The organism is Agathobacter rectalis ATCC 33656, assembly GCF_000020605.1.
Lineage (GTDB): Bacteria > Bacillota > Clostridia > Lachnospirales > Lachnospiraceae > Roseburia > Roseburia rectalis.
The window spans coordinates 1715858-1831200 of record NC_012781.1 but is presented as its reverse complement, the minus strand read 5'-3'; the positions used below and the strand labels follow the sequence as shown (position 1 = coordinate 1831200).

Genomic DNA, 115343 nt, shown 5'->3' with positions numbered 1-115343 from the left:
GCAGGCACTTTTGAATGCTGCTTTGTATCTGAATGGTGATGTTATATTGTCTGCAGTATCGCGCGCTGAGATGGAGAAGTACGATGTGCTTCCAAAGCATCTCGACGGTATTGTAAATCAGCTGCGCGTGACAAAGGATATAAAGGTTGCTGTATTTCTCTACGAAAATGAGGATGGTACCTACAAGGGCAGCCTGCGCGTAAACGGTGATTACGATGTGGCAAAGGTTGCGTCGGTATTTGGCGGCGGTGGACATGTAAAGGCTGCCGGATTTACGATTGAAGGACCGCTTGAGGTGGCAACAGACCGCATCCTTACGGCAATTAAGGATAATATTTAGGGAGAGATTCTTGGGCAGATGGTTAATGGAATAATCAATGTATACAAGGAAAAGGGCTATACAAGCTTTGACGTTGTGGCAAAGCTTCGAGGCATATTCCACCAGAAGAAGATTGGTCATACGGGTACACTTGATCCTGATGCACAGGGCGTCCTTCCTGTCTGCCTTGGAAAGGCAACCAGAGTGTGTGACCTTTTGACAGATAAGGACAAGGTCTATAAAGCTGTGCTGCTTTTAGGACAGGAGACAGATACACAGGATATTTCAGGGCAGGTCTTAAATCAGGCTAAGGTCAATGTGACTGAGCAGGCGGTGTATGATGCAATATCACAGTTTATTGGCAGACAAAAGCAGGTGCCGCCAATGTATTCGGCTCTAAAGGTCAATGGGAAAAAGCTCTATGAGCTTGCCAGGGAGGGCAAGGTTATAGAGAGAAAAGCCCGGGATATCGAGGTGTTTGATATCAAGGTTGAAAGCATTGATTTACCGGAGGTTACGATGACGGTGCACTGTTCAAAGGGCACATATATCAGGACGCTGTGCAATGACATCGGAGAGAGGCTGGGCTGCCATGGCTGCATGAAGTCACTGCTTAGAGTAAGGGTAGCAGGCTTTGACTTAGAGCATGCACTTACACTTTCGCAGATTCAGTCAAAGGTGGATGAAGGCTGCTTTGATATGGTGATGCCTGTTGACGGAGTATTCGAAAATCTGCCGGCAGTGCATACTGCTTCAGATGCTGATAAGCTTGTCAGAAATGGAAATAAAATTCCGGCAGTGCTTACGGATTATTTAAAACACAGTGCTGACTCTGATATAAGATACAGAGTATACAATCATGAGGGCATATTTGTCGGTGTGTATTCGTATCTTGATGAGACCGGTGAGTTTAAGCCGGTTAAGATTTTTATGGAATAGAATAGTATACAGATATTATGGAATATATAAGCAAAACTCTGGATTTTCATGTCAAGGAGCCGTCCGTCATCTCGTTTGGAAAGTTTGACGGGCTTCACCGAGGACATGAATTTCTGATGGAAAAGCAAATTGAACAGAGCAATCTGCATGGCTACAAGCGCATCATATTTACATTTGACATTCCTCCCAAATCGGAGGTACTTGGCGTTGAGTCAAAGGTTATAATCACAAACGATGAAAAAGAGTATGTGTTTGAAAAATCAGGTATTGACTATCTGATAGAGTGTCCGTTTGTGCCACAGGTGATGACGATGGAGGCGGATGCGTTTGTCAGATGGATAGTTAAAAGTCTTAATGTCAAGTGTATCATTGTCGGAGATGATTTCCGTTTCGGGCACAACAGGGCAGGAGACCATCGGCTGCTTTCTGCGATGGCAGGAGAGCTTGGATACGAGCTTATTGTGGTGGACAAGATAAAGGATGGAGACAGGGATATAAGCAGTACCTATATCCGCGAGGAGATTGCGGCAGGACATATTAAAAAGGCGAATGAACTGCTGGGATATCCCTTTTTCATAAAAGGAAGAGTAGTGCATGGCAGAGCACTGGGCAGGACTATTGGCATTCCGACAGTCAACCTTTCAGTGCCGCACGATAAGCTGCTTCCACCAAAGGGAGTGTATATGTCAAGAGTTCTTGTCAGGGACAACTGGTACCTTGGTGTAACCAATATAGGATGCAAGCCTACTATAGAGGGCAAAAATCCAATCGGTGCAGAGACATATATCATAGATTTTGGGCAGGATGTTTACGGACAGGATATCATGGTAGAGCTTCATAAGTTCGTAAGACCTGAGATGAAGTTTGATTCAATAGAAGCGTTAAAGAGCCAGATGAGTGCAGATATCAATTATACAATCAATTATGCAGGCAGTCACACATTCTAGTGTGGCTGTTTTTTTGCGAAATTACCCAAAATAACGAAAAAATGACAAATATTACGGAAATATTACGGAGAAATATTGACATTTTAACAATTTGTGATATACTCGTAAACATGGGATTATGGATAGCATGAACTGGAGGCTATATGAAAAATAAATTAAAATTAGGACAGGCAGCAGGCGTTGTAGCGTTTGCTATTATTATAGGTGCTGTATCTATGAGTTCAAGCAGCACAGTAGATGCCAGAACATCATTAAAGGAAAACAGAACAGTCAATGCGGGGGTTGCCCTTGGTCTGACAGAGGCGGCAGATGCTACGGAGCTTCTTACAGCAGGCGCGACATCTGCTCTCACATACTACGGAGCTGAGCTTACTGTTGCGCAAAATGACAGCAATGTTGTAACAGCATCTGCACAGGGCGCACCGCAGACAGACGATGCTTCACAGGAGTCTGAGCAGGCAAAAGAGGAAGCACAGGTAAATGAAGCAGCTCAGACACCGACTGCCGCACAGACCTGTGGTTATACAAATCTTGGTATGTCGGTTATAAGCAGTGGAAACTTAAATATCAGACAGGAAGCTTCGACAGACAGCGAGGTAATAGGAATACTTACCAATCACAATGCCTGTGAGCTTCTTGAGGATGCCGGAGAATGGTACAAGGTCACATCAGGCAAGGTGACAGGATATGTAAACAAGCAGTATCTTGTGACAGGAGATGAGGCAGAGGCTATTGCAGAACAGGAGATTAAGACGGTTGCCACAGTAAATACGGAAACACTGAATGTGCGTGCAGAGAAGTCAACAGATGCTGCGGTGCTTTCGCAGGTTGGAAATTCAGAGGCATTCACGGTTAATTCTGTCGCTGACGGCTGGGTTGAGATAAGTGTGGATGATTCGGTAGGATATATATCACAGGATTATGTGACACTGGCACAGGCACTTCCTACAGCAAAGACAATAGAGCAGGTGAAGTATGGTGACGGCGTATCAGATGTAAGGGCATCTGTTGTATCGTATGCGTTACAGTTTGTCGGAAACAGATATGTGTGGGGTGGTACAAGCCTTGAGAAGGGAGTTGACTGCTCAGGCTTCACAATGAGAATTCTTGGAAAGTATGGAATCTCATTACCGCATTCATCAAGAGCACAGCCTTCATACGGCACAAAAATCAGTGCATCTGAAGCAAAGCCGGGAGATTTATTCTTCTACGGAAGTGGAAGGAGTATCTCACATGTTGCAATTTATATCGGAAACGGACAGATTGTACATGCCAGCAACAAGCGTGATGGAATCAAGGTTTCAAATGCATATTACAGAAATCCGATTTGTGTCGCAAGATATTTGCCGGATTAATAAAAAAACAGTTTACAACAAATGCTTACTATGCTATACTGCATAAGTGTGGTTTTGCCCATGTTCGGTAGTTGGACACTCCGACCTATTGCTGAGCATCATACAGTTATCAGGGCGCATTATAATATAAGGAGGATCAACAATGATCGCAAAGGAAAAGAAACAGGCTATTATCGCAGAGTACGGTAGAACACCAAATGACACAGGTTCACCAGAGGTTCAGATTGCAATTCTTTCAGCAAGAATCGCAGAGTTAACTGAGCATTTCAAACAGAACCCAAAGGATCATCACTCAAGAAGAGGAATGTTAAAGATGATCGGTCAGAGACGTGGATTACTTGCATACCTTAAGGAGATTGATATCGAGAGATATCGTTCACTTATCGAGCGTTTAGGACTCAGAAAATAGTATTTTCTTTAGAGCGGAGTAATTATTATTCCGCTCTATTATTGTTTTTATTATTGTTTTTTGAAAAGCAGAAGTAAGCCGAGACCACTAAAGAGTGCATGAGCGTACATGTATTGTTTAGTAGTTTCGGAAGAGGAATACACTTCTGCAAAAGAATTTTTAAGGAGAATTAATATGTACAAAAGTTATTCAATGGAACTTGCCGGCAGGACTCTTACTGTAGATATCGGAAGAGTAGCAGCTCAGGCAAACGGAGCTGTTTTTATCAAGTATGGTGATACAACAGTCCTTTCAACAGCTACAGCATCTGACAAGCCACGTGACGGTGTGGATTTCTTCCCACTCAGCGTTGAGTTCGAGGAGAAGATGTACTCTGTAGGAAAAATTCCGGGTGGTTTTAACAAGCGTGAGGGAAAGGCATCTGAGAACGCCATCCTTACAGATCGTGTAATTGACCGTCCTATGAGACCTCTTTTCCCAAAGGATTACAGAAATGATGTTACATTAAACAACCTTGTCATGTCAGTGGATCCTGAGTGCCGTCCTGAGATAGTTGCAATGATCGGTACAGCTCTTGCTGTTCATATATCAGATATTCCGTTTGACGGACCATGTGCCATGACACAGATGGGACTTGTTGATGGAGAGTTTATCGTAAACCCTTCACAGAAGCAGTGGGATGAGGGCGATTTACAGCTCACAGTTGCTTCTACAAAGGAAAAGGTCATCATGATTGAGGCAGGCGCCAATGAGATTCCTGAGGATCAGATGATTGAGGCAATCTACAAGTGTCATGATATTAACCAGACAGTTATCGCATTCATGGATCAGATCCGTGATGAGATTGGCAAGCCAAAGCATGAGTATGAGAGCTGTGCTATTCCGGAGCAGATGTTTGAGGATATCAAGAAAATTGTTACTCCAGAGCAGATGGAGGAGGCAGTATTCACAGATGAGAAGCAGAAGCGTGAGGAAAATATAAGAGCTATCACAGAGCAGTTAGAGGAAGCTTTCGCTGACAATGAGGAGTACCTTGCAGTACTTGGTGAGGCTATTTACCAGTATCAGAAGAAGACAGTCAGAAAGATGATTTTAAAGGATCATAAGCGTCCGGACGGCCGTGCAATCAACCAGATCAGACCACTCGCAGCAGAGGTTGATTTGATTCCTAGAGTTCACGGCTCTGCAATGTTTACCCGTGGACAGACACAGATTTGTGATGTTGTAACACTTGCTCCTTTATCAGAGATTCAGAAAATCGACGGACTTGATGCAAATATCACAACAAAGAGATATATGCATCACTATAACTTCCCTGCATACTCTGTAGGAGAGACAAAGGTATCACGTGGACCGGGACGTCGTGAGATTGGACACGGAGCACTTGCTGAGAAGGCACTTGTTCCTGTACTTCCAAGCATTGAGGAGTTCCCATATACTATCCGTGCCGTATCTGAGACATTTGAGTCAAACGGCTCTACATCAATGGCTTCAACATGTGCATCATGTATGTCACTTATGGCTGCAGGTGTTCCGATTAAGGCTATGGTTGCCGGAATCTCATGCGGACTTGTAACAGGCGATACAGATGATGATTTCCTTGTACTTACAGATATCCAGGGTCTTGAGGATTTCTTCGGAGATATGGATTTCAAGGTAACAGGTACACATAAGGGTATTACAGCTATCCAGATGGATATCAAGATTCACGGACTTACAAGACCTATCGTTGAGGAGGCAATCGCGAGAACACGTGAGGCACGTCTCTACATCATGGATGAGGTCATGAGCAAGGCAATCGCTGAGCCTAGAAAAGAAGTAAATGAGTGGGCTCCAAAGATCGAGCAGATTACAATCGATCCATCAAAGATTGGTGATGTTGTCGGACAGAAGGGTAAGACAATCAACGAGATTATCGACAGAACCGGTGTCAAGATCGATATCACAGATGATGGCGCTGTTTCAGTTTGCGGAACAGATAAAGAGATGATTGCAAAGGCAATCGACATGATTAAGATTATCACAACTGATTTTGAGCAGGGACAGATCCTTGAGGGAACAGTTGTAAGCATCAAGGAGTTCGGTGCTTTCATCGAATTTGCTCCTGGCAAAGAGGGAATGGTTCACATTTCTAAGATTGCAAAAGAGAGAATCAACAGAGTAGAGGATGTACTCACACTTGGAGACAAGGTAAAGGTTGTTTGCCTTGGCAAGGACAAGATGGGAAGAATCAGCTTCTCTATGAAGGATGTAAAAGAGGATTAATTAATATACGTTAAAGTATAACAATAATATCCAGGTAAAGGGCTGCACGCAGGTGCAGTCCTTTTAATATATGAAATTATAGTAAGGTGATATGATGTAAGGCAAAACAGGTGCGTCTGTGTCATATTGTGAAAACGAATCATATACTAAATTAAAAAATAAAATAATAATGAAAAATGCGAAATATAGTATAAATGCAAATCTGGTATATAAAAATGGATATAGTGGTAAAAATGTCAATATAGCAGTGCTTGATACGGGTGTGTTTAAACACAAACAGCTTGATGGGTGCATAAAGCACTTTATGGATTTTGTGGGTGGAAAGGAGACATGTTATGACGATAACGGGCATGGTACACATGTGTGCGGTATATTATCGGCTGCAGATATAGGCATGGCTCCAGGGGCAGGACTATATGTGTTTAAGGTGCTTGATTATCTTGGCATGGGGCAGACGTCGGATTCAATTCGTGCACTTAAGTATATAAAAGAAAACTGTGTCAGACTTAATATAAAAATACTCAACTTCTCTGTAGGATATCTGCCATGTTCTGATACAGCAGAGCGTATTAAGATATTGAAGCTGATAGATGAATTGTGGGATATGGGAGTAGTAGTTGTTGCAGCAGCGGGCAACTATGGCCCGGCACCGTTTTCTGTAACTGTGCCGGGAATTTCAAGAAAAATAATAACAGTCGGAAGCTTTGATGATATAAGAAGTGGCAAAGGTCCTACCGACTGTTGTATTGTAAAGCCTGAGATTCTGGCTCCCGGGCATGATATCATAAGCCTTGGAACGAGAGATGGCACATATGTAAGGAAAACAGGTACTTCAATGGCTACACCGATTGTGTCAGGTGCCATAGCACTTCTATTGGAAAAAAATCCAAATATGAGACCGGAGGCGGTTAAGCTAGCACTGTATAATACATGTGACAGGGCAGGGGATAGTCACAAAGGCTCGTGGGGGATTATAAATGTTGATAAATTGGTGGGAATATTATAATATGTATTAGAGATTTATTATAGATAATATAGGAAATATTAGGTTGTATAATTGTAATTTCATGGTAGGGCTTATATGAGAAAAATATTACAAAGACTGCTTTCAAAGCTTTTTATAGTTTCGACAATAATAATCATACAGATGATATGGTGGTTCTTTTTGTTTTATACGGCCTCTGTTGCCAGCAGGGTGTTTCAGGATCTGATGTATGTGGCAGCTATATTGCTTTCGCTTTATATTGTCAACAGGCGGATGAAAATGTATATAAAAATGTCATGGATATTTTTGATACTGAGTGTTCCAATCGTTGGTATTCCGTGCTATTTCTTTTTCGGAAGACCGGAGCTTACGTCGAAGACACAGAAAAGAATGGCGAGAATTGTGGAAGCATATGCGCCGCTTCGGCCTGAAAACGAGCTGCTAAATGAGACACTCAGACAGACAGATATGGATGCATACAGACAAAGCAGGCTTATCACTCAAAATCAGAAATATCCACTGTATGCTGAGGACTGCACAGAGTACTTTAAATCAGGTGAGGAGGCTTTTGAGAGCATTTTAAAAGATTTAAGGTCAGCTGAAAAGTTTATCTTTATGGAGTATTTCATAATCGGCAGTGGCGTTATGCTTGATCAGATACTTGATATACTCAAAGAAAAGGTAAAGCATGGAGTTGTGGTGAGAATCATATATGATGATTTTGGCAGCATAAATGCCATTCCGCCACATTTTATAAAGGCGATGGAGAGCATCGGAATACAGACCAGACGCTTCAATCCATATAAGCCCATGCTTTCAGTAATTATGAATGACAGGGATCATAGGAAGATACTGGTGATAGACGGACGTGTGGCGCATACCGGTGGTTACAATATAGCAGATGAGTATATCAACAAAAAAATCAGGTTTGGTTACTGGAAGGATGCCGGTATCCGTGTGGAGGGAGAGTGTGTAAACAGTTTCACGACGATGTTCCTTGAGATGTGGAATTATATCAATAAGGACAATGCTGTGCATGATGAATATCTGAATCCACACAATACTTTCAGCCAGTCAGAGGAAAGCGGTTTTGTCCAGCCGTTTTGCGATTCACCGCTTGAGCATGATGATGTAGGAGAGAATCTTTATGTGAGTATCATCTCAAGAGCTAAAAAATATGTTTATATTTTTACACCATATCTGATACTTGGAACAGAGCTGTCACATGCTATGATATCGGCAGTCAGGTCAGGTGTTGATGTGCGTATTGTTGTACCTAAGATTCCCGATAAAAAGCTCATTTATCTGCAGACAAAAGCCAATTTCAGACCTCTTATCGAGGCGGGGGTAAGGATATATCTATACACACCCGGCTTTATACATTCAAAGTGTATAGTGGCAGATGATGATACTGCGATAGTTGGCACATGCAATCTGGATTTCAGGAGCATGTACTGGAATTTTGAGGATTTTGTATACATGTACAGGACTCAGTGCATCGGAAAAATAAAAGAGGATGCGATAGAGACGTTTGCGGTTTCAGAGGAGGTGTATGAGGAAAGCACAAATGATATCTCATTTGCAGGCAGGCTGCTGCAGAGTATTTTGCAGCTTTTTGCGCCGCTTTTGTAAATGTGTCTGTAAAGCGTCTGATAAAAATCTGTTGAATAATGTTACAAGTTGTAATATAATAATCCAAGCGATTGCATAAGCAACGCACGAAGAAACTGAATATGTAGCATAAAGGTGTCGGAGCAGACAAGCATTTGAATCTGATTTATGACAGGCGATGTGAAGCTGGCTCCGGTGAAAAGGGAAACAGGTGCAAATCCTGTACGAACTCGTCACCGTAATTAGGGAGTGACGGCCGATAGGTCACTGGGCAACCGGGAAGACGGCCGAAGCAATGATATATAAGCCGGGAGACCTGCCTTTGTGTTGTACGGAAACAATAGTGTTTCAAGCCACGAGTAACTGGCTGTACGTGATGAAATAATTATAATTACAGACAAGGTTATGATAGCCGTATAGTCTGGGTTAGAAGGATTTTGACATGTATAGCTCTTTGACATAATAGTACAAAGAGCTTTTATTTTTGACGCTTTAAATGTTTTCGTCTTACATATTTAAAACATGTGCAGCTTAATAGCTGCAAGGAGAATGAAAAGGAGAAAACATGAAAAAGAAATTAGTAGTAGTACTGATGGCAGCAGTTATGGCTATGACAGCAGTGACCGGCTGTGGCAGCAAGGCAGATGATGCAAAGAATGATACACAGGCATCTAAGACTTCGGAGAGTGAGACAAGCGCAAACGCTGATCAGGAGGCAGCAATGCATGTGGCAGATTTAATCGATGCAATCTACGTGCAGGAGAGAACAGATGATACAGATAAGCAGTGCAAGGAGGCTAAGGAGGCCTGGGACAAGCTCACAGACGCACAGAAGGAGCTTGTAGAGGGAGAAAATGCTGATCCTGACTATTTCGGCAGAGATACAGGCGATGCTTCGAAGGATGATCCGAGAAACCAGGATGATATCGGCGAGAACGAGATTCTTGTAGTAAGCTTTGGTACATCCTTCAACGACAGCCGTGTGGCTGATATCAAGGGTGTGGAGGATGCAATAGCAGCTGCAAATCCTGACTGGTCAGTCAGAAGAGCCTTCACAGCACAGATTATCATCAATCATGTACAGGCAAGAGATGACGAGAAGATTGACAATATGGATCAGGCACTTGAGCGTGCAGTCAAAAATGGTGTAAAGAATCTTGTGGTACAGCCTACACACCTGATGCATGGAGCAGAGTATGATGAGCTTTCAGAGGCTGTAGAGAAGTATAAGGATAAATTTGAGTCTGTAAAGATTGCAGAGCCACTCCTCGGTGAGGTTGGAAGTGATGCAACAGTTGTAAATGAGGATAAAAAGGCCGTTGCAGAAATTCTTACAGAGGAAGCAGTAGAAAAGGCAGGCTATGACAGCCTTGATGCTGCAAAGGAAGAGGGCACAGCATTTGTATTTATGGGACATGGAACAAGCCATACAGCAAAGATTTCATACAGCCAGATGCAGAGCCAGATGACAGCTTTGGGTTATGAGAACGTATTTATCGGAACTGTAGAGGGTGAGCCGGAGGATACATCATGTGAGTCTGTCATTGAGAAGGTGTCAGCCGCTGGCTACAAGAACGTCATTCTTCGTCCGCTTATGGTTGTTGCAGGAGACCATGCCAACAATGATATGGCGGGAAGTGATGATGATTCATGGCTTTCACAGTTTAAGGCATCAGGAAAGTTCGATAAAATCGATACACAGATTAACGGACTTGGTGAGATTGAGGGTATCCAGAAGCTTTATGTTGAGCATACAGCGGCTGCTATGAGCAAGTAGCAGTTACTTAAATGTATAGTGGGGAAGCTATAAAATAACAGGAGCAGTATATCAGACATGAGAAAATTATTCAGAAACAAGTTTACTTATATCGTTGCAATGACACTGGTTTGTGCCATGAGCCTGGCAGCCTGCGGTAATAAGAATGCAAAAGCTGAAACAGAAAGCAAAAAAGCAGTGCAGGATGCGACAGAGAGCACAAAAAAGGCTGAAAAAACAGAAAAGATAGCACTTTCAGATGGTACATATACAGCAGAGTTTACTACAGACAGCTCAATGTTTCATGTGAATGATGCATATGACAACAAAGGTACACTCACCGTGAAGGATGGCAAGGCAACAATACATGTTGCTCTTACATCCACACACATTGTAAATCTCTTTTTGGGAACAGCAAAGGATGCCTCAAAGGACAAGGCTGAGCTTTTGGAGCCAACTGTTGAGACTGTCGATTATGGCGATGGCACAACTGAGGAGGTCAATGCGTTTGATATACCGGTTCCTGTTTTGGATGAGGAATTTGACCTTGCACTTATCGGTACAAAGGGCAAATGGTATGACCACAAGGTAAAGGTCTCAAATGCCACACCTGCGGACGCAGATGCAAGCGTATCTGAGAGTGCAGGAAAAGAGCTTCCTGACGGAACATACAATATCAATCTCGATTTCGAGGGCGGAAGCGGTAAGGCGAGCATTGCATCACCGGCTGAGGTGACTATAAGCGGTGGAGCCGCTACTGCAACAGTGCAGTGGAGCAGTCCAAACTATGACTATATGATAGTTGATGGACAGAAATACATGCCTGTAAATACAGACGGCAATTCTGTATTTGAAATTCCGGTTAAGCTTGATACACCTATGCAGGTTATCGGAGATACAGTTGCTATGAGCAAGCCGCACGAGGTTGAGTACACACTCACCTTCCATTCAGATTCTGCTACAGAGGTGCTTGGTGAGGATGGAGAATAATTAAGCTATGCATGGAAGAAAAAAGATAATTATATATATATTGATATCAATTATAGGACTGTTCTGGCTGTCAGGCTGTGACAGTCCTTCTTCCGATTCAGGGAATACCGAATCGAAGGCTGAGGCAGAGGCACAAAACGGTCTTATATATAAGAGCAGTATGAAGCTTTTATATGCAAAGAATTTTTCTGTTGACTATTATGAGGGTGGATACAAGATACTTACTACAAAGGACGGTACCCAAATACTTACCGTGCCAAAAGGCAGAAAGACTCCAAAGGATATTGACAAGGATATCATTGTATTGAAGGAGCCTGTAAGTGATTTGTATCTGGTCGCATCAGGGGTGATGGATATGTTTGACAAGCTTGATGCAGTGGACACTATTAAATTTTCGGGGCTTGACAGTGATGGCTGGTACATTGACAGTGCAAGAAAGGCTCTTGAAAGTGGCAGAATGCTATATGCCGGCAAATACTCAAAACCCGATTATGAGCTTTTGGTGTCAGAAAACTGTTCTCTTGCCATAGAAAATACTATGATTACCCATTCGCCACAGGTAACGGAAAAGCTTAAAAGCTTTGATATCCCTTCAATAATCGAGTACTCAAGCTATGAGGAGGAGCCGCTCGGCAGAGTGGAGTGGGTGAAGTTTTTCGGAGCACTCACAGACAGGGATGAAAAGGCCGATGAGCTCTTTAATGAGCAGGTGGATATTGTAAATCGCATCGCAAAGACAGATACTGCTGCAAATGATGATAGCAGACCGACAGTTGCATTTTTCTATATCACGTCCAATGGACAGGTTCAGGTGCGCAAAAGTACAGATTATGTGCCAAAGATGATTTCGCTTGCCGGCGGAAAATATATTTTTGATGCGTCAAATGACGACGATACAGGCAGGTCGACCATGAATATGCAGCTAGAGGATTTCTACAATGGAGCAATAGATGCTGACTATCTGATATATAACAGTGCGATAGACGGCGGTGTGAAGAATCTGAATGAGCTTTTGGACAAGTGCCCGGTGCTTGCTGATTTTAGGGCAGTCAAAGACGGCAATGTATTTTGCACCACGAACGATATGTATCAGCAGTCTATGTCCATAGGATATATGATTGATGATATGCATTCGATGATTACAGGTGCACCCGACAGCGGCATGAAATATCTGTTTAAGCTCAACAGGAAAATCAATAGCACAAAAAGATAAAAAGCGGAGCTACAACATGGAAAAAACCAGAAAAATAAGGTGTTTTACAACATTTATTATTCTTATAATCTTAATTATTATATTGCTTATCATGAATGTGTGCATAGGAACTGTACACATATCATTTAAGGCTGCATTTGCGACACTTTATGACCACTCAGACAGGGTAGGACGTATTGTGTGGGATATCCGCATGCCAAGAGCTATCGCAGCGATGATACTGGGCGGGGCATTAGCGCTTGCAGGATATCTTTTGCAGACTTTTTTTCATAATCCAATCGCGGGACCTTTTGTGCTTGGTATATCATCGGGAGCTAAGATGATTGTGGCACTTGTTATGGTATTTTTACTTGGAAATGCCATACGTGTGAGCTCACTGGCCATGATTGCAGCAGCGTTTTTGGGAGCAATGCTTTCAATGGGCTTTGTGCTTATCATTTCAAGAAAGGTAAGCAGCATGTCAATGCTTGTGGTGAGCGGTGTCATGATTGGCTACATATGCTCTGCGGTGACTGAGTTTGTGGTGACATTTGCAGATGATTCCGATATAGTAAACCTGCATAACTGGTCAAGGGGAAGCTTTTCGGGCATGACCTGGGACAGCGTTGGGGTGATGAGCATTGTGGTGGGAATCACATTTATCTTTGTTTTTCTTATGTCAAAGCCCCTTATGGCATATCAGCTCGGAGAGTCATATGCCGTAAATCTGGGCGTAAACATAAAGCGTATCCGGGTGCTTCTGGTTCTGCTTTCAAGCCTGCTTTCCGCATGTATAGTGGCGTTTGCGGGACCGATATCGTTTGTCGGAATAGCCGTGCCACACATAGTAAAAAGCATGCTAAAGAGCACAAAGCCCATATATATGATACCGGCCTGCTTCCTTGGTGGAGCGGTGTTCTGCCTGTTTTGTGATTTGCTTGCGAGGATGATGTTTGCGCCTACGGAGCTTAGTATCAGCACGGTTACGGCAGTATTTGGTGCACCTGTAGTGCTGTTTATCATGATAAGACGCAGCAAGGAGAAAAATGTCTGATGGAATATTATTTTACTGCACAAAAGCTGGCCGTTGGATATGATAACAGGCCGCTTATTGAAAATATTGATTTTTCCCTGAAAAGGGGAGAGATTCTCACATTAATCGGGCCAAACGGTGCCGGTAAATCGACTATTTTAAAAAGTATTGCAAGACAGCTTTCGCTTGTGAGCGGTACGATATATCTTGATAAAAGTGATGTAGTGACGATGAATGGCAATGAATTTGCAAAGAAAATGGCTGTTGTGCTCACCGATAAGCTAAAGACGGAGCTTATGACCTGCTATGATGTGGTTGCGACCGGCAGATATCCATACACAGGCCGGTTCGGAGTACTTTCGGATGAGGACAAAAAGGCTGTGGATGAGGCGATGGAGCTGGTCAATGTATCACAGATAAAAGATAAGGATTTTACAAAGATAAGCGATGGACAAAGACAGCGGGTTATGCTGTCACGGGCTATATGCCAGCAGCCGGAGATTATAGTGTTAGACGAGCCTACCTCGTATCTTGATATAAAGTACAAGCTTGAGTTTTTATCAATACTCCAAAGGCTTAAAAGACAGAAGAATCTTACGGTTATCATGTCGCTCCATGAGCTTGATATGGCAAAGCGTGTGTCAGACCATATTTTGTGTATAGATGGCAGATATGTGGACAGATATGGCACTCCTGAGGAGGTATTTACTGACCAATATGTTTCAGGTCTTTTTGGAATTACGGCAGGAAGCTTTGACGAAACAGGAGAGGATTTAGAGCTGGAAAAACCGGATGGAAGTGCGAGGATATTTGTCATAGCAGGAGGGGGCCTGGGCAGAAAAAGCTTTAGGAGCTTACAGCGAAAGGGTATCCCGTTTGCGACAGGAATCATCTATGAAAATGATCTGGATTATCCTGCGGCAAAGGCGCTTTCTGCTGAGATTGTCAGCGCAAGAAGCTTTGAGCCTGTAGACGATGCCCTTATTGAAAAGGCAAAGGAGCTTATTGACGCATGCGAGGGCGTTATATGTGACAGAACAGAGTTTGGCACGTATGAGCAGTTTAACAGCAGGCTTTATGAGTATGCAGTCTCTACAGGAAAAATTATAAAAATTCCTTTTCTTGAGGAACAATTGGCACAGCTTTAAGGAAGTTACTGTTCACACTACAGTTTAATATTCAATGATTAAGCAACAGACTACCACATAAATTCAGACAGCAGGTATAGATATGGCAAAGGTAATTATGGTACAGGGTACAATGTCCAATTCAGGCAAGAGCTTTCTTGTCGCGGGCTTGTGCCGCATTTTCAGACAGGACGGATACAGAGTGGCACCGTTTAAATCACAGAACATGGCGCTCAACTCTTATATAACAGACGAAGGACTTGAGATGGGACGGGCACAGGTGATGCAGGCTGAGGCAGCAGGCATTAAGCCTATGGTGTGCATGAATCCTATTCTTTTAAAGCCTACAAATAATACAGGCTCACAGGTGATTGTAAACGGAAGGGTGCTTAAGAACATGCCGGCGAGAGAGTATTTTGCATACAAGAAAACTCTGATACCGGATATAAAAAAGGCATTTAAAAAGCTTGAGGAGTATGCTGATATCATAGTGATTGAGGGCGCAGGAAGCCCGGCGGAGATAAATCTGAAGGAAAATGATATTGTAAACATGGGGCTTGCGCATATGGTGGATGCACCGGTGCTGCTCGTGGGTGATATCGACAGAGGTGGCGTTTTTGCGCAGCTGCTTGGCACACTTATGCTTTTAACCGATGAGGAAAAGAATCGTGTCTGCGGGCTTATTATCAATAAATTCCGTGGAGACAAGACGATCCTTGACCCGGGGATACAGATGCTTGAGGAGAGAGGTAGGGTGCCTGTTACCGGAGTGGTGCCATATATGGATGTACAGCTTGAGGATGAGGACAGCCTGACAGAGCGCTTTGACAAAAAGACAGATGGGCTTATTGATATAGCGGTCATCAGATATCCGAGAATATCAAATTTCACGGATTTCAATGTCTTTGAGCAGATGTCCGAGGTAACAGTACGGTATGTGTCAACAGTAAATGAGCTGCGTCATCCGGATATAGTATTTCTGCCGGGAAGCAAGAATACGATGGGGGATCTTTTGTGGATGAGACAAAACGGACTTGAGGCCGCTGTCAAAAAGCTTTCCTGTGAGATTCCGGTTTTTGGAATATGCGGAGGCTATCAGATGCTTGGGGCTTCAATAGCCGACCCCGACGGTGTTGAGGAGGGAGGATATATGCGTGGCATGGAGCTTCTTCCTATAGATACCGTTCTAAAAGACAGCAAGACACGGCTTCAGACAAGCGGTGAAATAGCACATGTAGATGGGGTATTGAGCAGGCTTTCAGGCTGTCACTTTCTGGGCTATGAGATACATATGGGTAAGAGCGCATATAGCACAGCTTCAGATGAGCAGGGGGCTTGTGCTGACAGGAAAAATGAGTTAAATAATGTCATATCTGATGGCAGAAATGTGTACGGCTCGTACATCCACGGCATTTTTGATACTGCAGAGGCCGCCAGGGTGATAGTGGATTATATTGCCGATAAAAAGGGCATTGATGTGAATGACAGCGCTATTGTAAGCTATAAGAGCTTCAAAGAAAAACAGTATGACAGGCTTGCGGACACACTGAGGGAGTATCTGGATATGGATGCAGTGTACGGCATGCTTCGTGAGGCAAAATATGATTGAAAATAGTATTATTTCTGACCATTTTACAGTTGAAGAATTGAAAAAATTAAAAATAACGCCACCTGATGCAAAAATGTACAAAAAAATCCGTTCAAACTGGGATTCGGTGGCAAAGCCGCTCGACGGCATGGGGGATTTTGAGCTATTAACGGCTAAAATCGGTGCTGTTTTGGGAGATGAAAATATAGATATTTCAAAAAAGGCGGTCATAATGATGTGTGCGGATAATGGTGTGGTTGCTGAGGGCATCAGCCAGTCCGGACAGGAGGTGACACTTGCAGTTGCAAAATCCATGGCAAGGAAGGCTTCATCTGTCGGACGCATGGCAATGACTGCAGGGGCTGATACAATTCCTGTGGATATAGGAATAAACAGTGACGAGAGTGTTAAAGGGCTGCTTCAAAGAAAGGTGCGCAGGGGCACGAGAAACTTTGCAAAAGAGCCTGCCATGACAAGGGCTGAGACACTTGAAGCGATTGCAGCAGGTATAGAAATAGTGCGTGGATGTAAGGCGAACGGCTGCAGAATTATTGCAACCGGTGAGATGGGTATAGGAAACACCACCACAAGTGCGGCAATGGCAGCCGCCATGCTAAGGTGCAATGTGGCCACAGTGACAGGAAGAGGAGCAGGCATAAACGACAGTGGGCTTGAGAGAAAAATCCGTGTAATTGAGAGCGCAATAGAAAAGTATGATTTATATAATAAGGACACCTTTGAGATACTTATGACAGTCGGAGGACTTGATATTGCAGGACTTGTCGGAGTGTGTATAGGCGGTGCATTATACCATATTCCTGTTGTGCTCGACGGAGTGATAAGCATGGTTTCTGCGTTGGCAGCAGGAAGGCTTCTTTCCGGAGTTACTGATTTTATCATTCCATCCCATGAGGGCAGGGAGCCTGCCGTGGCGCTTTTGTGTGAGGCACTTTCCGTAAGGCCAGTCATAAGAGCATCTCTTGCGCTTGGAGAGGGAACAGGTGCCGTGATGATGTTTGCGCTTTTGGATATGGCACTTAGCGTATACAAAGGACGGACAACCTTCGACGATATCTCGGTATCACAGTATGAGAGGTACGTATAGATGATTACACTTATAACAGGCGGCAGCGGCAGCGGCAAATCAGCATATGCAGAAAAGTATATTTGTCGCGTGTCAAATGAAAATGGATACAAAGAAAAATATTACATTGCCACCATGCAGGTATTTGATGATGAGGGGCAGCGGAAGATAGACAGGCACAGAAGACTTCGTGCCGGAAAAGGCTTTATTACCATCGAGCAGCCTCGTGATATCCAAAATGCGGTTTCTAAGCTGCAATCAGAAAGCAGTTTAAAAACCGGGCGGTCAGCACTGCTTGAGTGTATGTCAAACCTTGTGGCAAATGAGATGTTTCCACCTGTAGATGCTTCCGGTATGCAGGCTGCCGAAGCTGAAAAAAAGGCTTTGGATGGCCCTGAAAATATGAAGGATTATGAGACTGCTCAAATCAGCCATGTGAGTAAAAAGGTGTTAAAAGAGGTAAGTATCTTAAGTGAAAATGTTGCTGAGCTTGTAATTGTGACAAACAATGTATTTGAAGACGGAGTCTGCTATGATGAATCAACGATGAATTACATAAAGGCAATGGGAATTGTAAACAGAGGGCTTGCCGCTATGGCAGAGCGTGTCGTTGAGGTGGTTGCAGGCATTCCGGTGACGGTTAAGTGAAGCAGTGTGGAGGTTAAGTGTATTATGAAGTTAATAAGGTCGTGCATAGTATCTTTTTCCATGTATTCAAAGATACCTATGCCACAATTTAAATGGAATGATGATGACATGAAGTACATGCTGGTATTCTTTCCGTGGATAGGAGCTGTGATTGGACTGCTTCTTATGCTTTGGAGATATATATACTCTCATTTTGGAGTGGCGGATATCTGCTATGTATGCATAGGCGCACTCATTCCGATAGCGGTTACGGGAGGCTTTCACATAGATGGTTTTATGGATACAATGGATGCGTTTCATTCATACAAGCCGCGGGAGGAAAAGCTTGCAATACTTAAGGATTCACATATAGGAGCATTTGCCGTTATAATGCTTGCAGCCTACGGATTATTATTCATGGGAGCTTTTTCTCAGATAATGAATGATAAAGCATTTATTGTTTTTTGTGCAGGTTTTTTCATCGCAAGATGCTTAAGCGGAATAGCTGTTGTGTCATTTAAATCGGCAAAAAGCGATGGGCTGTTATTTATGTTTGCAGACACTGCACACAGAACGATCGTCAGGGCAGCACTATACATCCAGCTTGCACTGTGTATGACTGTTTTATTTATTGTGTCACTGCCTTATGCGGTGGCTATGATCATTGCGGCAGCACTTAGCTTTTGGTATTATTATGTGAAAACAAAAAAGGAGCTTGGCGGCATCACAGGCGATACGGCAGGGTATTTTGTGTGTATATGTGAGTGCGCCATGGCAGTGGCACTGGGTGGTGTCTCTTTTATTATTTAGTATATTTGTTTTGAATATAGGAATGGTACGGATAAGTATTTTGATAAAAGTTGTACTATGAATTTTAAACTTTGGAATTGGAGAAAATATGAAGCTTGTGATAGGCGGAGTGGCACAGGGAAAGCTTGATTATGTGCTCGAAAATATGATAGAAAAAACAGAAAAATATGATGTGTACGACTGCTTTTTTCTAAAAGATAATGCCTGCAATGATAAGGCATCAAACATGGAATGGCCATGGGATTTTGCCGTCGATGATGAGAGTATACTCATAATAGATAAATTCCATTATTTTATCAGGGCTGTGCTTGAGAAAAATCTTCCGCTGCAGGAATATATTTTGAAATTTATGCAATTTGCAGAGGAAAATAAGGATACAATAGTCATTGCTGATGAGATTGGAAACGGCATAGTGCCTCTTGATGCGTTTGAGAGAGCGTACAGGGAGCAGACAGGCAGAGCAGAGATACTGCTTGCAAAAAAAGCAGACGAGGTAGTTCGCGTAATATGTGGAATCGGTCAGAAAATAAAATAAACTGTATTTTTATAAGACACGGCTGCACTGTCTCAAACAGAGAGCACAGATATCTGGGCAGGACAGATGAGCCACTCGATGAAGCCGGAGTTTTTGAACTAGAAAATGCGCTAAATAATGGTGTATACAAGGCTTTGGAGAAAAATAGCTTAAAGGAGCAGATAATTATTACCAGCCCAATGAGGCGCTGTAAACAGACGGCAGAGATTATTTTGCCGGTCGCACAGCACCATAAAATTCATACCGTTAAAGAGTTTGCAGAGATGGATTTCGGTGAATGGGAGCTAAAAAGCTATAAGGAACTTAGCACAGATATCCGTTTCAGGGACTCATATCAGGCGTGGATTGACAGTGGTGGAACACTTGCCTTTCCAAACGGAGAGAGCAGAAACGAGTTTTGCAAAAGAAGTATATGTGGCTTTGAGAGGGCACTCACACAGGCATTAGAGCTTAAGAGGGCTATGCCTGATAAAGAGATACAAATGGTATTTTTTGTGCATGGAGGGACTATCATGGCGATAATGAGCCATTACTGTGATATGGATTACTATGATTACCAGGTGAAAAACGGCTGTGGCTACTCGTGTGAGGTGGCGGTTGAGGGCGCTGAGATTGTGTTTAATGAAATAGTGCCCATATAGCTATGATTTATTTAAGAAGGACTAACATATGTGTTATCATATTTTTGCATTTATAGCAGGCTTTGTGCTTGATTTATTAATAGGAGATCCGCATTTTATACCGCATCCGGTCAGGCTTATAGGCTCACTCATTTCTTTTCTCGATAAGAGGCTTAATTGTGATGCCGGATATAATATCTCTGAAAAAAAATTAAATCTAATAAAATATAAAAGAGGTATGCTTCTTGCTTTTACTGTAATTTTTGCAACTTTTGCAATGTCGGTAATTATTATTGTGGCAGCATACAGTATAAATTTATATGCCGGGGTAATAGCAGAGGCTGTCATGACGTGGCAGATTCTTGCCACAAAGTGTCTTCGTGTGGAGAGCATGAGGGTGTACGATGCGCTAAGGACAGATGGAGTTGATGCTGGAAGAAGGGCTGTTTCCATGATTGTTGGCAGAGATACATCTGTGCTTGATGCAGCAGGTGTCACAAGGGCGGCAGTTGAGACGATAGCTGAAAATACATCTGACGGAGTGATTGCACCTATGCTTTACACTGCAATCGGAGGGCCGGTGCTTGGCTTTGTATACAAGGCTGTGAATACGATGGATTCGATGCTTGGCTACAAAAATGATAAATATATGTATTTTGGCAGATTTGCGGCAAGGCTTGATGATGTGGTCAATTTCATACCGGCAAGAATCAGTGCATATCTGATGATTGCTGCGGCATTTATCGGTGGCAGGCAGTTTGATGGCAAAAATGCATACCGCATCTTTAAAAGAGATCGTTTCAATCACGCAAGCCCCAACTCAGCCCAGACAGAGTCCGTATGTGCGGGAGCTTTAAGGGTGCATCTTGCGGGTGATGCAGTGTATTTTGGGAAGCTTGTGAAGAAAAAATACATAGGAGACGGTCTGCGTGAGATAGAGTACGAGGATATAAAGCGTGCAAACAGGCTGATGTATATTACTGCGTTTTTGTGTGAGCTTTTATCTGTGGCGGTTATGAGTCTTGTTTTAATATTGCTTTGAATATGGAAGAATTGATGTAAGAATTGATGGAGGAATTGAATGAAAAGCATCCATGGCGGTGACATATACAACAATAAAGTAAATATGGATTTTTCGGTAAATATCAATCCTCTTGGCATACCACATTCTGTTAAAGATGCTATGAGTGATGCACTTTCGTATGCAGACAGATATCCCGACATGGCATGCAGTGGCCTTAAAAAAGCGATATCAGAGTATTTCACACAGCAAGGCTGCAGCATACAAAGCGAGGATGTAATTCCAGGAAACGGAGCCTCAGAGCTTTTTATGGCGATAGCTCATGCCATAAAGCCCAAAAAAGCAGTGCTTCCGGCCCCGGGCTTTTTCGGTTATGAGCATGTGCTTCGTGCAGTCGGCTGTGATATCGGATATTTCCTGCTGGATGAGCAGAGTGATTTTTCTCCTGCTGCACGGCTGGATGCTTTAATGGATATGCTTACAGATGATACAGATATATTTTTTATCGCAAATCCAAACAATCCGACAGGGTATCTTGCAGACAGCACTTTCATGAAGCAAATAATAGGACATTGCAAAGAAAAGCATATTTATGTGGTGGCAGATGAATGCTTCATAGGCTTTTGTGAAAAAAATTATTCTGTTTTGTCACTTTTATGTGACTATGACAATCTGATTGTTGTAAGAGCATTTACCAAGCTTTTTGCTATTCCGGGAGTAAGGCTTGGATATATGCTCAGTAAAAATGATACAATAAGACAAAAGGTTCAAAGGAATCTGCCGGAGTGGAACGTGTCTGTCCTGGCACAGATGGCAGGAGAGGCATGCATTAGGGAATCAGAGTATATTAAAGAAACGGCATCGTATGTGAGCAGACAAAGAAGGCTGCTGTCAGATGGACTAAAAAAGCTTGGGTTTAAGGTATATAAAAGTGATGCTGATTTCATACTGTTTTACAGCAAGCTTCCATTATATGATATACTGCTTAATAAGGGAATACTGATACGGGACTGCTCCAACTATGTGGGGCTTTCGGAAGGGTATTTTCGTGTGGCAGTAAAGACATTTGATGAAAATGTAAGATTATTGAAAGTGATAGGTGAGTGTATTGAAAAAAATTAAACAGTTAGAGCCGATGGAGATTGAAAAGAGGAGCTTTGAGATAATTTCACATGAGCTGTCTGAAATGCAGATTACGCTGCCTGCTGATCAGGAGATGATAACAAAAAGAGTCATACACACGAGTGCAGATTTTGATTATATACAGACGCTTAAATACTCTAAGGACGCCGTTGCTATTGCAAAAAGGCTGATATCAGAGGGCGCTGATATAGTGACCGATACCAACATGGCTCTTTCAGGCATAAATAAAAAATATCTGGCAAAATTCGGCGGACAGGCGCACTGCTTTATGGCTGATGATGAGGTTGCTCTTATTGCAAAGGAGAAAAAGACAACGCGCGCGGCAGTAAGCATGGAGTTTGCATCAAGGATAGATAAGCCTGTGATTTTTGCGATAGGAAATGCACCGACAGCGCTTATAGAGCTGTACGATATGATAGAAAAAGGAATATATAAGCCTGCATTTGTAATCGGTGTGCCGGTGGGCTTTGTCAATGTGGAGGCAGCTAAGGAGCTTATTATGGAGACCGGAGTGCCATACATAGTAAATGTCGGACGAAAGGGCGGCAGCAATATTGCGGCTGCCATATGCAATGCGCTGATTTACAGTCTGGTTGATAGGGGCTGATGCATGAGGAAATTTAGTGATTATGAGATACGGATTTACCACAGGAAGCTGTGCTGCGGCAGCCTCAAAGGCGGCGGCATATATGCTTTTAACCGGAAAGGCTAAAAACAAAATAACGATTCAGACACCTAAGGGAATAGCTTACACGGCTGATATCACCGACATAAAAAGAAGTGAAAATGAGGTAAGCTGCGCCGTGATAAAAGACGGAGGGGATGACCCGGATGTGACCACCGGAGCTTATATATATGCTTCTGTACGGATTTTGCATTCCGATACCTGTGCGTTATGCAAAAAAAAGCAGGATTTGGTTATCATAAATATAGACGGTGGTGACGGAGTGGGAAGAGTCACCAAACCCGGATTAGACCAGCCTGTCGGAAACGCGGCTATCAATCATGTGCCGCGTGAGATGATAGAAAAAGAGGTAAGGGAGGTCTGTGAGCTTTTGGATTTTAAGGGGACACTTGACATCACAATCTCGGTTCCAAAGGGAAAGGAGCTTGCAGAAAGGACCTTTAATCCTAGGCTTGGGATAGTTGGCGGTATATCAATTCTCGGCACGAGCGGTATTGTTGAGCCCATGAGTTCACAGGCTCTTATTGATACGATAAGGGTGGAGCTTAGGCAGAGATATTCGTTTGGATATGATTATGTGGCGGTTGCGCCGGGAAATTACGGTCTTGACTTTATGAAGGAAAGCTATGGCTATGATCTGGACAGGAGTGTCAAATGCTCCAACTTTATCGGTGAAACAATTGATATGGCAGCAGATATGGGCTTTAAGAGGATGCTTTTGACAGGACATATAGGAAAGCTCATAAAGGTAGCAGGAGGCATCATGAACACTCATTCGAGGGAGGCAGACTGCAGGATAGAGCTTTTGACGGCATTTGCGTTTAAGTGCGGTGTAGCGCCCGAATACATAAAGCGCATTATGGACAGCCTTACGACAGAGGAGGCCCTGGCGGCACTTAAGGAAAGCGGCAGGCTGTATGAGGTAATGGATTATGCGATGGAGCGCATATGCTTTTATCTGGAAAAGAGGGCAAAGGGCAGACTTGAGATAGACTGTATCATGTATTCAAACGAATTTGGTGAGCTTGCAAAAAGCAGAAAGGCAGAAAAATGGTTTACTTTGTTGGCGCAGGAACAGGCGCAGCAGATTTAATAACAGTACGCGGAATGCGTCTTTTACAAAAAGCAGATGTGATAATTTATGCAGGCTCGCTTGTTAATCCAGAGCTTTTGGACTATGCAAGGGAGAGCTGTGAAATATATAACAGTGCAAAAATGACACTGGATGAGGTCATCGCAGTCATGAAAACTGCTGAGGCAGACGGAAAAATTACTGTGCGCCTGCACACGGGAGAGCCAAGCATATACGGCGCAGTGCGCGAGCAGATGGATGAGCTTGATACCCTTTTAATACCATATGAGAGCTGTCCGGGCGTGAGCGCGTGCTTTGGCGCTGCTGCATCGCTCAACATTGAGTACACGCTCCCAGGTATTTCCCAGTCGCTCATCATCACACGCATGGAGGGGCGCACGAAGGTGCCGCCTAAGGAGAGCATAGCAAGCTTTGCCTCACACCATGCTTCCATGGCGATTTACTTAAGCACCGGGCTTTTAGAGAAGCTTACGGAAAGCCTTATTGAGGGAGGATACGCGGCAGATACACCTGCTGCAATTGTATACAAGGCAACCTGGCCACAGGAGGAGGCATACGTGTGCACTGTCGCTACACTTAAGCAGACTGCGAGAGAGCACAATATCACAAAGACAGCGATAGTGCTTGTGGGGGATGTAATAGCTCACAGTCATTACGAGAAATCAAGACTTTACGCACCGGATTTTTCGACAGAGTATCGCAAGGCTTCTGTAGAGTCAAAGGATAACGATTGAAAAAAGGCGTGAATATATAAATATGGGAAATATATGGGAATTGAAAATATGAAAATTTGCATTGTAAGCTTCACAAAAAAGGGCTATGAGCTGTCATGTGACATAGCTTATAAGCTTGAAAAAAGTGCATATGAGGTGGAGGTTTTTACCAAGTGCTCGAGATTATCGGATGAGAATATTAAAAATTCCACTGATGAAAATTATAGAAATACCGGCTACATATCACAAAATATATCAGACTGGACAGCTGCACAGATGAGTGAAAAAAAGGCTCTGATTTTTATCGGGGCATGCGGTATTGCAGTGAGAGCTATAGCTTCTTCTGTTAATAACAAGCTTAAAGACAGTCCTGTTATTGTGATAGATGAGCTGGGGAAGTTTGTTATTCCGATTCTTTCAGGGCATGTTGGAGGTGCCAATGAGTTTGCTGTATTATTAGCAGCGCTGATGAATGCCACACCTGTTATAACAACCGCTACTGATATCAATAATAAATTTGCAGTTGATGTTTTTGCAAAGAAATGCAGGCTTGCAATAGTCAATAAAGATGGCATTGCCAGAGTATCATCAAAGGTATTGGCGGGTGAAGTGGTTACGATGTCGGTCGACTGGGAGCACATCCCGGCTAAGCACAGAAGCCTTATAAAGGCATTTTTAGATAAAGCTGATATGAGTGCTGATGCAATAAAAACAGTGGATTTCCCACCTGCTTACGGAGCTGATATTGTAGTATCATGCGAAAAAGAAAAGGACACTAAAAATGGCAGTATTTACTTAAAACCCACACAATTTGTACTTGGTATTGGGTGCAGAAGGGATACAGCGTTTGAAAATATTGACAGGGCAATCAGACAAAGTCTTTTAAAGCTGCAAATAGATATTTCGGATATAGACATGATTGCATCAATAGATGTGAAAAAAGATGAACCGGGAATAAAAGAATTTTGCGAAAGAAACAGGATAGAATTTGTCACTTATACCGCGGATGAGCTCATGGCGGTGCAGGGAGAATTCAGTGCCTCGCAGTTTGTCAGGGAGCATGTTGGAGTGGACAACGTGTGCGAGCGTGCAGCAGTGCTTGCATGCAGCAGGGAATGCGATAAAGCAGGAGAACTTATTTATAAAAAACATAAATATGACAGGGTAACGGTTGCGGCAGCAAGGTATCCTGATTAATCATAAATGAGGGGCAAAATACCTTTTGACCTTCATATCATTAAAAAATTGCAAATAGCTGCATGGTTATATAAAATTAGTAGAGATGGAGATTAACATGAATAAAATTTACATAGTAGGTATGGGGCCGGGCTTTGAAAGCATGATGACAAAGCAGGCGATTGACGCCCTGGAAGCGAGTGATGTCATAGTGGGATACACCGTATATATAAAGCTGCTTGGAGAAAAATTCCAGACAAAAGAGCTTTTGACCACTCCGATGCGTCAGGAAAAAGAAAGATGTCATCTGTGCTTTAAAAAGGCACTTGAGGGCAAAACAGTCTCCCTTGTATGTAGTGGCGATGCCGGAATATACGGACTGGCCTCTCTTATGTATGAGATTGGGCAGGAATACGATAACGTAGAGCTTTCGGTAATACCCGGCATTACAGCGGCAAACAGTGGTGCGGCAGTGCTTGGAGCACCATTAAACCATGATTTTTGTACAATCAGCTTAAGTGACCTGCTCACGCCGTGGGATAAGATTGAAAAGCGTCTTGTGGCTGCTGCAGAGGGTGATTTTGTCATAGCACTGTACAATCCGTCAAGTCACAAGAGAAAGGACTATCTGATGAGAGCCTGTGATATTCTGCTTCGTGCGATAGAGCCGGATAGAGCCTGCGGCTATGTCGAAAATATCGGACGTGAGGGAACAAGCTATACGGTCTGTACCCTCGGTGAGCTCCGCAGTGCACAGGTCAACATGTTTACGACGGTATTTATCGGCAATGAGGGTACACAAATAATTGACGGAATGCTTGTCACAAGGAGAGGATATCAGATTGAGTAAAATACTGATTTTTGCAGGAACAACAGAGGGACGTAAGCTATCAGAGCATCTGTGTAAAAGAGGCATAGAGCATACAGTTTGCGTGGCAACAGAATACGGTGAAATCGTGCTGCATGAAAATCCGTTCGCGCATGTTCATATGGGGCGTATGGACAGCGAGGGCATGAGAAGCTTTTTTGCGGAACAAAAATGTAAGCTCATAGTGGATGCCACCCATCCATATGCAGCCATTGTTACCGAAAATATAAAGCAGGCAGTTTATGCGTTTAACGAGGCACATGCTGTTACAGACAATCAGGCGGATAGCAGCATATCAGAAAATATCGAATATGTGCGTCTTAAAAGAGATACGGATATATCAGCAGATTATGATAATATCCGCTATTTTGAGGACAATGAAGCATGTGCAAAGGCACTTAACAATACAGACGGAAATATACTGCTCACAACAGGAAGCAAGGAGCTGTCGGTGTATTGTAAAACCTCAGACGTCAGGGAAAGATTGTATGTGCGCGTGCTTCCGGGGCTTGAGAGCATAAGCTTGTGCATGCACAATGATATTACAGGAAAGCACATTCTGGCATTGCAGGGACCGTTTAGCACACAGCTTAATGAGGCACTTATTGATCAGTATGATATCAGATGTCTGGTCACCAAAAAAAGCGGTGCGGCCGGGGGCTTTATTGAGAAAATAGCTGCCGCAAAAAATAAAAATATTCCGGTCTATATTGTGGGGCAAAGCGTGCAGGATGATGGAATGTCATTTGAAGCTGTTTGTGAATATATTGACAGTAAATATAACAAGCTTCATATCATGCTTGCCGGCATTGGAATGGGAAATGATGCTTGCATGACAAAAGCTGTTTCAGATGCAATAGAAAGCGCTGATATTATACTTGGTGCAAGTCGCATGATAGAAAAATACAGTGCGAAGATAGACAAAAAGCCGTATTATCTTGCAGAACAGATTATTCCTTATCTATACGAAATTTGTGCAGATACTGCAAAAATCAGTAATGTTCTTATATTATTCTCGGGAGATACAGGCTTTTACAGTGGAAGCAGAAAGCTGTATCTGGCGATAAAAAATGAAATATCTGAAGGAAAATTAAATGCGGATGTGTCAATCCTTCCTGGAATTTCATCGGTGTCATATATGGCGGCAGCAGTCGGTGAAACCTACAACGATGCATATATTTGCAGCATCCACGGAGTAAAGCTTTCTAATATCACATCACGGATTAGCCATCATGCAAAAACGTTTATGCTGATGTCCGGAGTCAGGGACGTAAATATGCTTGGACACCTATTAAGCAGTGACGAAAGGTATGGTTTACAAAAATGCTCGGTAACTGTGGGATACCAGCTATCATATCCGGATGAAAATATATCGCAGCTTTCACCACAGGAGTGCACAAAGCTTAAAAGGGAGGGACTGTATATCTGTATGATAAAAAATCCCAATCCGGTTGCAAAAAATGTCACACCGCAGCTAAGTGATGCAGCATTTATCCGTGAAAAGGTTCCGATGACCAAAGAGGAAATAAGGCATGTAAGCATCTGCAAGCTTCATTTGAAATCGGATTCAGTGCTTTATGATGTGGGAAGCGGAACCGGCTCCATAGCGGTAGAGGCAGCATCACTTTCCGATGATATGGAGGTCTATGCCATCGAGCAGAAGGAAAATGCCGTGCAGCTTATCACAAAAAATAAAGAAAAGCATGGACTTGAAAATATCCATGTTATAAATGCAAAGGCTCCTGACGGAATGGAAAATCTTCCGGTGCCGACACACGCATTTATCGGAGGCAGCAGTGGCAATCTAAAGGAAATAATAGAGGCTCTTAAAGCAAAAAATCCACATATACGTATAGTGATAAATGCAATTTCTATGGAAACAATTTGTGAGATAAAGGAAATAATGTCGGCATATAATGTGAAAAATGAGGATATCGTGCAGCTGCAGGTCAGCCGCTCAAAGCAGATAGGACATTACCATCTGATGCAGGCGGAAAATCCGGTGTGGATATGTTCATTTGAATTTTAACCTGGGCTTTTATGCTACAACCCGTAATAAATCATCGAAGGCTGATATTCTTAAGGTATATGATGAAATAAAGGATGAATACATGAAAATAAATCGTTTTATGATAGCCGCGCCAAAAAGCGGCAGTGGAAAAACAATGATAACCTGCGCTTTACTGCAGCTATTAAAGGATAGCGGAAAAAACGTATTGTCATATAAGTGCGGACCTGATTATATTGACCCGATGTTTCACAAAAAGGTGCTTGGCGTACCATCCAAAAACCTCGATACGTTTTTTACGGACGAAAAGACAACAGTGCAGCTTTTCTTAGATGAAAGAGCCGATGGTGATTTTGCGGTGCTTGAGGGCGTGATGGGATTATATGATGGACTTGGCGGAATATATGAGCAGGGTTCGTCATACCATCTGGCAAAGGTGACGCAGACTCCGATAATACTCGTGGTGGACGCAAAGGGCATGGGAAAGTCAGTGCTTGCTCTTATAGCCGGTTTTTTGCAGTATGACACTCAGCACTTGATTAAGGGGGTTCTGCTCAATCGGATGTCGAAGGGCTATTATGATATCATAAAGCCTCTGATAGAGAAGGAGCTTTCCGTAAAAGTAGTCGGATATTTCCCGGAACAGAAGGATATCGGGCTTTCAAGCAGACATCTGGGGCTTGTCATGCCGGATGAGCTTTCAGATATAAAAAAACAGCTCAATGAAACTGCCGACAGACTAAAAAAGACAATAGATATGGCTTTGTTTATGGACATTGCAGAAGCGGCAAATGAAATCGGTGACAGTGAAAATGCAGATGTATATAATGAAAAAAATTATAATGAAAAAAATATAGGTAATTGTGATCAAAATGAATTTTTGCAAAATAAAGCAATAAATACCGTAAACATAGCTGTTGCCATGGACGAAGCCTTTTGTTTTTACTATGAAGATAACCTAAGAATGCTCGAAAAATGCGGTGCAAAATTACAGTATTTTTCACCGCTTCACGATACCAGGCTTCCAAAGGATTGTGATGCAATGCTGCTTGGAGGCGGTTATCCGGAGCTGTATGCAAAGGAATTGAGTAAAAACGTATCTATGCTGAATGCCATAAAAAAAGCTTTTAGAGCTGGAATGCCGACGGTTGCAGAGTGTGGAGGGTTTATGTATCTACACACATATATCCGTAACATCTGTGATGATACAGATGAGCAAAACAAGGCTGATGTACAAAATAAAGCAGATATACAAAATGATATGAATAAGTCTAAGCTTGTGGGGGCATTAGATGGTGGGTGTCATTTTAAGGGAAAGCTGGTCAGGTTCGGATATATTGAGCTTGCGGAAAAGCATAGCAATTTTCTACCGCAAAATGAAAAAATAAAGGCGCATGAATTTCATTATTACGACAGCACCGATAATGGAGCCGATTGTATTGCGACCAAGCCGGCCACAGGCAGAAGCTACGACTGCGTGATAAGCCATGATAATTACTGGCTTGGATTTCCGCACCTGTATTATCCGTCAAATCCGCATTTTGCAGAGAGCTTTGTGAGAAAAGCATATGAATATAGAAGGAATAAAAATGGAAAACTCTTATAAATACTTTAAAAACACAGATTGCAAATATTTTCCGTGTCACAAGGGACTTTCGGATGACTTTAATTGTCTGTTTTGTTATTGTCCTATGTATAGTATGCCAAACTGTCCCGGAAGTAAGACCTACATAGAGAAGAATGGCAAAAAAATCAAGGTATGTACAGACTGTACGTTTCCACACAGACCGGAAAATTATGATAAAATCATACAGATTTTGATTAGGAATAATAATAACTGATTTATGGCCTAAAGCCGTTCGGAGGTTTTGCATAACATAAAAATATGGCAGGAAGGAGATGTTTTATATGCAGATTATCTTACAGAGAGGTCTTCCGTTTGAAGTAAAAATACCATCTGCCAGACCTGTTGATATCAGCGCATTATCAGAGATAGAGTTTAATGAAAAATTAGAGAAGGGATATGCGGATATGCAGGCTGGACGGACAAAAAATGCTAAGAAAGCCTTTTCTGATATTCGCAAAGATTATGGCTTATGATATATGAGATAGAAGTATCAGAACAGGCTGACAGTGATTTGAGAGGAATTTTTGAATGGTTGTAACAATACTTAGAGTAATGTATGCAGGAAGGGATATAGACAATCAGCTAAATATACACACAAAGCAATAAGAAATATGATATAAAGCAGTCTTTCACATTTAGGATCGACTGCTTTTTTGTATCATTTGATGCTAAGCATGAAATGAAAAATTGAAAAATGGTGTAAAAGTGGTGTAAATACCGCCAAAATCAATTTAATAGAAAATTAATAAAGCCTGAAACCCCAGTAAAATCAAGGGTTTCAAAAATTTTATTAAAAAAATTAGCACTCGAGGGTTGACATTGCTAATAGGTGGTGGTATGTTATGTACAGATAAAAAATTAGCACTCCAAAATACAGAGTGCTAACAAATTAAAAGCATACTTCAGATGGAGCGTGTGACCAATGGAAAATGAAAACAAAGAACTAGAGTTGAGCGAGAGACAGCTTACCATACTGGATGCAATCATCCGCAATTATCTCGCCACAGGAGAGCCGGTTGGCTCACGTACAATTTCAAAATATACAGATCTTAATCTGAGCTCGGCAACAATCAGAAATGAGATGAGCGACTTAGAGGAGATGGGCTATATAGTACAGCCACATACCTCAGCAGGAAGAATTCCTTCGGATAAGGGCTACAGATTATATGTAGACCATCTTATAGAGACCAATGATAAGAAGGAAAAAGAACTTTCTGATATGAAGGAGCTGGTCATTGAAAATACCGAGAAGATGGAGCAGGTGTTAAAGCAGGCGGCAAAGGTACTTGCAAACAATACTAATTATGCCACACTTGTTTCTGCACCGGATGTCAATCACAACAAGGTGAAATTCATCCAGCTTTCACAGGTTGACGACCAGCACCTGCTTGCAGTAATTGTTATGAACAATAATATGGTCAGAAACAAGATGCTTGATTTATATGAGCCGCTTGACAATGAGACGATACTTAAGCTCAACATTCTGCTTAACACCTCATTAAACGGACTCGCAATGAACGAGATTAATCTTGGAAACATTGCAAGCATAAAGGAGAGAGCCGGTATTCATTCAGGAATTGTCTCTGATGTGATTGATGCATTGGCACAGACCTTTGCTGAGAGTGAGGATCTTAAGATTTACACCAGCGGAGCGACAAATATTCTGAAGTATCCTGAGCTTTCGGATTCCAATAATGCAGCGACACTTTTGTCAGCATTTGAGGAAAAGGAAGAGCTAGCAAGCCTTGTTACTGAATCCCTATCCGATTCCGAGAAGAAGGACAATGGAACAGGCATTCAGGTTTATATAGGAAATGAATCTCCAATCCAGACCATGAAGGACTGCAGTGTTGTCACTGCGACATATGATCTGGGTGAGGGCGTAAAGGGCACGATAGGAATTGTCGGACCAAAGCGTATGGATTATGAAAAAGTAATGGATAATCTAAAGACTCTTAAATCCCAGTTAGATGGAATTTATAAGAAGTCTGAGGATGAAACATAGGAAGGTGGTCAAAAATGCCAGAGGATATTAAAAAAGAAGCAATCGACAATGAGACTGCAGAAAGCAAAGCAGAAGAGATAGAGATTGAAGGAGCTGATGAGGAAAGCACTCAGGCAGCCGAAGAAGCAAAAGATACAGATATTAATGAAACTGAATCAGATGATGATGCTTTAGCTGATGCAGATGCAAAAGCAGATGATAAGTCAGATGAAAAGAAAGGTCTCTTCAAGAAAAAGAAAAAAGACAAGAAGGATGAGCAGATAGAAGAGCTTAACGACCGTCTGAAAAGACAGATGGCAGAGTTCGAGAACTTCCGCAAGAGAAGTGAGAAGGAAAAATCCCAGATGTTTGACATGGGAGCAAAGACAATAGTTGAGAAAATCCTTCCTGTAATCGACAATTTCGAGAGAGGTCTTGCAGCAGTACCGGATGATAAGAAGGATGATCCTTTTATCACAGGTATGGATAAGGTCTACAAGCAGATGCTCACAGAGCTTGATGCTGCAGGTGTAAAGCCAATAGAGTGCGTAGGACAGGAGTTTGATCCTGATTTCCACAATGCAGTGATGCAGGTTGAAAATGATGAGCTTGAGTCAGGCACCGTAGCACAGGAGCTTCAGAAGGGCTATATGTACAAGGATTCAGTGGTACGCCACAGCATGGTATCGGTAGTACAGTAATGATGTGTACATCTATCCGGCATGGCAGTGAATCAGATTTATATGAATGCAGACAGCATTTAAGGGATTCATGTGAGACAACGGATGGTTACAAATATATTAAACATGTAAAAACACTATATTTAATAGGAGGAAAATAAAATGGGCAAAATCATTGGTATTGATTTAGGAACAACAAACAGCTGCGTAGCAGTTATGGAAGGTGGAAAACCTACAGTTATAGCAAACCAGGAGGGTGCAAGAACCACACCTTCAGTAGTTGCTTTCACAAAGACAGGAGAGAGACTTATCGGTGAGCCTGCAAAGCGTCAGGCAGTTACAAATGCTGAGAAGACAATTTCTTCTATCAAGAGACATATGGGTACAGATTACAAGGTGCAGATTGATGACAAGAGCTACAGCCCACAGCAGATTTCAGCTATGGTACTTCAGAAGTTAAAGGCTGATGCAGAGGGATACCTTGGTGAGAAGGTTACAGAGGCAGTTATCACAGTACCTGCTTACTTCAACGATGCTCAGCGTCAGGCTACAAAGGATGCCGGCAAGATTGCAGGTCTTGATGTAAAGCGTATAATCAACGAGCCTACAGCAGCAGCACTTGCTTATGGTCTTGACAATGAGAAAGAGCAGAAGATTATGGTTTATGACCTTGGTGGTGGTACATTTGATGTATCTATCATCGAGATTGGTGACGGAGTAATCGAAGTATTATCTACAAACGGTGATACACACCTTGGTGGTGATGATTTCGATAACAAGGTAACACAGTGGATGATTGACGAGTTCAAGAAGGCAGAGGGTGTTGATCTTTCTACAGACAAGATGGCACTCCAGAGATTAAAGGAAGCTGCTGAGAAGGCAAAGAAGGAGCTGTCTTCAGCTACTACTACAAACATCAACCTTCCATTCATCACAGCTACAGCAGAGGGACCAAAGCATTTCGATATGACTCTTACAAGAGCAAAATTCGATGAGCTGACACATGACCTCGTAGAGAGAACAGCAATCCCTGTACAGAACGCTATGAAGGATGCAGGCGTTACAAATGCAGACCTTGGACAGGTATTACTTGTAGGTGGTTCTACACGTATTCCGGCCGTACAGGACAAGGTAAAGCAGATGACAGGAAAAGAGCCAAGCAAGTCTCTTAACCCTGATGAGTGCGTAGCAATCGGTGCTTCTATCCAGGGTGGTAAGCTTGCAGGAGATGCCGGTGCAGGCGAAGTACTTCTCCTTGATGTTACTCCACTTTCTCTTTCAATCGAGACAATGGGTGGTGTTGCTACAAGACTTATCGAGAGAAATACAACTATTCCTACAAGAAAGAGCCAGATATTCTCTACAGCCGCTGATAACCAGACAGCCGTTGATATCAACGTAGTACAGGGTGAGAGACAGTTCGCCCGCGATAATAAATCACTCGGACAGTTCAGACTTGATGGTATCCCACCAGCACGTCGTGGAGTTCCACAGATTGAGGTTACATTCGATATTGATGCAAATGGTATCGTAAATGTGTCTGCAAAGGATCTTGGAACAGGAAAAGAGCAGCACATCACAATCACAGCAGGATCTAATATGTCTGATGATGAGATTGATAAGGCTGTTAAAGAGGCTGCTGAGTTTGAGGCACAGGATAAGAAGAGAAAAGAAGCAATCGATGCAAGAAATGATGCTGAGAGCTTTGTATTCCAGACAGAGGATGCATTAAAGCAGGTTGGAGATTCTGTTGATGCCGCTGATAAGTCAGCAGTTGAGGCTGATATCGCAGCAGTTAAGTCATTCCTTGATGCACATAAAGAGGCTGAGGCTATGACAGAGGCTGATGTTGCAGAGCTTAAGGCCGCACAGGAGAAGCTCACACAGAGTGCTCAGAAGGTATTTGCAAAGATGTATGAGCAGGCTCAGGCAGCGCAGGGAGCAGCAGGAGCAGGACCTGACATGAATGCAGGAGCAGCAGGAGCAGCAGGACCTGATATGAATGCAGGCGCTTCAAACGGTGCAGATGATGATGTCATCGACGCAGATTTCAAGGAAGTATAATTAAACAGATGCTGCCATAATGATATGAGAATTAATGACCTGTAATTTGGGTTATCAATCAAAGCATCATAATGGCTGCGTAAGTAAAATTACTCGCAAGGTTGGCCGCTTGGCCGGCCTTGCGAATTAGTTGTATAATAAAAGGAATTTTCAATTATGGCAGAAAAAAGAGATTATTATGAGGTATTAGGAGTATCTAAGACCGCTACAGATGCAGAGATTAAAAAAGCCTTCAGACAGCAGGCAAAGAAATATCATCCTGACATTCATCCGGGTGATAAAGAGTGTGAGGAGAAGTTTAAGGAGGCTCAGGAGGCCTATGCCGTATTGTCTGATCCGGATAAGAGACGCCAGTATGATCAGTTCGGTCATGCAGCATTTGATGGCACAGGCGGCGGAGCCGGTGGCTTTGATTTCTCAGGCATGGATATGGGGATATTTTTGGTGACATTTTCGGAGATTTCTTCGGAGGTGGAAGAAGCAGTGGCAGAAGAAATGGTCCTGCACAGGGTGCAAATGTCCGTCTCAGTGTAAGAATTTCTTTTGAGGAAGCTATATTTGGCTGCACAAAGGAGCTTGAATTCAACTATAAGGAGACATGCTCTACCTGTGGCGGCAACGGAGCTAAGCCGGGCACATCTCCTGAGACATGTACCCAGTGTAATGGTACAGGTAAGGTTGTCAGACAGAGTCAGTCTCTGTTTGGTGTAGTGCAGAATGTCACAACATGTCCATCCTGCGGTGGTTCGGGCAAGGTAGTAAAGGATAAGTGTCCTACATGTCACGGTACAGGCTACAATACCAAGAAGGTCAGAAAGACTGTTGAGATTCCAGCCGGTATAGATAATGGACAGTGTGTCAGAATACGTGAATACGGCGAGCCGGGCATAAATGGCGGACCGCGTGGAGATCTTCTTGTTGAAGTTATTGTTTCAGGCAGCAGGGATTTTGAGCGTCAGGATGTTAATATCTTTTCAAAGGCATCCATCTCGTATGCTATTGCAGCCTTAGGTGGAGATATAAGAATCAAGACTGTTGATGGAGATATTATATACACAGTTGCACCGGGTACACAGACAGGTACACGTATCCGCTTAAAGGGCAAGGGTGTTCCTTCAACAAGAAATAAAGCAATAAGAGGTGACCATTATGTCACACTTGTTGTCAATACGCCTACAGGTCTGTCTAAGGATGCTAAGGAGGCTCTTAAGAAGTTTGATGAGCTTTCAGGCGGTTCTCTGACCAAGGAGGGCGGAGCTTCTACTGATTCTAAAAAGAAAAAAGGATTTATGGATAAGCTCAAGGAGTCTTTGGACGATCTGTAAATAGATGATCTGTAATAGATGTCCTATAATATATGTCCCGCCATGTGTGGCGGGGCATTTTTTAGGCTATTTTTACGTATAAAAAAATGGGGCTTTTATACAGCACATTTTTATGGTATTATATGAGATAAGTTGTGGAGGCAGTCGTATGACTGCCTTGTAAAATGTACGGAAATGTTTTGAAATAAAACTGTATTTATACTATATATCTATTTTATTAAGAGAGGATTTTTATATGAAGTGGAAGAAATACACGATTGAGACAACAACCGCGGCTGAGGATTTCATGAGCAGCATGCTTATGGAGCTTGGTATCGAGGGAATCGAGATTGAGGACAATATTCCCCTGACCAAAGAGGACCAGGCGGATATGTTTATTGATTTTCTGCCGGAGCTGCCTCCGGATGAGGGCATAAGCCATGTCAGCTTTTATATTGAGGATGATGGCAGTGATCAGTCAGATATGCTTAGAAAGGTAAAGCTTGGACTTGAGGATTTAAGAGATACTGTTGATGTGGGAAGCGGTGTAATTTCGTCATCTGAGACAGAGGATCTCGACTGGATTAATAACTGGAAGAAGTATTTTTCATCATTTACAATCGGTGATATATTGATTAAGCCTACATGGGAAGAGGTAAAGCCTGAGGATGCGGATAAATTTATGATAGAAATTGATCCGGGAATCTCCTTTGGTACAGGAAAGCACGAGACAACACAGCTTTGTATCAAGCAGCTTATCAAGTATATTGAGGGCGCAAAGGAAGCACCTACAGTGCTTGATGTGGGCTGTGGAAGCGGAATCCTTTCAATTGTAGCTTTAAAGCTTGGTGCAAAGGAGGTTGTAGGTACTGACCTTGATGCTGACTGCATGATTTCTACGCGTGACAATATGCAGGTCAATCATCTGGATGAGAAGCTTGGCACGTTTTATGTCGGCAATCTCATAGATGATACAGAGCTTCAAAAGAAGGTCGGTACAGAAAAATATGATATCGTTGTTGCAAATATCCTTGCTGATGTCATCATTCCTATGGCACCTGTTATTCCTGACAGGTTAAAGGAAGGCGGATATTTCATCACATCGGGTATCATAGATTTCAAGGAAAATGAAGTTAAAGAGGCTATCGAAGCAGCGGGGCTTAAGGTGATAGAAATCAATCATCAGGGTGAATGGGTCAATATCACTGCGCAGAAGCTGACTAAATAGTTTGGTGGATTATGTATCAGTTTTTTGTAGAGGAAGAGCAGGTTCATTCTGACAGCATCTCAATCACCGGAGGTGACGTAAATCACATAAAGAATGTACTGCGCATGAAAAACGGGGAAAAAATAAGAGTAAGCTCAAAATCCGGACAGGCATATTTCTGTCACATATCATCGGTTCTGGATGATGAGGTCATCGCAGCTATTGACAGTGCAGATGAGACAGGCACAGAGCTTGACAATCACATCGTGCTGTATCAGGGGCTGCCAAAGGGCGATAAGATGGAGCTTATTATTCAAAAGGCTGTGGAGCTTGGTGTATCTGAGATAGTACCGGTTGCCATGAAAAACTGTGTGGTAAAGCTGGATGAAAAAAAGGCAGCAAAAAAGCTGCAGAGATGGCAGGCTATTGCTGAGAGCGCAGCAAAGCAGTCAAAGCGCACTGTGATTCCCACTGTGAAGCAGCCGGTTACATACAAGGAAGCTTTGAAAATCGCTTCAGAGCTTGACAGCACGCTGGTGCCATATGAGAATGAGCGTGGCATGGATGCGACAAGAGAGATAATGGGGCAGCTTAAGGCTGGTCAGACTATCGGTGTTGTCGTGGGTCCTGAGGGCGGCTTTGCACCGGAGGAGATAGCACTTGTGGATGAGCATGCTACAATGCACAGAATAAGCTTGGGACGCAGGATTTTACGCACGGAGACAGCAGGACTTGCTGCACTTGCCATGCTTGTATACAATTTGGATGTATAGACAATAGAGATACTTAACAGTTAAGAAGTAGAAGTTAGGAGCAAAAATGGAAGCATATTTGGATAATTCTGCCACAACCAGATGTTCAAAAGCAGCGGCAGATATAGTTTATAAGCTGCTTACAGAGGATTACGGTAATCCTTCATCACTTCATATGAAGGGCGTTGAGGCAGAAAATTATATTAATGATGCTAAGAAAAAGATTGCAAAGACACTCAGGGTGCAGGACAAGGAGATACTATTTACATCCGGCGGCACAGAGTCGAATAATACTGCAATAATAGGTGCTGCAATGGCCAATAAGCGTGCAGGAAGGCATATCATCACATCTTCTGTAGAGCACGCATCGGTTTTGTCTGTGATGCAGTTTCTGGAGGAGCAGGGCTTTGAAATCACATATCTGCCTGTAAACCATGACGGCGTGATAAGTGTTGAAGAGCTGAAAAATGCTGTAAGGGAGGATACAATTCTTGTATCGCTTATGCATGTAAACAATGAGATTGGCGCAGTCATGCCGATTGAGGAGGCGGGAGCAGCTATAAAAGAGAAAAATCCTGCCGCACTTTTTCATGTGGATGCCATACAGTCCTACGGCAAGCTTGAAATCAGACCAAAGCGCATGAATATAGACATGCTTTCAGTCAGTGGACACAAGATTCACGGACCAAAGGGCAGCGGATTTTTATATATAAAGGACAAGACTAAAATCAAGCCGATTATATACGGAGGCGGCCAACAGAAGGGCATGCGCTCAGGTACGGAAAATGTTCCTGCATATGCAGGTCTTGGAGTGGCAGCAGAGGAAATTTACACGGATTTTGATAAAAAAATAGCACATATGTATGAGCTTAGGGATCATTTTATAGAGTCAGTGCAGCGTATTGACGGAGTATCGGTAAACGGACGCATAGACCATACAAATGCACCTCATGTGGTAAGCGTGAGCGTAGATGGTGTGAGAGCGGAGGTTATGCTTCATACTCTTGAGGACAGGCAGATATATGTGTCTGCAGGAAGTGCATGTTCATCAAACAAACCGGCAATCAGTTCAACACTAAAGAGCATAGGGCTTAAGCCGTCACTTTTGGATTCCACGATCAGATTCAGCTTTTGCGTGAATACCACACAGGAGGAAATTGATTACGCTGTATCAGTTATGGCAGAGGTGATACCAATGCTGCGAAGATATACAAGGCGCTAATGAGCTGCAAAGAGATCGCAGGTATTAGCATAGCCGGTAACCATGAAGGGCTAAAAAAGTTACGCATACAATGAAATATTAAGTAATTAAAAATAATAAATAAAACCAATAAATAAAACCAGAACAGGAGAGTTACATGTACAAGACATTTTTGATCAAGTATGCTGAGATTGCGATAAAGGGCAAAAACAGATACATTTTTGAAGACGCGCTCGTTAAGAATATCAAATATCAGCTTCGCAATGTGGATGGAAGCTTCGAGGTAAGAAAGGAAAGCGGACGTGTGTACGTTGAGACAGACGGAGACTATGATTATGACGAGACAGTTGCCACATTGTCAAGAATTTTTGGTATCGTGGGTATCTGTCCGGTTGAGCTGCATGAGGATGAGGGCTTTGACAAGCTCTGTGAAGCAGTTATCGAGCATATCAACCATGTATACAAGGATAAGAGCTTTACCTTCAAGGTAAATGCGAGACGTGCCAGAAAGAACTATCCGATGACCTCCATGGAGATAAATGCTGCAGTCGGTGAAAAGGTGCTAGAGGCATTTCCTGAGACAAGGGTAGATGTTCATAATCCACAGGTTATGATCAATATCGAGATCAGACCTATGATAAATATTTATTCAGAGGAGATTCCCGGACCGGGCGGTATGCCGCTTGGCACAGCAGGAAAGGCAATGCTTCTTCTCTCAGGTGGAATCGACAGCCCGGTTGCAGGATACATGATTGCAAAGCGAGGCGTGGTAATCAATGCCACATATTTCCATGCACCGCCATATACGAGTGAGAGAGCAAAGCAGAAGGTTGTAGACCTTGCAAAGAAGGTTGCCAGATATTCGGGCAGGATAAAGCTGCATGTTGTCAATTTTACCGATATACAGCTTGCCATATATGAGAAATGTCCTCATGATGAGCTGACCATCATCATGCGCAGATACATGATGAAGATAGCAGAGCACTTTGCCGATGAGGATAAATGCTTAGGCCTTATCACAGGTGAGAGCATCGGACAGGTTGCAAGCCAGACAATGCAGTCACTTGCTGCAACAAACGAGGTGTGCCATATGCCTGTATACAGACCTCTCATTGCCATGGACAAGAATGATATCATTGATATATCAAACAAAATTGATACCTATGAGACATCGATTCTTCCGTATGAGGACTGTTGTACTATTTTCGTAGCAAAGCATCCTGTTACAAAGCCGAATATAAACAGGATTAAGAAGTCTGAGGAAAGACTTAACGATGTGATAGATGAGCTTATGAAGACAGCTATAGATACTACAGAAGTGATTATGGTGGATGCTGAGTAATCAGTGCCACCTTAGAGCAAAATAAAAAGGACCTGAGCTTCAGGTCCTAATTAATCAAATCATTGTGTCTGTATTACTTGGCTTCGTCGATGATATATGGCTTTAATACTTCCATAATCTCGTCAAGTCCGGTTTCTGTATGTATAGCGAGCTCTATTGGCTTAGAGAGGTCTAGGCTGAAGATACCCATAATTGATTTAGCATCAATGACATATCTGCCCGATATTAAATCAAAATCGAAATCAAACTGAGTAATAGCGTTAACGAATGATTTTACTTTCCCAATGGAATTTAATGAAATCTGTACTGTTTTCATATTGAAAACCTCCTTAAATAACTACTGTCATATAGATAGTAATAGTTTTTTAAGGAAAAGTCAATTAAATAGGAGTAAAAAAATAAAATGAAAAAAGCAGCCTTACATAATTTAGGATGTAAAGTAAATGCATATGAGACAGAGGCCATGCAGCATCTGCTTGAGGAGGCGGGCTATGAGATAGTTCCATTCACACAAAAAGCTGATGTGTATGTCATAAATACATGCTCAGTCACCAACATGGCTGACAGAAAATCCAGACAGATGCTTCACAAGGCAAAGAAAAATAATCCGGACTCAATAGTTGTGGCAGCCGGCTGCTATGTGCAGACAAGTGAAAAAGAGGTATTAAACGACTTATCGGTGGACATAGTCATCGGAAATGACAGAAAGCATGACCTTGTAAGGCTGCTTGAGGAATACTCTTTGGACAGTGTAAACGATACCGTGGACGATATAAATGACGGAAAGCATGATTTTGAGGAGCTCTTTATAGACCAGACAAAGGAGCACACGAGAGCCTTCATCAAGGTGCAGGACGGCTGTAATCAGTTTTGCAGCTATTGTATCATTCCGTATGCCAGAGGACGTGTCAGAAGCCGTAGGTTTGAAAATGTAATAGCAGAGGTTGAAAGGCTCGCGGCAAACGGCTTCAAGGAGGTTGTGCTGACAGGTATCCATCTAAGCTCATACGGTGTGGATTTTGAGGAAGCTGTAGGCCTTCTTGAGCTGATACAGGCAGTGAACGCAGTAAAGGGCATAGAGCGCATCAGGCTTGGGTCACTTGAGCCTAAGATTGTGACAGAGCACTTTGCGAGCGAGCTTTCAAAGCTTGATAAAATATGTCCTCATTTCCATCTGTCGCTTCAGAGCGGCTGCGATGCAACACTTAAGAGGATGAACAGAAAATATACCACTAAAGAGTACGAGAGAGGCTGTGAGCTTTTGCGTAAATATTTTGTTCATCCGGCCATCACAACCGATGTGATTGTGGGATTTCCCGGTGAGACAGAGGAGGAGTTTGAACAGACTAAGGCATATCTTGAGCATATACATTTTTATGAGATGCATATCTTTAAGTACTCAAAGCGAAAAGGCACCCGCGCAGCAGTAATGCCTGACCAGATAGATGAGCAGATTAAGGCGGCACGAAGCGAAAAGCTCATAGCACTCGGTCATGACATGTCTAAGGAGTTCAGGAAATTCTATATCGGAAAGAATGAGGAGGCGCTTTTTGAGGAAAAGGCCGTAATCGGTGATAAAGAATACTTTGTCGGATATACTAAGGAATATGTCAAGGTCGCTAAGGAAACTGACGAAAACCTTGAAAATCAGATAGTTTCAGGCCGTATATCGGGTATGCTTACAGACGAAATATTACTCTTCGAATAATAAAAGGTTGTAATTTTATTACATTTATAATAAAATAATATTACAAGAAGGGCGAAACGTATGGAAAAAAATATTAACAACACACAATTTTTTACAGTTCAAAAGGAGCCTGAGCTTCAGGTAAGCGATGTACTTGAGATTGTGTACAAGGCATTAAAGGAAAAGGGCTACAATCCTGTTAATCAGATTGTTGGATATATTATGTCCGGAGATCCAACATATATCACAAGCCACAATAACGCGAGAAGTCTCATCATGAAGGTTGAGAGAGACGAGCTTGTGGAGGAGGTTCTCAAGACATACATTGAGAACAGCGCATGGGATTAATATGAGGATATTAGGTCTTGATTTTGGTTCAAAGACAGTCGGAGTAGCGGTGAGCGACGAGCTCTTAATCACAGCACAGGGCGTTGAGATAGTGCGCAGGAAGTCGCCATCCAAGCTCAGACAGACTTTGGCACGTATTGAGGAGATTATTGCGGAGTACAAGGTGGACAGGATTGTGCTCGGCTATCCTAAAAACATGAATAACACGGAAGGAGAACGCTGCGAGAAGACGAAGGAGTTCGGGGATATGCTTGCAAGGCGCACAGGTCTTGAGGTCATATACTGGGATGAGCGTCTTACGACAGTCGCAGCCGACCGTTCTATGATGGAAACCGGCATACGCAGGGAGAATCGCAAGGAGTTTGTTGATGAGATAGCAGCGATTTTTATTTTGCAGGGATATTTGGATTATCTGTCAAATAGTCGGTCTTAGTTTTTATGCAGAAAATTAAATTTACTGATCCGCAGACCAATGATGTTGTCGAGTTTGCGGTTGAAGAAGAGACAACACTTAATGGAACACGATATCTTTTAGTTTCCGAAGGAGAAGAAAGCGGAGACTGTGAAGCATATATTTTAAAAGAAGTAAGCACAAAGGATGAAGAGGTGCTTTATCAGATGGTTGAAGACGATGTTGAGTTTTCGGCTATTGCTAAGGTATTTTCTGAGCTTACGGATGATGACACTGCACTTGAATATTAGGATTGCAGTTGTACGTGAAATAAATTTGGAGGTAATATTTTGAAGAAAACAGAAAAACAGAATACAGGTAAGCTTAAGATTATTCCACTTGGAGGATTAGAGCAGATTGGAATGAATATTACTGCCTTTGAGTATGAGGACAGTATTATTGTAGTAGATTGCGGATTATCATTCCCTGAGGACGATATGCTGGGAATAGATTTGGTTATCCCTGATATCACATATCTTAAGGAGAACATCGATAAGGTCAAGGGATTCTTTATCACTCATGGACATGAGGATCATATCGGTGCTATTCCTTATGTGCTTAAGGAGATAAATGTACCGATATACGCTACAAAGCTTACCATCGGAATTATTGACAGAAAGCTTGAAGAGCATGGCATGCTCAAGACTGTCAAGAGAAAAGTCGTAAAATACGGACAGCATATCAACCTTGGCTGCTTCAGGGTTGAGTTTATAAAGACTAACCACAGTATCCAGGATGCGGCAGCGCTTGCTATCTATTCACCGGCAGGTATAGTTGTTCATACAGGCGATTTCAAGGTGGACTATACACCTGTATTTGGAGATGCAATCGACCTTGCAAGGTTTGGTGAGATTGGAAAGAAGGGCGTGCTCGCGCTTATGTGCGACAGTACCAATGCAGAAAGACCGGGCTTCACACAGTCTGAGAAGTCTGTCGGAAAGGTATTGGACGGCATCTTTGAGGATCACAGGAAAAACAGAATTATCATTGCTACATTTGCATCAAATGTAGACCGTGTGCAGCAGATTATCAACTGTGCGGAGAAGTACGGCAGAAAGGTAGCCATCGAGGGACGAAGCATGGTAAATATCATTTCCATAGCCTCAGAGCTTGGCTATCTGTCGCTGCCTGACAATATTCTTATAGATGTAGAACAGCTTAGAAGCTATCCTGATGAGCAGACTGTCATCATCACGACAGGAAGCCAGGGAGAGTCAATGGCAGCTCTTTCACGTATGGCAAACGGTACCCACAGAAAGGTATCCATAAAGCCAAACGATACCATTGTATTCAGCTCAAACCCTATACCGGGAAATGAGAAGTCGGTTACAGGTATCATCAATGAGCTCATGATGAAGGGTGCAGATGTTATATTCCAGGATGTCCATGTTTCCGGCCATGCGTGTCAGGAGGATATAAAGCTTATTTATTCTCTTGTCAATCCAAAGTACGCAATCCCTGTTCATGGAGAGTACAAGCATCTTGTGGCACAGGCAAAAATAGCCGAGCAGCTCGGATATGATACAGACCACATCAAGATCCTTTCATCAGGAGATGTGCTTGAAATCAATGAGGACGGTGCCAAGGTGACAGGCAGAGTGCATGTGGGCAATGTCATGGTCGATGGACTCGGTGTAGGAGATGTAGGAAATATCGTGCTCCGTGACAGACAGCGTCTGGCTGAGGACGGAATCATCATCGTTGTGATGACACTTGAGGCAGGCTCAGGACAGCTGCTTGCAGGTCCTGATATAGTATCGAGAGGATTTGTATATGTGCGCAATTCTGAGAGCCTGATGGATGAGGCGAAATGCGTGCTGGATGACACAATGGAGCGTCTGACAGACAACAATGTGACAGACTGGGGCAAGATAAAGACAGAGGTAAAGGATGCATTGGGAGACTTTGTTTGGAAGGAAACAAAGAGAAGACCGATGATTATACCTATAATTATGGAAGTGTAGGAACAGCTTATGGATTTTAACAAGGCTTTATTTGGTTTTATAAGGGTTGCTTTTTCAATAATGATTGCTCTTTTAGTGCTGTTTGCGGGCATAAAAATCTGCAGCATCTGCTATGATTTTGGCTACAGAGTTTTTACTGAGCCTGCCATGACAAATGGCGATGGTCAGGATGTACTCGTTCAGGTGGAAAAGGGCATCTCCGCAGAGGAGCTTGGACAGCTTTTAGAGGACAAGGGCCTTGTAAGGGATCACAATTTATTTTATCTCCAGCTTAAGCTGTCTGCTTACTCAGGACATATAAAGCCAGGGATATACACACTCAACACTTCAATGACGGCAAAGGATATGATGGTAATCATGTCCTCCGACAAGAGCGATGAAGAACAGACACAGACTACGGAGCCTTCGGATACACAGTAATTATCCGTTAAGCGCATTTGTGTCAATAATTAGATTAGGAAATACAAGAATGATAGTTGATGAGAGACTTGTCACATATATCAATTCCTTGGACAGAGGCAACACGCCTGTATTAGATGAGATAGAGAAGGAAGCCTTAAGAGACTTCGTTCCGATTATCAGAAAAGAGATGCAGAGCTTTTTAAAGCTGCTTCTTGCAATGCAAAAACCAATGCGTATTCTCGAGGTGGGAACAGCGGTTGGTTTTTCTGCCGTTTTGATGGCAGAGTATGCACCGAAGGGTTGTCAGATAGTGACGATTGAAAATTACGAAAAAAGAATACCTATCGCAAAGGCCAACTTTGAAAGAGCCGGGAAGCAGGAGCAGATTACACTCTTAGAGGGCGATGCAACAGAAATACTTCCACAGCTTGAAGGACAGTTTGACATGATATTTATGGACGCGGCAAAGGGACAGTATATCAACTTTATGCCGCAGGTGCTTCGTCTTTTAAAGACAGGCGGGGTGCTGGTGTCCGACAATGTGCTGCAGGATGGCGATATTATAGAATCGCACTATATCGTTGAGCGCAGAAACCGTACCATCTACAAGCGTATGAGGGAGTATCTCTACGAGCTTACACACTCCGATGAGCTGGTGACGGCAGTGATGCCTATAGGTGATGGAATTACGGTGTCAACAAAGATTTGATGAATACAAAACTGTATGGGAGAAAAAATGAGAAAAATAGAATTACTTTGTCCGGCGAGCAGCCTGGAGGTACTTAAGATAGCAGTTATATATGGAGCTGATGCAGTTTACATCGGTGGAGAGGCATTTGGACTCAGGGCCAAGGCTAAGAATTTCTCAATGGAGGAGATGGCAGAGGGCGTGGCCTTTGCGCATGCTCACGGTGTGAGAGTGTATGTTACTGCCAATATTTTGGCTCACAACTATGACCTTGACGGAGTGCGTGAATATTTTACAGAGCTTCACAATATGAAGCCGGACAGACCTGATGCACTGATCATTGCAGACCCGGCAGTTTTCATGATTGCAAAGGAGGTCTGCCCGGAGATAGAAAGACATGTCAGCACACAGGCCAACAACACGAACTACGGCACATATCAGTTCTGGTGGAATCTCGGAGCCAGCCGCGTGGTGACAGCCAGAGAGCTTTCGCTTAAGGAGATAAAGGAGATAAGAGGGCATATAGATGACAGGATGGAGATAGAGACCTTCGTGCACGGAGCAATGTGTATCTCATATTCCGGCCGATGCCTGCTTTCCAACTATTTCACAGGCCGTGATGCGAATAAAGGCGCGTGCACACATCCGTGCCGCTGGAAGTACTCTGTTGTGGAGGAAAAGCGCCCGGGTGAGTATCTGCCGGTATACGAGAATGAGCGTGGCACATATATCTTCAACTCAAAGGATCTGTGCATGATAGAGCATATTCCGGATCTGATTGATGCAGGAATAGACAGCTACAAGATAGAGGGACGTATGAAGACCGCTCTCTATGTGGCAACAGTAGCAAGAACCTACCGCAAGGCGATAGATGATTATCTTGAGTCACCTGAAAAATACGAGGCAAATATGCCATGGTACTTAGAGCAGATAAAGAGCTGTACCTACAGACAGTTTACCACAGGCTTTTTCTACGGAAAGCCTTCGGAGGAGACTCAGATATACGATAACAATACTTACGAGAAGGGCTACACTTATCTCGGTATCGTAGGTGCACCAAATGAAAAAGGTCTCTACCGCATGGAGCAGAGAAACAAGTTCTCAGTTGGCGAGCAGATAGAAATCATGAAGCCAAACGGTGACAATGTGCTTGCAACAGTGCTTGCGCTCGTTGATGAGGACGGCAATGAGATGGAATCCTGCCCACATCCACAGCAGGTATTCTATGTAAAGCTGTCAGAGACACCTGATGAGTTTGATATTTTAAGACGTCAGGAGAATGAGGCTATCGCTTTAGATTAAAATAATTGTTTTTTAGAAATGAATCCGCTATACTAAATTATGGTATTGCGGATTTTTTGTAAAAAAATATATACACATATAGTTTATATATAATTATTTTACTGAAAAAAATGCAGTTTATTGAATTATTACTATCTATTTCATTAGTATATATAAGGAACAGGTTAAATGATAGAACAAATAGCCAATATAATTAGCGATAATAATGAAGAAAAAGAAATAGTATATTTTGGTCTTAAGAGACTAAAGGTGATTTTGATTACCTGTATATTGGTTATAATTACAGGAATGTTATTACATGAAATAAGTCAAACCATTCTGTATATAGCTTGCCTTTTACCATTACGTCAGAATGCAGGTGGCTATCATATGCAAAAGATATGGAAATGCTCTATTTTCTCATATATCATTTTAGTATTAATGATTTTCTATTTAAAATACGTTGAATTGAATGTTGGAGTAAATGTGATTCTATTAATTAGTTCTATAATAATTATATCTATACTCTCACCAGTTTGTAATAAGAATCATTATTTGGATAACATGGAGAAAAAAGTATATGGACGGCGTGCAAGGCTTGTTTGCTATATTGAAGGTTTAATATTTATATTCTTTATTTATTTAAAAAAATGGTATAAGATAATTGTAATGGCAGAAGTAACTACTGCTGTATTATTGATAATAGGAAAAATACAAGAAAAAATAATAGAAAGAAAAGCTATCAATGATTTATAAAGTGGCAATATGTGATGACGAGATTAATCAGTGCGCTGTACTCGAAAAAATAATTATTGAATATTTTAATAACAGAGCTGAAAAATGCGAGGTTGAAGTATGGTATGATTCTATGTCATTATGCAGAGACATAAAAGAATTCAATCCGCAGATACTTTTTCTGGATATTGAGTTACCGGGTGATAATGGGGTTTATGCAGGAAAATATATAAGGGAAACGCTTCATAATGACAGGATGAATATTGTGTTTATTTCTCATAAAACAAGCTATGCTATGGAGCTTTTTCAAATTCATCCATATGATTTTCTTATAAAACCGATAGATGATAATGTTTTGTATGATACCATGACTAAAATATTACAACTTGAAGATGTGCAGAAAAAAGAATTCAGATATACATATAATAAGACAGGATATTCTATTCCATATGGTGAAATTATGTTGTTTTCCAGTAGAAATAAAACTATTACTATATGCAAAACCGATGGTGAAAGTGTATCTTATTATGGAAAACTTAGTGATATTGTATCAAATCTTCCGTTTCAGTTTGTCTGCATAAGCAAGTCATATATAGTCAATATAAAATGTATTAAATCATGGAAAAGTGATGCTGTTTTACTGAAAAATGGTATGGAAATAAGTATAGCACAGTCTAAAAGGGCTTCATTTAAGCAAGCAATTTTTAACTATGGAAGGAGTAAGGAAGTGATATGACTTTTGAAAAAGCAATGGTTATTTTGTTTACAAAGGTAGCTCAGACTGTTATTGCAGAAAGATTTACTCATACTTTTTTTGATAATGATGGAAACAGAGTGCGAAAGGTATTTGCATATTTATTTAGTGTTTTTATAGCGATATTTGTAAACTTGTTTTTTTATAAACCGATATTTAATTTCCTTAGTATTTTCTTAGGGCTGTCAGCAATTGCTTTATCATATAATGGTACGATAAAAAGAAAATGTATATTTGTTTTTTATATTTTGGCAGTAAGCTGTCTCATAGATTTAGTAGTAAGTGCATTTTTGATAAAGCCCTTTGGATATGATGGATATTCAGCTTTTGTAAGTATATTTGCTCTTTTATTATTGCATGCTGCACAGTTGATTACAGAAAGATTTTTTGGAAATGATTTAGGCATAGAGCTGAATAATCGTTATTGGTTGTTTATTATTGCGTCGTTATTAGTATGTATTATAACATCAATAGTAATATTTATGGATAAAACCGTGTCATCATTTTCTCTTTCGTTAGTCTGCGGAGCATTTCTGCTTGTGAATATTATTATTTCATATCTGATGGATGATCTTGTTAAGTCTTCTCAGAAGGCTTTGGAAAATCAGGTACTTAGAGATCAGGTTAGTTCTTATGAAAGAGAGATTATGCTTCAGAATGAAAACATGGAGGCATTAAGATCATTTCGACATGATATGAAACGTCATTTTGCAGAGATTTCGGTGCTTGCTTCAACAGGCGAAATAGAACAGATAAAAAATTATGTGTCAGCTATGGAGAATAATCTTGTAGAATCAAGGCGGCTGGTTGATTCGGGTAATACGGCGCTTGATACAGTTTTAAATTATATGCTTCAGCGTGCGGTGGATAAGAAAATTCAGTTGAATGTAAAAGTTGTGGTTCCGAGTGATTTAAAATTATCGGCATATGATATGAATATTATTTTTGGAAACCTTTTGGAGAATGCGATAGAGGCACAAAAAGATGTAAAAAATCCAAGCATAGATTTGGAAATTAATTATTTAATGGATTCACTTGTTGTTGAGATTAGTAACAGGTGTTTACAAAAAGTGATATTTAAAGGGGGATTGCCGATTACGACAAAACAATCTGTAAGAGAACATGGTTATGGATTAAAGAATGTAAAGAAAGTGCTTGATAAATATATAAGCACACTGGATTTTGAGTGTTCAGATGAACGGTTCACCGTGAAAATATTGATGAAAATTTAATAAATTCACCTTGAAAAGTACTAATTTCGCCTTTTGCATTCGGAGTAATTTGTTTTATGTATAATATTATCAAAAAGGGAGGGGCACTATGAAGAAAAAACGCATATTAATCGCATCAATCATCTTCATACTTATCATCTGTATTGTGACTGCGGTTTTTATAATAAAGAATAGAAACCGCAGTACATCCAATACAATGTACACATATGGCTCTGGAGATGTACGATGTAATTATTCAGAAGACAATGTACTGTATCTTGATGATTCCGGAATACTGCATCTCATCGATACGGCATCAGGCAAGGACATGGTCTATTGCGATAAGCCCAACTGCACACATGAAGGATTCTCGGGCTCCAATGAGAAGCCCTCATGTCCTGCAGCTTTTTATGGTTTAGAAGGAGCCGGAACGGTGCTTTACAATGACCATCTTTATTATGTAGGAAATATGTCGGATGAAGATATGACAGTTCAATATCTGTATGTTATGGACTCAAACGGTGAGAATCGTAAAAAAGCAGCCAAATTAGAGAATGTTCAGAATGTTACGGCTGTTTTGTACAGGGATAATTATGTTATAGGAGCTTACAGTAACAGAATAGAGCTTAATGATGAAGGACAGATTGTAAATGATGATAAGCCTGAAGCCGGTATTTTTGTTATAGATCTCGATAATTACAAGGTGTATATGAGTGATAAGATAACAAGCGAACAGGCAAATATTACGGACATATATTATGAAGACGAAGTAGTGTACTATTCGACTGTGCGGTTTGGAGATGATGTTACAGAGCTGATGATAGAGGAGGGAGCGTCAGATGATGCGGAGTCTTTTGCTTATGATAATATGCTTAATGGAATATATCAATATGATATAGCAGATGAAAAGACAACATGTCTGACGGAAATAGACCATATTAACGATCTTAGGCTGTTAGATGGCGATGGTTATTATTCGTCAAAGGATGGATATTTTGTGTTTGACACCGAAAGCAGACAGACAAGACAGCTTCCGATAGATGCGGATGGAAAAACACAATATGGACCATTAAAAAAGAGCGGAGACTTTTTATATTATGCCCTTTCTGAAGAAAAAAGTGATGAAGTGACATATTATCGCTTGAAGGATGATAAGAGTGAAGAACTGATGAAGCTGTCTACTGAAAAGGCATTTAGCATTGCAAGCATATGCGGTCAGTCGGTATATGTCACATATACAAATGATAACGGAAAGTTGTGCCTTGGGGTAATAAGTCTTGATGAATTGAACAAGGGAGTATTTGAACCAAAGGAATTGAGGTGTTTTGATGATGAAGAATAGTAAGAAAAAGGGTATTTTGATAGCGGTTGCAGTAGCAGTCATTGTTGTTATAGCAGTGGCGGCAGTCTGCCTTAACAGAAAAACGGATAATGCCGGAGCTGTCAGCGAAGGCCGGACAGAGTCGGCTGATAAAACAAAAAAGTCGGATAAAGCTGATAAAGAAGAATCAGAGAACAAAAGAAATTCAGATGCGCAGGTTATAACGTTTGCTATACCTGATATTTGTAAGATTGATAAGAATAATCTAAAGAAGTTCAACGATGCACTTGCTGCGGACGGACATGATTATGAGCTCGAAATCAAAACCTTGTCCTATGACAATTACGGACAGGCTGTTGAGGGAGCCTTGGAAAACGGTAAAACAGATATAGCATTCCTGGGTTTCGGTGATGCTGCCGGAAATAATCCGGTGTATGATCTGGTACGCTCGGATCTGGTCCTGAATCTTGATGATATCTTATCAGGCGATAAAGGAAAAACACTTTATGAGGCTTTTCCAAAGAATCTTTGGGAGATGGTTAAATGCGATAAGCATATTTATTCGATTCCGTCAGCACTTGCAAGTGGTGAGGGAGTAGTTTATGCAGCCTTCAACAGGGATTACGTTTCTGACGATGCGATAAGTGCATGGGATGGCAGCATAGACGGAATATATCAGATACTTCAGGGGGTTAAATGGGATAAAAGTGATACTCCGAGGTTCGAGTATCTCATAAACGGATATAGATTTGATGATATGCTTGGCTGTGAGATAAGAAACGGGCTCTGCTTCGACTATGATACTATGTCTGTTGGAAATCCTTTAGAGTCACAGAAATTTACCGGGTATCTGAGGGTGCTTGACCGGATGAAGAAAGACGGCTATATGTCTGATGATTTGACAAATGAGATAACATATCTCAACAATCCGGGGCTGAATGATGCTCAGATATTAAAAAATATCAAGGCAGGCAATTTTGCGGCTGCTTTATGTGTCGGTAGCGTGGATGAAAATTTCAAAAAGGACAATATCACGGTAAAGGAAGTAAAGACTTACCTTTCATCAAGGATAAACAGCTCCATCGGTGTAGCAAAGAAAGCAAAGGATGCTTCTGCTGTGATGGATTTCCTTAGTCTGTTATATGGAGATGAAAAGTACGGCAATATCCTTTTGTACGGTGAAAAAGATAAGGATTATAAGCTTAAAGATGGCATTGCAGAAGCTTGTGATGGAGGCAGTCTGGATGATGACTATCTGACGAAGCTTAGTCTTAATCTTTTCGTGAATGTTTATCCGACAAAGAACGAGAAATATGTGGACAATCGTAAGAAGGAGTTTTTTGACTTTTATGACAATGCCACATTGTCTCCGTTTATCGGCTTCGAACCGGATACTAAGAATATGGGCAGTATTTCAACAGATTTAGATGATTTCATGACAGGACTGCATGGTGCCACTGTAGATGATACTTTAGACGGTGCCGTACAAAAGCTTACAGCAGATGGAATGGACAGCTATCTTGACAGTGTAAGAAACCAGTGGGAGGAATATAAACAATGACACTTGAATTGGAGGGGCTTACAAAAGTTTATAAGGATAAAACTGCGCTGGATGATGTGTCTTTTTCATTTACACCCGGCATATATGGGCTTTTGGGACCTAATGGAGCCGGTAAATCAACTATGATGAATCTCATTTCTGACAATCTGACTCCATCAAAAGGCCGTGTGCTGCTTGACGGAAGGGGCATAGACGAGCTTGGAAGTGAATACAGGAAGCTTCTCGGATATATGCCGCAGCAGCAGAATATATATCCGGAGCTTAGTCTTAGGCGTTTTCTTTACTTTATGGCATCCCTGAAAGGGTTAAAAAAGAGTGAAGCCGGTAAAGATATAGAGCACTATGTGCGCATGGTAAAGCTTGATGATGTCCTTGGAAAGAAGCTTGGAGCTTTTTCGGGTGGAATGAAGCAGAGAGCACTGATAGCACAGGCACTTATAGGCAATCCCGGCATCCTTATACTGGATGAGCCGACGGCGGGGCTTGACCCAAAGGAGAGAATCAGAATCCGTAATCTGATATCAGAGGTTGCAAAGGACAAGATCGTTATTATTGCGACTCATGTGGTTACGGATGTAGAGTTTATCGCTAAAGAGATAGTTATGTTAAGCAACGGTAAAATAATAAGGAGTGGTTCTCCGTCAAAGCTGCTTAATGAGCTGGATGGAAAGGTATGGAATATTTTTTTATCGGATAATGAGATAGATGAGGTGAACACCGGATATAAGGTGAGCAATATTTCAAGGGATGCAGACGGTGTCATAGCCCGCATTATTGCCGATTCGTATGATGGCAGATGGCAGAAGGAGGCTGTGCGGCCAAATCTTGAGGACTTGTATTTGTATCTTAATGGGGACTGAAAATGGATATAGTAAAAAACGAAATATGTAAACTATTGACTAAAAGAACAGTGCTTATTCTTTTGTTTTTGCTTGTTCTTAATCCTGTTCTTGGACTGTATACCATGAATACCGTAAATGATGATGGGTATACAGATAAGGACTACAGCGCGCTGTATGGCGAAATAAGCAATTACAGCCGTGAGGAGGTTTTGCCGGAAATTGAACAAAGGCAGATGACGGCAGAAACTTACGGCAGGATTAGTCTGTGCAGCAGGGTATACAAGGAAGTAGGAGCATGTCTGTCTTATGATGAGTATCTCGACTCTGTAAATGAAAAGGCTGACGAGATTTCGATTATGAATAAGTTTTCCGGCAATGGAGGCTTCGCAGAGAAAAATGCTGCTAAAACGAGCAGAGTCTACAGTAAGCTTAAAGGTACAGTGCCTGAGGTTATTGATGCATCGGGACTTTTGAATATTACAGACAATGAGCTTACCGACTATGTGGCTGTGATTATGCTTTTTATCATTGCGCTCAATCTTGTGTTTTATGAAAAAAGCGAGAACCAGCTTGCATTGCTTAGAACAACTGCAAGGGGCAGAAGGCAGCTTATGGCGTCAAAGTCATTTGTGATGATTATGGCGGTCATTCTTATCACATTACTGTTGTATGGCATCAATGCAGTCATAAGCATGTGCTTTTACAATCCGATAAATCTGAAAAGTCCGCTTCAAAGTGTTTATCTGTACTATGGCAGTCCGTTTAAGCTTAGTATAGGACAATTTCTGGCATGCTATTTTCCTGTGAAAATAATAAGCTTTATATTGCTTGGCATGTTTTTTATGCTGATATGCGCAGCGCTTGACAATATTATATTTGTGTTCGTTGTTTCTGCAGTGACAGTGGTTATTGAGGCTATCTGCTACACAACGATATCAGGAACCAGCTTCCTAGCCTTCCTTAAGTACATAAATATCATGTATGGAGTCAGGACAGGCAGACTTTTTTCTGATTATGTCAATATCAATCTGTTTGGATATCCGATTAATACCGGGGTATTGTATGGCTTGTTCTGGCTTGTGTGTATAGCTGTATGTATTTTTGCGGTTACAAATTATCTCAATTCGGTGCATGAAAAGAAGCTGCTTTTACTGCCCGGCTTTGCCTGCGGTAAAAATACAGGCTGCCATACATCTTTATTTTTGCACGAATGCTATAAGGCACTTGTTCCGGGAAAAGTGTTACTTATTTTGATTGCAGCAGCTCTTTTTGTGGTATGGTGGAATCCGGCAGAGAAGCTTTCATATGACTCGGTTGATGAGGTGTATTACAAGGAATATATGGACAAATATTATGGACCTTTAACTGCCAAAACCAATGAGCTTCTGGATGAAGAAAGAGCAAAATACGACAGACTGTCAGATAACATTGCTTACGATATGGAGCAGGGGAAGAGTGAAAGCTATATCAATATAAAGTACAAGGATGAACTGAGCAGACAGGAGGCATTCAACAAGCTTACAGCACATGTGGATTATCTTAAGACGTTAAAAGAGGGCTGGCTGTTTTTTGAAAAGGGCTATGATATCCTTACCGACAGAACAGACTTCAAAAACCGTGATACAGCACAGGCATTTGTGTATGTTATTCTCCTAATAGCAATAGCCTGCGGTATATGTGGAGCGGATTATGCAAACCATGAAATCCGTCTTTTAAGGACTACCCGCCGTGGCAGGAAACAGCATATGGGAATCAAATGCATACTTGGTTTTTTAGGCGCTGTCACAGCATTTGCACTTGTATATATTGTGCGGCTGTGCAATGTGCTTTCGGCATATGGCACGCAGGGGCTTAATGCTCCGGCGGCAAGTATGGAGCATCTGTGGCGTGTTTCGCAGAATATATCGGTAGGGCAGTATATACTTATCATAATGCTGATGCGCTTTATAGGGGGATTACTGGTCAGCCTGTTTGTTTTTGCAATGTTTAAATACTTAAGAAGCGGCATGTCTGTGATTATATCATGCATCCTTTTTATTGTGCTGCCACTGGCGCTTGTGGCTTTTGGGGTGACGAATGCGCAGTATATGTTGTTAAATCCGCTGCTTCTTGGAAATATATTCTAAAATATATTTTGAATTCACTAGGAAAAACATTACAGATTGTTCCAATGAAATAGATAAAAAGCATCTGTCTGGAAAACCGGATAGATGCTTTTTACTATAGGACAAAGTTATAATTTTTTATAAAAATCTGTGATGCGGTCCATGCGTGCCCCCATATTCATAAGCAGTGCATCCGCAATAGTAATTGCAGCCATAGCTTCAACAACAACAACAGCACGTGGCACGATAATCGGGTCATGACGTCCCTTGATGGAAATCTCTATATCTTCACCGGATTTATTTACAGTGTGCTGTGTAGCTGCGATTGAAGGAGTAGGCTTTATGGCAGCTCTGAAAATAAGCGGTGAGCCGTCTGTCATGCCGCCGAGAGTACCACCGGAGTGATTTGTCTCTTTTGAAACAGCGCCATCCATCATAATAAAGGCATCATTGTTTGTAAGTCCGGTTGCCTTTGCTGCATCAAAGCCATCGCCGATTTCGAAGCCCTTTACAGCTCCGATAGACATAATAGCTTTTGCCAGATTGGCATCAATTTTCTCGAATACAGGATCACCGAGCCCGACAGGAAGACCTGTGATTACACATTCACACACACCGCCTGAGGAATTGAGTGATTTAAGGCATTCATCCAGATATTCAGAAGCCTTTTGTGCTGCATCGGAATCAGGCATATAAAGTGAATTGTTGTAAATCTCATGGGCATCAAAATTAACCTCATTAATTGTAACAGGACCTATTGATCTGGTGTATGTAAGAAATTTTATGCCAAGGCTCGAGAGCATCTTTACAGCGATAGCACCTGCTGCAACACGGCCTATTGTCTCGCGTCCCGAAGAACGACCTCCGCCTCTGTAGTCTCTGAAGCCGTATTTCTCATCAAAGCAAAAGTCAGCATGTCCCGGACGATAGTATGAAGCAATCTCACTGTAATCCTTTGATTTCTGGTTTTTATTCCACACAACCATAGAAACAGGTGTACCTGTAGTCTTTCCCTCAAACACACCGGAGAGAATTTCAACCGTATCATCCTCCTTGCGTGGAGTAGTGAACTTGGACTGTCCCGGCTTTCTTCTGTTTAAGAATATCTGAATATCCTCCTCACACAGCTCAAGCCCCGCAGGAACGCCGTCCACAACGACACCTAAGCCCTTTCCGTGTGATTCTCCCCATGTTGTTACCTTAAAAATATTTCCGTATGATGAACCTGCCATGATGGTCTCCTTATTATAATAATGGGTAACTATTTAAACCTCTGAGAACAAAAAATGATACATCATGCTTGCATGTAAACAGCATTTTTGGTTTTCAATGTGACTCGAATAGTTACGATAATAAATACATTATAATTAATAGCAAGTTGAATAGTCAAGAAAACTATGATATTATTTTATTTAGATAACTTTCGAACTATGTTTGTGTATAATTATGTGATTAAAGGGTCAAAACGGATATTTACATTTTGGGAGAAATATGGCATAATGCTCTTCCGTGGTTGCGTGGAGATGAGTTCGATGCGGTTATGAACTATCCGCTTGGAGAGAGCATCAAGGATTTCTGGATAGTCAGAAAGATGGGCTGGGTGGATACATATGTGGAGGTTATAGTCAACTGCTCTGATGAGGATATTGAGGTGCCAAAGGACGGCGAGGTACTTTTTGAGAGACATTGCATAGATACCACACTGCTGACCAACGGAATATTAATCAGAAAAATCGTAGGCAATGGCGATAAGTAAAAGAAACAGGAGAATTAAACGAAAATATGGCTAAATATGAGTTACTAAAACAAGAGGGACGTGCCAAGAGAGGTACATTCCATACTGTGCATGGAGATATACAGACACCTGTATTTATGAATGTAGGAACAGTAGGTGCGATAAAGGGCGCTGTCTCTACGGACGATTTAAAGGAGATAAAGTGTCAGGTTGAGCTGTCAAATACATATCACCTGCATGTAAGAACCGGAGACAAAATCATTAAAGAGCTTGGCGGACTGCACAAATTCATGGTGTGGGACAGACCAATCCTTACAGATTCCGGCGGATTCCAGGTGTTTTCACTGGCAGGTCTTCGCAAAATAAAGGAGGAGGGTGTGTACTTCAACTCGCATATTGACGGTGCCAAGATATTTATGGGACCTGAGGAGAGCATGCAGATACAGTCAAACCTCGGCTCCACGATAGCTATGGCGTTTGACGAGTGCCCATCGAGTGTTGCAGACAGACAGTATGTGACAAACTCTGTAAACAGGACCGCGCGCTGGCTTGAGAGGTGCAAAAAGGAGATGGCACGCTTAAACAGCTTACCGGATACTATCAACAAGGAGCAGCTTTTATTCGGCATCAATCAGGGAGCTATTTATGATGATATAAGAATTGACCATGCAAAGCGCATTTCTGAGCTTGAGCTGGATGGATATGCTGTCGGCGGACTGGCGGTAGGAGAGAGCCATGAGGAGATGTACCATATTCTTGATGAAACAGTGCCTCATCTGCCTGTTAATAAGCCTACATACCTGATGGGAGTAGGAACTCCTGCCAATATACTTGAGGGCGTAGAGAGAGGAATCGACTTCTTTGACTGTGTATACCCAAGCAGAAACGGCCGTCACGGACATGTATACACGAATCACGGCAAGCTTAATCTGTTCAACCAGAAGTATCAGAAGGATATGCGTCCTATTGAGGAGGGCTGTAACTGTCCTGCCTGCCGCACATATTCGCGTGCATATATCAGGCATCTTTTAAAGGCAAAGGAGATGCTCGGAATGAGACTGTGCGTGCTCCATAATTTGTATTTCTACAACAACATGATGGAGGAGATAAGGGATTCGCTTGATGCAGGTCGTTTTGCCTCATACAAGGCTGAAAAGCTCTATGGAATGACACAGGGAGAGCAGAGCTAGCAGATAAATATAAAAAATCTCGAAAATGATAAAAAATCCTTGCCGTTAGCACGTTTAACGTGTATTATGGTAATAGTGCTTAGAACACATCAATTATAGAATATTTAGGAGGAACAATTGATGACATCAATTTTAGCAAACGGTCAGGCAGCAGGAACAATTGGAATGATTGTCTGGTTAGTAGTACTTTTCGCAGTTATGTATTTTCTTATGATCCGTCCACAGAAGAAGGAGCAGAAGAAAAAGGAGCTTATGCTTAATGAGGTTGCAACAGGAGACACAGTTCTTACAACAAGTGGATTCTACGGAACAGTTATCGATATCGAGGACGATACTGTAATCGTTGAGTTTGGTAACAACAAGAACTGCCGTATTCCAATGCAGAAGGCAGCTATCGCTGACCTTGAGAAAGCAGAGGATTCAGCTAAATAATGCACATTTGTAAAGCCGTCACATAAGTGGCGGTTTTCTTATTATCCGCATCTCTTGCAATAATAATAAAAAACTGTTATTATAGTATGCAGTTATTATAAGCTGCAGTTATAAATTGCATGAAAAAGTAAAATATCCCGGCATATTGAAATAACTACTTTAATGCTTTAATATAAGAATATGTATTTTTATGTAAAAGAGGTAAGAAATTATGGAATATAAAGTTGGTGTAATTTCCGGAGACGGAATCGGACCGGAGATAGTCACTGAGGCAAAAAAGGTATTGGACAAAATAGCAGACAAGTATGGACACAGCTTCAACTACACAGACATCCTTATGGGTGGCTGCTCAATTGATGCTACAGGTGTTCCTCTTACAGATGAGGCTATTGCGACTGCGCTTGATTCAGATGCGGTGCTGATGGGTTCTATCGGTGGCAACACAGCCACATCACCATGGTACAAGCTGGCCCCTGAGCTTCGTCCGGAGGCAGGACTTTTAAAGCTTAGAAAGTCGCTCAATCTGTTTGCAAATCTTAGACCGGCATACCTGTACAAGGAGCTTGCTGCAGCATGCCCGCTCCGCGCCGATATCATCGGAGACGGCTTTGATATGATGATTATGCGTGAGCTTACAGGAGGTCTTTACTTCGGAGCCAGAGAGACAAAAGAGGTGGACGGAGTTGTTACAGCCACAGATACACTGACATACAATGAGAATGAAATCAGAAGAATCGCAAAGCGAGGCTTCGATATAGCCATGAAGAGAAGGAAAAAGGTCACATCCGTAGACAAGGCAAATGTGCTTGATTCTTCCAGATTATGGAGAAAGATCGTCGAGGAGGTCGCAAAGGATTATCCGGAGGTTACATACGAGCATATGCTTGTTGATAACTGTGCAATGCAGCTTGTGAAGGATCCTAAGCAGTTTGATGTTATCCTCACAGAGAATATGTTTGGCGATATTTTATCAGATGAAGCAAGTATGGTGACAGGCTCAATCGGTATGCTTTCATCAGCAAGCCTTAACGATACAAAGTTCGGACTTTACGAGCCAAGTGGCGGATCTGCTCCTGATATCGCAGGAAAGGGCATTGCAAACCCTATCGCAACAATCCTTTCAGCAGCCATGATGCTTCGCTATTCATTTGATCTGGACAAGGAAGCACAGGCAATCGAGGATGCTGTAAAGCAGGTACTTAAGGAGGGCTATAGGACAATCGACATCATGCCACAGCCGGGGGAGACTACAGAGGGTATCACACAGGTAGGCACAGCACAGATGGGGGATCTCATCGCAGAACGTGTGTAGCTGCATGACCTATAATAGACAGCTAACAGGTTATAGATAAGCAGATCGTTGAGTATACAGTAGTAATGATGAAGCACTCAAAGAAATAGTCGGAGATAAATAAGGAGATAAAATATGATAAGTGATAACGCAAGAGCCGGAATGCAGCAGGCACCGGCAAGAAGTTTATTTAATGCTCTTGGTTTTACACCGGAGGAAATGAAAAAGCCTATGGTAGGAATCGTAAGCTCATTCAATGAGATTGTTCCGGGCCATATGAATATAGACAAAATCGTTGAGGCTGTAAAGCTTGGAGTTGCAGAGGCAGGAGGAGTGCCTGTAGTATTTCCTGCAATCGCAGTCTGCGATGGTATTGCAATGGGACATGTGGGTATGAAATATTCCCTTGTCACAAGAGATCTGATTGCAGATTCTACAGAGTGTATGGCAATCGCTCATCAGTTTGATGCACTTGTAATGGTCCCAAACTGTGACAAGAACGTGCCGGGACTTCTGATGGCGGCTGCACGTCTTAATCTGCCTACAGTATTTGTATCAGGCGGACCAATGCTCGCAGGCCACGTAAAGGGCAGAAAGAGAAGTCTTTCATCGATGTTTGAGGCTGTCGGCTCATACGCTGCCGGTACTATGACTGAGGATGATGTATGTGAGTATGAGAACAAGGTATGTCCTACCTGTGGTTCATGTTCGGGAATGTACACAGCCAACTCTATGAACTGTCTTACAGAGGCACTTGGTATGGGACTTCGCGGAAACGGAACAATACCTGCTGTATATTCAGAGCGTATACGTCTTGCAAAGCATGCCGGAATGGCTGTTATGGATATGTACAACAAGGGCATCAAGGCGAGAGATATCATCACAAAGGATGCAATAATGAACGCACTCACAGTTGATATGGCACTCGGCTGCTCTACAAACTCTATGCTTCATCTTCCGGCTATCGCTCATGAGATAGGCTTTGATTTTGATATCAGCTTTGCAAATCCAATCAGTGAGAGGACACCAAATCTCTGCCACCTTGCCCCGGCAGGCCCTACATATATGGAGGACTTAAACGAGGCCGGCGGTGTGTGGGCTGTCATGAAAGAGCTTGCTGATATCGGACTTTTAAATACAGATTGTATGACTGTTACAGGAAAGACAGTTGGAGAGAATATAAAGAATGCAGTCAATAGAGACCCTGAGGTCATCAGACCGGTAGACAATCCATATTCAAAGACCGGAGGACTGGCAGTGCTTAAAGGAAATCTGGCTCCGGACGGCTCTGTAGTAAAGCGTTCAGCAGTTGTCGATGAGATGATGGTTCATGAAGGCCCTGCAAGAGTATTTGACTGCGAGGAGGATGCAATTGCAGCAATAAAGGGCGGCAAGATCGTAGAGGGTGATGTAGTTGTCATCAGATACGAGGGACCAAAGGGCGGCCCTGGAATGAGAGAGATGCTTAACCCTACATCCGCTATTGCCGGAATGGGACTTGGAAGCTCTGTAGCACTCATCACAGACGGACGTTTTTCAGGAGCTTCAAGAGGAGCTTCAATAGGTCATGTTTCACCTGAGGCCGCAGTAGGCGGACCGATTGCCCTGGTTGAAGAGGGAGATATCATAAAGATTGATATTCCAAACATGAAGCTTGAGCTCGATGTGTCAGACGAGGTGCTTGCTGAGCGTAAGGCAAAGTGGCAGCCAAGGGAGCCGAAGGTTACAACAGGCTATTTGAAGAGATACGCAGCACTTGTTACATCAGGAAACAGAGGAGCCATCCTTGCACTTCCGGGCGAGCAGAACGCGTAGTATAAATTTTGATAGAAAATTCAGTACGAATAAGGCTTTCACCTATTATCGTAAAGGATTCGTATAAGAAAAAGAGGAATACAAGATGCAGTTAACAGGATCACAGGTTATTATAGAATGCTTAAAAGAACAGGGTGTTGACACAGTATTCGGTTATCCGGGAGGAGCCATCCTTAATGTCTATGACGAGCTCTACAAGCATCCGGAGATTAAGCATGTGCTGACCTCACATGAGCAGGGAGCAAGCCATGCGGCCGACGGCTATGCGAGAAGCACCGGAAAGGTTGGCGTCTGTCTGGCTACAAGCGGACCGGGGGCGACAAATCTGGTCACAGGAATTTCGACAGCATACATGGATTCGATTCCAATCGTCGCAATCACATGTAATGTCGGAGTCTCGTTACTTGGAAAGGACAGCTTTCAGGAGATAGATATTGCCGGAATTACAACGCCTGTAACCAAATACAGCTTTATTGTAAAGGATGTAGAGAAGCTTGCAGATACAATACGCAGAGCCTTCGATATAGCAAGAAAAGGCAGACCGGGTCCTGTGCTTGTGGATATTCCAAAGAATGTTACGGCAGATCTGGTAGAGTACACCAGGCAGGAAATCAAGCTTCCTGAGCGTGTGACAGAAACAATTACAGACAGTGACATTGATAATGCAATTGAACTCATAAAAGCATCCAAAAAGCCATATATATTTGTAGGAGGCGGAGTGGTTCTCTCCGGAGCAAGCAAAGAGCTTAAGGAATTTGTAGACAAGGTGAATGCACCTGTTTGCGATACGCTCATGGGCAAGGGTGCATATGATGGCACAAGTGATAACTACACAGGCATGCTTGGTATGCATGGCACAAAGACCTCAAACCTTGGAGTTTCAGAGTGCGACCTTTTGATTGCGATTGGTACACGTTTTTCGGACAGAGTGCTTGGCAATCCTAAAAAGTTTGCAGACCAGGCCAAGATATTACAGTTTGATGTAGATGCAGCAGAGATTAATAAAAATATCCGTGTTACATCGAGTGTTATAGGCGATGTGAAGGAAATACTTACACGCATCAACAAAAAGCTCACACAGCTTGACCACAATTCATGGGTTGAGCATGTGCTTGCATATGCAAAGACTTTTCCTCTTACATATCACAAAGAAGGACTTAGCGGACCATTTGTTATTGAAAAAATCTATGAAATGACAAAAGGAAATGCTATAATGGTTACTGAGGTCGGTCAGCATCAGATGTGGGCAGCCCAGTATTACAAATACAGCAAGCCGAGAACTCTTCTTACATCAGGAGGTCTTGGTACCATGGGATACGGTCTCGGTGCTGCAATCGGTGCCCAGACAGCTAATCCTGACAGGACTGTAGTCAACATTGCAGGTGACGGATGCTTCAGAATGAACATGAACGAGCTTGCAACAGCTTCAAGAGAAAAGCTTCCTCTTATCGAGGTTATAATAAACAACCATGTACTTGGAATGGTACGCCAGTGGCAGACTCTTTTTTATGAGAAGCATTACTCGGCAACCGTACTCGATGATGGGGTGGATTATGTAAAGCTTTCAGAAGCAATGGGAGCCACCGCACGACGTGTTAAGACCCAGGAAGAATTTGAAAAAGCATTTGCAGATGCCTTAAAGAGCAAGACACCGTTTGTCATCGATTGTATCATTGATTCAGATGACAAGGTATGGCCTATGGTTGCACCGGGCAAGCCTATCAACGAGTCTTTCGATGAAGAGGACTACAATGCGACACAAGGAGGAAATTAGAGTGAGTAGAGTTTACAATTTTTCAGCAGGACCTGCAGTTTTACCTGAGGAGGTATTGCAGGAAGCAGCAGCAGAGATGATGGATTATAAGGGAAGCGGAATGTCGGTTATGGAGATGAGCCACAGATCTAAATGGTTTGATGACATTATCAAGGATGCCGAGAAGGATCTCCGCGAGCTTATGAATATACCTGACAATTACAAGGTACTTTTCCTTCAGGGTGGTGCTTCACAGTTCTTCGCTGAGGTACCGATGAACCTTATGAAAAATAAAAAAGCAGGATACATTATCACAGGTCAGTGGGCTAAAAAGGCGTTTGCCGAGGCTAAGATTTACGGAGACGCCGTAGAGCTTGCTTCGTCTGCAGATGAGACCTTCTCATACATACCTGACTGCTCGGATTTACCAATCACAGATGATATGGATTATGTATACATTTGCGAGAACAATACTATCTACGGAACAAAGTACAAGAAGCTTCCAAACACAAAGGGAAAGAACCTTGTAGCTGATGTATCTTCATGCTTCTTATCAGAGCCTGTAGATGTATCAAAATATGCTGTTATCTATGGCGGAGTACAGAAGAATGTAGGACCTGCCGGAGTAGTTATAGCAATTATCAGAGAGGACCTTATCACAGATGATTGTCTACCGGGCACACCAACCATGCTCAAGTGGAAGACTCAGGCCGATAATGATTCTCTTTACAATACACCACCATGCTACGGCATCTATATCTGTGGCAAGGTATTCAAATGGCTCAAGAAGATGGGCGGTCTTTCAGTTATGAAGGAGAGAAATGAGGAGAAGGCCAAGATTCTCTACGATTTCCTTGATCAGAGCAAGCTCTTTAAGGGAACAGTAAGAAAAGAGGACAGATCACTCATGAATGTTCCGTTTGTAACAGGAGATGCAGAGCTTGATGCCAAGTTTGTAAAGGAGGCAACTGCAGCCGGATTTGTAAACCTTAAGGGACACCGTACAGTTGGCGGAATGAGAGCATCTATCTACAATGCTATGCCAAAAGAGGGCGTTGAGAAGCTTGTAGAGTTTATGAAGAAGTTTGAGGAGGAGAATGCATAATGTTTAATTACACATGCTTAAACCCAATCGCAGGAGTAGGACTTGACCTGTTCTCTGACGATTATAAAAAGGTTGATGATATTAAGGATGCAGATGCAGCACTTGTAAGAAGTGCCGCTATGCATGACATGGAGCTTGGTGACAAGGTGCTTGCTGTGGCAAGAGCTGGAGCAGGAGTAAACAATATTCCGCTTGACAAGTGTGCCGAGCAGGGAATCGTTGTATTCAACACACCGGGAGCCAATGCAAACGGTGTTAAGGAGCTTGTGTTTGCCGGAATGCTTTATGCATCAAGAGATATCGTTGGAGGTATCGACTGGTGTCTTGCAAACCAGAACGATGAGAATATTGCGAAGACAGCCGAGAAGCAGAAAAAGAACTTTGCAGGAACAGAGATTTCAGGCAAGAAGCTCGGTGTTATCGGACTTGGAGCCATCGGTGTACTTGTTGCAAATGCTGCAGTACATATGGGCATGGATGTTTACGGATATGATCCATACATCTCAGTAAATGCTGCATGGAACCTTTCAAGAAGCGTTAAGCATATCAGCAATGTTGAGGACATCTACAAGAACTGTGATTTCATCACAATCCATGTACCTCTTCTTGATTCAACAAAGAAGATGGTAAACGCTGATGCTATTGCAATGATGAAGCCAACCGCTATCGTATTAAATTTTGCCAGAGATCTTCTTGTTGATGAAGAGGCTATGGTAGATGCACTTGCCAAGGGAAAGGTTAAGAAGTACGTTTCAGATTTCCCCAACAACACAACTGTTGGAGCAAAGGGCTGCATCGTAACACCTCATCTTGGAGCATCTACAGCAGAGTCAGAGGACAATTGTGCAGTTATGGCTGTCAAGGAGCTGAGAGATTACTTAGAGAATGGTAATATCGTTCATTCAGTAAACTTCCCTGACTGCAGCATGGGTGCATGCACAGCTTCAGGCAGAGTCGGAATCCTTCACAAGAATGTTAAGGGTATGATTGGACAGATTACAACAGCTCTTGCAGAGGCTGATATCAATGTATCTGATCTGACAAACAAGGGCAAGGGTGACTATGCATATTCTCTTCTTGATCTTGATTCAGCTATTGATGCTTCTACCGTTGAGAAGCTTTCTGCCATTGACGGAGTGCTCAGAGTGAGAGTTATTAAATAGTGAATTAATATTTGATTTAAATACTGATCCCCCATATTTTATATGGGGGATTTAGTGGGTTATAAGGAAGTAACAAATATAGAAAATATATAAGAAATATAAGAGATATAAAAGATATAAGAGATATATAGGAGATTATATGATCAGACAAATTCTTGGTGAAGTATCAGTGCCGGTTGCAAATACCGAGGTACAGCAGGTTATTGAAAACCCGGGCATTGTAAAGACATATCTGGAGAAGTATATGCCATCGCTTATCAGCTTTCTCGTGCAGCTTGTTGTTGCGATAGTGATACTGCTTATAGGTATTAAGGTGATTAAATCAGTCGTAAAAATAATTAAAAAAGGATTTGATAAAAGCAGAATGGACGCTGCAGTGGCATCATTCCTAGCAAATGTTATTAAATACTTTTTGTATTTTATTCTTGTCATGGCGCTGCTTTCGGGCTTTGGAGTGGCGACAGGCTCTGTTATAGCGGTTCTTGGCTCTGCCGGACTTACTGTAGGTATGGCATTGCAGGGCAGCCTGTCGAATTTCGCAGGAGGTGTGCTTATTCTTTTGATGAAGCCGTTTAGCGTGGGCGATTACATAGTTGACGGTTCAAGTGGTACAGAGGGCACTGTAAAGGATATAAATCTGTTTTATACAAGGCTTTTGACAATAGATAACAAGATGGTTATGATACCAAACGGAAAGCTTGCTGATTCGTGTATCACAAATGTATCTATGATGGATAAGAGGATGCTTGATTTGAGAGTAACAGTATCCTACAGCACAGATTTAGCATTCGCAAAGAGTGTGCTGGAATCTGTTGTCACATCAGCAGATACGATGCTTCGCGATGAGCCGAGCAATGTGTTTGTGAGTGAGCTGCAGGATTCGGCAATAGAGCTCGGTGCGAGAATCTGGGTGAAGAACGAGGATTACTGGAACACAAAATGGCAGCTTACAGAAGAAATTAAAACAGCATTTGATAAAAATAACATCGAAATTCCGTTTCCACAGATGGATATTAATATTCAGAAGAGGAGCATAGACTCTGACTGTTAAAGCCGGGTGTTGCAGAATATTACTTTAACAGATTTTTTGTGGTAAATATACTTATAATTTAACTATAATATGTAAAAATGTGGTATACTATCATCATCGCATTTTAGGAGGAATAATTGATGACAATTCACGATTTGGCTGAATACGAGATTTTAGATGAGCACAGAGTGGAGGATGTCCAGTCGGATGGATTCATTCTGAGACACAAAAAAAGTGGTGCAAGGATTGCCATTTTATCAAATAATGATGATAATAAGGTATTTTATATAGGCTTCAGGACTCCGCCGGAGGATGAGACGGGTGTACCGCATATTATTGAACATACCACGCTCTGCGGTTCAAAGAAGTTCCCGGTAAAGGATCCCTTCATTGAGCTGGCAAAGGGCTCGCTCAATACATTTTTAAATGCCATGACATACCCTGACAAGACAGTTTATCCTGTTGCCAGCTGCAATGATCAGGATTTTAAGAATCTCATGGATGTGTATCTGGATGCAGTGTTTAATCCGAATATCACAAAGTACGAGGAGATTTTCAAGCAGGAGGGCTGGCACTACGAGCTTACAGGCAAGGATGATGAGCTTAAGATAAACGGAGTGGTGTACAATGAGATGAAGGGAGCATACTCATCGCCGGATGAGGTGCTTTCAAGCCAGATTTACCGCTCACTGTTTCCGGACAATACCTACAGCAAGGATTCTGGCGGTAATCCGGAGTATATTCCTAAGCTTACGTATGAAGCATATCTGGACTTCTATCACAAGTATTATCATCCATCCAATTCATACATTTATCTGTATGGTGATATGGATGTTGTCGAGAGACTTGAGTGGCTGGATAAGGAATATCTGAGTCTGTATGATTATAAAAAAGTTAATTCAGAAATTAATAAACAGCCTGCATTTGATGAAATAAAGAATGTTGAGGCGCAGTATTCAATTACCATGGATGATACACAGGAAAATAAGACTTATCTATCTTATAACCGTGTGGTAGGGGATACGCTTGATGAGATGCTCTATCAGGCATTTGATGTGCTTGACTATGCACTTGTCAGCTCACCGGGAGCACCGGTGAAACAGGCATTGATAGATGCGGGAATCGGTGATGATGTGTATGGCTCATACGATGCGGGCATTTTGCAGCCGGTATTTTCGTTTGTGGCAAAGAATGCCAATGCATCTCAGGCAGATGAGTTTGAAAGTATTATAGAAAACACTCTTAAAGAGGTTGTTAAAACAGGAATTAATAAAGAAGCATTGCTCGCGGGAATCAACAGCAGCGAGTTCAAATTCAGGGAGGCTGACTTCGGACAGTTCCCTAAGGGTCTTCTTTTTGGATTAAACTGTTTAGACAGCTGGCTGTTTGATGATATGAAGCCTTTTATACATCTGGAGTGTCTTGGTACCTTTGCAAAGCTTCGAAAGGCTGTAGATACGGATTATTTTGAAAAGCTTATACAGGAGTATCTGCTTGACAATACCCATGGTTCATCTGTCACGGTAAAGCCGAAGCGTGGCCTTGGCAATGAGAGGGAGGAGGCTTTGGCAAAGGAGCTTTCCGATTACAAGGCATCTCTTTCAGATGAAGAGATTAAAAAGCTGATTGAGGATACAGAGCATTTAAAGAAATACCAGGAGGAGCCTTCGTCGGATGAGGACCTGCGCAAGCTTCCAATGCTTACAAGAGCGGATATGAAAAAGAATGCTATGCCTTTTTCAAACATTGAGGATGAACTTTTGGATGTAAAGGTTGTGCGTCATGACATAGAGTCAAACGGCATTGATTATATATCATTTTTATTTGATGCAGGTGATTTTGCTCAGAGTGAGCTTGGCTATCTTGGCTTCTTTACAAACGCACTCGGGCTGGTGAGCACCGAAAAGTACAGCTATACCGATTTAGCCAATGCTACCAACATATATACCGGCGGAATCAGCACAGGTACTGCAAGTCACCCGGATATTAAGGATAGAAATAATTTCGTGTTTAAGTTTGAGGTGAAGCTTAAGGTGTTGGAGAAAAATCTTGACAAGGCACTTGAGCTTATGGAGCAGATGCTTCTTTCATCGGATTTTACAGATACAAAGAGACTGGGTGAGCTTGTAGCGCAGATTAAGGCAAGGCTTCAGGCTAACCTTAGCAGTTCCGGTCATCTGGTTGCAGCTATGCGAAGCATGTCGAGCTTCTCGCGCTACGCACTTTATCAGGACGAGCTAAAGGGAGTTGCTTTTTACCGCTCTATATGCCGCATAGAAAAGGAACTTTCCGAGTCACCAAAGAGTGTGTCAGATAAGCTTGCTGCAATAGCCAAAAAGCTGTTTGCAAGAAACAGAATGCTTATCAGCTTTACCGGAAATAACGAGGCATACGGCAATGCAAAGCCTTCGTTGGAAAAAGTTATAGCAGGATTTAATAAAATGAGTGCTGTAGGCAATCAGGCAGAGGTTCATTTTAATACAGCAAAGGAAGCATTTATTGATGCATCCCAGATACAGTATGTGGCAAAAACAGGTGATTTCATCTGCGAGGGCTATGAATACACCGGAGCACTGAGACTGCTGCGTATCATCTTAAGCTATGATTATCTCTGGATAAATGTCAGGGTAAAGGGTGGTGCTTACGGCTGCATGAATACATTCCTTAGAAGCGGAGAGAGCTACTTTGTCTCATATCGAGACCCTAATCTGTCAGACACACTTGATGTCTATGACAGAATACCTGAGTATATAAAGAACTTTTCACCTGATGAGAGGGATATGACCAAGTATATTATCGGTACCTTCAGTGCTCTTGATACGCCTATGAATCCGGAAGCAAAGGGTAGCAGATCACTGTCTGCATATCTCGAGGGTATTACCTACGAGCAGATTCAAAAGGAGAGAAATGAGATACTAAATGCACAGCCGGAGGATATCAGACGGCTTGCAGACCTTGTAGAGGCAGTACTTAAGAAGGACAGTATATGTGTCATCGGCAATGAAAATATGATTAAAGAGTCGGCAGGGCTCTTTGAGAATGTTGAAAAGCTTATATAAATACAGATTCACATAGGAGGAAAAATGATACAGAATTTCAAATCGGGTTTTGTTACAATAATCGGTAGACCAAACGTGGGCAAGTCAACACTGATGAACAGGCTTATCGGTCAGAAAATTGCCATCACATCAAACAAGCCTCAGACCACAAGAAACCGCATCCAGACAGTATACACGGATATGGAAAAGGGACAGATAGTGTTCCTTGATACTCCGGGCATACACAAGGCTAAAAACAAGCTGGGCGAGTATATGGTCAATGTGGCGGAAAAGACATTAAATGAGGTGGATGTTGTGCTGTGGCTTGTGGAACCGACCAACTTTATCGGGGCGGGAGAGCAGCATATCATAGAGCAGCTTAAAAAGGTTAATACACCTGTTATATTGATTATCAACAAGGTAGATACAGTGGAAAAGGAAAAGGTGCTTGAGTATATAGACACCTACCGCAAGGTATTCGACTTTGCAGAGATTATTCCTACGTCAGCCTTAAGAGGGCAGAATACGGATGATGTTATTAATTCTATATTTAAGTATTTGCCTTATGGCCCGCAGTTCTATGATGAGGACACCATCACAGATCAGCCGGAGCGTGCTATCTGTGCTGAGATTATCAGGGAAAAAGCGCTCCATGCTCTAAATGACGAGGTGCCGCATGGCATTGCAGTAGGAATTGACCGCATGAAGACAAGAAAGACAAAGAGTGGTTCTATTATAGATATGGATGCCACAATTGTCTGCGAGCGAGACTCCCATAAGGGGATCATTATAGGAAAGCAGGGCAGCATGCTCAAAAAAATCGGCACCAATGCGCGATATGAGATGGAAAGACTGCTTGACTGTAAGGTGAATCTGAAGCTATGGGTCAAGGTAAAGAAGGATTGGAGAGACAGCGACTTCCTCATCAAGAACTTTGGATACAAAGAGGAAGAATAGTATTTTGAAAGTAAGATTAAGATGTCACAGAGTGTAGTGTTGACCGGTATGGTGCTTTCAGCCATGCCGGTAGGGGATTTTGACAAAAGAATAACGATTCTCACAAAGGAACGAGGAAAAATCACAGCCTTTGCAAGGGGCGCAAGACGTCCAAACAGCCAGCTTATGGCAGGAAGCAATCCATTTTCGTTCGGTGAGTTTGAGCTGTTTGAGGGTAAAAGCGCATATTCTCTTTCAAAGGTCACAATCAGCAACTATTTCAGGGAGCTGACACAGGATTTGGAAGCAGTATACACCGGGTTTTACTTTCTGGAGTTCTGTGGATATTTTTGTCAGGAGAACAATGACGAGAAGGATATGTTAAAGCTCCTTTATCAATCACTCCGGGCTCTTGAATCACCGGCATATAAAAATGAGCTGGTAAGGGCTGTTTTTGAGCTTAAGGCTATTACGATAAATGGCGAGGGCCCATCGCTGTTTTCGTGTATACATTGTCATTCAAGGGAAGGACTTAATGTCTTTTCGGCAAGACGCGGAGGGGTGTTTTGCGACAACTGTGGCACGCAGGTACAGGGCAGGCATATACTAAGCGATACACTTTATACCATGCAGTATATTGTTTCAGCTGATATCACGAAACTGTACACATTTGCAGTGTCAGACGATGTGCTTGAGGAGCTGAGAAGCATAATGAAGGAATATCTTTCAATCTATGTGCATCATGATTTTAAATCAGCAGCTTTTCTGTGATAAATTAAAGCATGAAATTAAATCATGAAATAATTAATAGATACTATGCATGTCGTTGCCCTTTAAAATATGATACTTGAAATCATATATACAAAAGGGTATAATATCATAGATTATATTTTAGGAGGCAGCTATGAATAAAAAGCTATCAATGCTGTTGCCTGTTATTGCGACATGCGGTTTGCTTGCCGGGTGCGGTACAGATTATTATACCAAGGACAGCACGGTGTTTGTTGCAAAAAACGGCAGTGTGGTATCTACAGATGTCGAGGACTTTGATACAGCTGCATACAAGCAGGATGACTTACAAAGCTATGTGGACAAGTCAATAGACGACTACAATAAGAAGAATGACGGTTCGATCAAACTCAAAAAGCTGACTGTCGAGAAAAAGAAGGCATCTCTTACCATGAGCTATGCGTCAACCGATGAATACACTGATTTCAATGGGACAAAGCTTTTTTCAGGGACGATTGCGGAGGCTCTGGCAGCCGGATATGACTTCAAGACCGATTTCGCAGCGATAGATGATGGCAAGGCAAAGAAATGTGAATCATCTGAGTTTCTGGATGAAACCGGCTACAAGGTCGTTGTTTACGAAGGCAGCTCAAATTTGCATGTGAAAGGGAAAATATTATATGCATCTGTCGACAAAGTAAAGCTTGTAGATGACAAAACAGTTGCGATTGGTGACAAGTACAGCCTGCTTGCATCACAAACCACAGGGACAGAGAGTGCCACAGAGAGCACAGAAGCAGTAAAAGCCGATGCGACGGAAGGAACGGAAAACGGAGCGGATGATAGTGTCAGTGATGATGATATATTAAACTCGGTCAAGCAGGACAACGAGGTCACATTTGACTTTGACAGTGAGGAGGACAATTCAGCGCCGGTGTCATATATCACATATGTTATATATAAGTAGATTAAGGCGTGAATTGTTATTTAATTAAGAATACAAGTAACTATTCAGTACAGCTGATTCTAATGCGCCTGCAGCTTACAGCTGTGAAGGTACTGGACAGTTACGAATACAAATAAATCATAAGTAAGATAGAGAGGAAACAAGAATTATGGAAAAGACCATGGACAAAATCGTACAGGTAGCAAAAGCAAGAGGATTTGTATATCCGGGCTCAGAAATTTACGGAGGTCTTGCAAATACATGGGATTATGGAAACCTGGGCGTAGAGCTTAAAAACAATGTAAAAAGAGCATGGTGGAAGAAATTTATCCAGGAGAATCCTTATAATGTAGGTGTGGACTGTGCCATCCTCATGAATCCTCAGACATGGGTTGCATCAGGACATCTCGGAGGCTTCTCAGATCCGCTTATGGATTGTAAGGAGTGCCATGAGCGATTCAGAGCCGACAAAATCATCGAGGATTTTGCGCAGGACAATGGTATTGAGCTTGAGACATCAGTTGATGGCTGGACAAACGAGCAGATGGTAGATTTCATCAAGGAGCACAATGTTCCATGTCCATCATGCGGCAAGCATAATTTCACAGATATCAGACAGTTCAACCTCATGTTCAAGACCTTCCAGGGTGTTACAGAGGATGCTAAGAATACAGTATATCTTCGTCCGGAGACTGCACAGGGTATCTTTGTAAACTTTAAAAATGTACAGCGTACATCCCGTAAAAAGATTCCGTTCGGTATCGGACAGGTTGGTAAGTCATTCCGTAACGAGATTACACCTGGTAACTTCACCTTCAGAACACGTGAGTTCGAGCAGATGGAGCTTGAGTTCTTCTGCGAGCCTGGAACAGATCTTGAGTGGTTTAAGTACTGGAGAGGCTTCTGCCGTGACTGGCTCATTTCTCTTGGAATCAAGGAGGATGAGATGAGACTGCGTGATCATGATCCTGCTGAGTTAGCCTTCTATTCAAAGGGAACTACAGATATCGAGTTCTTATTCCCATTCGGATGGGGCGAGCTTTGGGGCATTGCGGATCGTACAGATTATGATCTCGGACGTCATCAGGAAGTTTCAGGACAGGATCTTACATACTTCGATGACCAGAAGAATGAGAAATATCTGCCATACGTTATCGAGCCATCACTCGGTGCAGACCGTGTAGTACTTGCCTTCCTTTGCGCAGCTTATGATGAGGAGGATATCGGTACACCGGAGAAGCCGGATGTCAGAACAGTATTCCATTTCCATCCAGCACTTGCACCTGTAAAGATTGGAGTACTTCCGCTGTCAAAGAAGCTCAATGAGAGTGCTGAAAAGGTATTTGCACAGCTTTCAAAGACATACAACTGTGAGTATGACGACAGAGGAACAATCGGAAAGAGATATCGTCGTCAGGATGAAATCGGAACACCATTCTGCGTGACATATGATTTCGACTCAGAGGAAGACCATTGTGTGACAGTACGTGACCGTGACACAATGGAGCAGGAGCGTATCGCAATTGATGAGCTTGATGCTTATTTTGCAAAGAAATTTGAATTCTAGTTTTGTACAAACTAACGATATTTTTTGTTAAATGAGGCTAAAAAAAAGCAATTACAACTTTTTTTGAAAGTGTATTTTGTGAAATCATACAAAATTAGGAATTAGGTCACAAAAATTAATATAAAAACATATCAGAAATCAAATTTTATGATATAATATAGATGACAAATGACAACCAAAGATATAGTAAGCTATTCTTTGGTTGTTCTGATATATGGAGATTATGAATATGGAAGCAAAAGAATTAAAGAAGCTGAGCAGAAGTGAGCTGCTAGAGATGCTTTTAGACAGAAGTAAAGAGGTTGAACACTTAAGAAAAGAGCTTGACGAGACAAAAAAACATATTCAGACACTTGAGCGTGAGGTAAAGACATCTGGTGATATCAATGCTGCAATTAATAAACTCACGTCAGCAACAGAGGAAATCCAGAAATTTGCCGCCGTAATATCCATGGCTTCAAATAATCTGACAAGAAAATAATATAGAAGCAATATTTTGTGGTTATGAAATGGATAATTGGACAAAAGAATGATAGAAAAAATATATAAAAAGGCAATATATGCTCTGGCAAGAGTTGCCGTAAAGTACATTGAGCTAAGAAAAAAAAGAGAACAGAAGAAAATTAAGCAGAATAAATCAGCTAACCTTACAAATTCGACAAAAAGCTGCACAGATGCTGAATACAATAAAAAGGTAGTTGCAGAGATTAATCATAACAATACTGCAGCTGTTGCAGAAAGCAAAAATAATATTGATGTAATGGATTTAAGCAAAGATGAGGAGTTGAAGGATGTCGAACAGAAACCACTTACCAATGAGGATAAGCTTGATTTACTTTTGGCACAGATGATGGAAACATCTGTTAAGTCATCTGAACAAGTAACGCAGGTACATAAGCAGACCCAAAATGTTGATGAAAATATATCACAGGAAATAGCGGAAATAATTCCGGTCAAATATGTAACACCGGTGCCAGACATAACTCCTGATATAGAAAAAAATATTGAAATAGAGAAGGAATATCAGCAGACTAAAAAAGAAAACCGGCCGGAGGATATATCTGTACATATAGAAAAGGAAATATCAAGGAAGGCTTCAGAAGAAAACAGAGTTGAGAATAAAGAAGTTGAGAATAAAAGTGCTGAGAAGACTGAAGATACATCGGGCTATCGCAGTATCATGACAGACGACTATGACCGTTATAGCGATGATCTTGGCATAAAGGAGCTGCGTCAGGAACTGAGAAGAGTGAAGTATAACAACAAATTTGCAGCAACACTCTTCAATACCGTAGGAACACTTGTGGTAGTTGCGGCGGCAGCAATATTGGTCGCAAACCTGTGGCTTCCTATTTTGAAGGTGACCGGAACATCTATGTCACCGACGTTACAGGAGGGACAGGTGCTTATGGCATCAAAGGGGCATGACTTTAAAACAGGAGATGTCATAGCTTTTTATTACAATAACAAGATACTTGTAAAAAGAGTTATTGCGATGCCGGGTGACTGGGTCAATATATCAGAGGATGGCACGGTTTACGTAAACGATATTGCAATTGACGAGCCGTATTTGAAGGAAAAGGCTTTAGGAGACTGCAATATAGAGCTCCCTTATCAGGTTCCTGAGTCGAAAATTTTTGTGATGGGCGATAACAGAAGCGTATCGCTTGACTCAAGAAATACAGCTATAGGCTGTATCTCAGAGGAACAGGTAGTCGGAAGAGTCACATTTGCCATATGGCCATTGTCTAAAATTGGCAAAGTTGACTAAAAATATTTAGCTTTTTTTAGTAAAAAAGTAGAAAAATCAGATTTATGGTCCCGTGTGACCGCTGTGTGACCAAAAAGGTGTAATATGTTAGCTGTAAAATAACGATTAAGATATTAAGCAAATGGAATTATATAACTCTATGAAAGGAGGATGCAGAATGGATAAGGATATGGAACGTCTCGGCAAAGAACGGCTTAAAAGAGTGAGAAGACGTAGACAGCTTGCTACGTTTATTATTTCAATGGCTGTTATTGTGCTGGGCATTACTGCGTACAGACTTATACAACCTGCATCTGCAGAAGATCAGAACAAGTACGAGTTCGAGGTGGATGGACAGAAGGAAACATATACCAATCTGGGGAAGCTTAAAAATCCTCCGGTGGTGAAGCTTGAAGGTGATCAGCCTGAAGTAGAATGGGATGGAAAGACATTTAATTATAAGGTTGATATGTCTTTCGCCATAGGCGAGGGTGAGTTCAAGGATGAAAGCGGAAATATAATTAAGAATTATTATATGACTTATGGACAGGATATATCTATTCCTGATGCGGTTTGTGATGGCTGGCATTCATATACAGACGAAAGCGGCAATAAGTTTTGTAATTATCGCTTTATAAAAAACAATGATGGTACATTTTCTGTATTGATTAAATTTGCTGATGATTACATACAAAGCAACACTACTGAAATTAAAGGTGGTGCGACATTTGGCGCAAGTGGCTATAGTGAAGTTAAGGACAATGGTGATGTTGTTGTTAAGATAGGCGGAGATGCTACATTAGATATAAGCAAGGAATATATCCATTGGGATAAGAACCACAGCGCTAATTATGATATTACCGTTAAAAAGTCAAATACAACAGATAATACGCTTAAGAAAGATGACAATGGCAAATATGCTGAGTATGTTGTTGATGTTTCATCTGAAAAAGGTACACCGGATGTTATTACTTTAAATGATGTGTTGGAGGCCGGCAAAATGTCTGTTGATACATCAAAGTTTACTTACACAATAACTAAAAACGGACAGCAGGTTGGTGGTGAATATACTGCTAATGTTACGGCTTCTTCGAATAATGACAATAATAATCATAAATATAATCTTACAGCAACGCTGCCTAAGCTTAATGCCGGTGAAAGCTGCCAGATAAAATACAAGTATTATTATGACACATCTCTTTGCGATAGTGGAAATGAGTCACAGGCGTCTAACAAGGTTACCGGTGAATCAATAAATAAAAAGTCTAATGAAAAGGTTATTGATACATCAAGCAGTGTTATTAAATACACGAGAGATGATCTTGATAAAACAGGTGCATACGACTCAGACAGTCAGACTGTCAAGTGGACAATCACTGTTAATAAAGAAAGAAATGATATTGTTGGGGCTGTACTGACAGATAACTGCCTTAAGGATGCAAAGAATTTTAAAATAAGCTCTGAACAGGATACCGACTGTAAAGGTGCTGAAATCCAAAAGGACAAAGAAGGCAAGATTAGCGGTATTAACTTTGTGGCTATAGATAATAAAAATGACAGTACATATGTTATTACATATGAAACATCTGTCACACCACAAAGCTATGACCAGCCTGTTAATAATCAGGTTAATTTCAATAACAAAGAGATATCGTTTAGCAAATGGGCCGGAGTAAATGTTCCGGGAACTCATAGAGATGTAAAAGTTACAAAGAACTTGACTGCCCATAATGAAGAGACTGAGAATAACAGGTATGAGCTCAGTTGGGAATCGACATTTACCATTCCTTCAACCGGAGCGGATGCAGGGGCTTGGTTTGTTGATGAACTGACAAATAATACTTCAGACAATACGGCTCATTATATGACTTATCAGCAGGTTAAAGATGTATTTGATAAGGCAAAAAACATTTTTGGCGATACGATATATAATTTTAAAGTAAAATCCGGCGATCATGAGTATGATTTTTATTCTCTTAATAGCGAAACGGATGCTAAGTTTACCAGATTTTCGTTTGAGTTTAAAGATAAGTTTGTACCTTCTAATAGCAATAAAGATGGTTATAAAGTAACTTTAAAATATAAATCATATGCAGACTATTCAGCAGGTGGCGAACTCGAGTTTAAGAACAACGTAAATTTCTGGAATGTTAATGCAAATGACTCTTTTAAAACGACAAAAGATATTAAATCATCAATTGTTAAGAGTGATGGAAATAACAATACAGCAGATACATATGTAAAGACCACTGATTCAGGATATGACGGAACGCTCACATGGATTGTAATGGTTACAATGGATAAAAATGCAACCAAATATACAATCACTGATAATATGCCGGAGGGCATCAGCGTACAAAATGTTACTGTAAAGTTAAAATACAATAATTCAGACCAAGGTTTTACATACCCTACATTGGATGGCAAGAGCTATAAAGTAGAAAATTTAAATGGCAAAAATTACTATTCTGAGGGAATTAATACTTCATGTAAAAAAGATACAAGCAATGGTCGTGAGGTAATAACTACAACTGTAGAAAAGCCAAAAGATGCAGAGGTTCGTGGCTGGGGAGAAGGTTCTAAAATTTTCCTTGTTTACAAATGTAAGGCTGATAGTGCTGAAACCCTGGAGGCAGGAAAGGAGCTTGTGTACAAGAATACAGCTTCTGCTAAATCGGACAATAATGATAAGATTGGTGAATCTAGCCAGACACAGATAATATCAAAACCAAAGCAGGATAATGAAAATATTCCGGATTCAGGAGATAAAGTTATAAGCAAAAACGGAAGCTGGAATGATGATGAACATAAGTTGAATTATACTGTTCTTATAAATCCGGAGGGCAAGACATATCTGGATGGTGGTAGGCCATTAAATTTAAAAGATGTTTTGTCGTACAAAAAAATAACTTATGAAAATGCTAGGGTAAGCTGGCAGGTGGATTTGATGCCTGGTACAGTTAAGTTCAGAGAGGCTATCAAGCAGGACGATGGAACATACAAACCTGGTGAGGTGATATCTGACTGTAAATGGACATATGATTCACAGGAAGCATCAAATGAATGGGAGTATTCAAGCAAAACAATAAATGCTATTGTCCCTGATGGAAAAGCTATAATGTTGACATACACTTATAGTGTAAAGGGTGATTTGCTACAGGAGTATAATGATTCAAAACCTAAATTTAATGTATCTAATGCCGTTTCACTGGAAGGTGTTGATAATAGTAAAACAGATATTAACACTCAATTAGAGTACACTAAATCTTATTCTTCGTTTTATGTATATAAGAATAATTCGTTTATTCTTTATAAGACAGAAGAGGGAAATAACGGAAAGTTATTGCCGAATGCAGAGTTTGATGTTTACAAATATGATCCAAACAGTACAGATACTACGAAAACACCAGAAGGATATGTCTATGTTAATAAATATGTTACCGATGATAAAGGTAAGATAGAGATTGTCTTTAATAAAAATTCAATGACATATAACACACAGTATTATGTTGTTGAGACAAAGGCTCCTAGTGGCTATGTTCTTCCAGAAGAACCGGAAAAAACATATTTCTACTTTAGTTCGCTGGATAAAGATAAATATCCTGTGGCAGCTCCAAATAACAGCTTAACAGGAAAATGTCTGGCAAACAATTATGATATAGTATATATCGGTGATGAGACTATTCCAACAACAGAAATTTCTGTTGAAAAAAATTGGGTTGATTCCAATAACAAACCTATAAATAAGACAGATGGAAGTATTTATTTACAGTTACATCGGGTGGATTCATCAGGAAATGATGATAAATACGGTGATACCGTAGAAGTGACACCGGATAAAGATGGAAACTGGTCTTATAAATTCAAAGACCTTCCTACGAAAAAGACAGATAATATAGGTCATATAACAGGCGAAACCTATAAGTATTATGTTACAGAGGTTGGAATAAATCAGAACAACAGTATGTCAGGCTATGATGTTTCTTATGTATTTAAGAATACAGATGGAACAGTGATTAACAGAACTGATGCCAATGTGGCACCGGGAAAGAATATGGCTGTTGACTCAGGTACTATTGAGATTACAAATAAGCTCAATGAGTATAAGCTTCCTGAAACAGGTGGAAGCGGTAACAGATGGTTGTATATGTTAAGTGGAGTTGTGCTTATTGCGATAGCTACAATAACACTTTTCTATAAAAAACAAAAAGTATTATAAAAAAAGGAGAATGCGAAATGAAAACAATCAAACGAAGCATTGCATTAGTGCTTGCTATGATTCTTACACTTGCAATGAGTGTAACTGTATTTGCAGCACCAAACGCAGATCAAAACACATTCAGTCTTACACTTAACAAGGCTGTCAAAGGACACACTTATGAGGCTTATCAGATTTTATCTGGTGATTTATCAGCAGATAAAGCAACTCTTTCTAACATAAAGTGGGGAGAGGGCATTACAGAAGCAGGACAGACTGCTCTCGGCGGTGATGCTGCTAGTTATGCTGAAAAACTCGGTGGTTTTGGTAACAACTCTTCAGAGCTTAAAGAGCAGGCGCAGATTATTGGTGCAAACTTAGCATCAGCATCAGGCTCAGTTACAGTAACAGATCCGGATGCAAAGAATGTAATCAGCAACCTTAAGCCAGGTTACTACCTTATCAAAGATCAGGATAATTCTTTACAGGGTCAGGAATCTTACACAGAGTTCATTCTTCATATTACAGATGATGTAGTTGCAAATGTAAAGGCAGATGTTCCTTCTGTAGAGAAGAAGGTTAAGGATACAAACGACACAACAGGCGTGACAACAGATTGGCAGGATTCAGCCGATTACGATATCGGAGATGATGTTCCATTCCAGCTCACAGCTACATTAGCAAACAACATTGAAAGCTACAAGGCATACTCTCTCGAGTTTGATGATACTCTTTCAAAAGGACTTGACTACAACAATGATGCAGTAATTAAATTAGGTGAGAAGGATGTTACAGATTATTTCACACCTAGCTATGATGCAACAGCTAAGACACTTACATTTACATGTGACAATATCTTAGCATTTGGCGCTAAAAACTCAGATCAGATTGTTGTTGAGTATACAGCAAAGCTTAACGAGAATGCGGTAATCGGCGCAGCCGGAAACCCAAATAAAGTTAGTCTTAAGTTCTCTAACAACCCTAACAATGGTGGTGAGGGAGACAGAGGTACGACTCCTGAAGACAAGGTTATCGTATTTACTTACAAGTTAACTGTAAACAAGGTTGACAAAGATAATAAGCCACTTACAGGTGCAGAGTTCTCACTTTTCAAGAAAGTAAAGGTTGACGGACAAGAGGAGCTTAAGCTTGTAGAGGTTAAGAAGATTCTTTCTACTAATACAGAGGGAACAGTATTCGGATTCACAGGCTTAGATGATGGTACATACGTATTACGCGAGACAAAGACACCTGACGGATACAACTCAATCGAGGATCAGACATTTACAATTTCTGCAAAGCATGACGAGTCTAGTGATAATCCAACGCTTACAGATCTTACAGGAGATGTAGCATCTGGTTCAATTATTGATTTAGGTGTTAAGCTTGATAAGGGTGAGTTATCTACAAATGTAGTAAACAACAAGGGTTCAGTTCTTCCTTCAACTGGTGGTGCCGGACGTGTAGCAATCTACGTAATTGGTGCTATCTTAGTTATCGGTGGTGGAATTGTTCTTGTAACAAAGAAGCGTGTTAGATAATTAATATCTGACTGGCACTATTTAGTTTTAAATATTATGCTGCCACAGGTTATAAATCTGTGGCAGCTATAATAGATTTTATTTAGAGTTTATGTAACAGTAAGGAGAGCACTATGAAAAGACGTTTATCTACTATTCTTTTTGGCGTAGTGTTTATCGCAGGGTTGTCCTTACTGCTATATCCGACAGTAAGTGATTATTGGAATTCATTTCATCAGTCCAGAGCCATTGCAAGCTACGTTGATGCGGTAGACAACACGGATGAGCAAAAGCTTGATGAGATGCGAAAAGCTGCACAGGCATATAATGAGAAGCTTTTAAGTAAGCAGGATCGTTATGAAATGTCAGATCAGGATAAAGCAGAGTATGAAAGTCTTCTTGATGTATCTGGCACAGGAGTCATGGGCTATGTTGAGATTCCGTCCATCAATGTCTCATTGCCGATTTACCACGGCACAGACAATACAATACTTCAGATAGGTGTTGGCCATATCGAGGGTACATCGCTTCCGGTTGGCGGAGCAAGCACACATTGTGCTGTTTCAGGACACAGAGGACTTACGTCATCTAAGCTATTTACTGATATTGACCAGATGACAGAGGGTGACACATTTAAGCTGTATGTGCTTGGCGAGACACTGACCTACGAGGTTGATCAGATAAGGATTGTTTTACCTGATGAGCTTAATGACTTAAAGATTGAGGAAGGGCAGGATTACTGTACACTTATTACATGTACACCGTATGGTGTGAATTCCCACAGGCTTCTTATCAGGGGCCACAGGATTGCAAATGATGCACAGGGACTTATTGTCGAGGATGTAAAGCAGGTACAGCCGTTACATGAAGCCATAGTGCTTGGCATTCTGTTTCTGGTTTTGTATATTATAATTTGTAAGATACTTAGTAAAACGATATTGTATAGATTCAGATAGAATCAGGAAGGAGGAAAAATGCACAATAGTTTAAAAAGAGCTGTCAGTATAGCTATAGCTGCGATAGCCTTGTTTTCTCTGCCATGTGGAAGCATTTTTGCAAGGACGCATATTGATATTGATAAGAAATGCTCTATAACAGTTGATATCCCTGATACATGGGAGGATTTGTATACTGTGGATTTTCCCGTAGAGCTTTACAGAGTGGCAGATGTAGATGAGAACGATGTATATACTGCAACGAAGCAGTTTGATGAGCTGGCTAAATCTATATCAGATGTCAGCAGTAAAACTACCGCAGATGACTGGGAAAAGATGGCAAAGACAGCTGCGGACATTGCAGACAAAGGTTCTTTGACAGCAGATGAGGTAATAGATGTTTCAAACGGAAGGGGAAACGTCACAGGCGTTAAGACGGGACTGTATCTGGTGTATGCAAAGCCGGCTAATTCGGCAAGATTTGGATACACATTTGTGCCTTATCTGGTTTCGGCTCCTAATAATGAGTTTGCTATGACAGGAAGCGGCTCAGATTCATGGATATATGATGATATCGATATCGAGCTGAAGCCTGAACAGACCGGGCTTATGGGAAGCTTACAGATTAACAAGACATTAAAGACATACAATACAGCACTCGGTGAGCCAGTGTTTGCATTTGATGTTGAGGCCTACGACAGGGATGGTAATGTGGTGTTTTCAGATATCGCATCAATCAGATTTGACAGTACAGGGGCTAAGAGCGTAGTTATTGACAATATTCCGGCAGGGTCAAGGGTGATAGTAAAGGAGGTATATGCCGCTGGCAGTTATCAGGTGACCTCCTCAGACAGCATAGAGACACAGATTGTGGCCGGTGAGACCGCAGATGTTGATTTCACAAACGATTACAACGACAAATTGATTTATAGTACCGGTGTCGTAAACCATTTTGAGTATGACGGAACCGGATGGGAATGGGTGCAGAATTAATGAAAAAATTATCAGAGTCTTGTAAAAAACTTAATAGAAATCACCGTATTCTTGTATGTGCAGCCTTTGCTGCTACACTCATTGTCTGTGGTGTTTCAGTTAAACCGACACTGGCATATTTTACAACCTATGCTACGGCAAAGGGCGGTATCTCAGTAGATATCGGTCCTACAACTGATGTCAAGGAGAAGTTTAAGGACTGGAAGAAAACTATTGAGATTGAGAATACAGGAAAAGCAGACTGTTTTGTCAGGGTAAAGGTAATTGCAGCAAGCCAGTTTGATATACAGGCATCAGGCTCAAACTGGAGCCTTTCAGATGATGGCTACTGGTATTACAGTCAGGTAGTGCCGGTTGGTGGCAAAACCGAGCCGATTGTTGCAGCTATCACAGTTAGTGAAAAGGTAAAGACCAGCTTCAATGTAGTTGTGGTTCAGGAGTGTGCTCCTGTCACATATGATGAGAATGGCAATCCGTGTGTCGCACCTGATGCAAAATGGGATGCGACAGCACAATATGATAAAGAGGAGGGCGAAGAGTAATGAAGAGAAAACTTCCAATTATACTTGTAGCATCCTCTGCGATAATGCTTGCAGCATCGACGATTGGATCTACAAAAGCGACTCTTACATATATGAGTGATAATTATCTGGCTCAGATTGACATCAAATCCATCGGTGTTACTTTGACTGAGAATGGCAATGATGTGAGCTGGCGTGACTATAAGCATAAGGATGATGACTGGAGCGAGGCAACAGGAGTGCTGCTTGGAGATATGCTAAAGAATGCCGGAGATGAAAAACTGATTCTCGACAAAAAGTACGATGAGAAGCTTGCTGTCAAAAACAGCGGCTCGATAGATGAGTATGTGAGAGTGACTGTGCAGCATTACTGGGCAGACAAGGAGACAGGTGATAAGCTTTCAAACCTTGATCCATCAAATATACAGATTGACTTTACAAACGATGGCTGGACAGAGGATAAGAGTGCTGAGACTACAGAGCGAAATGTATTTTACTACAATTCTATTTTAAAAAAAGGTCAGACATCCACTGATTTTACAGACAAAATCAGTATATCCGGCGATATTGCAGCCATTGTGGGTCAGACATCACAGACTGATGATAACGGACTTACAACCATCACTACTACCTATGAATATGATGGTGCGCAATTTGTGCTGGAGGCAACTGTTGATGCAGTACAGACACACAATGCAAAGGACGCAATTAAGAGTGCGTGGGGTGTTGATGTAAATATATCAGATGACGGGGCACTTAGCTTAGAGTAAAGGAGGACAATATGAAAAAATTTATCGCATTATTATCATGCATGTTGTTTATCCTTGGTTCGATAGGCACTGTATTTGCAGATGAGAATACTACTACAGCCGGCTCATGTGAGTTTACCGGCAAGGAAATGGTCAGTTCGTTCGATTCAAATAAAATAGCAGCCTCTGTCTCACAGATGGAGCCGGGAGATTCTGTCACATTTTCCGTTGATATAAAGAATAACAGCAGTATTTCGACGAAATGGTATATGTCGAATGATGTGTTAAAGAGTCTTGAGGATACACAGGCGGTGGCTGAAAATGGTGGATACTCATATATTCTTACTTTCGTAGGACCGGATGGAAAAGAGGACACTATATACAGCAGCACCAGCGTAGGTGGAGAGAAGGAGGCAACAGCCGGAAAAGGACTCAATGAGGCTACAAACTCTCTGGATAAGTTCTTTTATTTAAAGACATTAGAGCCTGGAGAGGGAGGCAGCGTGAAGCTTTTAGTAGGGCTTGACGGAGAGAGTCAGGGTAATATATATCAGGATACACTCGCAAAGCTTATGATGAACTTTGCGGTAGAGGATAACTCAGATCCAACTTTATCAAATCCACCTACATTTACAACTACAACAAGCAAGGTAAAGACCGGAGATATCTGGTCAATAGCGTCAGCTGTAGTGTTTGTGATTGGTATTATTTTGATGATACTGGCTTTCGTAAGTGACAGAAAGGGGGCTAAGCAAAATGAAAAGATTGCTTAAATATTTTCTTGCAGCTCTTGTTGTCATAATCGGTGTTTTCTCACAGACAGCAGATGCAAAGGCATTTTCATATACATACACTGTTTCCTTCTCAGCCGGAGGTCAGGGAAGCATAAACGGTGGTGTGCAGGTACGAAAGGCATCAGGCAATGAGGCTTCGGTTTCTGTTTCTACTAAAGGAGACAAAATAATTGTCACAGGTCTTGAATATGGAGATGTCATCAGCTGTGATGCACAGGGCAGTGTGGCACTTAATGAAAACAGCAAGTACTACGTAAAGGGAATCAGATTAAGCGGCCGTGACAATAATACGGTTGCACAGTCGGCTTTTCTCGTATCGGGAGATCAGGACTATGTTGTTGCATATGGCATACCGGGCGAGCTTGCTGAGTATACAGTCAACTATGTGGATACAGATGGCAATAAGCTTGCAGAAAGCCGTACCTATTATGGTAATGTGGGCGATGAGCCGGTTATAGCTTATCTGTATATAGATGGATATATTCCGGACAGCTATAATCAGACAGGAAAGCTGTCGTCAAATGCGTCAGAAAACGTGTTCAATTTTGTATATTCAAGGGCTGCATCAAGCATGGCTGCTGCCGGAAATGGAGCAAATGACAATACTGCGGCAGGCGGCAATCAGGCAGCCGCAGGAGCTGCAAATGCAGCCGGGGCAGCTAATGCAGCGGGCAATGCAGCAGGAGTGGCAAATAACGGAGCTGCAGATGGAGCAAATGCCGCAAACACAATAGTGCCTGACGGACAGAATGATCCGCAGGATGGAATCCAGGCACCGCAGGCACAGCCAAATACTGATATAGCAGATGAGCAGGTACCGCAGGCGGCAAACGACAATAAGCATGATATAGCAGATGAGCAGGTACCGCTTGCCACCATGATTAGTGAGAGTGGAATGGTTGTTCCGCTGGCTATTGGTGCGCTTGGGATAGCTGCAATTCTTGCAATTATGATATTTGTCATAGTAAAGAATGTTAAGTCTGTCCGTGTTCAAAAAAATAGTATGAAACATAAGGGAAAAGATAATAAAAATTAGTTGATATTTGCTGAAATTATGGTATTATTAATGTGTGCGCTTGTATGAGTGCACACATTAATCAAGTATATGGATGGTTTTTTTACCATACCAGAAATAAAATTTAGGAGGAATTGCAAAATGGCAAACAAGTGGGTATATACCTTCAAAGAGGGTAACATGACCATGCGTAATCTTCTCGGTGGTAAGGGTGCTAACCTCGCTGAGATGACAGAGATTGGACTTCCTGTACCACAGGGTTTCACAATCACTACAGAGGCTTGTACACAGTACTACGAGGATGGACGTAAGATCAATGATGAGATTATGGCTCAGACTATGGAAGGTGTAAAATGGATGGAAGAGGTTAACGGAAAGAAATTCGGTGACCTTAAGAATCCTCTTCTCGTATCTGTTCGTTCAGGTGCCAGAGCTTCAATGCCGGGTATGATGGATACAATCCTTAACCTTGGTCTTAATGATGATGTTGTTGCAGCTATGATCGCTGGTAACCCAGATCCAGCATTCGAGCGTTTCGTATATGATTCATACAGACGTTTCATCCAGATGTTCTCAGACGTTGTTATGGAAGTAGGAAAGAAGTACTTCGAGCAGCTCATCGACAAGATGAAAGAGGACAGAGGTGTTAAATTTGACGTAGACCTTACAGCAGCTGACCTTAAAGAGTTAGCAGAGCAGTTCAAGGCTGAGTACAAGAATCAGTTAGGATCAGATTTCCCTTCAGATCCTGTAGAGCAGTTAAAGCTTGCTATCGAGGCTGTATTCCGTTCATGGGACAACCCACGTGCAAATGTTTATAGAAGAGATAACGATATCCCTTATTCATGGGGAACAGCTGTTAACGTAATGCCAATGGTATTCGGTAACTTAAATAACGAGTCAGGTACAGGTGTTGCATTCACACGTGATCCTGCAACTGGTGAGAACAAGCTTATGGGTGAGTTCCTTATCAATGCACAGGGTGAGGACGTTGTTGCCGGTGTTCGTACTCCAATGCCAATCGCTCAGATGGAGCAGGAGTTCCCAGAGGCATACGCTGAGTTCCTTAAGGTTTGTGAGACTCTTGAGAATCACTACCATGATATGCAGGATATGGAGTTCACAGTTGAGAACAAGAAGCTCTATATGCTTCAGTGCCGTAATGGTAAGAGAACAGCTCCAGCTGCTCTTAAGATCGCTTGCGATTTAGTAGATGAGGGACATAAGACACCAGCTGAGGCTGTTGCAATGATCGACCCTCGTAACCTTGATACATTATTACATCCACAGTTCGATGCTGCTGCACTTAAGGCTGCAACTCCACTTGGAAAGGGTCTTGGAGCATCTCCGGGAGCTGCTTGTGGTAAGGTTGTATTCACAGCTGATGATGCTGAGGCATGGGCTGAAAGAGGAGAGAAAGTCGTACTTGTACGTCTTGAGACATCTCCAGAGGACATCACAGGAATGAAGGCTGCTCAGGGTATCCTTACAGTTCGTGGTGGTATGACATCTCACGCAGCCGTAGTTGCACGTGGTATGGGAACATGCTGTGTATCTGGTTGTGGTGATATCAATATGGACGAGGAGAACAAGAAGTTCACACTTGCAGGACAGACATTCACAGAGGGATCTGAGATTTCTATCGATGGTACAACAGGTAACATCTATGCTGGAATCATCCCAACAGTTGATGCTTCAATCGCTGGTGAGTTCGGACGTGTTATGGCATGGGCTGATGAGTTCAGAAGACTTAAGGTTCGTACAAATGCAGATACTCCTGCAGATGCTAAGAAGGCTCGTGAGCTTGGTGCAGAGGGAATCGGACTTTGCCGTACAGAGCATATGTTCTTCGATCCAGAGAGAATCGCTGCATTCCGTGAGATGATCTGCTCTGATACAGTAGAGGAGAGAGAGACAGCTCTTAACAAGATTCTTCCATATCAGCAGGGAGATTTTGAGAAATTATACGAGGCTCTTGAGGGATGCCCAGTAACAATCCGTTTCCTTGATCCACCTCTTCATGAGTTCGTTCCTACAGAGGATGCTGACATCGAGAAGCTTGCAAAGGCTAAGAATAAGTCAGTAGAGGAAATCAAAGCTATCTGTGAGTCACTCCATGAGTTCAACCCAATGATGGGTCATAGAGGATGCCGTCTTGCAGTTACATATCCTGAGATTGCTAAGATGCAGACAAAGGCTGTTATCCGTGCAGCTATCAATGTAAAGAAAGCTCATCCAGACTGGGATATCGAGCCTGAGATCATGATCCCATTAGTATGTGAGATCAAAGAGCTTAAGTTCGTTAAGAAGATTGTAGTTGAGACAGCTGACGCTGAGATCGCTGCTGCAAATGCTGACATCAAGTACCATGTAGGTACAATGATCGAGATCCCAAGAGCTGCTCTTACAGCTGATGAGATCGCTACAGAGGCTGATTTCTTCTGCTTCGGTACAAACGACCTTACACAGATGACATTCGGATTCTCTCGTGATGATGCAGGTAAGTTCCTTAACGCTTACTATGACAACAAGATTTTCGAGAACGATCCATTTGCTAAGCTTGACCAGACTGGTGTTGGTAAATTAATGGAGACAGCTATTAAGCTTGGAAAGCCAGTTAATCCTAACCTTCACGTTGGTATCTGTGGAGAGCACGGTGGAGATCCTTCATCAGTTGAGTTCTGCCACAAGATTGGACTTGACTATGTTTCATGTTCACCATTCCGTGTACCAATCGCTCGTCTTGCTGCAGCACAGGCTGCTATTGCAGAGCAGGCAAAATAGACAAAGGTTCTAATTTAAAAGTCTATATATAAGATTTTGCAAGGGAAAGTATTTAGTACTTTCCCTTGTTTTTTATTGCCAATCTGCATTTCACACCCTGAAAACGACATTTCGCGCCAAGAGTATAGATTGTAGGCACTATATGTTGTATAATTAGTACTAGAAATACAAGTATATGTGATATGAATAGAGAACGAAGCACAGATACGATGTAGGTACTAAGGTATGGAGAGAACACATTTATGATTATAAAAAAGAAGAACATCCGTACAATTGTGATAACCTGTGCATTGCTAGGTATCATAATATTCAGCATTCACAGCTACAATGTATATATGAGAGTCCAGAGAGGAAAAACATCATGCAGATAGAAGATAATAGGATATAGAAGATTATCAATAAAAAAAGCTATGAGAGCCCGGTTAAAGGCTTTCATAGCTTTTATTTTTATGAGTGAGCACGAAGCTGTTCATTGACATATGTCTGGATATAATAATTATCCTCAGGCATCTGGCAGCCGACGATATATGTTCCCTCATTATTTGAGCAGCGGATTACATATCCCTCCAATACTGAGTGGTCAGCAAGCGCAAAGTCCTCTATCGAGATAGTGACCTTCGCTCCTTTATGATCCACGAAATAAGGATCCTTTGTCAAAAATGCAAAGCCGTTTGCACTTATATTGTCAAGAGTTCCTTTGAATGTGGTGTCTGTTCCTTTAAGCTTGATAGTGCAATTGTTTGATAAATCCATGCGAGGGTATTTCCTACGGTTCAAGATTTCAGGCTGTGTATTGACTGTTATCACAAGGTCATCTGTGATTGTGAGATCCTTCCAGCAGTACATTACATTGCCAACTGTAACATACAGATTGCAAGGTCTGGATGAGTCTACAGATAAGCCGCCTGATACAAGCTTAAGACTGTTTTCGCCAACAGCCTTTACTTCGCAATGGAACTCGTTGCCGGTCTGTACATCTGTCAGGATCACTTTGGCCTTCATACCCGGGCGGATATCATCAAGTCCCATAAATCCACCAACTCCGAGCTCGTGCATGAGAGATTGGATAACAGTCTCGATATTATTGATATTCGTTGCACTTTCATCATATTTACTGAGCATCTTGCGGCTTATCGCATCAGAAGCACCGATACATGAGGTCATGGTTTCTACGATGTCAGATACCTTTTCCATATTGTCGACAAGCTGCTGGTTAGATGCTTCAACCTCCTGCATTGCGGTGTCGATTTCACGGATATGGCTTCCAAGCTTATGGGAATCCTTTGTAATCTTCTCTACATTTTCACCGGTCTGCATTACCTTCTCAAGAGTGAGCTGGATGAGGCGGAGTGTTTCTTCAATGGATGAGGTCATCTTTCCGGAAATCTCGTCAAGCCGTGAGAGCGCCTCGCTGATCTGACCGGATGAATTTCTCGTCTCAGTGCTTAAAGTACGGATCTGTTCAGCAACAACAGCAAAGCCCTTACCGGCTTCGCCTGCACGCGCAGCCTCGATAGAAGCGTTAAGAGCGAGGAGGTTTGTCTGGTTTGAAATATTATCAATTGTTCCGGTTTCATTTTTAACCATCTCAAATTCATCTCTGAATGTAGTCAGGATGCTTTCAACCTCTGTAGAAAGCTCTGACATGGTTTTTGCTGTCTGGGCAAGACCTTCAAGGTCCTCAGAGCTGACCTTGGCATGCTTGCCTGATTCGGTTGTCAGGGAAACCATATCATTTATCATGGCTGCAACATTCTCAACCTGTGAGCTTATATCGGTAGTCATTTCCTGGGAAGAAGCAGTGTGGGACTGAAGCTGCTTGTTATTTCCGGTAAGCTTATTCATTCCCTCAACGACAACATCTGAGCCATGCTTGTTTTCAGAAGCAAGCTCACGGACCACGGTTATACCGTCCATTATAGTGTTGCAAGCGGTTTTAACCTGCTCAACTGTCGTGACAACGCGATTCAAATCAGACTTTATGCTCTCGGTGAGTGCAGCATCGGACTCAGTCAGGTGACGTACGGACATGATATAGCCTATGTAGCAAAGTAAAAGACATGCTATCTGAAGCTGATAGTTTTTGTGGTCTGCAGCAGTGTTCTGACCCAGCACAAATATGTGAAATGCAATACTTGCTATAAGGCTTAGCATATTTGCAACGGCGCAGTAAATCATGAATTTTTCATCCTTAAATATTACAATAAGGCTGATTATCGGAAGGATGTAGGTGAATGCAATCGGTGAGGTTGTCGTACACAAAAGAAATACGTAAAAAATACCATATCCGATGACAAATGCAAGCCGGTAACGGTCATTATCCTTCCCCGTCCTTTTTAGAAGTATGTCACCACACACGAAAGGCAGCCAGCATAAAATAACAAAAATGATATAATTACTGACAGAATAAGCGCCATTTGCTGTGTCGGTACCATAATTTGCGGTCAGCAGAATAGCAAAAACAAGCCATAATCTGCGGGCTTTGATATTCGCCTTTGCTTTAAAAATTTTTTCATCGTAACCCATATGAATTCTCCTGATTCGTAATAATATAGGTATATTTTACTATCATAGTACTATAATTACAAGGCATACTTAAGAATTTGAATGTATTTTGAATGTATAATTATGGTATTGTTTCTAAGTCTAAACTTTAATTGTTTTTTGCCTGTCAATCCGCTATACTAAAATTAACTATATACTTACAGGAGGGCATAAAGCATGAACGTACTTCTGATTAACGGAAGTCCAAAAGGCAAACGAAGCAATTCGTTAAGGCTTGCAAACAGCTTTATAGAAGGCTTCAAAGAAGGATATAAGAGCAAAAATGAAGCGGTATCCATTGATGAAATGCATGTAGCCTCAATGAATGTAGGAGCGTGTAAGGGCTGCTTTGCATGCTGGCAGAAGACACCGGGAGTGTGCTGCATAAATGACGATATGCAGACTGTTATTGGGAAAATGCTTGAAGCGGATATTGTTGTGTGGTCGTTTCCTCTGTACTATTTTAGTGTGCCGGGAATACTAAAGAACGTGATTGACAGGCAGCTTCCCATGAGCCTGCCGTTTATGAGTACAAAGGATGACGGATACGGAAGCGGCAGCCATGATTGCAGATATGACATGGAAGGCAAAAGGCATGTGCTAATCTCTACCTGTGGCTTTTATTCTGCAGAGGGAAATTATGACAGTGTACTTCGGATGTTTGACCATTTTCTTGGAAAAGGGCATTATACAACCATATTTTGTGGTCAGGGTGAGCTGTTTCGTGTAAAAGAGCTGTCAAAGAGGACTGACGAATATCTGGCTACGGTAAAAAGTGCCGGGGCAGAATATGCCATCACAGGAAAAATATCTGAAAAAACAGAAGCGGCGCTCCATACTCTTTTATATCCAAGGGATGTATTTGAAAGTATGGCGGATGCCAGCTGGGGAATCAGCAGGACAACAGGAGAAAAGGAAGCGGATGACCTTGTTTTCACCAGACAGATGGCTGCATTATACAATAAGGATGCCTATGACGGAAAGGAACGCGTGCTTGAGATATGCTATACCGATTTGAAGCATACATACCAAATAAAGCTTGATGATAAAGGTAGTGAGGTGCTTACTGACCAAAGCCTTGCCGCGACTACACGCATAGATACGCCTTTTACGGTATGGTCGGCTATTTCCCGAGGCGAGATAGGTGGCGCAGAGGCTTTGGGAAAGCAGATGTATACGGTGACAGGTGATTTTTCCCTGATGGTAAACTGGGATAAATTTTTTGGAAGTACATCGGTAGTCAAAGAGGCAGAAAAAACATCACAAGGTGTGGAGGTACAGAAAAATCCATCCATGATGACAATGCTCATACCATGGATTACGTTTTGGATAGCAGTTTCTGTCAATACCGAAAAGGGTTCTGTGATTGCTCTTTTGGTGGCATCCGCTATGCCTTTTATTATGAGAAAACATAAATTTGTAATATGGGATCAGCTCTCAATTGTTGCTGTTGCTATACTTTCTGCGATTGCAAGCCTGACAGGAGCAGGTGACATATCAACAGATATCGGATATCTGGTGTTTGGGCTGTTCTGGCTGGTTTCATGCCTGACAAAGGAGCCTTTATGCGCAGCATATGTGAAATACAATTATGGCGGTGAAGCCGCACATAAAAATCCTCTCTTTATGAAGACGAATTATATACTTGCGGCGGCATGGGGAGTATTATACGTGTTGACAGCAGTGTGGACATTTCTGCTGAAAAAGGCAGGTGTTGGAGCTGCACTTATTGTCGTAAACAATCTGATGCCTGTATTGATGGGCATATTTACCGGATGGTTTGAAAAATGGTATCCTGCAAGGCTCGCAAGAGGCTCAAAAAAGCAGTAATTCGTAAGATTTTTTTAATATTTTATGTATTCTATTTACTTTAGGTGGATAGAAGAGTACTCTTTAGAAAACGTACTCATAGCAGTACTTATAAATAAAGAAAGAGGTATATCATAATGAAGAAAAAACTGATTACAATTGTAATAGGAGCTATGCTTTGCGCCGGCTTGTTTGCAGGCTGCGGACAGAGCGATACAAAGCAGGATAAGGCAGCAGGCACCGAAAGTGCAAAGCAGGCTGAGACCAAGGATGAAGGTGATAAGGGCTCACAGGAAGAGAAGGAGCTTACTGGAACAATCGATGACATAAAGGACTTCATGTTTGTAGTGACTGATGATAAGGATACACCATACAGCTTTACATTCGATGAGAAGCCTGACGGACTTGAGGGTGTTGCAAGTGGAGACAAGGTGACTGTAAAATATACTGGAACTATTTCAGAGGTGGATCCGTTTGAGGGAAAGATAATATCTGTTGAGAAGGCAGAATAAGGACAATAAGCAGGGAAGGATAGGAGCTTTGTGAAAGGGCAAAAGGCATATGGAGTTTTAGTTTATTTATTTTTTCTGTTTCTGATATGCACCTCAGGTATGGCAACATTGTCATAGCTGATAGGTGCATTTTCTTTATCAGCGTCCTCGTGACTTTCGGTGCTTTTTACGTGCACCTCAGGTATTGCCACGTTGTCAAAAGTTAAATCGTAATTATGTTTTTCTTTTTCGTCTCTGTTTTTAAATATTTTTTTCAGTTTTTCAAACATATTTTTCTCCGGTTGTTTTACAGTAAGTTTATAAAGAATGTGATTACAAGGCTGTTCAAAAAGTCAGCAAACAGGCTCCCGACAAGCGGTATGAGCAGATATGCCTTGATGGATGGCACATATTGGTCGCAGACAGCCTGCATATTTGCCATGGCATTTGGGGTGGCTCCGGTTCCGAAGCCGCAGGTGCCTGACACAAGTATGGCTGCATCGTAGTCGCGCCCCATGATGTTGAACTCGATAACATACGTGAATATGATTATGAGAAGCACCTGTGCTGCAAGCAGTATGAAGAGCGGGAGAGCGAGTGATGCAAGCTCCCAGAGCCTTAGTGTAATCATTGCCATGCCTAGGAATAGAGAGAGGCTTATACCTCCTAGGTCATTTATCTCTCCCATATGGATGGTAGCGATTCCTGTGTACTCACATATGTTTCGCATTAGTGCGGCTGCGAGCATTGCTCCTATATATATTGGGAAGGTGAGCCCTGTCTTTGTGAGCAGCATTGTAAAGATGGTTCCGACACCTATTGCCAGGATGAGCTGGAATACGGCATCAGCATACATATTTGTGTGGCGCTCATGCTTTTTCTCATCCTCCACCAGCAGGCTGTCGTCATCGTTTGCTGCTGTATTAAGCAGGCTATGCTTTTCAATCAGTCTTTTTCCAAGAGGTCCGCCTATCAGGCTTCCAAAGATGAGACCGAAGGTAGCTGCGGCTGTACAAATGGTTGTGGCGCCCTTTATGTTTAAGTCCTCAAGCACTGGGCCAAAAGCTCCTGCGGTGCCGTGTCCGCCAACCATAGGAATAGAGCCGGTGCACATGCCGATTAGCGGATTCAGGTTTAAGAGCTTTGCAAGCCCCACGGCGGTTAGGTTTTGTAATATGATAAGCGCTATTACCAGTCCCAGGAATACGATGAGCGATTTGCCTCCGCTTTTTAATACCTTGAGATTTGCCTGAAAGCCTACAGATGTAAAGAAGAATACCATGCAGACCTCGCGCAGTGTGTCGTCAAAGGAAAATTCTGCGATTCCTGTGACATAGCATATGCATGTCATGATGGCAAAAATCAGTCCGCCTATGACAGGCGCCGGAATACAGAATTTCTGAAGAAAATATATTTTCTTTTTTAAATAGTTTCCAAGTAGTAGTACAAGCACTGCAACGGCCAGTGTCTGGTACATGTCAAGTTGTATTTTCATGTGTTACCTTTCAATTTTTATTGATTATATTCTTGTTATTTTCTTCTTATATTTTGAATATTATATATTGGACTAAAAATTAATTCGCGAATTAATTTGTACTATATCCACAGACTTCATAATACCTTTTTGCTCCATCGTGAAATGGAATAGGTATACCGTCTGTTGCAAAGTTATATGTCAGCTCAAGCTTAAGAGAGTTGGAGTAGGAGAGCTCATTTTCTTTTTCAAACAGGAGCGATGTAAGCTGCTCAATTGTATCGTCAGATACATCAGACTTTGTGATAAGCACAGATTTTACACCTATTGTGCTTATATCTGTGGTCTGGCCTGTGTATGTGCCGGCAGGTATGACCTCGCTTGTGTAGGCAGAGCTGCTTTCAAGCATCTTGTTTATCACAGTATCAGTCAGCGGGATAAGCCTTATGTCGCATTCCTTTGAGAGCTCATCTATGACAGTGGTGGTGAGTCCGGCAGTGCAGAAGAAGGCATCTATATCACCGGCTTTTAGCTCTTTTGTGGCCTCGATATAGTCCAGGTTTTTGGTGGCAACAAGGGATGATGGCATACCGGCGAACTCAAGAATCTGTGTGGCATTTCGCTCGGTGCCGGATTCCTCTGCTCCGATGCTTACAGTGTGTCCTGACAGGTCGTCAAGAGTCTGTATGTTTGAATCAGCGCGGACCACAAGCTGACAGGTCTCGGTGTAAAGCCCTGCTATAGCCCTTAAATCTTCATTTGTCTTGTAGGCATCGGCTATCAGGTCTGCCTGTGCGATGCCTATCTCTATATAGTCATCGGATAAAAGCCTTATATTGGCATTAGAGCCTGCTGTGGTACGAACCTTGCAGGTAAAGTCATAGCCCTGTTCATTGGCAAGCTCCGTAAATGTATTTGCAAATGAATAGTACATTCCACCGATGTCGGCTGTTCCGAAGCGTATTGTGCGGCCGGAGTTGGTGCAGCCTGTCAGGGCGAAGAGTACTATGCAAAGCATGATACTGATTTTTTTCTTCATGTTTTGTCTTTGTCCTTTCACTTTTTCATAATTGCTATGAGTATTTTACAAAAAATTTTCTAATATGAAAAGATTTAATTTAAATTTTTCTTAAATTCCATGGACTTGTGATTGGAAAAATAATATAATAAATTAGTTGTAGAAAATATCTTAAAGGAAGGAAATTTATTTATGGAAATCTTTGACATTATCAAGTCTGTTATATTTGGAATTGTGGAGGGCATTACAGAGTGGCTGCCTATCAGCAGCACCGGCCACATGATTCTTCTGAATGAGATTTTACCACTTAGAATAGGAAAGAACCCGGACGATTTTTACAGTATGTTTGAGGTGGTTATCCAGCTTGGAGCCATTTTGGCGGTTGTTGTTTTGTTCTGGAGCCAGATCTGGCCATTCGGCAGGAAGAATAACAAAGCTCCTCTTGCAAAGACAGGTATCGGTGCATGGGTCAAGACTGATATCTTCGTGCTGTGGTTTCATATTCTTGTTTCAACTATTCCGGCAGCTATTATCGGAATTCTTTTTGATGATGTATTCGAGAGACTGTTTTACAATTTCCAGACAGTAGCTATCATGCTTATACTCTTTGGTATCGCTTTTATTGTGATTGAGACCAGACATAATGGCAAGTCTGCCAAGATTAATTCACTTGTCGACATAAGCTACACGACTGCGCTTATGATTGGATTTTTCCAGCTTATTGCAGCTGTTTTTCCGGGTACATCACGTTCAGGTGCTACTATTGTCGGAGCTCTTTTAATTGGTGTTTCAAGGACTGTTGCCGCTGAGTATACATTTTTCCTTGCTATTCCGGTTATGTTTGGTGCGAGTCTTCTGAAGCTTGTTAAATTTGGATTTCATTTTACAGGGGAAGAGGCTGCTATTCTGATTATCGGCATGATTGTGGCATTTGTTGTTTCACTTATTGTTATCAAATTCCTGATGGGCTACATAAAGAAGCATAACTTTATTGTGTTTGGATGGTACCGTATAGTTCTTGGTGCGATTGTGCTGCTTTGTGGTATCGCAGGGCTTCTCTAAATACATTTTGACGCAATTTTGCAGGAAGAGGGTTTAAGACATGCATGATGAATTGACAGCAAATGATATAAAGAAAATGGAGGACGAGATAGAGTACAGAAAGCTCGTTGTCAGAAAGAAGGCTCTTGATGACGTAAAGGTGGCGAGAGCCCAGGGTGACTTGAGCGAGAACTTCGAGTACAAGGCCGCCAAGCAGTTTAAGAACCAGAACGAGAGCCGTATCAGATACCTTGAGAAGATGATTAAGACTGCCGTTGTCATATCCGATGAGTCAAAGGATGATGAGGTGGGTATGTTCAATACGGTTGACGTGTATTTTGAGGATGATGATGAGACTGAGACATACAAGATTGTCACAACCGTAAGGGGCAATTCCTTAAAGAATCTGATAAGCAAGGAGTCACCGCTTGGTGCCGCTATATTCGGGCACAAGGTGGGTGACAGGTGTGAGGTAAAGGTAAATGATGACTACTCATACTTTGTTAAGATAATGAAAATACAAAATACTGTCGACGACGGCAGTGATGATTTGCGTAAATTTTAATCTCGGTTTAATTTTTGCGTTTTATAGGGATTTCAAAAAGATTTATATGTTTATGACTATATAACAATGTTTAATGTCAGAAATGGGGAAATTTATATGATTAAATTAAAAACTTTTGGCAGCTTTACGGTGGGAAATGACATATCCTCTGTCCAGGAAGGGGCATGGAGGTCTGAGAAGCTTGAAAAGCTGTTTGTATATCTGGCGATGAACAGAAACAGGGGTGTCTGTATAGAGGATATTTCAGAGGCTATATGGCAGGTTGAGGAAGAAACCGATAATCCGGTAGGAGCCCTTAAGAATCTGGCATACAGGCTCAGAAAGGCTCTAAGAGATGCCTCCTTTGACGAGGAGTGCATAGTCTCTGTTAGAGGCGGCTTGTACAAATGGAATGATGATGTGGAAGTAACCATTGATGTCGAAGAGTTTGACAGATATATAAATGAGGCGGAGATGGCATTTTGCAGGAGCAAGGAGACCGCTATTGAAAGCTATGAGAAGGCCATAGCTCTTTATCATGGTGATTTCCTGCCTCTTAGGACAGATACACACTGGTTTATGACGCTCAATGCATTTTACCATTCAAGATACGTGAATACAGTAAAGGCTCTGGCAAAGCTGTATATTGATACAGGCTGCTATGAGAAGCTTGAGCAGCTGTGCATCAGGGCGATTGTATATGAGCGCTCGGATGAGCAGATATACTCATATCTTATTATGGCACGCATGCGTACCAAAAAGGTACAGATGGCTTTTGATACTTATGAGACTGCCAAGGCTATTATGGACAAGGATCTTGGCGTTAGAAAGACTGTCATGCTCAACAAGGTGTATGAGGAGCTTTTATCTGTCACAAAGGGTGTTTCAAGCTACAATATAGATGAGGTGAAGGAGGATATCAACGAGGAGAGCATGGAGGGTGTTTTCATGTGCGGATATCCTGTATTCAAGGAGATTTATCATCTGGAGGTCAGAAAGAGTGCCCGTTCTACGATTCCGGAGAGTCTGGTGCTTGTCACTGTTGTGCCAATGTATAGCAGTCAGCCGGATAAGAATCATAGTCAGATGAAGGATTCCATGCATACACTTGAAAGAGCACTTAGAAAGTGCCTGCGTGTGGGTGATGTGGCAGCAAAGTACAGTGATTCACAGTACATTGTGCTTTTGTCGAAGTGCTCATGCGATACAGCCTCCGATGTCATGAAGCGTATTATCGATAGGTTCAATCATACGTGTGACACACATAGTAATATGACAATACACTTTGACATTGAGCCGGTAAGCTGCTACAGCAGTTTTGTGAGTGACAAATGATATTTTCTGATATAGAGGTGTTTTCATGAGGAGACTTATTAACATTATTTCCAGTGTGATTTTATTAATTCTTATTTTAATTATTGCTGTAATACTTATCCCCAAGCTGTTTAGTATCGAGCCGATGGTAGTTGTAAGCGGAAGCATGGAGCCTTCTTACATGAAGGGGAGCCTATTGTATGTAAAGGAGGGCGTCGGAGGGATAGAGACAGGTGATGCCATTACCTTTTACAGAAATGGCGAGCTTGTGACTCACAGGGTAGTTGAAATAAATACAGATGAAAAGACCTACACTACAAAGGGAGATGCCAATCAGGTGAATGATGTACAGCCGGTTGCATGGTCTGATGTGATCGGAGTGCCTGTGTTTGATGTCCCGGTGCTTGGTTATCCTGCTTCTTTTTTAGGAACCTCGCAAGGTAAATTTGTATTCATTGTATTGTTGATTATTTTTACCGGTATTACAGTACTGACTGATAAAAAAATGGAGAAAACAAATGGTTAAGAAAGTAATTAGATTTATAGTTCTGATAATTGGTCTGTCTCTTGTGGCTTATTCGGGTTATCATCTGTTTAAGATTTATTCTGACTATAATACTTCGGATAAGACATATGAGAAGCTTCAGGATGAGTATGCAGTGGACGATTCAAAGAAGGATGATGACAGCACGAAAGGCAGTGAAGCACAGTCACCGTGGTATGATGATATAGATATTGATTTCGCCGGTCTAAGGAGCGAAAACCCTGATGTGGTTGGCTGGATTTATTTTGAAAATGAGGATATCAGCTACCCTGTCATGTATTCGGGGGATAACAGCTATTACCTCAGAAAGACCTTTAAGAGAGAGCATGCCACTGCAGGTTCCATCTTCCTTGAGGGTTCAAACAAGACTGATTTCAGCGACTGCCATACAATCATTTATGGACACAATATGAAAAACCTGTCGATGTTTGGAAAGCTTAAGTACTATAACCGTGATGAGAATTACTATGACAGCCATCAGTATTTCCAGATACTTGTCGATGGCAAAAAGTATAGGTACCAGATTTTCTCATATGAGACAGTCAGTGATGACAGCGATGAGTATACCGTGGGCTTTGAGCCGGATGAGACGTTTGGCAAATTCGTACAGAGGATGGCTGCCTCATCAATGAAGGATACAGGCATAGTCCCGACAAAGGATGACAAGGTTGTGACTCTTTCTACCTGCTCCACAAGCGGTGAGACATACAGGTTTGTGGTTCACGGAGTGAGAGTGGATGAACATTGATTTTTAAAATATAAAAACAGGTGTGTAAAATGAAAAAAGAAGATGAATTACTTAAAGAGCTTACCGATATGGTAAAGGAAACAAAGAAGGGGCAGATTAAGTGGAAGCTTTCCTGTCAGACTACAGAGTACAATGATGAGGCCGTAAAGCCGACAGTTACAGAGGATGGCATCACCTGGACTGTTGATGAGTGCTACGTGTCATATGAGTGTACCTATAAGGGCAGTGATTTTGTGATGATTACATATGAGATGATTCATACTGCCGGTGATAAAAGACAGACAACCAACCTTGTTTTTTTACCGCCGCTTGGCATCAGATACTTTGATATCAGCACACTGCTACCATACTCAGTGCCGGCATCCAATATTCTCACCTACGAGATTCACACGCTGTGGCTGTTGCTGCTTGAGATGTATAAGAGCGACAACACAAGCGTAGAGCTGGATGCGAGCTCCAGGGAGCTTATGATTGAAGAATAGGGGATATGATATATGTATGCAGTGATTACAGGAGCAAGCTCAGGAATAGGTGAGCAGTTTGCAAAGAGACTTGCGAAGGAGGGGTATGACCTGATTCTTGTTGCCAGAAGGCGGGAGAGGCTTACAGCTCTTTCTGATAAGCTTAAAGCCACACATAAGGAGCTTGAGTGTGATATTTTTACCGCGGATCTGATGCAGCTTGATGAGTGTCAGAGACTTTCGGACTATCTCGAGGAAAAAGATATAGAAATATTTATAAACAACGCAGGCTACGGTGATTGCGGCCTGTTTGAGGAGACTGATATAGCTAAGGAAATGGGCATGATAGATGTCAATGTGCGTGCTGTACACTTCCTGACGAAAAAGCTTTTAAGACAGATGAGGGTAAAGGACAGAGGCTTTATATTAAATGTGGCAAGCTCTGCTGGTCTTATTCCTGCCGGTCCGTACATGGCTGCCTATTATGCCTCTAAGGCATATGTTGCGAGCCTTTCAAGGGCTGTTGCATGTGAGCTTCGACAGAGCCACAGCCATGTGTATGTGGGGTGTCTGTGTCCGGGACCGGTTGATACAGAGTTCAATGATGTGGCGAATGTGCGATTTGCGTTGAAGGGGATTTCCGCTGAATACTGCGCCAATTATGCCATAGACCGGATGATGAAGCACAAAACGGTCATAGTGCCTACTCTCAGGATGAAGCTTGCTACAACCTGTGGCAGATTTCTGCCACAATCTTTGTATATAAAGATTGTTTCACATCAGCAAAAGAAAAAATGGCACATTGACTAAAAAGTTTTTGAAAATTGGTTGAATTGCCCTATTTACAGTTATTGTAAATTTTATTATAATGTATACGAAAATAAACGAAAAGGATAGTGCTATGAAATTAGGAGCGATTTATTCAAAGGAAAAGACAACATTTACACTGTTTTCGCCTGTTGCGGACAGTGTTTTTGTTATTTTTTATGATAAGGGAAATGATTCGGCCGAGAAAGGCAGGCTTGAGATGATGCGCGGAGAGGGAGAGCTTCGCAGTATTTTTTCTGCTACGGCAGAGGGTAATCTGGATGGTGTTTATTATACATATGAGGTTCACACCTCAGATGGCACATTCGGCTCGCATGATCCGTATGCAAGAGCCTGCGGTGTAAATGGGCACAGGTCTATGGTTATTGACCTGTCAAAGACTGATCCTGATGGATTTGCAGATGAGGACAGGCCAAAGCTTGCAGATCCCATGAGCATGGTTATCACTGAGGTGTCTATCGCGGATGTGTCTGCCGGTGCATCTGCTCATTCTAGGTATCCGGGTAAGTTTAAGGCATTTACTGAGGATAAAACTCTTTCGTATTTCAAGGATATGGGAGTGACACATCTGCAGCTTATGCCGTCGTATGATTTTGCCAGCATTGACGAGAGTGATTCCTTAAAGGAGCAGTATAACTGGGGCTATGATCCGTACAATTACAATGTGCCGGAGGGCTCTTACTCGACAGATCCGTTTAATGGAGCCGTGAGAGTGAGAGAGTATAAGGAGATGGTGCACTCGATTCATGAGGCGGGTCTTGGTGTAATCATGGATGTGGTTTACAATCATACCTTCAATGTTCATGACAGCTGCTTTTACAAGACTGCGGGCAATTATTTCTACCGTATGCTGGATGCTGCAAAGTACTCTGATGCATCAGCCTGTGGCAATGAAATAGCCTCAGAGAAGCCTATGGTCAGAAAATATATCATTGATTCGCTGTGCTACTGGGCGAGTGAGTATCACATTGATGGCTTCAGGTTTGATCTGATGGGAGTACTTGATATCGAGACATTGAACGAAGCCAGAAAAGCTCTCTTAAAAATAAATCCTGATATAATAATGTACGGAGAGGGCTGGACAGGTGGAGAGAGCACTCTGCCAGAATCAGAGCGTGGCATGAAAATAAATGCTCCAAGGACACCGGGCATCGGCATGTTTTCGGATGATATACGTGATGCGGTAAAGGGACATGTATTCTATATGGATGAGCTGGGCTTTGTCAATGGAGCTGCAGACAGAGGTGAAGAGCTAAAGCAGGCTGTTATGTGCGCTAAGTGGGCCAAATCGCCTATGCAGTCGATTAACTATCTGTCATGTCACGACAACTATACTCTCTGGGACAGGTTTATCATATCCAATTCACATGAGAGTGAAGAGATGCGTATCCGTATGAATAAGCTTGCAGCAGCCATCCTTTTTACAGCGCAGGGGATTCCGTTTTTCCTGCATGGAGAGGAGTTTGCGAGAACAAAGATTAGTGAGGCTGATGGTGCTCCTGTAGAGAACAGCTATTGCAGTCCTCTCTCTGTCAATGCAATAGATTATGACAGGGCTGAGCAGTTTTCGGACCTTAAAGCCTACTATAAGGGGCTTATAGCACTAAGAAGGGCTCACAAGTCATTTTATCTTGACACAGTAGATGAGATTAAGAAATCCGTACATTTCATGGATGATATGCCTGATGGCGTTGTAGCATATACTATTGATAACGATACAGAGAAGGTGTTCGTAGCTTACAATGCCGGAAAAAATAAAATCACAATTAAACTTGCAGATGCTTTGTGGGAGGTTCTTGCAGATGAATCTTCTGCGGGAGATAAAGCTCTTTACACAATAAAAGACCAGGCAATAATACCTGGGGTATCATGCCTGGTTGCAGTTTGCAAATGTTAGTGAGTTGATTTATTTATGTAGCTTGTCTTGTATTTTGAATATACGATTTTCTGGCTGCGATACAGGCCAAAGTATCCTGACAGCATATAGCTGAATGGAATTGCCAAAAGAAAGTATGGCATGCCGTCGTAGCCAAACAGCTCAAAGCTGATGAGCAGCGATGTGATCGGACAGTTGGTGACACCACAGAACAGTGAAATCATGCCGACAGCTGTACACAGCGATGGCTCAAAGCCTGTCAGATTGCCGAACAGGCATCCAAATGTTGCGCCTATGAAAAAGGATGGTACAATCTCGCCGCCCTTAAAGCCTGCGCCAAGAGTCAGTGCGGTGAAGATGATTTTTAGCAGAAATGCTTCAGGTCTGACAGAGCCGTCTATACTGCTTTGGATGACACTCATTCCGGTGCCGTTGTATGTCTGGTTTCCTACAAGCATAGTTGCTATGATGATAAAGCAGCCACCAATGAATACTCTTGTATATTTGTTTGGCAGATATTTTTTGTACAGCGCCTCACCTGAGTGAAGGGCCACACAAAAGAGTATGCTTACGAGTGCGCACAGTATTGCAAGCACAGAGATTTTTACTGAGTTTAAAATAGTAAAGTCCGGTATGTTTTCAATAGCAAAAAATTCATTTGTAACATTGAAGTATGATGCGATACCGTGAGCGATGAGGGAGCTTATCACACATGGAACGAGTGCTATATAATACATGACACCGACGCTTATCATCTCCATGGAGAAAATAGCGGCTGCCATCGGAGTGCCAAACAGTGCACTGAATGCAGCGCTCATGCCACACATAATCATGACATGCTTGTCCTTTTCATCAAATCTGAATACCCTGCCTATAGAGCTTCCGATGCTGCCTCCCATCTGCAGTGCAGCACCCTCACGGCCGGCAGAGCCACCGAACAGGTGAGTGATAAGTGTGGATACAAATATAAGCGGGGCCATTATAAAGGGCACCTTGTCGCCTGAATGGATAGCTGATATTACCAGATTGGTTCCGGTGTCGTTATCGTCTTTACACAGATGATAGAGTCCTACAATGGCAAGTCCGCCGATTGGCAGAAAGTAAATGAGCCAAGGGTATTTCATTCTGAAATCGGTTACGACCGACAGGGCAAAATAAAATGCGGTGCCGCAGCTTCCTGCGACTATGCCGACAACGATAGAAAAGATTACCCATTTAATGGATGTTATAAGGCGTTTCGTATTATGCTTTACCTTATGCACAATCAATTGCCTGGTTGTTTCATTCATTTTGTTACACCTCTTTTAAACTTTTTCTTAATTTGATATTAACATTAACTAATTTAATTTACAAGTTGCACTTTATGATGTTATAATAACTAAATAAAACGAAAATATCATATGATTTCATATGTATATTATATATTATTTTAAAATACAGGCTCACGCAGCCAAACAATGAGTATACAACAAAAGGGAGGAAAAATAACATGAGAACTAGCGGTGTATTAATGCCAATCTCATCACTGCCATCACAGTATGGTATTGGAACTATGGGAAAGGAGGCAAGACGTTTTGTCGATTTCCTTGAGAAGGGAGGTCAGACATACTGGCAGATTCTTCCAATCTGTCCTACCAGCTATGGAGATTCTCCATACCAGTCATTTTCAAGCTTTGCAGGCAATCCTTATTTTATCGATCTGGAGCTTTTATGCAAGGACAAGCTTCTGACAAAGAAGGAGTGCGAGTCATATAAGTGGGGCAAAAAGCCACAGTATGTAGACTATGGCATTATGTATGTCAACAGATATGCTCTTTTAAGAAAGGCATATGAGCGTTTTTCAAAGAAAACACCGGCTGACTATGAAGCATTCTGCAGTAAAGAGGCAGAGTGGCTTGATGAGTACACACTCTTTATGGCATTAAAGGATGCCAATGGCGGAGTGGCATGGAGCGAGTGGGATGATGCTCTCAAGTTTAGAAAACCTGAGGCTATGGAAGAAGCAAAGGAGAAGTATGCTGATGATATTGCCTTCTACAAGATGCTCCAGTATCTCTTCTTCAAGCAGTGGACTGCTTTAAAGGCATATGCTAATGAAAAGGGCATAAGAATTATCGGAGATGTACCTATTTATGTTGCCATGGATTCAGCAGATGTATGGGCTAATCCTACACAGTTCTATCTCGATAAAGACTTAAATCCAATCGAGGTGGCAGGCTGTCCTCCTGATGCCTTCTCAGCTGACGGACAGCTCTGGGGCAATCCTCTTTTCAGATGGGATGTTATGAAGAAGGACAGCTACAGCTGGTGGACAAAGCGTATCAGTGCTATGGCAAAGCTTTATGATATCGTGCGAATCGATCATTTCAGAGGTTTTGATTCATTCTATGCTATTCCTGCAAAGGATGATACAGCAAAGAACGGTGTATGGAAAGATGGACCTGGCATGGATTTATTCAACGTGCTTGAGAAGAAGCTTGGTAAGCTTCCTATCATCGTGGAGGACCTCGGCTTCCTCACACCTTCCGTAAAGAAGCTTTTAAAGGATTCAGGCTTCCCTGGCATGAAGGTTATCCAGTTTGCCTTCGATTCAAGAGAAGATAGCGATTATCTGCCACATAACTATCCGCAGCACTGTGTTGTATACACAGGTACCCATGACAATGACACAGTTATGGGCTGGATGAAGACAGCTCCAAAGGATTGCGTAAGGTTTGCAAAGGATTACTTAAACCTCACAAAGGAGGAAGGCTACAACTGGGGTATGATGCGTGCGGCATGGTCATCAGTTGCCGATATGGCTATTGTTCCTATGCAGGATCTGCTTGGACTTGATTCAAAGGCCCGTATCAACATTCCTTCAACTACCGGTGGCAACTGGCAGTGGAGAGCTACTCCTGAGCAGATAGACAATAAGCTTGCAAAGAAGCTTCACAAGTGTATGCAGATGTACGCACGTCTGAGAGAGGAGCCTGAGGAGGCTTCTGACAAATCAGATGCTAAAGAAACAGCTGATGCTTCTACAAGCAAGACAGCAGGATGTGAGAAAAAGGCTGCTAAGTAGTTTGGTTTAAAATACTATATATTATTACAAAAGACCACAGGTTATCTGTTTTGAAGCCTGTGGCCTTTTTATGTGTAATAATTCAAAGAGCAGGTGAATACACTTTGATTATAGAATAAAGTGTATGGAGGAAGCTTTTATGGGCAGTACTATGGACAGTAAAGAGTTTGATTTATATAAAGATATCAGATGCCGCACAAACGGCGAGATTTACATAGGTGTCGTCGGTCCTGTGCGCACAGGCAAGTCCACATTTATAAAGCATTTCATGGAGCTTTGTGTAATTCCGAAGATGGACAATGAGTATGCTAAAAAGCGTGCAGTCGATGAACTGCCGCAATCAGGCAAAGGAAAGACTATTATGACGACTGAACCGAAATTTATTCCACAGGATGCGGTTACTATCAGTCTGGATGATGGCAGCGCTGTGAAGGTACGCCTTGTGGACTGTGTGGGTTTTACAGTGGGGGATGCCGTCGGTTATCTCGAGGAGGACGGCGAGCGTATGGTCAAAACACCGTGGTTCGACGAGGATATTCCTTTTGAGGAGGCTGCAGTTGTAGGTACAAAAAAGGTAATAGAGGAGCATTCGACAGTGGCTGTGCTTGTAACCACTGACGGCAGCATAGGCGATATAAAAAGACAAAGCTATGAGGCAGCAGAAAGAGAAACCGTCATGCAGCTTGAGACTTCAGGAAAGCCATTTGTAATTGTGGTAAATACTACAAAGCCTTTTGCGGCAGAAACGAGACTTTTATGCGAGTCACTTAGCAGAGAGTATAAAGCGGCTGCCATTCCTATAGACTGTGAAAAGCTTTGCATGGGACAGATTACAGATATCATGGAAAAGCTCTTATATGAATTTGCAGTCACGAGAGTGGACTATGATATACCGAAATGGGTGCAGCTTCTGCCTTATGACAATCATGTAAAGCAGGCTGTAATTACATATGCAAAGACTTATCTTGCAAGGGCTTCAAAGCTGAAGGATGTCGCACTGATGAGCACTGATATGCCTGAATCGGATGGGGATATATTAAAAGCGGTATCTCTTGCCGGGATGGGGCTGTCTGATGGTGTGGTAAAGGTCAAAATTGAGATTGCAGAGAAATACTACTACGAGAATATTTCCGCGCTGTGCGGTGTGACTGTTTCCGGGGAAAAGGAGCTGATTTCCCTGATTCTTTCACTCACTGAGGAAAAGAATGAGTACGAAAAGATTAAGGATGCTTTTTCATCGGTGCAGCAGAAGGGTTATGGTGTTGTGATGCCACAGCTGTCTGATATCAGAATGGAGGAGCCGGTGCTTATAGCCCATGGAAACAAGTTTGGCGTAAAAATGAAGGCTATTTCACCGTCAATACATATGATAAGAGCTAATATCGAGACCGAGATAGCGCCGATAGTCGGAAGCAGGGAACAGGCAGAGGATCTGATAGATTACATCAAAAATGGTGAAAACAGTGACAGTGGAGTCTGGAAGACTAATATTTTTGGAAAGTCTGTCGGTGAGCTTATGGAGGACGGAATAAGAAGCAAAATAATGCAGATGGATGATGAGTGCCAGATAAAGCTTCAGGAAACCATGCAAAAGATTGTGAATGACTCAAATGGCGGCATGATTTGTATAATTATATAATGATATGAGGGTCAAAAGGTATTTTGACCCTTTAACCATATAATTATTGATTGGTGATTAGAGTTTAATTACTATATTATACGAAATATAAGTTGACTATATAGCATAAAGATAGCATAATGATACATAAAGACTGATTTAAAAGCGAAAGAGAGTAGGTTACATGCAGATAATTTTTATACATCACAGTTGTTTTCTTGTGGAACTGGATGACAAGGTGCTTATATTTGATTATTTTGATGGAGACAAGGTGGAGGGTATGCATTTTACCGGAAAGCTGCCATCTTATGAGCCGGATACAAAAATCTATATGTTTGCAAGTCACAGCCACAAGGATCATTATGATATGGATATTTTGCGTCTGGCTGACAAATATTCGAATATACATTATGTTTTTTCAAAGGATATCCGTATCAGTCCGCATTTTTTGTCAAAGCATGGCATTGATCCCGCTGTCAGGGACAGGGTGACATTTGTTTCACCTGACAATACATATCATGTGGATGATCTGGATATAATGACACTTAGATCCACCGATGCCGGTGTGGCGTTTTACGTCACTTCTAACGGAGTGAGCCTGTTTCATGCCGGTGATTTAAATGACTGGGAGTGGGATGGCGCAGGTGATCTGATAAACGGCAGAGTGCGCAGAGCATTCAGACATGAGATAAAAAAGCTTTCGGAAAAACCAATAAACGTGGCTTTTTTCCCGATGGATCCAAAGCTTATGGAGTATCAGTTCAAGGGTTTTGATTATTTTTTACAAAATACCTCGGCAGAGTTTGTGTTTCCTATGCACATGTGGCAGGACTACAGCGGTATTACTGAATACAAAAAGAGGCTGAGCAATAAGGACATGGCTGACAGGGTGATTGAGATTGAACGTGAAAATCAGACGTTCGCTTTTGGAGAGAACTATTGAATTATTTCACAAATTCATTTATAATAAATTAGTTCAATAAATTTAGGAGGGTAATTATGGGGGACTTTTTCATGTGCGTAGCACAATATGTTATTATTATGATTGTTTTGGCGGCCATAGGTTTTTGTGGGGCTTTAATAGGGGTAAAGCTTCGTAAAATGAAGGACGCAAAGACAAAAGAATAGGAGATTCAAGTAATGAAGAAGAGTTATGGCGTTAACGAATTACGTCGTATGTACCTTGAGTTCTTTGAGAGCAAGGGACATCTCGCAATGAAGAGTTTTTCACTGGTGCCTCACAATGACAACAGTCTGCTTCTTATTAATGCAGGTATGGCACCGCTTAAACCATATTTTACAGGACAGGAGGTTCCGCCAAGACGCCGTGTGACTACATGCCAGAAGTGTGTCAGAACAGGTGATATCGAGAATGTAGGTAAGACAGCTCGTCATCTTACATTTTTTGAGATGCTCGGAAACTTCTCGTTTGGCGATTATTTCAAGCATGAAGCAATCGCATGGTCATGGGAATTTTTGACAGAGGTGCTCGGTCTTGAAAAGGACAGGCTTTATCCTTCCATCTATGGTGAGGATGATGAGGCATTTGATATCTGGACTAAGGAAGTAGGAGTGCCGGGAGATCGTATTACACGTTTCTACAGAGATCCAAAGACCGGTGAGTGTGACAACTTCTGGGAGCATGGCGCAGGTCCTTGCGGTCCTTGCTCTGAGATTTACTACGACCGCGGTGAGAAGTACGGCTGTGGCAAGCCTGATTGTAAGGTAGGCTGTGACTGTGACCGTTTCATGGAGGTGTGGAACAATGTATTCACACAGTTTAACGGTGACGGACACGGTGGATACACTGAGCTTGAGCACAAGAACATTGATACAGGTATGGGACTTGAGCGTCTTGCTGTTGTAATGCAGGATGTTGATTCGGTATTCGATATTGATACAATGAAGGCTATCCGTGACAAGGTCTGCGAGCTTTCAGGCAAGAAATATCATGTCGATGAGATGGACGATGTTTCTATCCGTCTTATCACAGACCATATCCGTTCGTCTACATTCCTTATTTCTGACGGAGTTATGCCATCTAACGAGGGCAGGGGCTATGTGCTTCGCCGTATCATCAGACGTGCCGCTATGCATGGACGTACACTTGGCATACAGGGGGCATTCCTTGGCAAAATCGCGCAGGTTGTTATTGATGAGAGCAAGGACGGTTATCCGGAGCTTGAGGAGAGAAAGGATTTCATCCTTAAGGTGCTCACTCAGGAAGAGGAGAAGTTCGCGAAGACTATCGACCAGGGACTTGGTATCCTTGCAGATATGGAAGAGCATATGAAGGCTGACGGGGTCAAGGTACTTTCAGGAGAGGATGCATTCAAGCTTTACGATACATACGGCTTCCCTGTAGACCTCACGGCAGAGATTCTCGAGGAGAAGGGCTTCACATATGATGAGGCTGGCTTTGAGAGTTGTATGGAGGCTCAGAGACAGAAGGCAAGAGGAGCCCGCAAGGAAACAAACTATATGGGTGCTGATGCCAATGTTTACAATGATATAGATTCTGAAATTACTACAGAGTTCACAGGCTATGACAAGCTTACTGACACAGCTGAGATTGCTTTCCTTACCACATCGGATGATGTAGTCGAGGCTCTTTCAGATGGTGATAAGGGTTCTGTAATCGTGCCAAACACACCTTTCTATGCCACAATGGGTGGTCAGCAGGGTGACAAGGGTATCATAAAGACAGAGAGCGGTACATTTGTTGTTGAGGATACTGTAAAGGTAGTCGGCAACAGATATGCACATGTAGGATATGTGTCAGAGGGTATGATCCGCACAGGCGAGAAGGCTACACTTTCTGTTGATACAAAAACAAGAACAAACACATGCAGAAATCACTCTGCCACTCATCTGCTTCAGAAGGCACTGCGTGAGGTACTCGGCACACATGTAGAGCAGGCAGGTTCTTACCAGGATGCTGAGAGAACACGTTTTGATTTCTCTCATTTTTCTGCTATGACTGCTGAGGAGCTTAAAAGGGTTGAGGATATCGTAAACGAGAAAATCAACGAAGCTATTGAAGTTCGCACAGATATCATGACTGTCGATGAGGCTAAAAAGACAGGTGCCATGGCTCTCTTCGGCGAGAAATACGGTGAAAAGGTACGTGTCGTATCAATGGGCGATTTCTCAAAGGAGTTCTGCGGTGGTACACATGTAAAGAATACATCTGATATCAAGGCATTCAAGATTCTTTCGGAGAGTGGTGTGGCTGCAGGCGTAAGACGTATCGAGGCTATCACAGGCGACAATGTATTCGCTTATTACAGCAATATGGAGAAGGAGCTTGAGGAGGCTGCTAAGGTTGTTAAATCAACTCCTGCCAACCTCAAAGAGAGACTTGAGCACCTGATTGCTGAGATGAAGGCACTTCAGAGTGAGAATGAGTCTCTTAAGAGCAAGGCAGCAAAGGATGCGCTTGGCGATGTTATGGATCAGGTAGTTGATGTAAACGGCATCAAGCTTCTTGCAACAAGTGTTGACGGCGTTGATATGAACGGACTGCGTGATCTTGGCGATTCCCTCAAGGAAAAGCTTGGCGAGGGAGTTATCGTGCTTGCTTCTTCAAATGAAGGCAAGGTAAATCTTGTTGCCATGGCAACAGACGCTGCCATAAAGAGCGGTGCGCATGCAGGAAACTTAATCAAGGCAATCGCCTCAAAGGTAGGCGGTGGCGGCGGTGGACGCCCTAACATGGCTCAGGCCGGTGGAAAGAACCCGGCAGGTATTCCTGATGCTATTGCTTCAGTAAAGGACGCACTTTCAGGTATGATTAAGTAACAAAAAAGCTTATATAGTGCTTTAAAATGCATCTTTTAAAAAATAGGTCTAAATTTGTTAAAAAAATCAAATTAGACCTATTTTTTTTTGTGAAAGTATGGTAAAATTGTACTAAATTATAAATTGAGAATAAACTGAAAGGATGAATATGTATGAAGAGGTTAATAGCTGCAACACTTGTGGCTGCCATGGGGGTTTCATTACTTACAGGATGCGGAGTATCAAATAAATCACATGACAATACTCAGGTGGGTACGACGGAGAATTCTTCGGATAAAGCGAAGAATAAGGAAGTAAAGATGCATGTGTGGTGTTCGAAGGATGATGTGGATATTACTACACAGATGATTGAAAGCTTCAAGGAGGCTAATAAAGGAACTGATTTTAATATAATTATCGAGGAGTCAGAGGATTCTGATGCCAGAGATAATATATTATCAAATGTGCATAATGGTGCGGATGTATTCCCTATAGCGGATGACCAGATAACTTCTATGGTAGCGGGAGGCGCTCTTTATGAGATAGAGGATGTGGATGCCGTTAAAAAGGCTAACGATGAAAGTGCGGTTGAGGCTGCCACTATCGATGGCAAATTATATGGATATCCGCTGACCGCTGACAATGGATATTTTATGTATTACAATAAGAATTATTTCTCAGACAGCGATGTGGCTACGCTTGATGGCATGCTCGACATTGCAGGGGCAAATGGTAAGTACTTGACTATGGACTGGAGCTCAGGCTGGTATCTGTATTCATTTTTTGGAAATACAGGGCTTGATTTTGGCGTGAATGATGATGGTGTGACAAACCACTGCAACTGGAATGCTATCATCACGGACATCAAGGGTGTTGATATAGCACAGGCTATGCTTGATATTGCGGCTAAGCCGGGCTTTAAGAACTGTGTACAGGACGATTTTATTGCAGGAGTACAGGACGGAAGTATTATTGCCGGTGTCAGCGGATGCTGGAATGCAGCAAAAATCAAGGAATTATGGGGCGATGATTATGGTGCTGTAAAGCTGCCTACATACACATGTGCCGGACAGCAGATTCAGATGTCATCGTTTAAAGGTTATAAATATATGGCTGTAAATGCATACACCAAGTATCCTGAGTGGGCAAATAAGCTTGCCCAGTGGTTTACAAACGAGGATAACCAGAAGCTCCGCTTTGAGATGAAGAATGTAGGCCCTGCCAATAAAGCGGCAGCCGCAGATGATGCGGTCAAAAAGGTTCCTGCTATTATGGCTGTTATGGATCAGGCACAGTACGGAAAGCTCCAAAGAGTTGGAAATTCTTACTGGGATGCTGCGACGGAGTTTGGCGAAAAAATGGCGGCCGGTAATCCTGATAATACAGATCTTCAGGAGATAATGGATAATCTTGTTGCGGGGATAACACAATCTGTAGCTGAGTAGAGGGGTATATAACATGAAATTAGATTCAAAAAAAAGTAAAGCCGCTGTTAAAAATAGCGCAGTAAAACAAAAAAAGGTGAAAGCAAAAGCAGCAAATCCTGCAAAAGCACCAAAAGTTAAAAAAACTCTCAACACAAAAAAAGCTCAAAAGGTTAATAACAAACCAAAGATCAAGGGAAAGAAAAAGTTAAGTACAAAATTGATACTTATTCCTGTTTTCATTGTAGGCTTTGTAAGTGTTATTTCAAGTGGCTTATCTCTTAAAAATTTATCAAAGGTAAATGATGCGGCTTCTCAGATTGTGGACACCTCAATGGTTGGCACGGAGATGCTTAATGATATTGA

At 42.0% G+C, this 115343-nt stretch carries 101 protein-coding genes, 1 pseudogene and 1 riboswitch (2 of these 103 running past the window's edge); of the genes and pseudogenes, 95 read left to right on the top strand and 7 right to left on the bottom strand.

What is annotated here, in order from left to right; all coding sequences use genetic code 11:
* From EUBREC_RS08755 to thiI, 38 genes and pseudogenes are all read left to right on the top strand, one after another.
* Positions 1–340: the end of a DHH family phosphoesterase gene (locus EUBREC_RS08755; RefSeq protein WP_012742781.1), read on the top strand. 608 nt of this gene lie to the left of the window's left edge; only the last 340 of its 948 coding nucleotides appear in the window; the start codon falls outside the window, past its left edge; its stop codon occupies positions 338–340.
* 18 nt (positions 341–358) lie between these two features.
* On the top strand, positions 359–1258 hold the full coding sequence (gene truB, locus EUBREC_RS08750; RefSeq protein ID WP_012742780.1) for a tRNA pseudouridine(55) synthase TruB: 900 nt from the start codon (positions 359–361) through the stop codon (positions 1256–1258).
* Between the two features lie 17 nt (positions 1259–1275).
* Positions 1276–2205, top strand: coding sequence for a bifunctional riboflavin kinase/FAD synthetase (locus EUBREC_RS08745; protein WP_012742779.1), 930 nt, complete (start codon positions 1276–1278; stop codon positions 2203–2205).
* A 143-nt stretch (positions 2206–2348) separates the two neighbouring features.
* Positions 2349–3560 (top strand): C40 family peptidase, encoded by a 1212-nt coding sequence (locus EUBREC_RS08740; protein WP_012742777.1) that lies wholly within the window; start codon positions 2349–2351, stop codon positions 3558–3560.
* Between the two features lie 142 nt (positions 3561–3702).
* Entirely contained in the window at positions 3703–3969 is a 267-nt protein-coding gene (rpsO, locus tag EUBREC_RS08735) for a 30S ribosomal protein S15 (protein ID WP_012742776.1), read from the top strand.
* Between the two features lie 174 nt (positions 3970–4143).
* Complete coding sequence (locus EUBREC_RS08730; protein ID WP_041254072.1) at positions 4144–6234, top strand: polyribonucleotide nucleotidyltransferase; 2091 nt, start codon at positions 4144–4146, stop codon at positions 6232–6234.
* Between the two features lie 169 nt (positions 6235–6403).
* A complete protein-coding gene (locus tag EUBREC_RS08725) occupies positions 6404–7240 on the top strand; it encodes a S8 family peptidase (RefSeq protein WP_012742774.1) in 837 nt (278 codons plus the stop codon).
* A gap of 75 nt (positions 7241–7315) precedes the next feature.
* Positions 7316–8851, top strand: a complete 1536-nt coding sequence (gene cls / locus EUBREC_RS08720) for a cardiolipin synthase (protein WP_012742773.1) — start codon at positions 7316–7318, stop codon at positions 8849–8851.
* A gap of 146 nt (positions 8852–8997) precedes the next feature.
* Positions 8998–9168: riboswitch (cobalamin riboswitch) on the top strand.
* Positions 9169–9395: 227 nt separating this feature from the next.
* Complete coding sequence (locus tag EUBREC_RS08715; RefSeq protein WP_012742772.1) at positions 9396–10607, top strand: sirohydrochlorin cobaltochelatase; 1212 nt, start codon at positions 9396–9398, stop codon at positions 10605–10607.
* A gap of 57 nt (positions 10608–10664) precedes the next feature.
* Positions 10665–11576 (top strand): iron transporter, encoded by a 912-nt coding sequence (locus EUBREC_RS08710; RefSeq protein WP_012742771.1) that lies wholly within the window; start codon positions 10665–10667, stop codon positions 11574–11576.
* Positions 11577–11583: 7 nt separating this feature from the next.
* A complete protein-coding gene (locus tag EUBREC_RS08705; RefSeq protein ID WP_012742770.1) occupies positions 11584–12789 on the top strand; it encodes an ABC transporter substrate-binding protein in 1206 nt (401 codons plus the stop codon).
* Positions 12790–12805: 16 nt separating this feature from the next.
* Positions 12806–13822 carry a FecCD family ABC transporter permease gene (locus EUBREC_RS08700; protein ID WP_012742769.1) on the top strand — a complete coding sequence of 339 codons (1017 nt, stop codon included), beginning with the start codon at positions 12806–12808 and terminating at the stop codon, positions 13820–13822.
* Positions 13822–14949 (top strand): ABC transporter ATP-binding protein, encoded by a 1128-nt coding sequence (locus EUBREC_RS08695; RefSeq protein ID WP_012742768.1) that lies wholly within the window; start codon positions 13822–13824, stop codon positions 14947–14949. Before EUBREC_RS08700 ends, EUBREC_RS08695 begins: the two co-directional genes overlap by 1 nt.
* Positions 14950–15031: 82 nt before the next feature.
* Entirely contained in the window at positions 15032–16537 is a 1506-nt protein-coding gene (locus EUBREC_RS08690; protein ID WP_012742767.1) for a cobyric acid synthase, read from the top strand.
* A complete protein-coding gene (cobT, locus tag EUBREC_RS08685; protein WP_012742766.1) occupies positions 16530–17621 on the top strand; it encodes a nicotinate-nucleotide--dimethylbenzimidazole phosphoribosyltransferase in 1092 nt (363 codons plus the stop codon). The genes EUBREC_RS08690 and cobT overlap by 8 nt, the downstream gene beginning before the upstream one ends.
* Complete coding sequence (locus EUBREC_RS08680; protein WP_012742765.1) at positions 17622–18248, top strand: bifunctional adenosylcobinamide kinase/adenosylcobinamide-phosphate guanylyltransferase; 627 nt, start codon at positions 17622–17624, stop codon at positions 18246–18248.
* Positions 18249–18272: 24 nt separating this feature from the next.
* Positions 18273–19037 (top strand): adenosylcobinamide-GDP ribazoletransferase, encoded by a 765-nt coding sequence (locus EUBREC_RS08675; protein WP_041254070.1) that lies wholly within the window; start codon positions 18273–18275, stop codon positions 19035–19037.
* Between the two features lie 88 nt (positions 19038–19125).
* Positions 19126–19572 (top strand): bifunctional adenosylcobinamide kinase/adenosylcobinamide-phosphate guanylyltransferase, encoded by a 447-nt coding sequence (locus EUBREC_RS08670; protein WP_012742763.1) that lies wholly within the window; start codon positions 19126–19128, stop codon positions 19570–19572.
* Positions 19545–20213: a histidine phosphatase family protein gene (locus EUBREC_RS08665; protein WP_012742762.1), complete on the top strand. Its 669-nt coding sequence runs from the start codon at positions 19545–19547 to the stop codon at positions 20211–20213. Before EUBREC_RS08670 ends, EUBREC_RS08665 begins: the two co-directional genes overlap by 28 nt.
* 28 nt (positions 20214–20241) lie before the next feature.
* A complete protein-coding gene (cbiB, locus tag EUBREC_RS08660; RefSeq protein ID WP_012742761.1) occupies positions 20242–21234 on the top strand; it encodes an adenosylcobinamide-phosphate synthase CbiB in 993 nt (330 codons plus the stop codon).
* Positions 21235–21273: 39 nt separating this feature from the next.
* A complete protein-coding gene (locus EUBREC_RS08655; protein ID WP_012742760.1) occupies positions 21274–22335 on the top strand; it encodes a pyridoxal phosphate-dependent aminotransferase in 1062 nt (353 codons plus the stop codon).
* 13 nt (positions 22336–22348) lie between these two features.
* Positions 22349–22963, top strand: coding sequence for a precorrin-8X methylmutase (locus EUBREC_RS08650; protein WP_041254580.1), 615 nt, complete (start codon positions 22349–22351; stop codon positions 22961–22963).
* 22 nt (positions 22964–22985) lie between these two features.
* Positions 22986–24134 carry a cobalt-precorrin-5B (C(1))-methyltransferase CbiD gene (gene cbiD / locus EUBREC_RS08645; protein ID WP_012742758.1) on the top strand — a complete coding sequence of 383 codons (1149 nt, stop codon included), beginning with the start codon at positions 22986–22988 and terminating at the stop codon, positions 24132–24134.
* Complete coding sequence (gene cobM, locus EUBREC_RS08640; protein WP_012742757.1) at positions 24092–24868, top strand: precorrin-4 C(11)-methyltransferase; 777 nt, start codon at positions 24092–24094, stop codon at positions 24866–24868. The genes cbiD and cobM overlap by 43 nt, the downstream gene beginning before the upstream one ends.
* Positions 24869–24916: 48 nt before the next feature.
* Entirely contained in the window at positions 24917–26044 is a 1128-nt protein-coding gene (locus EUBREC_RS08635) for a cobalt-precorrin 5A hydrolase (protein ID WP_306718455.1), read from the top strand.
* A 97-nt stretch (positions 26045–26141) separates the two neighbouring features.
* On the top strand, positions 26142–26873 hold the full coding sequence (gene cobJ, locus EUBREC_RS08630; RefSeq protein ID WP_041254068.1) for a precorrin-3B C(17)-methyltransferase: 732 nt from the start codon (positions 26142–26144) through the stop codon (positions 26871–26873).
* A complete protein-coding gene (locus EUBREC_RS08625) occupies positions 26866–28920 on the top strand; it encodes a bifunctional cobalt-precorrin-7 (C(5))-methyltransferase/cobalt-precorrin-6B (C(15))-methyltransferase (RefSeq protein WP_012742754.1) in 2055 nt (684 codons plus the stop codon). Before cobJ ends, EUBREC_RS08625 begins: the two co-directional genes overlap by 8 nt.
* 82 nt (positions 28921–29002) lie before the next feature.
* Positions 29003–30505, top strand: a complete 1503-nt coding sequence (locus EUBREC_RS08620) for a cobyrinate a,c-diamide synthase (RefSeq protein WP_041254579.1) — start codon at positions 29003–29005, stop codon at positions 30503–30505.
* Positions 30489–30740, top strand: coding sequence for a cysteine-rich small domain-containing protein (locus EUBREC_RS08615; protein WP_012742752.1), 252 nt, complete (start codon positions 30489–30491; stop codon positions 30738–30740). The genes EUBREC_RS08620 and EUBREC_RS08615 overlap by 17 nt, the downstream gene beginning before the upstream one ends.
* Positions 30741–30807: 67 nt before the next feature.
* Complete coding sequence (locus tag EUBREC_RS08610) at positions 30808–30999, top strand: hypothetical protein (RefSeq protein ID WP_080515338.1); 192 nt, start codon at positions 30808–30810, stop codon at positions 30997–30999.
* 449 nt (positions 31000–31448) lie between these two features.
* Positions 31449–32531 (top strand): heat-inducible transcriptional repressor HrcA, encoded by a 1083-nt coding sequence (gene hrcA / locus EUBREC_RS08605; protein ID WP_012742750.1) that lies wholly within the window; start codon positions 31449–31451, stop codon positions 32529–32531.
* A gap of 14 nt (positions 32532–32545) precedes the next feature.
* A complete protein-coding gene (grpE, locus tag EUBREC_RS08600) occupies positions 32546–33211 on the top strand; it encodes a nucleotide exchange factor GrpE (RefSeq protein ID WP_012742749.1) in 666 nt (221 codons plus the stop codon).
* 141 nt (positions 33212–33352) lie between these two features.
* The gene (gene dnaK, locus EUBREC_RS08595) at positions 33353–35254 is read left to right on the top strand and encodes a molecular chaperone DnaK (RefSeq protein ID WP_012742747.1); all 1902 of its coding nucleotides are present in this window, start codon (positions 33353–33355) and stop codon (positions 35252–35254) included.
* Positions 35255–35410: 156 nt separating this feature from the next.
* Positions 35411–36579, top strand: a pseudogene (gene dnaJ / locus EUBREC_RS08590) (molecular chaperone DnaJ).
* Positions 36580–36814: 235 nt separating this feature from the next.
* Positions 36815–37786, top strand: coding sequence for a 50S ribosomal protein L11 methyltransferase (gene prmA / locus EUBREC_RS08585; RefSeq protein WP_012742744.1), 972 nt, complete (start codon positions 36815–36817; stop codon positions 37784–37786).
* Between the two features lie 11 nt (positions 37787–37797).
* Positions 37798–38538 (top strand): 16S rRNA (uracil(1498)-N(3))-methyltransferase, encoded by a 741-nt coding sequence (locus EUBREC_RS08580; protein WP_012742743.1) that lies wholly within the window; start codon positions 37798–37800, stop codon positions 38536–38538.
* A 46-nt stretch (positions 38539–38584) separates the two neighbouring features.
* Positions 38585–39739 (top strand): cysteine desulfurase family protein, encoded by a 1155-nt coding sequence (locus EUBREC_RS08575; protein WP_012742742.1) that lies wholly within the window; start codon positions 38585–38587, stop codon positions 39737–39739.
* Positions 39740–39875: 136 nt separating this feature from the next.
* Positions 39876–41060 (top strand): tRNA uracil 4-sulfurtransferase ThiI, encoded by a 1185-nt coding sequence (gene thiI / locus EUBREC_RS08570; protein WP_012742741.1) that lies wholly within the window; start codon positions 39876–39878, stop codon positions 41058–41060.
* 73 nt (positions 41061–41133) lie between these two features.
* Here thiI and EUBREC_RS08565 read toward each other — a convergent pair whose 3' ends face one another.
* A complete protein-coding gene (locus EUBREC_RS08565; protein ID WP_012742740.1) occupies positions 41134–41376 on the bottom strand; it encodes an HPr family phosphocarrier protein in 243 nt (80 codons plus the stop codon).
* An 87-nt stretch (positions 41377–41463) separates the two neighbouring features.
* Here EUBREC_RS08565 and mtaB point away from each other — a divergent pair, with 87 nt between their 5' ends.
* From mtaB to EUBREC_RS08490, 15 genes are all read left to right on the top strand, one after another.
* A complete protein-coding gene (gene mtaB / locus EUBREC_RS08560; protein WP_012742738.1) occupies positions 41464–42768 on the top strand; it encodes a tRNA (N(6)-L-threonylcarbamoyladenosine(37)-C(2))-methylthiotransferase MtaB in 1305 nt (434 codons plus the stop codon).
* Positions 42769–42828: 60 nt separating this feature from the next.
* Positions 42829–43095: an IreB family regulatory phosphoprotein gene (locus EUBREC_RS08555; RefSeq protein WP_012742737.1), complete on the top strand. Its 267-nt coding sequence runs from the start codon at positions 42829–42831 to the stop codon at positions 43093–43095.
* Position 43096: 1 nt separating this feature from the next.
* Positions 43097–43528, top strand: coding sequence for a Holliday junction resolvase RuvX (gene ruvX / locus EUBREC_RS08550; RefSeq protein WP_012742736.1), 432 nt, complete (start codon positions 43097–43099; stop codon positions 43526–43528).
* Between the two features lie 5 nt (positions 43529–43533).
* The gene (locus EUBREC_RS08545) at positions 43534–43797 is read left to right on the top strand and encodes a DUF1292 domain-containing protein (protein WP_012742735.1); all 264 of its coding nucleotides are present in this window, start codon (positions 43534–43536) and stop codon (positions 43795–43797) included.
* Between the two features lie 39 nt (positions 43798–43836).
* The gene (locus EUBREC_RS08540) at positions 43837–45510 is read left to right on the top strand and encodes a ribonuclease J (protein ID WP_012742734.1); all 1674 of its coding nucleotides are present in this window, start codon (positions 43837–43839) and stop codon (positions 45508–45510) included.
* Between the two features lie 9 nt (positions 45511–45519).
* Positions 45520–45930 (top strand): endolytic transglycosylase MltG, encoded by a 411-nt coding sequence (locus EUBREC_RS08535; protein ID WP_012742733.1) that lies wholly within the window; start codon positions 45520–45522, stop codon positions 45928–45930.
* A gap of 49 nt (positions 45931–45979) precedes the next feature.
* Positions 45980–46621 (top strand): O-methyltransferase, encoded by a 642-nt coding sequence (locus EUBREC_RS08530; protein ID WP_012742732.1) that lies wholly within the window; start codon positions 45980–45982, stop codon positions 46619–46621.
* 27 nt (positions 46622–46648) lie between these two features.
* Positions 46649–47902, top strand: a complete 1254-nt coding sequence (locus tag EUBREC_RS08525; protein WP_022293414.1) for a peptidase U32 family protein — start codon at positions 46649–46651, stop codon at positions 47900–47902.
* A 168-nt stretch (positions 47903–48070) separates the two neighbouring features.
* Complete coding sequence (locus tag EUBREC_RS08520) at positions 48071–48637, top strand: accessory gene regulator B family protein (protein WP_012742730.1); 567 nt, start codon at positions 48071–48073, stop codon at positions 48635–48637.
* On the top strand, positions 48627–49352 hold the full coding sequence (locus tag EUBREC_RS08515; RefSeq protein WP_012742729.1) for a LytR/AlgR family response regulator transcription factor: 726 nt from the start codon (positions 48627–48629) through the stop codon (positions 49350–49352). Before EUBREC_RS08520 ends, EUBREC_RS08515 begins: the two co-directional genes overlap by 11 nt.
* Positions 49349–50602 (top strand): sensor histidine kinase, encoded by a 1254-nt coding sequence (locus tag EUBREC_RS08510; RefSeq protein WP_012742728.1) that lies wholly within the window; start codon positions 49349–49351, stop codon positions 50600–50602. Before EUBREC_RS08515 ends, EUBREC_RS08510 begins: the two co-directional genes overlap by 4 nt.
* Before the next feature lie 88 nt (positions 50603–50690).
* A complete protein-coding gene (locus EUBREC_RS08505) occupies positions 50691–51923 on the top strand; it encodes a hypothetical protein (protein WP_012742727.1) in 1233 nt (410 codons plus the stop codon).
* Positions 51910–53463 carry an extracellular solute-binding protein gene (locus EUBREC_RS08500; protein WP_012742726.1) on the top strand — a complete coding sequence of 518 codons (1554 nt, stop codon included), beginning with the start codon at positions 51910–51912 and terminating at the stop codon, positions 53461–53463. The genes EUBREC_RS08505 and EUBREC_RS08500 overlap by 14 nt, the downstream gene beginning before the upstream one ends.
* A complete protein-coding gene (locus tag EUBREC_RS08495) occupies positions 53460–54323 on the top strand; it encodes an ATP-binding cassette domain-containing protein (protein WP_012742725.1) in 864 nt (287 codons plus the stop codon). Before EUBREC_RS08500 ends, EUBREC_RS08495 begins: the two co-directional genes overlap by 4 nt.
* A gap of 2 nt (positions 54324–54325) precedes the next feature.
* On the top strand, positions 54326–56431 hold the full coding sequence (locus tag EUBREC_RS08490) for an ABC transporter permease (protein ID WP_012742724.1): 2106 nt from the start codon (positions 54326–54328) through the stop codon (positions 56429–56431).
* Positions 56432–56538: 107 nt separating this feature from the next.
* On the opposite strand, the gene aroC is transcribed toward EUBREC_RS08490, so the two are convergent.
* The gene (aroC, locus tag EUBREC_RS08485) at positions 56539–57642 is read right to left on the bottom strand and encodes a chorismate synthase (protein ID WP_012742723.1); all 1104 of its coding nucleotides are present in this window, start codon (positions 57640–57642) and stop codon (positions 56539–56541) included.
* 248 nt (positions 57643–57890) lie between these two features.
* On the opposite strand from aroC, the gene EUBREC_RS08480 reads away from it, so the two are divergent.
* The 25 genes from EUBREC_RS08480 (at position 57891) to ppdK (ending at position 90399) form a co-directional block, all read left to right on the top strand.
* Positions 57891–58166 carry a neopullulanase gene (locus EUBREC_RS08480; RefSeq protein ID WP_012742722.1) on the top strand — a complete coding sequence of 92 codons (276 nt, stop codon included), beginning with the start codon at positions 57891–57893 and terminating at the stop codon, positions 58164–58166.
* A gap of 26 nt (positions 58167–58192) precedes the next feature.
* The gene (gene tgt / locus EUBREC_RS08475) at positions 58193–59335 is read left to right on the top strand and encodes a tRNA guanosine(34) transglycosylase Tgt (protein WP_012742721.1); all 1143 of its coding nucleotides are present in this window, start codon (positions 58193–58195) and stop codon (positions 59333–59335) included.
* Between the two features lie 120 nt (positions 59336–59455).
* Positions 59456–59767, top strand: coding sequence for a preprotein translocase subunit YajC (gene yajC / locus EUBREC_RS08470; RefSeq protein ID WP_012742720.1), 312 nt, complete (start codon positions 59456–59458; stop codon positions 59765–59767).
* A gap of 211 nt (positions 59768–59978) precedes the next feature.
* The gene (gene leuB / locus EUBREC_RS08465) at positions 59979–61079 is read left to right on the top strand and encodes a 3-isopropylmalate dehydrogenase (RefSeq protein WP_012742719.1); all 1101 of its coding nucleotides are present in this window, start codon (positions 59979–59981) and stop codon (positions 61077–61079) included.
* A 114-nt stretch (positions 61080–61193) separates the two neighbouring features.
* Positions 61194–62873 carry a dihydroxy-acid dehydratase gene (gene ilvD, locus EUBREC_RS08460; protein ID WP_012742718.1) on the top strand — a complete coding sequence of 560 codons (1680 nt, stop codon included), beginning with the start codon at positions 61194–61196 and terminating at the stop codon, positions 62871–62873.
* 85 nt (positions 62874–62958) lie between these two features.
* Positions 62959–64647, top strand: a complete 1689-nt coding sequence (gene ilvB / locus EUBREC_RS08455; protein WP_012742717.1) for a biosynthetic-type acetolactate synthase large subunit — start codon at positions 62959–62961, stop codon at positions 64645–64647.
* A gap of 1 nt (position 64648) precedes the next feature.
* Positions 64649–65731, top strand: a complete 1083-nt coding sequence (gene serC, locus EUBREC_RS08450) for a 3-phosphoserine/phosphohydroxythreonine transaminase (RefSeq protein ID WP_041254065.1) — start codon at positions 64649–64651, stop codon at positions 65729–65731.
* Positions 65731–66894 carry a phosphoglycerate dehydrogenase gene (locus tag EUBREC_RS08445; protein ID WP_012742715.1) on the top strand — a complete coding sequence of 388 codons (1164 nt, stop codon included), beginning with the start codon at positions 65731–65733 and terminating at the stop codon, positions 66892–66894. The genes serC and EUBREC_RS08445 overlap by 1 nt, the downstream gene beginning before the upstream one ends.
* Positions 66895–67033: 139 nt before the next feature.
* On the top strand, positions 67034–67945 hold the full coding sequence (locus tag EUBREC_RS08440) for a mechanosensitive ion channel family protein (RefSeq protein ID WP_012742714.1): 912 nt from the start codon (positions 67034–67036) through the stop codon (positions 67943–67945).
* A 119-nt stretch (positions 67946–68064) separates the two neighbouring features.
* Positions 68065–70983 carry an insulinase family protein gene (locus EUBREC_RS08435; protein WP_012742713.1) on the top strand — a complete coding sequence of 973 codons (2919 nt, stop codon included), beginning with the start codon at positions 68065–68067 and terminating at the stop codon, positions 70981–70983.
* A gap of 24 nt (positions 70984–71007) precedes the next feature.
* Positions 71008–71919, top strand: coding sequence for a GTPase Era (gene era, locus EUBREC_RS08430; RefSeq protein WP_012742712.1), 912 nt, complete (start codon positions 71008–71010; stop codon positions 71917–71919).
* A 21-nt stretch (positions 71920–71940) separates the two neighbouring features.
* Positions 71941–72669 carry a DNA repair protein RecO gene (gene recO / locus EUBREC_RS08425; protein WP_012742711.1) on the top strand — a complete coding sequence of 243 codons (729 nt, stop codon included), beginning with the start codon at positions 71941–71943 and terminating at the stop codon, positions 72667–72669.
* Between the two features lie 133 nt (positions 72670–72802).
* A complete protein-coding gene (locus tag EUBREC_RS08420) occupies positions 72803–73594 on the top strand; it encodes a hypothetical protein (RefSeq protein ID WP_012742710.1) in 792 nt (263 codons plus the stop codon).
* 148 nt (positions 73595–73742) lie between these two features.
* Complete coding sequence (locus EUBREC_RS08415; protein ID WP_012742709.1) at positions 73743–75140, top strand: glycine--tRNA ligase; 1398 nt, start codon at positions 73743–73745, stop codon at positions 75138–75140.
* A gap of 229 nt (positions 75141–75369) precedes the next feature.
* Positions 75370–75621, top strand: coding sequence for a hypothetical protein (locus tag EUBREC_RS08410; RefSeq protein WP_015516470.1), 252 nt, complete (start codon positions 75370–75372; stop codon positions 75619–75621).
* Positions 75622–75669: 48 nt separating this feature from the next.
* Positions 75670–76911: a signal peptidase I gene (gene lepB / locus EUBREC_RS08405; RefSeq protein ID WP_012742707.1), complete on the top strand. Its 1242-nt coding sequence runs from the start codon at positions 75670–75672 to the stop codon at positions 76909–76911.
* Positions 76912–77068: 157 nt separating this feature from the next.
* Positions 77069–81109, top strand: coding sequence for a SpaA isopeptide-forming pilin-related protein (locus tag EUBREC_RS08400; protein WP_015569345.1), 4041 nt, complete (start codon positions 77069–77071; stop codon positions 81107–81109).
* Positions 81110–81126: 17 nt separating this feature from the next.
* Entirely contained in the window at positions 81127–82629 is a 1503-nt protein-coding gene (locus tag EUBREC_RS08395; protein WP_012742705.1) for an isopeptide-forming domain-containing fimbrial protein, read from the top strand.
* 113 nt (positions 82630–82742) lie between these two features.
* The gene (locus EUBREC_RS08390) at positions 82743–83564 is read left to right on the top strand and encodes a class C sortase (RefSeq protein WP_012742704.1); all 822 of its coding nucleotides are present in this window, start codon (positions 82743–82745) and stop codon (positions 83562–83564) included.
* A gap of 18 nt (positions 83565–83582) precedes the next feature.
* Positions 83583–84536 (top strand): DUF5979 domain-containing protein, encoded by a 954-nt coding sequence (locus EUBREC_RS08385; RefSeq protein ID WP_012742703.1) that lies wholly within the window; start codon positions 83583–83585, stop codon positions 84534–84536.
* Entirely contained in the window at positions 84536–85078 is a 543-nt protein-coding gene (locus EUBREC_RS08380) for a hypothetical protein (protein WP_306718453.1), read from the top strand. Before EUBREC_RS08385 ends, EUBREC_RS08380 begins: the two co-directional genes overlap by 1 nt.
* Positions 85078–85827, top strand: coding sequence for a hypothetical protein (locus EUBREC_RS08375; protein ID WP_012742701.1), 750 nt, complete (start codon positions 85078–85080; stop codon positions 85825–85827). Before EUBREC_RS08380 ends, EUBREC_RS08375 begins: the two co-directional genes overlap by 1 nt.
* Positions 85828–85838: 11 nt before the next feature.
* Positions 85839–86579 carry a hypothetical protein gene (locus tag EUBREC_RS08370; protein WP_012742700.1) on the top strand — a complete coding sequence of 247 codons (741 nt, stop codon included), beginning with the start codon at positions 85839–85841 and terminating at the stop codon, positions 86577–86579.
* Positions 86563–87636, top strand: a complete 1074-nt coding sequence (locus tag EUBREC_RS08365; RefSeq protein WP_012742699.1) for a MucBP domain-containing protein — start codon at positions 86563–86565, stop codon at positions 87634–87636. Before EUBREC_RS08370 ends, EUBREC_RS08365 begins: the two co-directional genes overlap by 17 nt.
* Before the next feature lie 120 nt (positions 87637–87756).
* Positions 87757–90399: a pyruvate, phosphate dikinase gene (gene ppdK / locus EUBREC_RS08360; protein WP_015569339.1), complete on the top strand. Its 2643-nt coding sequence runs from the start codon at positions 87757–87759 to the stop codon at positions 90397–90399.
* A 447-nt stretch (positions 90400–90846) separates the two neighbouring features.
* Here the strand turns inward: ppdK and EUBREC_RS08355 are convergent, their stop codons facing one another.
* Complete coding sequence (locus EUBREC_RS08355; RefSeq protein WP_012742697.1) at positions 90847–92925, bottom strand: methyl-accepting chemotaxis protein; 2079 nt, start codon at positions 92923–92925, stop codon at positions 90847–90849.
* A 195-nt stretch (positions 92926–93120) separates the two neighbouring features.
* Between EUBREC_RS08355 and EUBREC_RS08350 the strand changes: the two genes are divergently transcribed.
* Together EUBREC_RS08350 and EUBREC_RS08345 are read left to right on the top strand one after the other, a co-directional pair.
* The gene (locus EUBREC_RS08350; protein WP_012742696.1) at positions 93121–94773 is read left to right on the top strand and encodes a flavodoxin family protein; all 1653 of its coding nucleotides are present in this window, start codon (positions 93121–93123) and stop codon (positions 94771–94773) included.
* A 116-nt stretch (positions 94774–94889) separates the two neighbouring features.
* Positions 94890–95264: a hypothetical protein gene (locus EUBREC_RS08345; protein ID WP_012742695.1), complete on the top strand. Its 375-nt coding sequence runs from the start codon at positions 94890–94892 to the stop codon at positions 95262–95264.
* A gap of 62 nt (positions 95265–95326) precedes the next feature.
* Here EUBREC_RS08345 and EUBREC_RS08340 read toward each other — a convergent pair whose 3' ends face one another.
* From EUBREC_RS08340 to EUBREC_RS08330, 3 genes are all read right to left on the bottom strand, one after another.
* Positions 95327–95533, bottom strand: coding sequence for a hypothetical protein (locus tag EUBREC_RS08340; protein ID WP_012742694.1), 207 nt, complete (start codon positions 95531–95533; stop codon positions 95327–95329).
* Positions 95534–95550: 17 nt separating this feature from the next.
* Positions 95551–96738, bottom strand: coding sequence for a sodium/glutamate symporter (gene gltS, locus EUBREC_RS08335; protein WP_012742693.1), 1188 nt, complete (start codon positions 96736–96738; stop codon positions 95551–95553).
* Between the two features lie 91 nt (positions 96739–96829).
* Complete coding sequence (locus tag EUBREC_RS08330) at positions 96830–97756, bottom strand: TAXI family TRAP transporter solute-binding subunit (protein WP_012742692.1); 927 nt, start codon at positions 97754–97756, stop codon at positions 96830–96832.
* A 171-nt stretch (positions 97757–97927) separates the two neighbouring features.
* Between EUBREC_RS08330 and EUBREC_RS08325 the strand changes: the two genes are divergently transcribed.
* From EUBREC_RS08325 to pulA, 8 genes are all read left to right on the top strand, one after another.
* Complete coding sequence (locus EUBREC_RS08325; RefSeq protein WP_012742691.1) at positions 97928–98797, top strand: undecaprenyl-diphosphate phosphatase; 870 nt, start codon at positions 97928–97930, stop codon at positions 98795–98797.
* 40 nt (positions 98798–98837) lie between these two features.
* The gene (greA, locus tag EUBREC_RS08320; protein WP_012742690.1) at positions 98838–99341 is read left to right on the top strand and encodes a transcription elongation factor GreA; all 504 of its coding nucleotides are present in this window, start codon (positions 98838–98840) and stop codon (positions 99339–99341) included.
* 96 nt (positions 99342–99437) lie between these two features.
* A complete protein-coding gene (locus tag EUBREC_RS08315) occupies positions 99438–100655 on the top strand; it encodes a BTAD domain-containing putative transcriptional regulator (protein WP_041254063.1) in 1218 nt (405 codons plus the stop codon).
* 25 nt (positions 100656–100680) lie between these two features.
* A complete protein-coding gene (locus tag EUBREC_RS08310) occupies positions 100681–101160 on the top strand; it encodes a signal peptidase I (protein WP_012742688.1) in 480 nt (159 codons plus the stop codon).
* The gene (gene srtB, locus EUBREC_RS08305; protein WP_012742687.1) at positions 101153–101926 is read left to right on the top strand and encodes a class B sortase; all 774 of its coding nucleotides are present in this window, start codon (positions 101153–101155) and stop codon (positions 101924–101926) included. The genes EUBREC_RS08310 and srtB overlap by 8 nt, the downstream gene beginning before the upstream one ends.
* Positions 101927–101955: 29 nt before the next feature.
* Positions 101956–102408: a hypothetical protein gene (locus EUBREC_RS08300; protein WP_012742686.1), complete on the top strand. Its 453-nt coding sequence runs from the start codon at positions 101956–101958 to the stop codon at positions 102406–102408.
* Positions 102409–102420: 12 nt separating this feature from the next.
* On the top strand, positions 102421–103197 hold the full coding sequence (locus EUBREC_RS08295; protein ID WP_012742685.1) for an SDR family NAD(P)-dependent oxidoreductase: 777 nt from the start codon (positions 102421–102423) through the stop codon (positions 103195–103197).
* 91 nt (positions 103198–103288) lie between these two features.
* On the top strand, positions 103289–105112 hold the full coding sequence (gene pulA, locus EUBREC_RS08290; protein WP_041254062.1) for a type I pullulanase: 1824 nt from the start codon (positions 103289–103291) through the stop codon (positions 105110–105112).
* On the opposite strand, the gene EUBREC_RS08285 is transcribed toward pulA, so the two are convergent.
* Positions 105109–106380: a chloride channel protein gene (locus EUBREC_RS08285; RefSeq protein WP_012742683.1), complete on the bottom strand. Its 1272-nt coding sequence runs from the start codon at positions 106378–106380 to the stop codon at positions 105109–105111. The two genes, pulA and EUBREC_RS08285, sit on opposite strands and share 4 nt — an antisense overlap.
* A gap of 200 nt (positions 106381–106580) precedes the next feature.
* Here EUBREC_RS08285 and malQ point away from each other — a divergent pair, with 200 nt between their 5' ends.
* From malQ to EUBREC_RS08255, 7 genes are all read left to right on the top strand, one after another.
* Positions 106581–108155 carry a 4-alpha-glucanotransferase gene (malQ, locus tag EUBREC_RS08280; protein WP_041254060.1) on the top strand — a complete coding sequence of 525 codons (1575 nt, stop codon included), beginning with the start codon at positions 106581–106583 and terminating at the stop codon, positions 108153–108155.
* A gap of 139 nt (positions 108156–108294) precedes the next feature.
* The gene (gene spoIVA, locus EUBREC_RS08275) at positions 108295–109794 is read left to right on the top strand and encodes a stage IV sporulation protein A (protein ID WP_041254058.1); all 1500 of its coding nucleotides are present in this window, start codon (positions 108295–108297) and stop codon (positions 109792–109794) included.
* 163 nt (positions 109795–109957) lie between these two features.
* Positions 109958–110716 carry an MBL fold metallo-hydrolase gene (locus EUBREC_RS08270; RefSeq protein ID WP_012742679.1) on the top strand — a complete coding sequence of 253 codons (759 nt, stop codon included), beginning with the start codon at positions 109958–109960 and terminating at the stop codon, positions 110714–110716.
* Between the two features lie 56 nt (positions 110717–110772).
* Positions 110773–110901 (top strand): hypothetical protein, encoded by a 129-nt coding sequence (locus tag EUBREC_RS17970; RefSeq protein WP_012742678.1) that lies wholly within the window; start codon positions 110773–110775, stop codon positions 110899–110901.
* A gap of 12 nt (positions 110902–110913) precedes the next feature.
* On the top strand, positions 110914–113574 hold the full coding sequence (gene alaS, locus EUBREC_RS08265; RefSeq protein WP_012742677.1) for an alanine--tRNA ligase: 2661 nt from the start codon (positions 110914–110916) through the stop codon (positions 113572–113574).
* Between the two features lie 152 nt (positions 113575–113726).
* Positions 113727–114998 (top strand): extracellular solute-binding protein, encoded by a 1272-nt coding sequence (locus tag EUBREC_RS08260; protein WP_012742676.1) that lies wholly within the window; start codon positions 113727–113729, stop codon positions 114996–114998.
* 13 nt (positions 114999–115011) lie between these two features.
* Positions 115012–115343: the start of a methyl-accepting chemotaxis protein gene (locus EUBREC_RS08255; RefSeq protein WP_012742675.1), read on the top strand. Its footprint extends 1558 nt past the window's final position; only the first 332 of its 1890 coding nucleotides appear in the window; its start codon is at positions 115012–115014; its stop codon lies beyond the right edge, outside the window.

Excerpts from the sequence above, each read along its gene's own strand:
- EUBREC_RS08535 (WP_012742733.1), top strand. The coding sequence starts at position 45,520 with ATGGATTTTAACAAGGCTTTATTTGGTTTTATAAGGGTTGCTTTTTCA.
- cobT (WP_012742766.1), top strand. The coding sequence starts at position 16,530 with ATGATTGAAAATAGTATTATTTCTGACCATTTTACAGTTGAAGAATTG.
- EUBREC_RS08565 (WP_012742740.1), bottom strand. The coding sequence starts at position 41,376 with ATGAAAACAGTACAGATTTCATTAAATTCCATTGGGAAAGTAAAATCA.
- EUBREC_RS08390 (WP_012742704.1), top strand. The coding sequence starts at position 82,743 with ATGAAAAGACGTTTATCTACTATTCTTTTTGGCGTAGTGTTTATCGCA.
- EUBREC_RS08270 (WP_012742679.1), top strand. The coding sequence starts at position 109,958 with ATGCAGATAATTTTTATACATCACAGTTGTTTTCTTGTGGAACTGGAT.
- EUBREC_RS08395 (WP_012742705.1), top strand. The coding sequence starts at position 81,127 with ATGAAAACAATCAAACGAAGCATTGCATTAGTGCTTGCTATGATTCTT.
- EUBREC_RS08555 (WP_012742737.1), top strand. The coding sequence starts at position 42,829 with ATGGAAAAAAATATTAACAACACACAATTTTTTACAGTTCAAAAGGAG.
- tgt (WP_012742721.1), top strand. The coding sequence starts at position 58,193 with ATGGCTAAATATGAGTTACTAAAACAAGAGGGACGTGCCAAGAGAGGT.
- EUBREC_RS08670 (WP_012742763.1), top strand. The coding sequence starts at position 19,126 with ATGAAGCTTGTGATAGGCGGAGTGGCACAGGGAAAGCTTGATTATGTG.
- thiI (WP_012742741.1), top strand. The coding sequence starts at position 39,876 with ATGTACAAGACATTTTTGATCAAGTATGCTGAGATTGCGATAAAGGGC.
- EUBREC_RS08615 (WP_012742752.1), top strand. The coding sequence starts at position 30,489 with ATGGAAAACTCTTATAAATACTTTAAAAACACAGATTGCAAATATTTT.
- pulA (WP_041254062.1), top strand. The coding sequence starts at position 103,289 with ATGAAATTAGGAGCGATTTATTCAAAGGAAAAGACAACATTTACACTG.
- EUBREC_RS08695 (WP_012742768.1), top strand. The coding sequence starts at position 13,822 with ATGGAATATTATTTTACTGCACAAAAGCTGGCCGTTGGATATGATAAC.
- greA (WP_012742690.1), top strand. The coding sequence starts at position 98,838 with ATGCATGATGAATTGACAGCAAATGATATAAAGAAAATGGAGGACGAG.
- alaS (WP_012742677.1), top strand. The coding sequence starts at position 110,914 with ATGAAGAAGAGTTATGGCGTTAACGAATTACGTCGTATGTACCTTGAG.
- EUBREC_RS08610 (WP_080515338.1), top strand. The coding sequence starts at position 30,808 with ATGCAGATTATCTTACAGAGAGGTCTTCCGTTTGAAGTAAAAATACCA.
- yajC (WP_012742720.1), top strand. The coding sequence starts at position 59,456 with ATGACATCAATTTTAGCAAACGGTCAGGCAGCAGGAACAATTGGAATG.
- srtB (WP_012742687.1), top strand. The coding sequence starts at position 101,153 with ATGGTTAAGAAAGTAATTAGATTTATAGTTCTGATAATTGGTCTGTCT.
- aroC (WP_012742723.1), bottom strand. The coding sequence starts at position 57,642 with ATGGCAGGTTCATCATACGGAAATATTTTTAAGGTAACAACATGGGGA.
- prmA (WP_012742744.1), top strand. The coding sequence starts at position 36,815 with ATGAAGTGGAAGAAATACACGATTGAGACAACAACCGCGGCTGAGGAT.
- EUBREC_RS08365 (WP_012742699.1), top strand. The coding sequence starts at position 86,563 with ATGAAAAGATTGCTTAAATATTTTCTTGCAGCTCTTGTTGTCATAATC.
- cobJ (WP_041254068.1), top strand. The coding sequence starts at position 26,142 with ATGAATAAAATTTACATAGTAGGTATGGGGCCGGGCTTTGAAAGCATG.
- dnaK (WP_012742747.1), top strand. The coding sequence starts at position 33,353 with ATGGGCAAAATCATTGGTATTGATTTAGGAACAACAAACAGCTGCGTA.
- EUBREC_RS08285 (WP_012742683.1), bottom strand. The coding sequence starts at position 106,380 with ATGAATGAAACAACCAGGCAATTGATTGTGCATAAGGTAAAGCATAAT.
- EUBREC_RS08295 (WP_012742685.1), top strand. The coding sequence starts at position 102,421 with ATGTATGCAGTGATTACAGGAGCAAGCTCAGGAATAGGTGAGCAGTTT.
- EUBREC_RS08310 (WP_012742688.1), top strand. The coding sequence starts at position 100,681 with ATGAGGAGACTTATTAACATTATTTCCAGTGTGATTTTATTAATTCTT.
- EUBREC_RS08400 (WP_015569345.1), top strand. The coding sequence starts at position 77,069 with ATGGATAAGGATATGGAACGTCTCGGCAAAGAACGGCTTAAAAGAGTG.
- EUBREC_RS08380 (WP_306718453.1), top strand. The coding sequence starts at position 84,536 with ATGAAAAAATTATCAGAGTCTTGTAAAAAACTTAATAGAAATCACCGT.
- EUBREC_RS08315 (WP_041254063.1), top strand. The coding sequence starts at position 99,438 with ATGATTAAATTAAAAACTTTTGGCAGCTTTACGGTGGGAAATGACATA.
- EUBREC_RS08350 (WP_012742696.1), top strand. The coding sequence starts at position 93,121 with ATGAACGTACTTCTGATTAACGGAAGTCCAAAAGGCAAACGAAGCAAT.
- EUBREC_RS08725 (WP_012742774.1), top strand. The coding sequence starts at position 6,404 with ATGAAAAATGCGAAATATAGTATAAATGCAAATCTGGTATATAAAAAT.
- EUBREC_RS08635 (WP_306718455.1), top strand. The coding sequence starts at position 24,917 with ATGAAAATTTGCATTGTAAGCTTCACAAAAAAGGGCTATGAGCTGTCA.
- cobM (WP_012742757.1), top strand. The coding sequence starts at position 24,092 with ATGGTTTACTTTGTTGGCGCAGGAACAGGCGCAGCAGATTTAATAACA.
- EUBREC_RS08710 (WP_012742771.1), top strand. The coding sequence starts at position 10,665 with ATGAGAAAATTATTCAGAAACAAGTTTACTTATATCGTTGCAATGACA.
- gltS (WP_012742693.1), bottom strand. The coding sequence starts at position 96,738 with ATGAAAATACAACTTGACATGTACCAGACACTGGCCGTTGCAGTGCTT.
- EUBREC_RS08435 (WP_012742713.1), top strand. The coding sequence starts at position 68,065 with ATGACAATTCACGATTTGGCTGAATACGAGATTTTAGATGAGCACAGA.
- EUBREC_RS17970 (WP_012742678.1), top strand. The coding sequence starts at position 110,773 with ATGGGGGACTTTTTCATGTGCGTAGCACAATATGTTATTATTATGATT.
- hrcA (WP_012742750.1), top strand. The coding sequence starts at position 31,449 with ATGGAAAATGAAAACAAAGAACTAGAGTTGAGCGAGAGACAGCTTACC.
- EUBREC_RS08495 (WP_012742725.1), top strand. The coding sequence starts at position 53,460 with ATGACACTTGAATTGGAGGGGCTTACAAAAGTTTATAAGGATAAAACT.
- EUBREC_RS08260 (WP_012742676.1), top strand. The coding sequence starts at position 113,727 with ATGAAGAGGTTAATAGCTGCAACACTTGTGGCTGCCATGGGGGTTTCA.
- cbiB (WP_012742761.1), top strand. The coding sequence starts at position 20,242 with ATGTGTTATCATATTTTTGCATTTATAGCAGGCTTTGTGCTTGATTTA.
- EUBREC_RS08680 (WP_012742765.1), top strand. The coding sequence starts at position 17,622 with ATGATTACACTTATAACAGGCGGCAGCGGCAGCGGCAAATCAGCATAT.
- mtaB (WP_012742738.1), top strand. The coding sequence starts at position 41,464 with ATGAAAAAAGCAGCCTTACATAATTTAGGATGTAAAGTAAATGCATAT.
- lepB (WP_012742707.1), top strand. The coding sequence starts at position 75,670 with ATGATAGAAAAAATATATAAAAAGGCAATATATGCTCTGGCAAGAGTT.
- EUBREC_RS08740 (WP_012742777.1), top strand. The coding sequence starts at position 2,349 with ATGAAAAATAAATTAAAATTAGGACAGGCAGCAGGCGTTGTAGCGTTT.
- EUBREC_RS08440 (WP_012742714.1), top strand. The coding sequence starts at position 67,034 with ATGATCAGACAAATTCTTGGTGAAGTATCAGTGCCGGTTGCAAATACC.
- EUBREC_RS08730 (WP_041254072.1), top strand. The coding sequence starts at position 4,144 with ATGTACAAAAGTTATTCAATGGAACTTGCCGGCAGGACTCTTACTGTA.
- EUBREC_RS08580 (WP_012742743.1), top strand. The coding sequence starts at position 37,798 with ATGTATCAGTTTTTTGTAGAGGAAGAGCAGGTTCATTCTGACAGCATC.
- ilvB (WP_012742717.1), top strand. The coding sequence starts at position 62,959 with ATGCAGTTAACAGGATCACAGGTTATTATAGAATGCTTAAAAGAACAG.
- EUBREC_RS08345 (WP_012742695.1), top strand. The coding sequence starts at position 94,890 with ATGAAGAAAAAACTGATTACAATTGTAATAGGAGCTATGCTTTGCGCC.
- EUBREC_RS08665 (WP_012742762.1), top strand. The coding sequence starts at position 19,545 with ATGTGGAATCGGTCAGAAAATAAAATAAACTGTATTTTTATAAGACAC.
- grpE (WP_012742749.1), top strand. The coding sequence starts at position 32,546 with ATGCCAGAGGATATTAAAAAAGAAGCAATCGACAATGAGACTGCAGAA.
- EUBREC_RS08505 (WP_012742727.1), top strand. The coding sequence starts at position 50,691 with ATGAAGAAAAAACGCATATTAATCGCATCAATCATCTTCATACTTATC.
- EUBREC_RS08690 (WP_012742767.1), top strand. The coding sequence starts at position 15,032 with ATGGCAAAGGTAATTATGGTACAGGGTACAATGTCCAATTCAGGCAAG.
- cbiD (WP_012742758.1), top strand. The coding sequence starts at position 22,986 with ATGAGATACGGATTTACCACAGGAAGCTGTGCTGCGGCAGCCTCAAAG.
- EUBREC_RS08700 (WP_012742769.1), top strand. The coding sequence starts at position 12,806 with ATGGAAAAAACCAGAAAAATAAGGTGTTTTACAACATTTATTATTCTT.
- leuB (WP_012742719.1), top strand. The coding sequence starts at position 59,979 with ATGGAATATAAAGTTGGTGTAATTTCCGGAGACGGAATCGGACCGGAG.
- EUBREC_RS08300 (WP_012742686.1), top strand. The coding sequence starts at position 101,956 with ATGAAAAAAGAAGATGAATTACTTAAAGAGCTTACCGATATGGTAAAG.
- EUBREC_RS08410 (WP_015516470.1), top strand. The coding sequence starts at position 75,370 with ATGGAAGCAAAAGAATTAAAGAAGCTGAGCAGAAGTGAGCTGCTAGAG.
- EUBREC_RS08515 (WP_012742729.1), top strand. The coding sequence starts at position 48,627 with ATGATTTATAAAGTGGCAATATGTGATGACGAGATTAATCAGTGCGCT.
- era (WP_012742712.1), top strand. The coding sequence starts at position 71,008 with ATGATACAGAATTTCAAATCGGGTTTTGTTACAATAATCGGTAGACCA.
- EUBREC_RS08650 (WP_041254580.1), top strand. The coding sequence starts at position 22,349 with ATGGAGATTGAAAAGAGGAGCTTTGAGATAATTTCACATGAGCTGTCT.
- EUBREC_RS08325 (WP_012742691.1), top strand. The coding sequence starts at position 97,928 with ATGGAAATCTTTGACATTATCAAGTCTGTTATATTTGGAATTGTGGAG.
- EUBREC_RS08340 (WP_012742694.1), bottom strand. The coding sequence starts at position 95,533 with ATGTTTGAAAAACTGAAAAAAATATTTAAAAACAGAGACGAAAAAGAA.
- EUBREC_RS08715 (WP_012742772.1), top strand. The coding sequence starts at position 9,396 with ATGAAAAAGAAATTAGTAGTAGTACTGATGGCAGCAGTTATGGCTATG.
- EUBREC_RS08375 (WP_012742701.1), top strand. The coding sequence starts at position 85,078 with ATGAAGAGAAAACTTCCAATTATACTTGTAGCATCCTCTGCGATAATG.
- EUBREC_RS08415 (WP_012742709.1), top strand. The coding sequence starts at position 73,743 with ATGGAAAAGACCATGGACAAAATCGTACAGGTAGCAAAAGCAAGAGGA.
- ilvD (WP_012742718.1), top strand. The coding sequence starts at position 61,194 with ATGATAAGTGATAACGCAAGAGCCGGAATGCAGCAGGCACCGGCAAGA.
- EUBREC_RS08655 (WP_012742760.1), top strand. The coding sequence starts at position 21,274 with ATGAAAAGCATCCATGGCGGTGACATATACAACAATAAAGTAAATATG.
- EUBREC_RS08705 (WP_012742770.1), top strand. The coding sequence starts at position 11,584 with ATGCATGGAAGAAAAAAGATAATTATATATATATTGATATCAATTATA.
- EUBREC_RS08575 (WP_012742742.1), top strand. The coding sequence starts at position 38,585 with ATGGAAGCATATTTGGATAATTCTGCCACAACCAGATGTTCAAAAGCA.
- EUBREC_RS08520 (WP_012742730.1), top strand. The coding sequence starts at position 48,071 with ATGATAGAACAAATAGCCAATATAATTAGCGATAATAATGAAGAAAAA.
- EUBREC_RS08620 (WP_041254579.1), top strand. The coding sequence starts at position 29,003 with ATGAAAATAAATCGTTTTATGATAGCCGCGCCAAAAAGCGGCAGTGGA.
- EUBREC_RS08370 (WP_012742700.1), top strand. The coding sequence starts at position 85,839 with ATGAAAAAATTTATCGCATTATTATCATGCATGTTGTTTATCCTTGGT.
- ppdK (WP_015569339.1), top strand. The coding sequence starts at position 87,757 with ATGGCAAACAAGTGGGTATATACCTTCAAAGAGGGTAACATGACCATG.
- EUBREC_RS08330 (WP_012742692.1), bottom strand. The coding sequence starts at position 97,756 with ATGAAGAAAAAAATCAGTATCATGCTTTGCATAGTACTCTTCGCCCTG.
- spoIVA (WP_041254058.1), top strand. The coding sequence starts at position 108,295 with ATGGGCAGTACTATGGACAGTAAAGAGTTTGATTTATATAAAGATATC.
- rpsO (WP_012742776.1), top strand. The coding sequence starts at position 3,703 with ATGATCGCAAAGGAAAAGAAACAGGCTATTATCGCAGAGTACGGTAGA.
- EUBREC_RS08355 (WP_012742697.1), bottom strand. The coding sequence starts at position 92,925 with ATGGGTTACGATGAAAAAATTTTTAAAGCAAAGGCGAATATCAAAGCC.
- EUBREC_RS08745 (WP_012742779.1), top strand. The coding sequence starts at position 1,276 with ATGGAATATATAAGCAAAACTCTGGATTTTCATGTCAAGGAGCCGTCC.
- EUBREC_RS08510 (WP_012742728.1), top strand. The coding sequence starts at position 49,349 with ATGACTTTTGAAAAAGCAATGGTTATTTTGTTTACAAAGGTAGCTCAG.
- EUBREC_RS08420 (WP_012742710.1), top strand. The coding sequence starts at position 72,803 with ATGAATAAAAAGCTATCAATGCTGTTGCCTGTTATTGCGACATGCGGT.
- malQ (WP_041254060.1), top strand. The coding sequence starts at position 106,581 with ATGAGAACTAGCGGTGTATTAATGCCAATCTCATCACTGCCATCACAG.
- EUBREC_RS08500 (WP_012742726.1), top strand. The coding sequence starts at position 51,910 with ATGATGAAGAATAGTAAGAAAAAGGGTATTTTGATAGCGGTTGCAGTA.
- EUBREC_RS08445 (WP_012742715.1), top strand. The coding sequence starts at position 65,731 with ATGTTTAATTACACATGCTTAAACCCAATCGCAGGAGTAGGACTTGAC.
- cls (WP_012742773.1), top strand. The coding sequence starts at position 7,316 with ATGAGAAAAATATTACAAAGACTGCTTTCAAAGCTTTTTATAGTTTCG.
- EUBREC_RS08530 (WP_012742732.1), top strand. The coding sequence starts at position 45,980 with ATGATAGTTGATGAGAGACTTGTCACATATATCAATTCCTTGGACAGA.
- truB (WP_012742780.1), top strand. The coding sequence starts at position 359 with ATGGTTAATGGAATAATCAATGTATACAAGGAAAAGGGCTATACAAGC.
- ruvX (WP_012742736.1), top strand. The coding sequence starts at position 43,097 with ATGAGGATATTAGGTCTTGATTTTGGTTCAAAGACAGTCGGAGTAGCG.
- recO (WP_012742711.1), top strand. The coding sequence starts at position 71,941 with ATGTCACAGAGTGTAGTGTTGACCGGTATGGTGCTTTCAGCCATGCCG.
- EUBREC_RS08675 (WP_041254070.1), top strand. The coding sequence starts at position 18,273 with ATGAAGTTAATAAGGTCGTGCATAGTATCTTTTTCCATGTATTCAAAG.
- EUBREC_RS08490 (WP_012742724.1), top strand. The coding sequence starts at position 54,326 with ATGGATATAGTAAAAAACGAAATATGTAAACTATTGACTAAAAGAACA.
- EUBREC_RS08545 (WP_012742735.1), top strand. The coding sequence starts at position 43,534 with ATGCAGAAAATTAAATTTACTGATCCGCAGACCAATGATGTTGTCGAG.
- EUBREC_RS08385 (WP_012742703.1), top strand. The coding sequence starts at position 83,583 with ATGCACAATAGTTTAAAAAGAGCTGTCAGTATAGCTATAGCTGCGATA.
- EUBREC_RS08525 (WP_022293414.1), top strand. The coding sequence starts at position 46,649 with ATGAGAAAAATAGAATTACTTTGTCCGGCGAGCAGCCTGGAGGTACTT.